89 protein-coding genes, 1 other RNA gene and 1 riboswitch are annotated in these 91,006 nt (G+C 45.4%); of the genes, 8 read left to right on the top strand and 82 right to left on the bottom strand.

All coding sequences use genetic code 11. The features are described 5' to 3' along the window. The 10 genes from V7M78_RS15780 to V7M78_RS15820 all read right to left on the bottom strand — a co-directional run. Nucleotides 1–2,406 (bottom strand): glycoside hydrolase family 38 C-terminal domain-containing protein (locus V7M78_RS15780; RefSeq protein ID WP_333651276.1); only part of this gene is annotated, 2,406 nt, incomplete at its 3' end. Nucleotides 2,407–2,419: 13 nt separating this feature from the next. Further along, on the bottom strand, nt 2,420–3,670 hold the full coding sequence (locus V7M78_RS15785; protein ID WP_333651278.1) for a PTS fructose transporter subunit IIC: 1,251 nt from the start codon (nt 3,668–3,670) through the stop codon (nt 2,420–2,422). Between the two features lie 44 nt (nt 3,671–3,714). After that, on the bottom strand, nt 3,715–4,026 hold the full coding sequence (locus tag V7M78_RS15790; RefSeq protein WP_333651280.1) for a PTS fructose transporter subunit IIB: 312 nt from the start codon (nt 4,024–4,026) through the stop codon (nt 3,715–3,717). 13 nt (nt 4,027–4,039) lie between these two features. Continuing rightward, nucleotides 4,040–4,489 (bottom strand): PTS sugar transporter subunit IIA, encoded by a 450-nt coding sequence (locus tag V7M78_RS15795; protein ID WP_333651282.1) that lies wholly within the window; start codon nt 4,487–4,489, stop codon nt 4,040–4,042. A gap of 16 nt (nt 4,490–4,505) precedes the next feature. Then, nucleotides 4,506–6,368 (bottom strand): BglG family transcription antiterminator, encoded by a 1,863-nt coding sequence (locus V7M78_RS15800; RefSeq protein ID WP_333651284.1) that lies wholly within the window; start codon nt 6,366–6,368, stop codon nt 4,506–4,508. 205 nt (nt 6,369–6,573) lie between these two features. Then, a complete protein-coding gene (locus V7M78_RS15805; protein WP_333651286.1) occupies nt 6,574–7,062 on the bottom strand; it encodes a hypothetical protein in 489 nt (162 codons plus the stop codon). Beyond that, nucleotides 7,052–7,468, bottom strand: a complete 417-nt coding sequence (locus V7M78_RS15810) for a DUF4430 domain-containing protein (protein ID WP_333651288.1) — start codon at nt 7,466–7,468, stop codon at nt 7,052–7,054. Before V7M78_RS15810 ends, V7M78_RS15805 begins: the two co-directional genes overlap by 11 nt. Before the next feature lie 98 nt (nt 7,469–7,566). Continuing rightward, a complete protein-coding gene (locus tag V7M78_RS15815) occupies nt 7,567–8,088 on the bottom strand; it encodes a hypothetical protein (RefSeq protein WP_442914665.1) in 522 nt (173 codons plus the stop codon). Further along, nucleotides 8,054–8,440 carry a helix-turn-helix domain-containing protein gene (locus V7M78_RS21655; RefSeq protein WP_442914666.1) on the bottom strand — a complete coding sequence of 129 codons (387 nt, stop codon included), beginning with the start codon at nt 8,438–8,440 and terminating at the stop codon, nt 8,054–8,056. Before V7M78_RS21655 ends, V7M78_RS15815 begins: the two co-directional genes overlap by 35 nt. A 666-nt stretch (nt 8,441–9,106) precedes the next feature. Next, nucleotides 9,107–9,238: a hypothetical protein gene (locus V7M78_RS15820; protein WP_333651290.1), complete on the bottom strand. Its 132-nt coding sequence runs from the start codon at nt 9,236–9,238 to the stop codon at nt 9,107–9,109. 255 nt (nt 9,239–9,493) lie between these two features. Between V7M78_RS15820 and V7M78_RS15825 the strand changes: the two genes are divergently transcribed. Beyond that, nucleotides 9,494–9,649: a DUF6019 family protein gene (locus tag V7M78_RS15825; protein ID WP_333648806.1), complete on the top strand. Its 156-nt coding sequence runs from the start codon at nt 9,494–9,496 to the stop codon at nt 9,647–9,649. A 51-nt stretch (nt 9,650–9,700) separates the two neighbouring features. Here the strand turns inward: V7M78_RS15825 and V7M78_RS15830 are convergent, their stop codons facing one another. After that, nucleotides 9,701–9,931 carry a hypothetical protein gene (locus tag V7M78_RS15830; protein ID WP_333651292.1) on the bottom strand — a complete coding sequence of 77 codons (231 nt, stop codon included), beginning with the start codon at nt 9,929–9,931 and terminating at the stop codon, nt 9,701–9,703. Between the two features lie 177 nt (nt 9,932–10,108). On the opposite strand from V7M78_RS15830, the gene V7M78_RS15835 reads away from it, so the two are divergent. Continuing rightward, nucleotides 10,109–10,567 (top strand): cupin domain-containing protein, encoded by a 459-nt coding sequence (locus tag V7M78_RS15835; protein WP_333651294.1) that lies wholly within the window; start codon nt 10,109–10,111, stop codon nt 10,565–10,567. Nucleotides 10,568–10,792: 225 nt separating this feature from the next. On the opposite strand, the gene ssrA is transcribed toward V7M78_RS15835, so the two are convergent. From ssrA to V7M78_RS15885, 10 genes are all read right to left on the bottom strand, one after another. Further along, nucleotides 10,793–11,134, bottom strand: a transfer-messenger RNA (tmRNA) gene (ssrA, locus tag V7M78_RS15840). Nucleotides 11,135–11,209: 75 nt separating this feature from the next. Then, a complete protein-coding gene (locus V7M78_RS15845) occupies nt 11,210–12,253 on the bottom strand; it encodes a ribonucleotide-diphosphate reductase subunit beta (protein WP_333651296.1) in 1,044 nt (347 codons plus the stop codon). Between the two features lie 50 nt (nt 12,254–12,303). Beyond that, entirely contained in the window at nt 12,304–14,568 is a 2,265-nt protein-coding gene (locus V7M78_RS15850; RefSeq protein ID WP_333651298.1) for a ribonucleoside-diphosphate reductase subunit alpha, read from the bottom strand. Nucleotides 14,569–14,765: 197 nt separating this feature from the next. Further along, a complete protein-coding gene (locus V7M78_RS15855; RefSeq protein WP_333651300.1) occupies nt 14,766–15,707 on the bottom strand; it encodes an ABC transporter permease in 942 nt (313 codons plus the stop codon). Between the two features lies 1 nt (nt 15,708). Then, nucleotides 15,709–16,740 carry an ABC transporter permease gene (locus V7M78_RS15860; protein WP_333651302.1) on the bottom strand — a complete coding sequence of 344 codons (1,032 nt, stop codon included), beginning with the start codon at nt 16,738–16,740 and terminating at the stop codon, nt 15,709–15,711. Further along, the gene (locus tag V7M78_RS15865; RefSeq protein WP_333651304.1) at nt 16,733–18,265 is read right to left on the bottom strand and encodes an ABC transporter ATP-binding protein; all 1,533 of its coding nucleotides are present in this window, start codon (nt 18,263–18,265) and stop codon (nt 16,733–16,735) included. The genes V7M78_RS15860 and V7M78_RS15865 overlap by 8 nt, the downstream gene beginning before the upstream one ends. Nucleotides 18,266–18,276: 11 nt before the next feature. Further along, nucleotides 18,277–19,359, bottom strand: a complete 1,083-nt coding sequence (locus V7M78_RS15870) for a BMP family protein (protein WP_333651306.1) — start codon at nt 19,357–19,359, stop codon at nt 18,277–18,279. 42 nt (nt 19,360–19,401) lie between these two features. Then, the gene (locus V7M78_RS15875; protein ID WP_333651308.1) at nt 19,402–20,160 is read right to left on the bottom strand and encodes a MerR family transcriptional regulator; all 759 of its coding nucleotides are present in this window, start codon (nt 20,158–20,160) and stop codon (nt 19,402–19,404) included. A 35-nt stretch (nt 20,161–20,195) separates the two neighbouring features. Next, a complete protein-coding gene (locus V7M78_RS15880; RefSeq protein ID WP_333651310.1) occupies nt 20,196–21,590 on the bottom strand; it encodes an amidohydrolase in 1,395 nt (464 codons plus the stop codon). 154 nt (nt 21,591–21,744) lie between these two features. After that, complete coding sequence (locus tag V7M78_RS15885) at nt 21,745–22,662, bottom strand: tRNA dihydrouridine synthase (protein WP_333651312.1); 918 nt, start codon at nt 22,660–22,662, stop codon at nt 21,745–21,747. Between the two features lie 141 nt (nt 22,663–22,803). Between V7M78_RS15885 and V7M78_RS15890 the strand changes: the two genes are divergently transcribed. Together V7M78_RS15890 and V7M78_RS15895 are read left to right on the top strand one after the other, a co-directional pair. Further along, nucleotides 22,804–23,658: an N-acetylmuramoyl-L-alanine amidase family protein gene (locus V7M78_RS15890; protein WP_333651314.1), complete on the top strand. Its 855-nt coding sequence runs from the start codon at nt 22,804–22,806 to the stop codon at nt 23,656–23,658. Nucleotides 23,659–23,758: 100 nt separating this feature from the next. After that, on the top strand, nt 23,759–25,432 hold the full coding sequence (locus tag V7M78_RS15895; protein ID WP_333651317.1) for a S8 family peptidase: 1,674 nt from the start codon (nt 23,759–23,761) through the stop codon (nt 25,430–25,432). An 84-nt stretch (nt 25,433–25,516) separates the two neighbouring features. On the opposite strand, the gene rd is transcribed toward V7M78_RS15895, so the two are convergent. The 31 genes from rd to pepF all read right to left on the bottom strand — a co-directional run bounded on the left by rd (nt 25,517) and on the right by pepF (nt 56,676). Next, the gene (gene rd / locus V7M78_RS15900) at nt 25,517–25,678 is read right to left on the bottom strand and encodes a rubredoxin (protein WP_333651319.1); all 162 of its coding nucleotides are present in this window, start codon (nt 25,676–25,678) and stop codon (nt 25,517–25,519) included. Between the two features lie 93 nt (nt 25,679–25,771). After that, the gene (locus V7M78_RS15905; RefSeq protein ID WP_333651321.1) at nt 25,772–26,350 is read right to left on the bottom strand and encodes a 4Fe-4S binding protein; all 579 of its coding nucleotides are present in this window, start codon (nt 26,348–26,350) and stop codon (nt 25,772–25,774) included. Next, nucleotides 26,340–26,570 (bottom strand): 4Fe-4S dicluster-binding protein, encoded by a 231-nt coding sequence (locus tag V7M78_RS15910; RefSeq protein ID WP_333651323.1) that lies wholly within the window; start codon nt 26,568–26,570, stop codon nt 26,340–26,342. The genes V7M78_RS15905 and V7M78_RS15910 overlap by 11 nt, the downstream gene beginning before the upstream one ends. Before the next feature lie 104 nt (nt 26,571–26,674). Beyond that, nucleotides 26,675–28,288, bottom strand: coding sequence for a mannitol dehydrogenase family protein (locus tag V7M78_RS15915; RefSeq protein WP_333651325.1), 1,614 nt, complete (start codon nt 28,286–28,288; stop codon nt 26,675–26,677). Nucleotides 28,289–28,428: 140 nt separating this feature from the next. Beyond that, nucleotides 28,429–29,103, bottom strand: coding sequence for a GntR family transcriptional regulator (locus tag V7M78_RS15920; RefSeq protein ID WP_333651327.1), 675 nt, complete (start codon nt 29,101–29,103; stop codon nt 28,429–28,431). Between the two features lie 145 nt (nt 29,104–29,248). After that, nucleotides 29,249–31,129, bottom strand: coding sequence for a DUF4914 family protein (locus tag V7M78_RS15925; protein WP_333651329.1), 1,881 nt, complete (start codon nt 31,127–31,129; stop codon nt 29,249–29,251). A gap of 393 nt (nt 31,130–31,522) precedes the next feature. After that, a complete protein-coding gene (locus tag V7M78_RS15930) occupies nt 31,523–32,350 on the bottom strand; it encodes a sugar phosphate isomerase/epimerase family protein (RefSeq protein WP_333651331.1) in 828 nt (275 codons plus the stop codon). Between the two features lie 71 nt (nt 32,351–32,421). Then, nucleotides 32,422–33,438, bottom strand: coding sequence for a zinc-binding alcohol dehydrogenase family protein (locus tag V7M78_RS15935; protein ID WP_333651403.1), 1,017 nt, complete (start codon nt 33,436–33,438; stop codon nt 32,422–32,424). 49 nt (nt 33,439–33,487) lie between these two features. Then, nucleotides 33,488–34,756: a lactate racemase domain-containing protein gene (locus V7M78_RS15940; RefSeq protein ID WP_333651333.1), complete on the bottom strand. Its 1,269-nt coding sequence runs from the start codon at nt 34,754–34,756 to the stop codon at nt 33,488–33,490. A 19-nt stretch (nt 34,757–34,775) separates the two neighbouring features. Then, nucleotides 34,776–35,504 carry an ABC transporter ATP-binding protein gene (locus tag V7M78_RS15945; protein WP_442914667.1) on the bottom strand — a complete coding sequence of 243 codons (729 nt, stop codon included), beginning with the start codon at nt 35,502–35,504 and terminating at the stop codon, nt 34,776–34,778. After that, nucleotides 35,494–36,255 carry an ABC transporter ATP-binding protein gene (locus V7M78_RS15950; RefSeq protein ID WP_333651335.1) on the bottom strand — a complete coding sequence of 254 codons (762 nt, stop codon included), beginning with the start codon at nt 36,253–36,255 and terminating at the stop codon, nt 35,494–35,496. Before V7M78_RS15950 ends, V7M78_RS15945 begins: the two co-directional genes overlap by 11 nt. After that, nucleotides 36,249–37,277: a branched-chain amino acid ABC transporter permease gene (locus tag V7M78_RS15955; RefSeq protein WP_333651337.1), complete on the bottom strand. Its 1,029-nt coding sequence runs from the start codon at nt 37,275–37,277 to the stop codon at nt 36,249–36,251. The genes V7M78_RS15950 and V7M78_RS15955 overlap by 7 nt, the downstream gene beginning before the upstream one ends. Before the next feature lie 12 nt (nt 37,278–37,289). Continuing rightward, nucleotides 37,290–38,165, bottom strand: coding sequence for a branched-chain amino acid ABC transporter permease (locus tag V7M78_RS15960; protein WP_333651339.1), 876 nt, complete (start codon nt 38,163–38,165; stop codon nt 37,290–37,292). A 35-nt stretch (nt 38,166–38,200) separates the two neighbouring features. Next, complete coding sequence (locus tag V7M78_RS15965; RefSeq protein ID WP_333651341.1) at nt 38,201–39,442, bottom strand: ABC transporter substrate-binding protein; 1,242 nt, start codon at nt 39,440–39,442, stop codon at nt 38,201–38,203. A 428-nt stretch (nt 39,443–39,870) separates the two neighbouring features. Further along, nucleotides 39,871–40,893 carry a LacI family DNA-binding transcriptional regulator gene (locus tag V7M78_RS15970; protein ID WP_333651343.1) on the bottom strand — a complete coding sequence of 341 codons (1,023 nt, stop codon included), beginning with the start codon at nt 40,891–40,893 and terminating at the stop codon, nt 39,871–39,873. Between the two features lie 135 nt (nt 40,894–41,028). Beyond that, nucleotides 41,029–42,303, bottom strand: coding sequence for a phosphoribosylamine--glycine ligase (gene purD / locus V7M78_RS15975; RefSeq protein ID WP_333651405.1), 1,275 nt, complete (start codon nt 42,301–42,303; stop codon nt 41,029–41,031). Next, the gene (gene purN, locus V7M78_RS15980) at nt 42,300–42,902 is read right to left on the bottom strand and encodes a phosphoribosylglycinamide formyltransferase (protein WP_333651345.1); all 603 of its coding nucleotides are present in this window, start codon (nt 42,900–42,902) and stop codon (nt 42,300–42,302) included. Before purN ends, purD begins: the two co-directional genes overlap by 4 nt. Further along, complete coding sequence (purM, locus tag V7M78_RS15985) at nt 42,896–43,921, bottom strand: phosphoribosylformylglycinamidine cyclo-ligase (RefSeq protein ID WP_333651347.1); 1,026 nt, start codon at nt 43,919–43,921, stop codon at nt 42,896–42,898. Before purM ends, purN begins: the two co-directional genes overlap by 7 nt. 25 nt (nt 43,922–43,946) lie before the next feature. Continuing rightward, complete coding sequence (gene purE / locus V7M78_RS15990; protein ID WP_333651349.1) at nt 43,947–44,465, bottom strand: 5-(carboxyamino)imidazole ribonucleotide mutase; 519 nt, start codon at nt 44,463–44,465, stop codon at nt 43,947–43,949. A gap of 334 nt (nt 44,466–44,799) precedes the next feature. Next, complete coding sequence (locus V7M78_RS15995) at nt 44,800–46,602, bottom strand: methyl-accepting chemotaxis protein (protein WP_333651351.1); 1,803 nt, start codon at nt 46,600–46,602, stop codon at nt 44,800–44,802. Between the two features lie 104 nt (nt 46,603–46,706). Then, the gene (locus V7M78_RS16000) at nt 46,707–48,791 is read right to left on the bottom strand and encodes an aminopeptidase (RefSeq protein ID WP_333651353.1); all 2,085 of its coding nucleotides are present in this window, start codon (nt 48,789–48,791) and stop codon (nt 46,707–46,709) included. Nucleotides 48,792–48,795: 4 nt separating this feature from the next. Continuing rightward, the gene (locus V7M78_RS16005) at nt 48,796–49,113 is read right to left on the bottom strand and encodes a calcium:proton exchanger (RefSeq protein ID WP_333651356.1); all 318 of its coding nucleotides are present in this window, start codon (nt 49,111–49,113) and stop codon (nt 48,796–48,798) included. After that, nucleotides 49,100–49,573, bottom strand: a complete 474-nt coding sequence (locus tag V7M78_RS16010) for a VanZ family protein (RefSeq protein WP_333651357.1) — start codon at nt 49,571–49,573, stop codon at nt 49,100–49,102. Before V7M78_RS16010 ends, V7M78_RS16005 begins: the two co-directional genes overlap by 14 nt. 93 nt (nt 49,574–49,666) lie before the next feature. Continuing rightward, entirely contained in the window at nt 49,667–49,816 is a 150-nt protein-coding gene (locus V7M78_RS16015; RefSeq protein ID WP_333651359.1) for a hypothetical protein, read from the bottom strand. Nucleotides 49,817–49,844: 28 nt separating this feature from the next. Next, entirely contained in the window at nt 49,845–50,522 is a 678-nt protein-coding gene (gene pyrE, locus V7M78_RS16020; RefSeq protein ID WP_333651361.1) for an orotate phosphoribosyltransferase, read from the bottom strand. 31 nt (nt 50,523–50,553) lie between these two features. Continuing rightward, on the bottom strand, nt 50,554–51,456 hold the full coding sequence (locus V7M78_RS16025; protein WP_333651363.1) for a dihydroorotate dehydrogenase: 903 nt from the start codon (nt 51,454–51,456) through the stop codon (nt 50,554–50,556). Continuing rightward, nucleotides 51,457–52,233 carry a dihydroorotate dehydrogenase electron transfer subunit gene (locus tag V7M78_RS16030; RefSeq protein ID WP_333651365.1) on the bottom strand — a complete coding sequence of 259 codons (777 nt, stop codon included), beginning with the start codon at nt 52,231–52,233 and terminating at the stop codon, nt 51,457–51,459. A gap of 11 nt (nt 52,234–52,244) precedes the next feature. Then, complete coding sequence (pyrF, locus tag V7M78_RS16035; RefSeq protein ID WP_333651366.1) at nt 52,245–53,162, bottom strand: orotidine-5'-phosphate decarboxylase; 918 nt, start codon at nt 53,160–53,162, stop codon at nt 52,245–52,247. Nucleotides 53,163–53,216: 54 nt separating this feature from the next. Further along, the gene (locus tag V7M78_RS16040; protein WP_333651367.1) at nt 53,217–53,873 is read right to left on the bottom strand and encodes a YkgJ family cysteine cluster protein; all 657 of its coding nucleotides are present in this window, start codon (nt 53,871–53,873) and stop codon (nt 53,217–53,219) included. A 162-nt stretch (nt 53,874–54,035) separates the two neighbouring features. Beyond that, nucleotides 54,036–54,812 carry a nitroreductase family protein gene (locus tag V7M78_RS16045; RefSeq protein ID WP_333651368.1) on the bottom strand — a complete coding sequence of 259 codons (777 nt, stop codon included), beginning with the start codon at nt 54,810–54,812 and terminating at the stop codon, nt 54,036–54,038. A gap of 79 nt (nt 54,813–54,891) precedes the next feature. Then, nucleotides 54,892–56,676 carry an oligoendopeptidase F gene (gene pepF, locus V7M78_RS16050; protein ID WP_333651369.1) on the bottom strand — a complete coding sequence of 595 codons (1,785 nt, stop codon included), beginning with the start codon at nt 56,674–56,676 and terminating at the stop codon, nt 54,892–54,894. 162 nt (nt 56,677–56,838) lie between these two features. Between pepF and V7M78_RS16055 the strand changes: the two genes are divergently transcribed. Beyond that, nucleotides 56,839–57,606, top strand: coding sequence for a GNAT family N-acetyltransferase (locus tag V7M78_RS16055; protein WP_333651370.1), 768 nt, complete (start codon nt 56,839–56,841; stop codon nt 57,604–57,606). A gap of 151 nt (nt 57,607–57,757) precedes the next feature. On the opposite strand, the gene V7M78_RS16060 is transcribed toward V7M78_RS16055, so the two are convergent. The 6 genes from V7M78_RS16060 to V7M78_RS16085 all read right to left on the bottom strand — a co-directional run bounded on the left by V7M78_RS16060 (nt 57,758) and on the right by V7M78_RS16085 (nt 64,167). Then, the gene (locus V7M78_RS16060) at nt 57,758–58,486 is read right to left on the bottom strand and encodes a YebC/PmpR family DNA-binding transcriptional regulator (RefSeq protein ID WP_333651371.1); all 729 of its coding nucleotides are present in this window, start codon (nt 58,484–58,486) and stop codon (nt 57,758–57,760) included. A 151-nt stretch (nt 58,487–58,637) separates the two neighbouring features. Next, complete coding sequence (locus tag V7M78_RS16065; protein WP_333651372.1) at nt 58,638–60,026, bottom strand: hemolysin family protein; 1,389 nt, start codon at nt 60,024–60,026, stop codon at nt 58,638–58,640. A gap of 114 nt (nt 60,027–60,140) precedes the next feature. Next, the gene (locus tag V7M78_RS16070; protein ID WP_158377333.1) at nt 60,141–60,488 is read right to left on the bottom strand and encodes a type II toxin-antitoxin system PemK/MazF family toxin; all 348 of its coding nucleotides are present in this window, start codon (nt 60,486–60,488) and stop codon (nt 60,141–60,143) included. Between the two features lie 197 nt (nt 60,489–60,685). Beyond that, the gene (alr, locus tag V7M78_RS16075; RefSeq protein ID WP_333651373.1) at nt 60,686–61,867 is read right to left on the bottom strand and encodes an alanine racemase; all 1,182 of its coding nucleotides are present in this window, start codon (nt 61,865–61,867) and stop codon (nt 60,686–60,688) included. Between the two features lie 22 nt (nt 61,868–61,889). Then, nucleotides 61,890–63,389, bottom strand: a complete 1,500-nt coding sequence (locus V7M78_RS16080; protein ID WP_333651374.1) for an NAD(P)H-hydrate dehydratase — start codon at nt 63,387–63,389, stop codon at nt 61,890–61,892. A gap of 118 nt (nt 63,390–63,507) precedes the next feature. After that, entirely contained in the window at nt 63,508–64,167 is a 660-nt protein-coding gene (locus V7M78_RS16085) for a redox-sensing transcriptional repressor Rex (RefSeq protein ID WP_333651375.1), read from the bottom strand. A gap of 190 nt (nt 64,168–64,357) precedes the next feature. Between V7M78_RS16085 and abc-f the strand changes: the two genes are divergently transcribed. Further along, the gene (abc-f, locus tag V7M78_RS16090) at nt 64,358–66,271 is read left to right on the top strand and encodes a ribosomal protection-like ABC-F family protein (protein WP_333651376.1); all 1,914 of its coding nucleotides are present in this window, start codon (nt 64,358–64,360) and stop codon (nt 66,269–66,271) included. Nucleotides 66,272–66,289: 18 nt separating this feature from the next. Here the strand turns inward: abc-f and V7M78_RS16095 are convergent, their stop codons facing one another. Next, nucleotides 66,290–67,333: a cell wall-binding protein gene (locus V7M78_RS16095; RefSeq protein WP_333651377.1), complete on the bottom strand. Its 1,044-nt coding sequence runs from the start codon at nt 67,331–67,333 to the stop codon at nt 66,290–66,292. Between the two features lie 166 nt (nt 67,334–67,499). Between V7M78_RS16095 and V7M78_RS16100 the strand changes: the two genes are divergently transcribed. Then, nucleotides 67,500–67,733 carry a hypothetical protein gene (locus V7M78_RS16100; protein ID WP_333651378.1) on the top strand — a complete coding sequence of 78 codons (234 nt, stop codon included), beginning with the start codon at nt 67,500–67,502 and terminating at the stop codon, nt 67,731–67,733. A gap of 581 nt (nt 67,734–68,314) precedes the next feature. Here V7M78_RS16100 and V7M78_RS16105 read toward each other — a convergent pair. From V7M78_RS16105 to V7M78_RS16180, 16 genes are all read right to left on the bottom strand, one after another. Further along, a complete protein-coding gene (locus tag V7M78_RS16105) occupies nt 68,315–69,592 on the bottom strand; it encodes an adenylosuccinate synthase (protein ID WP_333651379.1) in 1,278 nt (425 codons plus the stop codon). 79 nt (nt 69,593–69,671) lie between these two features. Then, entirely contained in the window at nt 69,672–70,586 is a 915-nt protein-coding gene (locus V7M78_RS16110; protein ID WP_333651380.1) for a LysR family transcriptional regulator, read from the bottom strand. Between the two features lie 69 nt (nt 70,587–70,655). Beyond that, entirely contained in the window at nt 70,656–72,086 is a 1,431-nt protein-coding gene (gene purB / locus V7M78_RS16115) for an adenylosuccinate lyase (protein ID WP_333651381.1), read from the bottom strand. Between the two features lie 110 nt (nt 72,087–72,196). After that, nucleotides 72,197–73,639 (bottom strand): amidophosphoribosyltransferase, encoded by a 1,443-nt coding sequence (purF, locus tag V7M78_RS16120; RefSeq protein ID WP_333651382.1) that lies wholly within the window; start codon nt 73,637–73,639, stop codon nt 72,197–72,199. A gap of 25 nt (nt 73,640–73,664) precedes the next feature. Beyond that, the gene (gene purC, locus V7M78_RS16125) at nt 73,665–74,372 is read right to left on the bottom strand and encodes a phosphoribosylaminoimidazolesuccinocarboxamide synthase (protein ID WP_333651383.1); all 708 of its coding nucleotides are present in this window, start codon (nt 74,370–74,372) and stop codon (nt 73,665–73,667) included. A gap of 146 nt (nt 74,373–74,518) precedes the next feature. Then, complete coding sequence (locus tag V7M78_RS16130) at nt 74,519–74,854, bottom strand: hypothetical protein (protein WP_333651384.1); 336 nt, start codon at nt 74,852–74,854, stop codon at nt 74,519–74,521. Between the two features lie 175 nt (nt 74,855–75,029). Then, nucleotides 75,030–75,722, bottom strand: coding sequence for a P-II family nitrogen regulator (locus V7M78_RS16135; protein WP_333651385.1), 693 nt, complete (start codon nt 75,720–75,722; stop codon nt 75,030–75,032). 14 nt (nt 75,723–75,736) lie between these two features. After that, complete coding sequence (locus tag V7M78_RS16140; RefSeq protein ID WP_333651386.1) at nt 75,737–77,275, bottom strand: DUF1538 domain-containing protein; 1,539 nt, start codon at nt 77,273–77,275, stop codon at nt 75,737–75,739. Nucleotides 77,276–77,278: 3 nt separating this feature from the next. Next, nucleotides 77,279–77,758: a MarR family winged helix-turn-helix transcriptional regulator gene (locus V7M78_RS16145; RefSeq protein WP_333651387.1), complete on the bottom strand. Its 480-nt coding sequence runs from the start codon at nt 77,756–77,758 to the stop codon at nt 77,279–77,281. Between the two features lie 200 nt (nt 77,759–77,958). After that, nucleotides 77,959–78,249 (bottom strand): hypothetical protein, encoded by a 291-nt coding sequence (locus V7M78_RS16150; protein WP_333651388.1) that lies wholly within the window; start codon nt 78,247–78,249, stop codon nt 77,959–77,961. A 74-nt stretch (nt 78,250–78,323) separates the two neighbouring features. Then, nucleotides 78,324–79,082, bottom strand: coding sequence for a 4-hydroxy-tetrahydrodipicolinate reductase (gene dapB, locus V7M78_RS16155; RefSeq protein ID WP_333651389.1), 759 nt, complete (start codon nt 79,080–79,082; stop codon nt 78,324–78,326). 29 nt (nt 79,083–79,111) lie between these two features. Then, nucleotides 79,112–79,996 carry a 4-hydroxy-tetrahydrodipicolinate synthase gene (dapA, locus tag V7M78_RS16160; RefSeq protein WP_333651390.1) on the bottom strand — a complete coding sequence of 295 codons (885 nt, stop codon included), beginning with the start codon at nt 79,994–79,996 and terminating at the stop codon, nt 79,112–79,114. Between the two features lie 129 nt (nt 79,997–80,125). After that, nucleotides 80,126–80,300: riboswitch (Lysine riboswitch) on the bottom strand. 29 nt (nt 80,301–80,329) lie between these two features. Then, nucleotides 80,330–80,833 (bottom strand): cob(I)yrinic acid a,c-diamide adenosyltransferase, encoded by a 504-nt coding sequence (locus tag V7M78_RS16165; RefSeq protein ID WP_333651391.1) that lies wholly within the window; start codon nt 80,831–80,833, stop codon nt 80,330–80,332. A 111-nt stretch (nt 80,834–80,944) separates the two neighbouring features. Continuing rightward, a complete protein-coding gene (locus V7M78_RS16170) occupies nt 80,945–81,574 on the bottom strand; it encodes a single-stranded DNA-binding protein (RefSeq protein WP_333651392.1) in 630 nt (209 codons plus the stop codon). A gap of 277 nt (nt 81,575–81,851) precedes the next feature. Then, nucleotides 81,852–83,693 (bottom strand): translational GTPase TypA, encoded by a 1,842-nt coding sequence (gene typA, locus V7M78_RS16175; RefSeq protein WP_333651393.1) that lies wholly within the window; start codon nt 83,691–83,693, stop codon nt 81,852–81,854. 173 nt (nt 83,694–83,866) lie between these two features. Then, nucleotides 83,867–84,523, bottom strand: coding sequence for a YigZ family protein (locus tag V7M78_RS16180; RefSeq protein ID WP_333651394.1), 657 nt, complete (start codon nt 84,521–84,523; stop codon nt 83,867–83,869). Between the two features lie 190 nt (nt 84,524–84,713). On the opposite strand from V7M78_RS16180, the gene V7M78_RS16185 reads away from it, so the two are divergent. Beyond that, nucleotides 84,714–87,377, top strand: a complete 2,664-nt coding sequence (locus tag V7M78_RS16185; RefSeq protein WP_333651395.1) for a transglycosylase domain-containing protein — start codon at nt 84,714–84,716, stop codon at nt 87,375–87,377. A 53-nt stretch (nt 87,378–87,430) separates the two neighbouring features. On the opposite strand, the gene spoVAE is transcribed toward V7M78_RS16185, so the two are convergent. From spoVAE to V7M78_RS16220, 7 genes are all read right to left on the bottom strand, one after another. After that, nucleotides 87,431–87,787: a stage V sporulation protein AE gene (gene spoVAE / locus V7M78_RS16190; protein WP_333651396.1), complete on the bottom strand. Its 357-nt coding sequence runs from the start codon at nt 87,785–87,787 to the stop codon at nt 87,431–87,433. A gap of 47 nt (nt 87,788–87,834) precedes the next feature. Beyond that, entirely contained in the window at nt 87,835–88,854 is a 1,020-nt protein-coding gene (gene spoVAD / locus V7M78_RS16195) for a stage V sporulation protein AD (RefSeq protein WP_333651397.1), read from the bottom strand. A gap of 26 nt (nt 88,855–88,880) precedes the next feature. Next, entirely contained in the window at nt 88,881–89,333 is a 453-nt protein-coding gene (locus tag V7M78_RS16200; RefSeq protein WP_333651398.1) for a SpoVA/SpoVAEb family sporulation membrane protein, read from the bottom strand. A 33-nt stretch (nt 89,334–89,366) separates the two neighbouring features. Next, nucleotides 89,367–89,795, bottom strand: a complete 429-nt coding sequence (locus tag V7M78_RS16205; RefSeq protein WP_333651399.1) for a stage V sporulation protein AB — start codon at nt 89,793–89,795, stop codon at nt 89,367–89,369. Next, the gene (locus V7M78_RS16210; RefSeq protein ID WP_333651400.1) at nt 89,782–90,408 is read right to left on the bottom strand and encodes a stage V sporulation protein AA; all 627 of its coding nucleotides are present in this window, start codon (nt 90,406–90,408) and stop codon (nt 89,782–89,784) included. Before V7M78_RS16210 ends, V7M78_RS16205 begins: the two co-directional genes overlap by 14 nt. Continuing rightward, nucleotides 90,405–90,566, bottom strand: coding sequence for a hypothetical protein (locus V7M78_RS16215; RefSeq protein WP_333651401.1), 162 nt, complete (start codon nt 90,564–90,566; stop codon nt 90,405–90,407). Before V7M78_RS16215 ends, V7M78_RS16210 begins: the two co-directional genes overlap by 4 nt. A 68-nt stretch (nt 90,567–90,634) precedes the next feature. Then, the coding region (locus V7M78_RS16220) for a sigma-70 family RNA polymerase sigma factor (protein WP_333651402.1) at nt 90,635–91,006 on the bottom strand (372 nt) is incomplete at its 5' end.

Below are 91,006 nucleotides of genomic sequence, written 5' to 3' on the forward strand. Positions count from 1 at the left end.
CAGATAACTGTCTTTTATCTCCAGCAGAGAAAATTGCGGTTCTGATCTTCTCACCAGTTCCCTTGGCTGGATTTTGTTGTCCAGACGGAAGATAAACTTATTCAGAGTCTGGCTCTGATAGCTGATATGCTCCAAGCTGTATTCTTCCCAGGTTTTTGCTGTCTGGTATTCATCAAAGCATCCGCTTCCTGCCTGAAGTGACCATTCAAATTCCAGTTCACCAATTAATTCCGCCATTGGCGTTTCAATCATTTCATGTCCCTGTCTTGTTGTATCACCGGAAGCTCTTCCCGGCCGGTAGATAAGATTTTCTTTGCCAAGCTGACCAGTACTTGAGAAAAGGGTCAGATAAAGACTATCATCGATCATTTGATATTCTTTCATTCCTTTGGCAAATGCGGTCAGATAATATCCGTTGCCTTCTACAGAGACAGAGCTTTCATATGGTTCAATATCAATTGGCATTTCCACATAATGCTTCTGCCAATCAGCCGGAAGTTCTTTCAGGACAGGCCTTTTTATATAACCAAAGGGCAGCGAAGCGATTGTTTCCTGAGCCAGGATATCTGTGTTGATTTTTGCCCGCAACCGATGACTGTATATCTGATTATCCACTTTGCAATGCACATCAAGGCGGTTAACATCCTGTAAAAGTGACAACTTCAATTCTATATCAAGTGCCGCTTTCTCACCATCCTGAATCAGCCGTTCCGACAGCCTGGCCGGAAGCTGGAAATGACCCTTTAAAATCATCTGCTGCATGACCGGTGTTTTCAGAACCTGATCCAGATCAAGGGATAACAAGACCGGCTGGTCTCCTTCCAGTGGTGAGAAGTCATAAGTGTCGCCATCATTTCCACAGTCTTCAAAGACAATAAAGTCTTTTATCTGTTTGCCAAAAGAAGTCACCAGATCAATCTGATGGTTGTTATATGTGACTGTATAAAATTCATTACCAATACTACTGCTGTTTTCCGGCTGAAGTTCATGTTCCTGATAGTCACTGTTTTCTTCAAACGTAACCACCTGATACCCCAGGGCCGGTAAACTCATTTTACATAATAAAGTAAGCTTGTAATACGCCGGTTCCGTAATATAGCGTTCTCCCTGAGCATCAACAATTCGAACATGATCCCGGGGCGGATAATATTTGGCTTCCAGAATCATGGCATCTTCATGCCCAATTAGTCTGATCTTTTTAGAAGAAGCTACAACCTGTATCTTTTTATACCCGGTATAAGCATATGGCAGTGTATTAAATACCAGAATTTCATTACTTTTTAAAGCAATCTGTTCGGATAAACGTTTTGTAATGACATTTTCTATTCCATCGGCAATTTCTTCGGCTTCTTTCATACGATGGAAAATATCGACTGCAACATTATCTGATACACATCCGCCCATGCCATCATGAGCGTGGGTTTCCAGCATCCTTTTCCAGGCTTTATTCAACAGCTTTTCACTGACAGTAATCTGGTTAGCTCTGGCAATTGCCATTAACGGCTCGACCCGGTTAAGAAGCTTCTGTTCCAGAATGAAATTAATCCTCTTTACATCATACCGGACAGAGCCAATGGTTTTATGTACTCTTGACAGACAAGGTTCTCTGAATTCGCCCTCATATACCTCATATTGGTCCTTCTTCCGGAGATAGGCCATAAACTGTTCATAGGAACTGATGGCATAGGAATCCGCTGTTTTTGTACTGATTGATTCCAGTTTTTCCGGCAAATCAGGGACAATGTCTAGCTGGTCTTCTCCAATTGGAACCAGAATTTCATTTTGTCCGCTTTTTGCCTTTATCAATTCTGTAATCGGCAGTAATTTATTATTAATATAGATTTCACTGTCTTCCAAAAATGCGGCTGCTCCATATCCTTTGACCAGATTGACGGCCATTACCTCCTTGCCGGACAAACCTTTCCAGATAAAATACGGGGAACGGACATGCTTTTCAAAATTAATACCCCGGAAGAAAATGGCACTGTCAATTCCGCAGTTCTTTAGTATGGTAGGCAACTGGGCATTAAAGCCAAAGGTATCGGGCAGATAGCCAATATTCATATATCCGCCATACTTTTTACAATCTCTGATCCCCAGAATCAGATTCCGGACCATGGATTCACCGCTGACAAAGAAAGCATCCGTCTGGGTATACCAGGGGCCGATTGACAACCGTCCTTGTTCCACAAATTTCCTGATCTGTTCCGCCCGCTCCGGACGTATCTCAAGATATTCTTCGATAATGGAAGACTGTCCGTCCAGACAAAACATTGCCCGGCCATTCTTTTCCAGCTCATCCAGCACCTCAGTAAAACAATTATCACTGAGCACCAGGGCATCGGCAGTCGTAAAATACCATTCTCTGTCCCAATGTGTATGATTTACAATATGAACCTTTGCCATCTGTATTCTCCTCTTAATTATTTGTATCAACCACTAAAGTACCTTTTTTAATTTCATTATTTCGCAGGAAAATCACCAAGAGTGCCGTAACAGCAGCTCCTAAAAGAATTCCGAAGGCATAGGCCGGGAATCTGGTAATTAAAGGCCATACCCATACTGCCGACTCCGGAAACCACTGGGTTGCACCCAACAGCACGGCTGTCGTAGATCCCACAACAGCACCAATCATATAAGAAGGAATGGCGATTTTAGGCCGTTCCAAAGCAAACGGGATTGCCCCTTCAGAGATTCCCATAAATGCCAGAAAAATAGCCGTTTTTCCCTGTGGATAAAACTGTTTATCAAAGACTCTCCTGCCAACCACATATTTATCAATAATGGTTGCCAGCCCAAGGCCAATAGAAGGAATTACAATTGCAATGCAGCGGGCAGTGATGGGAAGCAGATGATCTGTCGTAAGCGGCAAGGCAACAAATCCGGCTGCTTTATTAATGGGGCCTCCAAGGTCAATGGCCGTTGCCATAGACAGAACAACTGCATAAACGACCTCACCGGATTTACCAGCGGAAGTTAACACTTCACGCATCAGCTGATTAATAAAACCACCCAAAGGAGTAATGAAATATCTCATGCAAAGCATAACAAATAAAGCTCCGATTACCGGGATTAAGAAAGTTGTCTTAAACGCCAGCCAGTTCTGTGACATCTTAATATTCTGATTCAGCCACTTAATCAGATAACCGGCGGCAAATGCAATCAGTAAAGCTCCGATAAAACCAGATGCCACCGGCGCTTCAGCCGTCCATGTACCGTCAACCAGGCTAAGCAGTGCAGTTGGCTTGGTTGCAATCAGACCTCCGATAAAACCGGCGGGAAAAGCCAGTTTTCCGGCTATTGAGTTGGCTGTAAATGCGGCAAACATAGGAATTGCAAACCCAAACAAGGTGCCGCCAAAGCTTTCGGTCAGATAAGCGGCTTTTAACAGACTTAAATTAAAACCGGCAAACTGTCCGGAATTAATTGCATCCAGTACACCCATTGATGGATCCACATTCAGGAACACATACAGAACCAACTGGGAAAAGGCTAGAATCAAACCACCCATGATCAAAAACGGAATCATATTGGAGATACCTGTCATCATGTGCTTTTGCAGTTCTTTCCAGATGCTGCCCTGATTCCCCGTCGATGAGCTCTGCTGCTTAGGTGCCGGAGTTTTGCTCTCTGAATTTGTTGTAATTGCTTCTCTTTTCTTGATAGCCATCTTATTTCCTCCTGTCTTTTTACCTGTCTATAGTTACTCTTTACTTAAATCATACCTTCAATCTCTTTGATAATCCCTTTTGCATTTTTAATTACGTCCTGAAGCTCAACCTCAAATATCTCATAAGCATCAAAGCGCTCATTGTTAATGGGTGTAACGGCAATTGCATGAACGATGATATCAGCATCGGCAATATCCTGATCCGTCAGTTCATTCTGGAGTCCGTCTGCTCCCTGGGTTTCTATTTTTACCTCATATCCCAGTTCCTTAGCTGCATCCTCAAGAGCCTGAGCAGCCATAAAGGTGTGTGCCAGTCCCATTGGGCAGGCACATACTGCTACTAATTTTTTACTCATTGCTTTGTCCTCCTTATATATTTAATTCTTTAAATAATTCCATGATTTCATCTGCTGTCCCAGTCTGGAACAAATTCTTTTTAAATTCTTCATTGACCAGTTTTCTGGTTACTGTACTCAAAATCTGAAGATGGATATTATCTGGATTTTCTTTTGGCACCAGCAGGGCAATTGCCAAATAAACCGGACCGTCATCAAATGATTCCCAAGTGACCGGAATCTCACTTTTAAAAATCAGGACAGATACTTCACCAACGGAATCCGTTTTGGCATGGGGTACTGCGATTCCTCCACCTATTCCGGTCGGTCCCATGGCTTCCCGTTCCATAAAGCCGTCATACACTTCTTTTGCATTGCCGGATATTCCAAGGGCCACCGACTGCTCGGCTAAAAACCGGATGATATCCTTTTTTTCTTTCAATTCATTGTTAAAAAATATATGACTGCTTGACAATACTCCCATAGAATACTCCTCCTTTTCAAAAAAATTTTCGAAATGAATCAAAGCTTTTATCCGTGATCATATGATTCACATTGGAAACGTCCTTGATTACCCGATATAAATAACGGAAAATATTGTTTTTTTCCGCATCCTGTTTATTTATGCCTGCCATAAAGATAACCTGAACCTTCTCTTTATCCCAGAGCACCGGTTTTTCCAAAATTCCTATTCCAATTACCGACTGCATGCTGTTATCAATAATCGCATGGGGAATGGCAACCAGATTGCCGATATCTGTGGAAGAGATCGTTTCACGTTCATAGATCCGGCTGATGGTATCAGGCTGAAAGAATTTTAGTGCCACCATTTTCTCCGCCATTTCAGTAAGAGCCTCCTCTTTTGTTGACGCATTCAGGCAAAAATATGCCATGGGATTAAAATACCGGAGCAAAATGTTCTCTTCCGGCTCTTCAATTACTTTCTTAATCTCACTGAATGAATCGTTATCCAAAACCTGTTTGATGACAACCAATGGTTTTTTAAGCCGGCTCTGATCAATGGAGACTGTGGAAATAATTAAATCAATTTCCTGGTTCATCGCAACCTCCAGATAGTACAAAGGATAGACTCCAACCACTTCAAGCTGGGGAAAGCATTCCCGCACCTGTTCCTTGATCAGTTGGGAGGTAGCCACACCGTAATTGCACAGAATAATTACCCGCTTCACCTTTTGATTGGCATGGCTGCTTAGAGCAAAATACAAGGCCAGATACCCTAATTCATCTTCCGGAATTTTAATCTTGAAATAATCTTCAATCATACTGCCAAAGGTAATGGCATAATTCATTTCCAGAATATAATTTGCTTTAATATCCTGCATCAAACCATTCTTAATATAATGCTTATGATTAATCCGGTTCAGCATCAGGCTCAAATGCAGAACCAGTGATTCCCGGACTGTTTTTTCAATCACCAGATTGGTATATATCTGCTGCATTTGTTCCAGAAACTGATTGACCAGTTCCCTGATATCCTCCTGTGCCCAAAACTCTTCCTTATCAATCCGTTGATTGAGTATATCAAAATAGATAGACAGGTAAGATATCTCTGACAAAGGTATTGATACTCCGCATTTTACCGATACCTCTTCCATCAGCAGACGAAGCAGATTCCTTTCCTCCACTGCTTCTTCCTCATTAAGAAAGCGGTTCTGGCGGCATCTGGAGACAATCACTGTGGTCCGTATGATCAAATCGGAAACATCATCATCAGCAATAATAATTTTATGCCTTTGTAAAAAAGTGATAATTGTACTTTTAATTGATACAAAGTCACTAGTGCTGATATTTTTGAGGAAGCAGCTGATTTCCTGATAATAATTTTGGGTAAATCCGCAATCGATCATTAAATTACGAATATTCGTTTCCAGCCCGGTAATCGAAAGACCATAGTGCGGCTTTGCCCTCAGCTTTAAATGAAAAGACATCAAATAGGTTTTGACTTCTGATATTAATTTGTTCAGAGCTGAAACAGAATAAAATAATACCTGACTGATTTCTTCCACTGTAATGTATTCCATAGAAAGTAAATAGACCGTAATATCCTTAACTCTCCGGTCATAGTCAACAGCAGACAAACCGGTCAACAGCTCCTTAACCGCTTCAATGTCCCCTTGCATCACAAAACCATACCCTCGCATTGATACAATTTCAGCATTATATTGTTCCAGATAAGGATTAATCAGTTCAATGTAACGTCGTACTGTTCTGGCTGAGAGGCCAAGCCGGTCGGAGATCTGCTCGCTGCTCATAACCTCTTTACTTTGCACCAGAACATCAAGTAATTCACATTGTTTTTTCGTAAATATCTTACTCACCGTCCGTTTCTGTAATTGCTGCATTCCTACACTCTGCATCAGACTCAATTAAGTAACCAACCATTGTTTATTTTGCCTATATACAGTTCTTATAATAACCTGATTTCGGCACCTTTTCCTTTCATAAAATGTCTCTTGCAAAGGACTTTTACAGAATCACCCATTTTTTCTTATATTCAGATATGAAAAAAGAGGGAGCCGAATATTCTGAACAAACAAAATTCCACCATTAATCCAGATTGATTTGCTTTTGTAAAACTTGAAACATTGGTTTAAATAGAACGAGTACAATAATAAAATTACTGATTCCATGAACAATATCATGGGGAATGCCTGCAATCCACCATGTGATTCCAGTTTCCATTCCGCCAATCAGAAAATAGGGAATGGAACATAATGCACCAAATGACAATCCAAAAAATGAAGCCAACAAAGCCCAGACTATGATACTTTTATTATTCTTAAAGTACCGTACCGCAAAATATAAAAAAGTCCAGACATACAGATACATAAGCCACCAAATTCCAAAACCGTAAATGATACCCTCTAAAACCGCAAAAATATATATAATATAAAGTGTTTTCTTTCCTAAAAGTAGGGTATACAATATAATAAAGAGAGTCACCAGTTCAATGTTGGGAAGAAAATTTAAGGCAATTTGTAAAACCAGTAACAGAGCTGACAAAAGTGAAATTACGGCCATATCCTTAATCTTCATTCCAGTCTCCTGTTGTGTAAATAATCTCAAATGCATCCCCATTATAAACCGGCTGTTGTGATATCCCATAATTACAAAACTGGCCATTGACATAAAATGCCCAGTAATCACCCTTAAGTACGGTCTGACCATTTATGGTATCAACCATTAGCCCGTAACTTCCTGCTTCTCCTGAATATTCCAGGTCCTCTGCCTGCGCCATAACCTGTTCCAGATATTGAGCATCTGTGTCGATGGAATATTCTTTTTTTTCTTTATCCTTTGAAATGACGGTAAGCGTAACCTTTTTTTCATCCGGATTTACTTCAGGTTTAAATCTCTGATAGCACACTGCCATTGCTGTCATTAATAAAAATAAAATAATTACAGCAAAAATCACTTGATAATTGAATTTAATTTTTTTCATAATCCTTTTCCTTTTACTTTAGTCTGGCTTCCAGCATTTACTCATTATAGCATACCATTGAGTCATTATGAGGTGCTTGTCTCGCACTTCCACTTTACTTATCTCCTGTAATAAAGTTTTATGTGCCAAACAAATACTGGCAGAATAAAAAAAAACCGACTATTGGCGTTAATGTGACTCCTGTAAGATAGAGAAATATCCAGCTTCAGACGGGCATCATCAAAACCGTACCGGTGCAGGGAATCAATGGCCTTCTGCTTCCTGGCCTGAACACGGGTGAGCGCATCTTCCACTGCCTGGATCTGGCCCAAGACTCCTGTGTACTCTACCAAATCTGTCCACTTATCTTTTTCGGTTCCGGATTTGTATTTAACCACTGTCATGTCAGAAGCCTTTTCTTCCGTCTGATCGGCAACAGCACACTTAAGACCTTCAATTCGTTTTAGCATTCGCCGCTCCCGGACCGTGAGAAGCTGTTTCTCATCCTCTTCCAGGGCATCAAAAAAGAGAGCTTCAAACTCTCCCGTCTTAACTGCATTCTTATTCTTCTCTGGAGCAGCGCCACCCTTATTGCCTACGGCATTTTTAATTCCAGGCTGACCGCCTTTTTGTGTGCACACCTTTTTTCTTATCCTTCGACCATTGATATCTGGTCTTCCAGGACTTCACTGTATTAATGGTGGCACCGTATTTTACAGCAATGTCCTTATATTTCATGCCTGATTGATAATCAAGCAGGGCTACTTGATCCTTATATTTCTTTACAATAACAGCATCACATTTAGGACATTCAAGCATTGCATAATGAAAATCACCATTCCTAATTTCGCAGATCAAATTCATGAACACATTTGTACTACATACAGGACATAATTTTAACTTGGGTAAATTCACTTCTTCACAATATTCGTTATAATTAAAGTCCTGATAATCTGTGTATTCCTTATCAACAAATATACTAAGTTCATCCACTTTTACAATTCCTCCCCCTATTCTTTCTATCATACACCAAAATATGACAAAAAGAAAGCACCTATCAGCCAAAACCGACAGGCACTTCCCAAAAGGAGAAAGAGACACCGAGTGGGTGCCTCTTAAGAATTTTACTCCTTTTTGTCTTTTAGCTTTTTCACAACCACTGCTCCTATCGCAACAACGGCTAATGCGTAGAATACTATATCTACCATTACTCTTACCCCCTCCCTTATAAATTATTACAAATTTTACCATATATCTGGACTTTTTTCAATATTTGTATCTAAAAGAAAACACCCATCGACAAAAAATCGACAGGCACTTTTAAAAAGGAGGGCACATATAGCTGAAAACCAATCGGAACACCCGGAGTTGAACCGGGATCTCCCTCAGGGGGAAGGGAGATTCCAAGCTGTTACACCTGGCAGCCGTTAAAGTTAATCCGTTGCTGTAATGCCTTATTCGTATTTAATGCAGTAAAGTACAGCCGTATTTGTGGGTCTACTTGTAAAACTCTCATCATGAGGCCAGTTTGCGGCTATGTCACTTGAAATACTAGCCCTTGAGGTATAAGCGCATACAGCTTCTTAGCTCCCATTTTCCCGCTCCTTCCTCACCCTGGGATACGCCGCTGTACAAGCCGGAGAGGTCCGAAGGTTCGGATCAGGGCATAAACTTGTATTTGCATAAGGCGGCATTGTCGCTGAGAAGGTCTGAGGCCTTGGCCGCTTCCGCCATAGTGATTCTATGTACCTGCGCCTGCTCCTCCCGGCGCTCTTTTGATGATTTTCTCAATTTATCCCTCCTTTTAGAAAATTTAACTTGTCGTTTTATATTTTTCAGTCATAATAATTGTGGAGGTTAATCAATCATGATAAGACTAACTATATTTGAAGACTAAATTTACCTAGTTGAGAAAACATTTTGATTTTCTCAAGCAAATCTCAGTTTTATTAATCGTAATGATTTTGCCACTTGTTTCTTATCCAGCCTTCCTTTAAAATTATGTTATACTTAAATTGGATGTAAGTAAGAAGGAGGGCTATTTTTATGAATATTGGAATCTTTGGAATTTTAACCATTTTAAACGTATTTTTAGTTATAGCAATACCCGTTGGTATTTTTGTCCTTATATATTTCATAATTAAAAGGGCTGTTAAAAATGGTATTTTAGAAGCTTATAACGAAATTCACAAAAAACAGTAATCAAATGTTGGGCTGCTAATTTATTCCATGCAGCCCAAGTAAATCCTAATTTTACCTAGCAGGCATCAGTGTCGATGCCCCGGCTTCTTGGTCCGCCTCTGATTCTAACCTCATCTGCCCCACTAGTTCAAAATTCAGCCAAAGGGTTTCCAGGCGTCGGTGGTTATTCTGCTCCCTGGTTGGCATTTGCAATTTCCCCCAGCCCTTCAAATACCTTTCATATAGCTCACAAACATATCCGGAAAACACTACCTCTGCCCGGCTGCGGATTACCGTTTTCAACAGCTCCTCTTTATTCTATCAGACATTGCCGGACTGATTCCTGGTACGTGCAGGTAATAAAAGGTGGATCTATGTTACGCAGCATATTCTTCTTTTTCAGAAATTCCCGATTTTTTGATAGCAGTGATATTTATATCACATATATTAGTATAAAATGGATAATAGGTGACTTATTGCATGTTTAATTCAGAAAACTCAAATCAAGATGCTAATATACCAACCTTCCCCTATGATTACGGACCGGACTCTTTTGTTATTGATCTAAACAAGGCAGCACAGCAAAACGATAATTTCCGTTCGACTTTATGGACAGGAACCCATTTACAGGTTACTCTTATGAACATTCCTGTTCATGAGAGTATTGGTATGGAATCCCACCCTGATCACGACCAGATTTTACGAATAGAAGAAGGCTTAGGTTTAATTCAGCTAGGTGAAGATAAATTCTCAATGTACGGACAATATCTCGCATTTGCTAATTATGCCATATTTGTACCCGCCGGCATTTGGCATAACATCGTTAATATTGGCAACAGTCCACTGAAAATATCATCTTTCTATGCTCCTCCCAATTATGCATGGAATACGGTTCAGAGGACAAGAACCTCTGATTCTACCTTGCAGAACAGCTTTTAGGTAAATTTCTTTCATACGGCCGACAAGACTCCTCTCTCGTCGGTTCCCTCCATTTTACGGAGGTTATATCGTTTTGTTATCACCCAACATCTGCCTGATATACTTACCCACCGTTGACTGAGCAACCCCTAGCGTTTCTAATGAATTCTACAAGGCTCTTATGGAGTACATGCAACACGAAATGCAACACAAAACAAAAAAAGTACCGTAAATACGGTACTTTTCGAATGGAGCAGACGGGAGTTGAACCCGTGTCCAAAAACCAATTCCCTGTTCTTCTACTATCATAGTCAGTTCTTTGACATTCCCTCCACTGACCGGGAACTAACACCCTGACAGCTTCAGTAGCTTCATATTACGTCCATATGCTCAAAGCTTTGCATATGACGTTTCTCACATAGTCGATGCCGGGATCTTAAAGTGTGAGTGCTCTAAGGCCGACAAGCAGCTTACGCTGCTAATGCTAATTCGTTATTGTTAGCGTTTATATTTATTTTTGCCATTTGACGCATCGCATGCGGATAGCTTCACCAGCTGCATGACCCCTGTCGAAACCAGTACTGCCCCCGACTGGTGCTCTTTTTTTGAGCATCCTCATGTTAGCACGAATGAAGCCGATTGTCAAGACCGGCCTTTGACCGCTTACAGATCATCTATCAAAGCGCTGCTCTTTGCATAAGCTGTACTTCTGGCTTCAAAAAAATCAGTTTTTATCATATTGGCATTGCTGTACTGGCTGACCCAGGCCATGTTTTCCGGTTCTCTGTCATGGCCTTCGTAAATGCTCTCCCAGCCAAGGCTTGCACACCGCAAATTTCCCAGATATTTAATATAATCGGTAATCATTTCCTTGGTCAGTCCCGGCACCTCATCACCGATGGCATAGCAGCCCCAGGCAATTTCCTGCTCACAGCCTTCTTTCATCATATTGCGGTAAACTTCCACCCGTTCCTCAGTAAACAGCTCCGGTTCTTCTTTTTCCAGTTCCCTGACAATATTGCAAAACAGCCAAAGATGGGTATTTTCATCACGGTTGATGTAACGGATTTCCTGGGAAGAACCTGTCATCTTGTGATTTCTCCCCAAATTGTAAAAGAACATAAATCCGCTGTAAAAATAAATCCCTTCCAAAATCACATTGGCTACCACTGTTTTCATAAAAGCAAAGGGGCTTTTGTCCTTCTGGAATTCATTGTACAGATTTCCGATAAAGGTGTTGCGGGCTAACAGCTTGGAATCATTTTTCCACTGGTACAACACTTCGTTTCTGGTCTGAGGTTCGCAGATAGTATCCAGCATATAACTGTAGCTCTGGCTGTGAACCGCTTCCTGAAAGGTCTGTATGGAAAGACACAGGTTGATTTCATTGGCGGTCACATATTCCCCGATGGCAGGCAGGTTGGCAGTCTGAATGCTGTCCAAAAACACCAGAAAGGAAAGAATCTTATCATAAGCCCTCCGCTCAGAAGCGCTTAAAAGGGGATAGTCCTTTCTGTCCCTGCTTAAATTAATTTCCTCCGGAATCCAGAAGTTATTCATGGCCTGACGGTACCAATCACTGACCCATTTGTATTTCATATTATTAAAATCATTAAGATTTGTGGTGTTCCCGTTGATCATCCGCCTCTCTCTTACATCAATTTCTCCATCGGGATTAAAGAGGGGCCTCTTTTTTAGTGGTTCCATATTCGTGTTCCTCCGTTCTTCTGTTTTTTATTCCCACTGCCAGAAGTTTCTCAGGTGGAACAAACCTGGCATTCTTCCACTTCCAGGCTTCTGGAGCGGATATAATATACGGTTTTTACACCCTGTTCCCAGGCCAGGATATAAAGTCCCAGCACCTGACGCAAGGTATAATCATTAGTAATGTACAGATTCATACTCTGAGCCTGATCGATATGACGCTGACGGATTCCTGCCGCACGGATGGACCACTTCTGGTCAATGCGATGGGCATTTTTATAGGTCCAGAAGGTTTCCGGAGACAGATCGGGTGCTACCCTTGGCACCAGTCCATTCTTTTTTTCCTCCAGATAATAACGATCCATAATGGGATCTAACCCTGCCGTAGTGCCTGCTATCATGCTGGTGCTGCTGGTAGGGGCAATGGCTATAAGCCAGCCGTTTCTCATTCCGGAGGAAGCCACCTTTTTACTGAGCTGCTTCCATTCCTCAGAAGTATATCCCCTTTGCTCAAAATAGGCTCCTGTCTGCCAGTCGCTTCCTTCAAACTTTTCATAAGCACCCTTTTCTCCGGCAAAGTCACTGCTTGCTTCAATGGCCGCATAATTAATGGCCTCAAACACCTGATCCGCAAGCTCCAGATGCTCCTCAGATTCCCATGGGATCCCATTCCTTGCCAGCATGTGATGATATCCGCTGACTCCAAGGCCTATGGGCCGGTAGCGGAGATTGCTGACCTTTGCATAGGGAACAGGGAAAAAGTTTAAATCAATGACATTGTCCAGAGCCCTTACCGCACTCCTGGTCAGGGACTGGAGTTCTTTTTTATCCCTTACATCAATTTTACCCAAAGAAAGACTTGCTAAATTACAAACCACAAAATCTCCCGGCTTTGTGACAGTAACAACTACCGTTTCCCCGTCAACGGTTTCCATCCGCTGGTCCACCAGCTCCACAGCGCTCATATTCTGAGCGATTTCCGTACAGAGGTTGCTGCAATAAATGATGCCGCTGTGCTTATTGGGATTGGCCTCATTGACAATATCCCGGTTAAAAGCAAAGGGCGTTCCTGTTTCTACTGCGCTTTTTAAGATCAGCCGGACCAAATCCTTAATGGAAACCACCCGCTTCTGAATCCTGTCATCCTTCACACATTCCAGATAACGTTCCTCCCACTGTGCCCCATAAGAGTCCTCCAAAGCCCAGCCCTTTACCGTTAAAATTTCATGAGGACACATGAGATGCCAGTCCCCCTCCAGACTTTCTTTTGCCCGTCTCCAGAATAAGTCCGGGTAGCAGACTGCCGGAAAGACATCATGAGCCTTCATCCGGTCATCTCCGTTGTTGGTCTTTAAGTCCAGAAATTCCGGCAAATCCTTATGCCAGGCATCTAAATACACCGCAACTGCTCCCTGGCGCACCCCAAGCTGGTCCACAGCCACTGCCGTATCATTGGCCAGTTTGATCCAGCGGATCACGCCTCCTGCCGCACCTTGAAAGCCGCGGATAGCGCTTCCTGCCGCCCGCACCTTTCCAAAGTAAAGTCCCATTCCTCCTCCGAATTTACTGACTCTGGCAAAGCTGTCAATGCTCCGGTAAATTCCATCCAGGCTGTCAGGAACAGTGTCAATAAAACAGGAAGAAAGCTGGTGATAAGGCTTTCTGGCATTTGACAGGGTAGGCGTTGCCATGGTCACCTTTAAAGTGCTGAGCATGTCATAAAACTGTTTTACCCACATATCCCTGTCTGCCTTTTCCTTCATGGCAAGGTGCATGGCAATTCCCAGGTACATTTCCTGAGGTGTTTCCAAAGGCGAATTTTGGCGGCTGCGGATGACATACCGGTTAAGAAGCAGTTCCAGACCGGAATAATTGAAAAGATGATTTCTGGACCTGTCCATATACTCCTCATACCGGTCAATTTCTTCCTTTGTATAATGCTCCAGAATATACTCTCCATAAAGCCGTTCTTCTGTCAAATAACGTATTTTATCATAAAAGCTCTTAAGCTGGCGCTGATCCAGCTCTGCTTTTAAATCTGTTTCAAAGCGAAGCATCAAAAGCCTTGCCCCTATATACTCCCAATCCGGTGCCTCCTGGGTCGTCAGCTCTATGGAAGCCTGTAAAAGAGCGTTAAACCGCTGGGAAAGGCTCATTTCTTCCTTGCAGAAGGATTTGAATTTCAAAAAAAGCTGTCCCAGATCATAGGAGGGCGAAGTCCGCTCTTTCTGAATTTCCCCCAAGACATGCTCCAGCTCCGGCACTTCCTGAAAATACGCTGAAAATTCCCTAATCCCCCGGTTTCCTTTGATGTCCATATATATTCTCCTATTTCTATAATCAATATCAATAACTGTTATTAAATACTGCTTGTAAAAATATACCACAACATATAGTTTATTTCAACCATGCAATCACAAAATGTTCCATTTTTTTCTTTCTCCATAAAAAAAGAAGAAAAGAGACAAAGGCAGATACCTGTCTGTTTTCTTCTTTTGTTATGATAAGAAAGAATCTATCTGGCTCCCCTCACATAAGGCTTTCCAAGGCCTTCCGGAGCATGATTCTTCCCAATGGAACCCATCAAAGCAGCTAACGTGATCAAATAGGGAAGCATGGACAAAGCCTGGGATGGAAGGGGTACACCGATGGCCTGGAGACGGATCTGCAGGGCATTGGCAGAGCCGAATAAAAGGGCTGCCCCCAGCATTCCGGCTGGAACGTAACGTCCTAAAATCACCGCCGCCAATGCGATGTATCCCCGGCCTGAAGTCATGTTTTCGGAGAAATTTCCCACCTGGACCAAAACCAGGTAAGCTCCTCCCATTCCTCCCAGCACGCCGTTTAAAATCATGGATACGTACTGGTACTTATGAACCGGTATACCGGCTGAATCTGCGGAACGGGGATTTTCCCCGATGGCCGCAAAAGAAAGACCTTTATTGGTTCTTTTATAAAACCAGCTCACCGCCAGCACCAGGAAATACATGAGATAAGTAAGAATATCCTGATGAAACAAGGCGCTTCCGATCAAAGGAATATCAGCCAGAACAGGGATTCTGATTCTGGAAAGAGGTTCAATCTGCTGATAGGATTGTCCTCCTGACATCAGCTTATACAGAAAGCTGGTAACACCCATAATAAAGATATTAATGGCAATACCGCTGACCGACTGATCCTTTGACAGTTTAATGGACAATATTCCATGAATCATGCTGACAGCAGCTCCCCCGGCCATTCCGCTGAGAAGCCCAATGAGAATGCTTCCCGAAAAAAATGTGCCTGCAAAGGAGAAAAATGCTCCGGAAAGCATGACGCCTTCCATTCCGATATTCAATATGCCGCCTTTTTCCGAAATAGTCTCCCCCAGACCGGCATAGGCAAGAGGCACAGCCATACGCACAGCCGCTGAGAAAAATGCCGTAAGAAAGCCAACGGTAAATATCTGCTCCAACATACTATCCCACCTCCCCTTTTTTCTTCCTGGAAAGCAGCTCTCTTCCCAAAATGAGAAGCACAACAAAACCGATCAGAAAGTTGACGATTGCAGAGGGAATTCCCATCTGTCTCTGCATGGAATTGGCTCCTACCTCCAGGGCTGCAAAGAGAATGGCAGCCACCAGTACACCAACCGGGTGATTGGAAGCCAGAAGGGTGATCAAAATAGCCGTATATCCGCAGCCTCCTGATATTCCTTCCAGCAGCTTTTTCTGGACTCCTAAAACCTCCACACATCCGGCGATTCCAGCCAGTCCCCCGCTTAAAACAGCGGAAAGGATAATGCTTCTTCCTACAGAAATGCCGCTGCAGGCTGCTGCCCGTTTATTAAAGCCAACCACCTTGAATTCATAGCCTGCCGTTGTCTTTTCCATAAGAAACCATACGAGAAACACAGCCGCCAGGGCTATGAAGATTCCCATATGAACCCGGGTGGGTTTTAAAAACCGAAGCAGGGTGACGGAAGGGGGTATCTTTTCAGACTGGGGAATGCTTCCCGCCGGGTCCATAAGAAAAGTACGGACTGCAATGCCCAGAATATCCATGGAAATGTAGTTCAGCATAATGGTAACAATGATCTCCGATATCCCAAACTTTGCTTTTAAGGCTGCCGCAATCAGCGCCCAGACTCCTCCGAATAAAAAACCTGCAAGAATAGCCAGAATAATCCGAAAAATTCCCGGCAGCCCCTCCGTATACAAAGCCACACATGCCGATGCCAAAGCTCCCATATAAAACTGGCCTTCTGCACCGATATTAAAAAAGCCTGTCCGAAAGGCCACCGAACAGCCGAGACCGGTAAGAATCAAAGGAGTGGCTTTTACAAACACTTCTCCAAAACCATTGATGTTGCCGAAAATCCCGTTAAAGAACATCTTGCTGGCTGCAAGGGGATCGGCTCCCGACAAAATAACCAGAAGAGCTGCCATGGCAATTGAAATTGCTCCTGCTTTTGCCATTTCTGCTGCTTTCGCTTTTGTGCTGCTACTCATGGCTTATCTCCTTTCCAGTCACTCCGCCCATATAAAGCCCGATTTCATTGACACTGGCTTCCTTTCTGCCCAGAATCCCTATGATTCTGCCTTCAAACATCACGGCAATCCGGTCACTTAAAGACATGATCTCATCTAAGTCGGCGGAAATCAGCACTACACTCTTTCCCTGCTCCTTCTGGCGGATCAGGGTGTTATGTACAAATTCCGAGGCTCCCATATCCAGTCCTCTGGTAGGCTGGCTGGCCACAATCAGACTGGCCTCCTCCGATATCTCCCTGGACAGTATGACCTTTTGCTGGTTTCCTCCGCTCATGAGCCTGACAAGAGTCTTGATCCCGCTCTTTCCGGAAGTTTTGATTCCGTATTCTGCAAGGGCTTCCTCTGCCCGTTTTTCTGCCTTTTTATAATCCAGCAGCCGGTTCCTGGAAAAAGGGAGGCGGTTGTAGTTTCGCAGAATCAGATTTTCCATAACTGTCATATCCATTACCAGACTGTCTCTGTGGCGGTCATCGGACACATAGGATATTCCCCGGTTAAACCGTTCCCGCACACATAGCCTGTCAAGAGACTCTCCGTCAAAGGATAAGCTTCCCTCTGTGTGCCTGCGGATTCCCGTAATCACCTCGGCAAGCTCCTTCTGGCCGTTTCCTTCCACTCCGGCAATGCCCAGTATTTCTCCTTTTTTAACCGTAAAGCTGATGCTGTCCAAAACCTTTTTTCCACCGTGCTTTTTGGAAATAGAAACACCCTTAAGCTCCAGCGCAGTCTGGGGAAGAGGCTCTTTTCTTTCCTCCTTTTTAGGGGAAAGAGGTCTGCCGATCATAAATGCAGAAAGCTCCTCCGGCGTAGTGTCCGCTGTAACCAGATTCTTTACCGCCCTGCCATCCCGAAGGATGGTGACCCGGTCGCTGATTGCCATGATTTCACTTAAGCGGTGGGTGATGATGATGATACCGTAGCCTTCTTCCTTCAGGCGCTTTAATACACCGAAGAATCGTTCCGTCTCCTGAGGGGTTAAAACTCCTGTAGGCTCATCGAGAATCAGAAGATTTACATTGCGGTATAATGCCTTTAAGATTTCCACTCTCTGCTGCTCTCCCACAGACAGACCGTTGATCCTGTCTTCAGGGTTTACTAAAAGTCCGTATTTTTCCCCAAGTCTTTTGACCTCTTCCCCTGCTGTTTTCCGGTCCAGAACTGCATTGCTGCTGCTCAGTCCCAGGATGATGTTGTCAAGAACCGTCATTTTATTCACAAGGGAAAAATGCTGATGAACCATGCCGATGCCATTTTCAATGGCATCGGCTGGGGAATGAAACCGGACTGATTTTCCTTTGTAGAGGATTTCTCCTCCATCGGCCTGATAAATGCCGAACAATATGTTCATCAGCGTAGTCTTTCCGGCTCCATTTTCTCCAAGGAGAGCATGAATCTCCCCTTGTTCTACGGATAAGCACACATCTTCATTGGCATACACACCGGAAAATGCTTTTGTGATATGTTTCATCTCCAATAATGGCATAATACTGCTCCCTATCTCACCTTTGTATCACAGGGTACACTAAACTGTCCTTCTGCAATGGCTGATATTGTTCTCTCGATCTCGTCTTTTAACTCCTGAGGAATTTCAGAATCCAAATCGTGGTAAGGCGCAATGCTGACTGCTTCTTCCTGCATGCCCAGGTTGTAGATTCCGCCCTCGAAGTTTCCGTATGCAACGGTCTGGTAAGCAGTTTCAATTACATTTGGAATGTGGTATACAGAAGAAGAAACCACAGTCTGAGGAGCCAGTGCGTTCTGATCATAGGAATCTCCGGTAGCGAAAACTCCGGCTTCCTTTGCCGCATTGATAGCGCCTGTACCGGACTCATTGGCACAGTGTCCGATTACATCCACGCCGTTGTCAATCATGGCCTGAGCCGCTTCTTTTCCAAGGGCTGTATCCGTAAAGGAACCTGTCCATGCAGTCTGAACCTCGATATTTGGATTAACAGACTTGGCTCCGTCTTCAAAGCCGTTCATGATCTTTACTAAAGATGCTCCCTGGATGGGGCCTACAAAACCTACCTTATTGCTCTTGGATAATCCGGCTGCCAGCATTCCCATGATGTAACCGCCTTCTTCGCACTTGGTCACATAGGAAGCCACATTTTCAGCCGAAACCTCACCTTCCGTTATAATAAACTTAGTATCCGGATACTGCTCTGCCACCTCTACGGCCGGATCACCGAACTCATAGCCATGGCCGATCACCACATCGTATCCGTTTGCAGCATAATCCGCAAATGCAGCTTCAATGTCATCAGGCGTTAAATTTTCCGTATAGGAAATCTCGCAGCCATAATCAGATTCCAGAACCTTTAATCCGTCATAAGCGGTCTGGCACCAGCCCATATCATTGGCCGCGCCGGAAAGCAGAAGGGCCACCTTTAATCCTTTGGTCTCAGCAGCCTCTTTTGTTGTCTCAGCCTTTGCAGCCTCAGTCGTTGTCTCCGGTGCACTTGTGGTACTGGTTGTTGCGCTTGTGTCTGCAGCTTTACCCCCGCAGCCTGCCAAAGCTGCTGCTGCCATTGAAGCCGTAAGAATCAGTGCTGCTAACTTTTTCATTTTTCTCATCCTCGTTTTCCTCTCTTGTTGTTCCTTTTGTTTATAGTTTATTTATTCCAATATCTGGATCTGAGACAGAGTAATGTAGTTGGAACTGTCATTCTCCACAAACTGATCCAAAATATTAAAATTAACGGTAAGGTCTTCCAATTTCAAATCAGGCCTGGAATTTCGCAGTCGTTCCAGAGTCTGGGGAACCTTATCATAGGAACCCAGATGGTAGGCGCACAGATAATCTCCTGCCGGGATCTTGCGAATTTGATCCTGCCTCAGAAATTCCGGCAAAGGCCCTTTGGAAGGGTATAAATAAGCTCCGAAATATTTTAAACTGCCTTCATAAAAGGCAATAGTGGGATAAAAGTAAAAGGAATTCTGCCGGTAAATCAGTTCTTCTTCTCCAATGGCGATATAAGTCCGTTCCGGGCAGTAGCGGATGGTGATCTGGTCGGTCCGGATATCCTTCATCTCTTCCTCAATGAAGGCAAGCTTTCTTTGAATGGCTTCATCAATGGAAAACAGCTCCTTCCACTGCCTGTGAAGCTCTTCTGAACGCTTCCTTAAGGATTCCAGGGACGAATGGACATGCTGGATTTTCCGCTTGGCCGTGATCTCCTCCAGGGAGTACCCTAGCTTTCGCATATAGCAAATGGTAGCCAGCTCGTAAACCTGATCAAACTCGTATTTTCTCCTGCCGTTTTTGGGGTCCCTCTGCCTGGGGCAGAATATTCCGATGCTGTCATAATAATATAAAGTCTGAATATTCAGCCCAAACAGGGAACTCATTTCTCCTATGGATAAAAAATCCTTCAAACCGTTTTCCTCACCTTCATAAATAATAGAAATTTTTATAAGAACATCCGAAAAGCCTCATTTGGTTCCCGGATCACCTTATTACAGACTGCTTCTCCCTCAAGGGCAAGTTTCTTTTCATCCACACCGGTCAGAATGCCGTCTTTATAAACCACATTTCCATTAATCATAGTAAGCCATACATTTCCTGTCAGGCCAACCCGTCCAAGGAGGTTTTTCGGGTCATGAATTGCTCCTGTCAGTTCCAGAGTCTCTGAATCAATCATAAATAAATCCGCAGCCTTTTCCGGCTCTAAGGAACCCAGATCAGGCCTTCCCAGGGTCTTTGCCCCGTTTATGGTGGCAATCTTTAACATATCATAAGCAGATACACAGCCGCCCCGTTCCTTTGTGTGATAGGACTGCATGAGGTAAGCTGCCCGGAGTGCATCAAGAAGATTGGAACCGTCATTGGTGGCAGAGCCATCGCAGCCAAGGCTTAAAAGGACTCCTGCTTCCTGCATGGCCTTCATATCCAGAATAGGAAAGCCGCCCAGAATTGCCGGTGTGGGACAATGGGAAATTCCTGTCTTTGTCTCAGCCAGTATGGAATATTCCTCAGGAAGCACCTCCCAGTTGTGGGCATACCAGACATCCTCTCCAATAAAGCCGATATCCCGGCACCACTCTAAGGTCCGTTTGCCGTAACGGGCTATAATTCCTTCATTTTCCCCTTCTCCCAGATGGGTGTGCATCCGCACTCCCATTTCCCGGGCTGCCGGAACCGTATCAATAAAGGTATCGGCAAGACAGTTAATGGGCTGGCAGGGAGCCATGACAATCTGGCTCATGGAATAAGGACCCGGATCGTGGTAAAGGCGTACCAGCCTTTCGCAGTCCTTTAAAAATTCACTGGTGGTTTCAAGCATGTTATCCGGGATGGAACTGCCCTGGGTCTGGGGAAGAGTATTACTGCCCCGTCCTGCATGATAGCGGATTCCCAGCAGCTTTGCCGCCTCCATCTGCCTGTCCACCGGTTCCTTTCCGGTTTTCTTTGTATAGCAATACTGATGGTCAAAAGCAGTGGTACATCCATGCTTAATGAGATCAGTAAAAGCTGTGAGTGTGGAATAGTAAATCACATCGTTGTCAATGCACTGAAAAATCTGATAGATCTTATGTATCCAGTCCATAACCGTCAGATTTGGATAGTCAATGGTAATCAGGTTTCTTACAAAGGTCTGGAAGAAATGATGATGGGTATTGATCAGTCCCGGATACACAAACTTTCCTGTTCCGTCAATGACCTGGGCCCCTTCACTGGAAAGCCCTTTTCCAATGGCAACAATCTTTGGACCTTCAATCAAAATATCTGTATCCTTATATACATGATCCGATTGATCACAGGTCACAATCGCCCTGGCATTTTTTATGAGAAATTTAGAAGCCATATTGTTCCTCCGTTCATAATGCGGCAAACTGCCGTTTTCTCTAACCAGGATCATTATATATCCTATGGTAACTATAGGTTCAAGTTAAAAATATTATTTTTTTGCATCTTCTTGTATTTTTTTGTAATCAATTTTCCTTCTTTTCATAAGAATTCTAAAATAAACGGGACACTGCTTCCCGGTAATCGGATAAATGCTGGGATTTTTTGATTTTTTTAATCTGTTTCTCATTTCCCTCAAACAGCCGGCCCATATAAGCCCACAACTCTTTCATCTTAAACAGCACGTTCCTTTCTCCCGATATGGTCTGTTCATATCCTGCCAATACCTGGTCATGGAAGGCCCTCAGCCGCTCCATTTCCATTTTTCTTCCGTCCTTGATCTCCCCTGCCAGTCCCGGATTTGCCACCAGGCCTCTTCCCAGCATGACCTTGTCCACCTGGGGAAAAGCCTTTACAAACCGGTCATAGGCCTCAGACGTAAATAAATCCCCGTTATAGCACAGGGAATGGGTGCTGCCTGAAACTGCTTTTTCAAATGCCTCCCAGTTCGGATGATTTTTATAAAAATCCGTCTGCACCCTGGGATGAATGATCAGCTCTTTCAGGGGATATTTTTCATAGATTTCCAGAAGCAGCTGAAATTCCTCGGGGCTTTCCTTTCCGATTCTGGTCTTTATGGATATCTTCATATCCAGTGCGGTGAAAATCTGGTCCAGAAAGTGATCCAGCTCATCGGGATAAGCCAGAAAGCCGGACCCTCTGTTCTTGGAAACCACGGTTCCGGAGGGGCATCCTAAATTCAAATTCACCTCGTCATAGCCATACGTTTTAAGCTCTTCTGCCGCCCATATAAAATCCTCTCCCTTGTTGGTAAGAATCTGGGGAATTACAGAAAGCCCTTCATTGTGCTCAGGCAGAATGTCATTTTTCTCCCTGGAGGTCAGCTTTCTGTTCTGGGTCGGGACAATAAAAGGAGTCATGTACACATCGATCTGGTCAAAAAACTTGCGGTGGGCATTCCGGTATACGTATCCTGTAATTCCCTCCATGGGGGCGAAATAATATTTCATAAATCCTGTCTCCTTTTTTCCATTTCCTTCAGTCCGTTTATTTTATCACAAAGAAAAACAAATTGAAAGAAGACCATTTACAGAAGACGGCAAAAAATGGTATAATATATGGAAAAATGTCAGAATTCAGGAGGACTCATCATGATACAGCTTAAAAACCTTTTGCGGGCCTCCGGCAGAACTCTTCTGCTGGCCGCTCTCATTTCCGGTGCTTTCGTTTCCGCCGCACAGGCCGAAGAGGAAGTGGGACCTGCCTTTGCACCTCCCATCACCAAAACCGTTGTCCCGGAAATCGGGCCAGGTATTGGACTTGGCGGGCGAATGGTGGTGGTTCTGGACCCGGGACACGGAAAAACAGAAGGCAATTACTCCGGATGCAGGTTTGAATACGAAGGCGTCACCTATTACGAAGATCTGATCGTCATGAAGATCGCAGGCTATACCAAAGAGTATTTGGAACAGCATACCAACTACAAGGTCTATCTGACCAAGGACAGCGCAGAAGTAACCGTCCCCCTGGATCAAAGAGCCGCTTTTGCAGCTTCTGTACAGGCAGATTTATTCGTAAGCCAGCATGTGGATTCCATAGCGGGCAATGGAACAGAGCGGAATGCATACGGAGTCAGCTCCATGTCTCCGGCCATCGGGCGCTACAACCATGAGATTGCCCGTCAGTCCCAGGAAGCCGCCAACACCATTTTAAAACATTTAAATGCCCTGGGGCTTCACAACCGGGGGCTGCTTCTGAAAGATTCCCAGAACGGAACCTTATATCCTGACGGAAGCACAGCCGACTATTACGCCATTCCCCGCTATTCCCAGATGTATGGAATCCGCGGCTTTATTATTGAACACGGCTATTTAAACCACACCAGCGACTTAAGCTTATTCCTGTCCACGGAAGAACAGTACAAGGCTCTGGGCGAGGCTGATGCCAAAGGAATCATAGAATATCTGGAAAAAGCCGGAAAGGCTCCCAAGCTCATATCACAATAACCCGGACCAAAACCGGGCATGTCTTAACAATCATAATATCCTCCCTGCCGCATAAAATGTATTAATATGCTTTGTACTGATTCGACAGGGAGGACTGATTTTGGTAAAAGCACTGGATAATAATTACTACGATCTGATTATCAGCAATGTCTTAGTTCCCAGCTACGATACCAGCGACAACATCACCTACTTAAACGACAGAAATTCCCTGCTCCACCTTCCTGCCGGCAGCGTGAATCCCTGTGATTTAGGACGTCATACTTACCACAGCTTCCCCACCCTCTATACTCTCAGTTCCACTGTCAGCCTGGAAAAGTCCGGGGTTACGGCAGTACAGTCTAACCCTGATCTGGCATTGTTCGGCCAGGGGGTCTTAGTTGCCGTCATAGACACAGGAGTCGACTATCAGCATCAGGCATTCCGGAATCAGGACGGAACCACCCGCATCTTCTCCATGTGGGATCAGACCGACCAGACCGGCACAATTCCCGACACCTTCACCTTTGGATCGCAATACACCATGGAACAGATCAACGATGCCTTGAGTTCCGAAAATCCTTACTCCTTAGTTCCCATGACCGATACCAACGGCCACGGGACCGCCATAGCCAGTATTATGGCAGGCACCCCCAGTGAAGACGGCGCCTTCAGCGGCGTTGCTCCCCAAGCGGAGTACATCATCATTAAACTGAAGGAGGCAAAGGAAAATACAAAGAGGATTCATTTTGTTCCGCCCAATGTGCTCTGCTATCAGGAATCCGATATCATCCTTGGGATCCGGTACGCTGTAACCGTTTCAGAGCAGGCCGGCCGGCCTCTGGCCATATGCATAGCCTTGTCCAGCAGCCAGGGAGGACATGACGGAAGAGGAACCACCAGCACCTATATTGATTTCCTTGCCCTGCTTCCGGGAATCGGGATTTCCGTTGCAGCGGGAAATGAGGGAAATGACCAGAGGCATTATTTCAATTCCACCACCGCACCGCCTTACTACAATGATATTGAGGTACGGGTTGGAAATGATGACAAGATGTTTTCCATGGAAATATGGTCCTTTGCCCCGGCAAGGCTTTCCATTGACGTGTCCTCACCCAACAGGGAGTCCACCCAGCCGGTTTTCCCCGCCTTAAGCCAGTGCAGAAGATTCAGCTTCATCTTTAACCAGACCATTGTCTATGTCAACAACATTATCTTTGAAGAGGAAACAGGGGATCAGCTCATCCTGCTGCGGTTTCAAAACCCCCTTCCCGGAATCTGGTATCTGCGGGTCCAAAACCCGGAAAGCGAGCCTTTTTCTTTTCATTGCTGGCTTCCGTCGGGAGATATCATTTCAAATGAAACCTTTTTCCTCAATTCAAACCCTAATACCACGGTAACCTCTCCCGGAAATGCTACCCACCAGCTGACCGTGTCCGCTTATAACCAGCTAAGCAACAGCATCTTAAACGAATCCGGCAGAGGATATACCAGAATCGGCATCATTAAACCGGATCTGGCGGCCCCAGGCTACGAGCTTCCCTGTGCTGTTCCGGGAAACCGGTACGGGACAGCGACAGGCACCGGAGCTGCTGCTGCACACGCTGCAGGCATCATTGCCATGGTTTTGGAATGGGCCATTATCAGGGAAAATTATCCCCGAATGACGGGAAACAACATCAACCGCCTGTTAATCGGCGGTGCAAACCGGTCCCAGGCCAATACATATCCCAACAATATCTGGGGATATGGTCAGATTGATGTAAACAGACTGTTTGAACGCTTTAATGGCCAGTAAATTCTCCACATCAAAAAACCTTCAGCCAGAGTAATTGCTTACTCCTGTCTGAAGGTTTTTTGATCAAATGAAACATCCGGAATCTTATTCCACAGGGGAAAATCCGTCCTTACCAACTCCACAAAGTGGACAAACCCAATCCTCAGGTAAATCATCAAATGATGTACCTGCTGCGATATCAGCATCAGAATCACCTACCTCTGGATCATAGATATATCCGCAGGCGTCACATACATACTTTGTCATCTCTCTTCACCTCCTTTAAATTCCTGTGCTTTCTTTATAGCATATTATGCCATTTTTATCAATAGCTTATGATAAATCCTCTAACTATTCTCTCTATTTATTCTTTAATTGACAAATTCCCTGAGTCATGGTTCCCATAGGGCAATATACACACCAGGATCTGGGTTTGTAAAGAATCATGGTAATCATGCCAAGAACCGTTGAGGTCAGCATCACGCTGTAAAAACCAAAGGCAAACTGGGCGATCCAGGGCTCCGGTGCCGTCCCGTTATAAGCGAAATGCCAGGGCAGGTTAAAGGTCCATAGCAGTTTCACTGTTTCTTTTAACCCACTTGCTCCGGAAAAGACCATGTATGTGGAAAACAGCATATTTCCAAACATCACCATGAAAAATACCAAAAAGCCATATCGGAACCACCGGCTTTTTATAAATCCCGGTATATCCTTTTTTCTGGACAATCTCAGCCTGTTCCCCAGCAGCTCAAAGAGCTGCCCTCTTCCGCAGTATTTGTTGCAGTAAGCCTTGTTCCCTTTGACCATGGAAATGAGGAGGGGTGTAAAAAAACAAATAAGCCCCAGCCAGGCAAACAGAATGTTAAACAAGCCTAAAATCAAATACATGGAGGATAAAATCCAAAGATAATCGTACCAGTATTTTTTCTTATTTTTCATCTGTCCCCACCTCCCTTTCCACAGCCTTGACTGTGATTACGGATGCAGGGCATGCCTTTGCACAAAGACCGCAGCCAATGCATGCTGCCAGATCCACTACGGCGTGAATTCCCTTGGGAACGCTTATGGCTCCCTTGGGACACACCTTGATGCAGCAGCCGCAAGCCACACAAAGGGACTCATGGACTGATGCATATTTCTTACTTTTCTGAACTGCCATCACTGTTTCTACTCCTTTTTCAGGTGATTTTCTCAGTATTTATCATAGCAGTTTCAGTTTTTCTTTTCCGTGACCGGGTCACATTAACCTCCCAGGGGGGGCTACTATTTCATATATTTCTTTAAGGTCTTTCTGACTGCTCCGGGGCCTTCCAGCATCTCGCAGAACATGCCTTCGATTTTTTCAGACAAACCTGCCTTTACCAGATCAGTGCCAAAGAGAACGGAATTTGACAGGATTTCATTCAGAAAACCTTTTTCCTGGGGAACTTCTCCCAGGCTGATTCCCTTTAACTGTTCCTTTAAAGCTTCCAGCATAGGATCGCTGCTGATTTCCATTTCAGTTCCTTCATCATTGACACCCAGAAGGTAACGGAGCCAGCCCGCAATAGCCAGAGGAATGGCTGTCAGACTGTTCACATCCAGAGCTTCATCAGCCAGATATGCCTTGATGGTCTCTCCAAAGCGGATGGCCACTTTCTGGCTGGTATCTGTTGCAATTCTCTGAGGTGTGTCAGGAATAAAAGGATTGGGCAGACGGTACTCAATAACCTCTTTTACAAATGCTTCCGGGCTTAAGATGCCGGGATCAGTTACCACCGGCATTCCCTCCTGGTAGCCGATTCGCTCTACAAGAGCCTTTAAATCCTCATCCTTCATTTCCGCAGCAATGCTGTTGTATCCAAGGACGCAGCCGTATACAGCCAAAGCTGTGTGCAGCGGATTTAAGCAGGTGGTTACCTTCATGCGCTCTGTCTGGTTTACCGTATCACGGTCAGTTAAATATACTCCGGCTTTTTCAAGGGCAGGACGGCCATTGGGGAACCGGTCCTCCACCACCAGATACTGAGGGATTTCAGCATTGACAAAGGGGGCAATATAAGTATTTCTGCTGGTGATGATGGGAGCCATTTCTTCGATTCCATCCTCTTCCAAAGCCTTCTGCACTTCCTCTGCAGGACGGGGAGTGATCTTGTCAATCATGCTCCATGGGAAGGAAACCTGATCCTCATCCTCTACCCAGCCTAAAAAGCCGGCCGGCGCAAAGCCTTTTTCCACCCAGGCCTTTGCAATAGCAACCACACTGCTCTTTAACTTCTCTCCGTTATGGCTGCAGTTGTCCATGCTGACAAGGGCCAGAGGGAAACGGCCTGCTTCATATCTCTTAAGCAGAAGGGCTGCTACAATGCTCATAGCATGGCTGGCCTTTCCCGGGCCTTCCTGCATATCTTTTTCAACTACCGGGAACAGTTCTCCCTTAAAGTTTGTGAGGGCATATCCCTTTTCCGTAATGGTAAAGCTGGCCATCTGAAGGGAAGGATTCTCAAATGCACGAACCAGAGAACCGAATTCCTTCTCATCGTTCACATCAGCCCTTACGCCCTTTGCCACACTGGCAATAATCTCCCTGTCCATGGTTCCGTCAGGCTTTAAGCCCACCATCATGGTCATGCTGTCGTGGGGAGTGTATATTTTATCAATAATATCAAAGTCAAAGGTATCTGCTGCTATGATACCGCTTTTTTCAAGGCCTTCCTCTAAAAGGCGCTGCTGCAGCACTGCGATGAATCCTCTGAAAATATTTCCCGCACCGAAATGCACCCATACCGGGGACTGTTCTGTAACCTCTGTCATCTTTTCCCAGTCAAATTCCGGCAGCCTTACGGAAGCCTTGTCCCAGGCCTGTCTGTCTGTTAAGCAAGACCGATTTAATTTCATAAATAGATTCCTCCTATTCTCTGTGTAAGGGGATATTGGCGATACCCTTTGTCCTTCTAGTATATATCTAGTATACTAGTAGTTCAATTAATATTTTTGATAAATATTATTTGTTTTTTTAGATATATTGCACAAAAGCATCATTTAAAATACCCTGGATACTTGTCCCTCAAGGCTTTTTCATCAATCTTGTATCTGGATAAATGCTTTTCCATAAGAGTTTTGGCCTTATCACTGTCCTGTGCAACGATTGCCTCCACAATGGCATGATGGTCGGAAACCAGCTTAAGCTCCTTAACTGCCTCCAAAGACATGCTGCGTATGCGGTCAAAATGTATGGTGATGCTGTCCATAAGCTGATACACCTGATCCTTTCCGGTCATGTGAAACAGCATCTGGTGAAGCTCATTGTCCAGCTCCAAAAGCCTTTCAGAAGAACGGTTTTCCATATAAAATTCCTGGAGTCTTACATTTTCCTGAAGCTTCAGCAAATCTTCCTTTGACGGGGATTTGCAGGCCAGTTCAACTACCGCACATTCCAGAACATTTCTCATGAAACGGGCCTCTTCTATGATATCATAGTCAATGAGGGACACAGCGCTTCCCTTCTGAGGATAGATTTCCACAATCTTCACCTTTGACAGCTCAATCAAGGCTTCCCTTACGGGAGTCCGGGAAAGATTCATCTCCGCTGAAAGCTCATTTTCGCTCAGCATGCTTCCTGGAATCAGATCAAGGTGAATGATATTCTCCTTTAACATTCGAAGGGCATATTCCCGCCCTGTTTCTTTCAAAAGCCGCTCTGTCAGCCGCATATTTTACCCCTCTTTCAGATTCTCTTTTTAACTTTAGAATAAGTGATTTGACTACCTCTGTCAAGCACTAGTATGCAAGATGACAAAGGCGTGATGACAAAAAGGTCCGGCGGCAGACTGCCGCCAGACCTCTTTAAATCTGGTATTAATATCTCATGGGTATGATTTCCAGATAATCCTGTACGGATGCACCATCCAGGAACATCTGAATGATCTTTCTTCCCATCGGATCTAATTCCTCTGTGTTGTACTTCATAAGCTCCTGCCTGAAGAAATCTGTCAGTATCTTCGCTCCGGCATCGTAGCCTTCCTTGCCCACTTCCTGCTGGGTCTCAGGTCTTAAAAAGATTCTTCCGATATACTGGCCGTCAATCTTTAAGGAATCCAGACCAAAGCCTAAGAGGGGGCAGCGTGCTTCAACCAGATGCTCTGGCTTGAATTTAGCGCTTCCTCTTCTGGCGATGTACTCCCTTGCAATCCACTGAGGCATAAAGCTGACGTAATATGCGCCGATGTGCTGGTTGGGAATCAGGACATAACGGGTGCTGGTGGATTTGACAATCTGATCCAGAAGCAGGTTTGCCTGTGTGACCATCTTACCGGTTGCAAAGGGCCAGTAGGAGCCAACACCTTCGCTGGTCATTTCCAGTGAATCGATGATGCTGGGATTATTAAATCCTCTCGGTGCCACCAGACGCCATAACCAGGCCAGTGCAGGAGGCAGAATATGAAGGATACCCATGATTCCATAGGAAGGATTCTCCTTTGTACAGGAAGGTGTTCTCACACCGAAGCTTCTTACATCCACTTCCACTGGTTCGTCAATGGCCTTTTCAATCAGCCTTCTGGGTAAGATGGCACGCGGATTGGGGCAGCGCTTTCCATTGCTGTCTAAGGTATGTTCCCAGGGCAGACAGGTTGCACCGGGCATTGCCTGCAGGTTTAAGAATACCAGAGGCTCTTTGGGATGGATCATCAGTTTTTCATACTGGGGAGAAGAACCGTAGATCTTCATGTTATCCACTCTTAAAAACCATGCGGATTCCGCATCCTTAACAACCAGCTTATTGCTGTCATTTTGCATCTTAGGATGGCATAAGGCCATATCATCGGTGACAGGAATCAGATCGCAGGTTTCATGAAGCACCAGATAATTTTTCTCACCTGTAACTGTATTTTTGCCTATGAGGGAACGTCCGTCCATCTCTTTGTGAATGTCTTCCAGCATCTCACTCTTTCCGCCTCCGGAAGCGCCTTCATGCATGATGACGATTTCGTTGTCATAGGGAGTGATTACTTTTACCGTAGCCGCATGGGCAGTTACCCAGCCTTCTTCCTCTCCAATGTTGAGAAGAACTCCGTAAATGCCTTTTTTGGCACTGGGGCCTGGATAAAGATTATATGCATAAAATTCATGAACTCCTTCCAGACGGTTGTGAATAACAATCTGCTTTCCGTCAAAATGAGTATGGCGGAAGGGCGGAGCCAGAAATACAATTGCTCTCGGAGTAAAGTCAGAACAAATTTCGTCAATATTTAAAAAGCCTTGCAGATCACCAAGACCTGCGGCAAAAAAGCCTGCATTTGCGGGAGCCAGGAGAATGGAATCATATCCGTATTCAAGTCCACCTGATTTAAAGGGGAAGAAAATAAGTTCCTGTTCCTTCAGCCACTCAAAGGTCTCGCCTCTTAAGGTTTCAAAATCTGCGCCATAAACATCCTGGTATCTGGGCTTGTCGGTGGGCTTGTGATCAGAAATCAGCAAACTGTCAGGATCACGTCTTCTCATGTAATCTTCCATATAGTTGACCACAACACCGTTTTTACACTTGGTTGCAATGGCCTCCAGTACGTTGCCTTTTCCCTCGACCTCATACTCAATACGGAATTCCATGTTCTCCGGATCATTGCCCATAGCCAGCAGTAACAGTTCTTCTCTTGTTTTTGGAACGATGACTCCCTTTGCATGATCCAGGATATCCCGTACATACTCCGGCAAGTTCATCTTACGCAAACATTCTAGCATATTTTCCTCCGTTCTCGCGCACATGTGATACGCATTTCTCTCATGTTCCCATTTTCATTGTATTGCATCACTTCGCTGCATATTCTGAGCCACGACATATAAAAAGCTGACATCCACGCAAATGGATATCAGCTTTTTTACAATGTATAATAAGTCCTGTATTCGATGTCTTCCGGCACTATTTAACTCTGTAAAGCTCTACTGAGGGTTGCGGGTGGCTTGCCACTGGCAACTTACCGATATCCTGTTGATGCCTTCCTGAACCTTTCCATGCCCTGCGGCCACTTAAAGATTTTTCTTCATATTTATATGGCCCATTGTAGAATACAGTAGCATGAAAACGCTTTTATGTCAATGACTTTTTACGCCATTTTTCGACTCCGCTCTGTTATCTCAGCATACCTGTTTTGCATAATTTACTGCGCCGTTTAATACCTTTAAGCCTTCTGTTATGGACGTTTTTTCATCAGGAGTCGCCATGCATTCCATGGAAAATGCACCGTCATAGCCCACTGCCTGCAAAGCAACCGCAATTTCCTTAAAGTCAATGGTTCCTGAGCCAGGATAGCTTCGGGTATTATCAGCCGCGTGAACATGGCCGATTAAGCCTTTGTAGGGAAGGATGGAGGCGGACATACTGGTTTCCTCGATATTCATATGAAAAGTGTCCAGATGCATTTTCACATTGGGCCGGTCAAGCTCTTTTAAGAAACCGGCAACCTGCTTTGCATTATTTAAGAATAAAAGCTCATACCGGTTGATAATTTCCATTACCAGAATCACTTGTTTTTCCGCCGCATAGTCAGCGGCAATCCGCAGGTTTTTTGCAAGCTTTTCAGCATAAGCCCCATATCCGCCCGGATCAGACGCACGCCCTCTTATGCTCCCCATAATGACAACGCTGTTCAGCTTTGCAGCCATATCAATGTATTCATATAAGGTGCTGATTGCCCTTTGGCAAACCTCTTCATCATCTGATGTCAGGGAAATTCCCCGCAGCACGGTGGCAAGCCCGGTTCCAATTGCCGAAACCGTAACCCCTGTTTCTTCGCATGTTTTTAATAACCCTTCCACATCCACAGAAGCCGGGTCCGGCAGATGCAGTTCAATGCTCTGGGCTCCGTATGCGGCTGCCTTTTTTATATTTTCAATGGGATCTCCCTTAATCAGCGCCGGATACGCTGCCGGCGCCTCGGTTGCAATTGTAAATCCTGTTTTCATCTCATTTTCTCCCTTTTCTTATTTTTGTCACTGCTGTATCCCTTCTTGTAATCACCCTGCTGTTCTCTTTTTTATTGAAACTCAATTAAAGCCTTCATAATGGCATCAGGATTTTCCTTTACCTCTGTAAAGGCCTGTTCGGCAGATGACAGCCCATACACTCTGCTGATCAGCCTGCTTAAGTCAAATTTTCCGGCAATGGCATAATCAATCAGCTCTGTAAAGTCATCCTTTCCTGCATTCCGGGAACCGAAGATATCCAGTTCCTTTGTCTGAATCCGGGAATAGGCAAAATCCAGGTTTTTCTTGCCAATGCCAACCACCACCACACGCCCGCGGAAAGCTGCTGCATCAATGCAGTTCTGGAAGGTAGACGGCTGGCCCACACATTCGATGCACACATCAAAGCCGTCGCCCTTTGTCAGTTCCTGGACCCGCTGGTCAAAATCTTCCCGGCCTGTTACGATCACATCATCGGCTCCCAGCTCCTTTGCCATCTGCAGACGGCCTTCGCTTAAATCACTTACCACTACCTCAGCTCCCAGCAGCTTGGCTCCCATCACAGCCAAAACCCCAATAGGACCGGCCCCTACTACCAAAACCCTGTCGCCCTTTTTTACGCTTCCCCTCTTTACTGCATGGTAGCTGATGCAAAATGGTTCAATCAGAGCCAGCTCCTTAGCATCAAGGCCTTTGCCATCGTAAATGCGTTCCACAGGCATGGAAAAATACTGGCGGAATATTCCGTCCCGCTGTGCCCCCAATGTCTGATTGCCTGTACAGCAATTTACGAAACCTCGCCTGCAGGAATAACAATGGCCGCAGTTATAATAAGGATTTCCGGTTACAATCATGCCGGGCTTAAGGCCGTACTCATTGTCGTCCACTTCCACCACACGGGCTGAAAACTCATGTCCCGGAATGCGGGGATAACTGGAATATAAAAAGGTTCCCCGGTATGTACCCATATCTGATCCGCATATGCCGCCGTATAAGATTTCCAGCAGCGCCTCTCCCGGCTTTCTTTCCGGTTTTTCCATCTCTTCCACCTGAACCTTGCCCGGCTCAGGTATCCTGACATATTTCATTTTTTCCATCTTAAATATCCTCTTCTCTCTTGGTTTAACGTTAACCTTTTCAGAATAAATTATACCCCTGATCAAATTTCCATTCATAGGGGTCTGACAATATTTCTATTTCAGGAATCAGCCTTGCTTTTTCAACCAATGATTCCGATATTTCTATTTCTTCCATTAATAAGGTGTTTTTTACCCGGATCATGGTCACCTTTTCCTTTTGGATTCCGGTACACGTCTTTACTGCCGCCTGCAAGGCCTCTTTGTCGTTCATAAATACAGGAGGAATCCTGCAATTGCACAGTGCGGTGCTGGTCAGCACATTGGGATAGGACTTTTCCCGGTCAAACTTCCGGAATGCCCTCATGGTGGAGATATCGGCCAGTCCCAAACCATTGCCGTTTCCATGGCTTTGCTCTGATATGTCCAGTACCACAACCCGCTGGGTCTTTAATCCGGTCCTGATGTTATCCACGGTAAAACGTCCGGTAATATTGGGGTCCATTCCGTCTCCGCTGATATTTTTTCCGATTTCATCCACCACCAGTATATCTGCCTCGGGAAAGTAAAACCTTGCCATTTTCTCCTTGGCAATTTCAAGAAGCCTGGGCTCCTCCTCAGGAATTTCTTCATATGTAAGGGCCCGTATCAGGGCAGTTTCCTCGTAGGCATTTTCCACAATGGCAACACCGAACAATATCTTTGCATGCTTATGGATTGCAAGGCCGTATTGTTCCACGTTTTCCGCCATATGGTACAATCCGTGATGGTGGCAGGCCTCCGCTCCTCTTTGCTTGCCAAGGCCTATTGCCATCATTTTGATCAATCCGCTTTCATATCTGCCCCGGAAAGAGGTGTGGGCCTTTATACGGTTGACAACAATAATGCCGTCCGCTTCATTTGCATGTTTGTCAATCATCACCGGAGAACCCTTCGGCAGCTCACACAGCTTTACAACCTCCATATCACACAGAACAGGACAGCCCATGCGCTCCTCAGTAATTCCATATCCGGCCAGGACCTCCTGCTGTCCTTTGGGGCTGGCACCGCCATGGCTTCCCATGGCGGCGACAATAAAAGGCAGTGCCCCTTTTTCCTTGCAAAAATCCACAATTTCCTTTGTTATTTTATCAATGCCTGTAATTCCCCTGCTTCCTGCGGTAATAGCGATTCTCATGCCCGGGGTGATTGTCTCTCCAATCCCCCGGCCCATAAGTTCCTTTCTCAGTACTGCTGCCGCATCATCAAGGTGTTCCTTACAGAACTTCTGCCTTACCCGTACCATCTTAGGCAGCCTGATATGTTTTAATAATTCATTTATTTCCCCCAAGTCCTTACATCTCCTGTATTTAAGTAATGCCGAGGTAAGTTTTCTTTACTTCCTCATTGCCCAGCAGCTCCTTTGCCGTTCCTTCCAACACCACTTCACCCATTGCCAGCACATAACCGCGGTCAGCAATGCGCAGGGCTGCATTGGAATTCTGTTCCACCACCATGATGGTGGTGCTGTCTTTATTGATTTTTTGAATGATGCTGAAAATATCCTGGATGATCAAAGGGGCCAGCCCCATGGAAGGCTCATCCATGATCAGAAGCTTTGGCTTTGACATCAGGGCCCTGGCTACTGCCAGCATCTGCTGCTCGCCTCCGGACAAGGTTCCTGCCAGCTGCCGCTCCCGTTCCTTCAGCCTTGGAAACAGGGAAAAACAGTATTCCAGACTGTCTGATACCTCTTTTTTATCCTTCCGCAAATAGGCACCCATCTGAAGATTTTCCATTACCGTAAGCTGAGGAAAGACCATGCGGCCTTCCAGCACCTGCACAAGACCTTCTCCGGTTATTTTATAAGGTGCCATCCGGTCAATCTTTTTTCCGCAGAACGTGATGGTACCTCCCGTAAGCCTTCCAAGCAATCCGGAAACAGCCCTCAATGTGGTGGTCTTTCCGGCACCGTTGCTTCCGATAACTGCCACGATCTCCCCTTCATTTACCTGGAGGGATACATCTCTGACCGCTGCTATGGCACCATAGTGATACGTCAAGTGATCAATCTCTAACATTGGAGTATTAGCCAACATTTTCACCTCCTAAGTAAGCTTCCACAACAGCAGGATTACTCTGGACCTCTAAGGGAGTTCCCAGTGCAAGCTCCTGTCCGTAATTAAGCACACATATCCTGTCTGTTAAGTTCATGACAAACTTCATATCATGTTCCACCACCAGGGCTGTAATGCCTTTCTTGCGGATGCGCAGAACAAGTTCTTTCAGCTCCATCTTTTCACTAGGGTTCATGCCGGCCGCAGGCTCGTCAAGAAGGAGTAAAACCGGGTCGCTTGCCAGGGCGCGGGCAATTTCAAGAAGGCGCTGTTCGCCGTAGGACAGGTTGCAGGCCTCATCGCTTAAACGGTGATTCAGCCCTACAAATTCAAGCATTTCCCTGGCTTTTTGCTCCACTTCCTTTTCTTCCTTCCTCTGGGAAGCGGTTCTTATAATAGAAGAAATAAGGCCTGCCTTCATGTGGCTTTGCCTGCCCACCATAACATTTTCCAGAACAGTCATTTCCCTAAACAGGTTGATGTTTTGGTATGTACGGGCAATTCCCTGGCTGTTGATCTCAAACATAGGACGGCCCTGGATTTCCTTCCCGTTTAATATGACCTTGCCGGAAGTTGGAACAAGGGCTCCGCTGATCATGTTAAAGCAGGTGGTTTTTCCGGCTCCGTTGGGCCCGATCAATCCGAATATCTCGCCCTCTTCTATGGTGAAGTTTAAATCGTTTACCGCAACCAATCCGCCAAACCGGATTGTCAGATGTTCAACTGTTAACAATGTCCCTTCCTCCCATCTTTTAACAAGTGTACGGCATACTGGAACAAGCCGTATAAGCCTTTCGGCAGAAAGAGGATGGAAACCAGCATCAGGCCTCCGTAAATAAGCATTTGATAATCCCGGAATGCCTGCAGCATTTCCTGGCTGCAGGTAATGATCACCGCACCCAGCAAAGGACCGATCAGATTGCCGTTTCCTCCGAATACCAGCATGGTCAGAAAGATCACCGACTGGGCATACATAAAGCTTTCCGGGCTGATAAATGTAACAAGATGGGCATACAACGCTCCTGATACTCCCGTAAAGAATGCGGAGATGGCAAAAGCCATAATCTTGTATTTTCTGATATCCACGCCGCAGCCGTTTGCCGCAAGCTGGTTTTCACGAACAGCGATGAAGCAGCGTCCCACCCGAGAGTTTACAATGTTGGTCTTTATGACCAGGATCAGGGCGATGAGAGCCAGCAAAAACAGATAAAACTTATAATTGTTATCCAGCTCAATGCCAAAAATGTTGATGTATGGAATTCCTGCAATTCCCAAAAAGCCGTTGGTCAGGCCCGGAAATGAGGAAGCAGCCAGGTATACAAGCTGTGCAAAAGCAATGGTCAGCAGGGAAAGAAAGTGCTGAACCAGCCTGGTTGCCGGTAAGGAAAGTAAAATACCAAATCCCATGGCAAGAAGGGCTGCCAGAAAAATGCTCACCATTGGAGTGACCGTAAATCCCAGCCATTTTCCAAGCCCGTAGGAGGGGTGGCTCAGCAGGGCCGAGGCATATGCACCAATGCAGTAAAATCCCGCATGTCCCAGGGAAATCTGTCCCGTATAGCCAAAGAGAAGATCAAGGCCCGAGGTTGCAATGGAATATATCATGATAATACACATGAGAAAAATAAGATAACTGTTTGCCGAAAAACCGATGCCGAAATTCAGCATGGTGGGCACCACCAAAAGCAGGATGACGGCGATGACTACGGCTGACTTTTTCAGGGCAGAGTTTTTTCCCTCTAATAATTTTTTCATTTGCTCTCCCCCTTACGTATCGTATACTTTTGCGTTGAAAATGCCCGTGGGTTTAAAAATCATGGCCAGAATCAGCAGCGCAAACACAATGAAATCCTTGTAAAGAGAACCAATGTATGCGGCGGAAAATGTTTCGATCAGGCCGATTAAAAGGGCTCCTACAATAGCGCCGTACATATTTCCATAGCCTCCGATTACGGCAGAGGCAAAGCTTTTCATACCAAGCTGGGTTCCCAGGTTCATGGACACTCCTAAGTTGGGAGCCACAATGATTCCTCCCAGACAGGCCAGAGCCGCAGCAATGCCGTAGGTAATGCTGATGGTTCTCCATACGTGAATTCCCATCACATTTGCTGCCATTTTATTCTGTGCCGAAGCCCGCATAGCTGTTCCGAACTTTGTTTTATTTAAAAACAGGTGAAGCGTCACCATGGCCGTAATAGCTGCCACAATAGCCAGAATCCCTTCCAGGCGCACACTGGCATCTCCCAATTTAATAGGGGAAAGCTTGGTGAAAATAGAAGGAAACGAATGCTGTCTGCTGTCCCATAAAAGCATTGCCGCATTCTGTAAGATGGTGGAAAGGGCAATGGTAGCCAGCACAATGTAAATATTTTTGGCTTTCTTCTTTACTAAAGTGCGGATAAAAGTCCGTTCCATTGCCATGCCCAGCAAAAACATGAGAATCATGGAAAGGGCCAGGGAGACCGCAAAAGGCCATCCCCAGTTTCCAAAAAACGTAAGTCCCATAAAAGCTCCAACCATCAGCAAGTCCGGCTGGGTAAAATTCATATATCCGGATGCCTGGTAAATCAGGCTGTAACCCAAAGCCAGCATCCCGTATGTACAGCCCAGTACCAGTCCTCCAATCAATACATTTACAAACATATTATTTCATCCTTTCCGATGCCGTTTGCGGTTTGTCAATTAACGGACGGAGCACCAAATTCAGTCACATATTTGTCCAGCAGATAGTTGCGTCCATTTTCTGTAATAAATATCTGTGTTCCTACCATGCCCTCGCCGTTGTCAAACTGAGTATAATCAATGGTGCCTGCCAGCACTTCCAGGCCATTGATCTGCTTGATGGCATCACGGATAGCTGTCGGCTCTACGGACCCTGCGTCTTCAATTCCCTTGGAAATAATGGTCACTGCATCGTATGCACGGTATGCCACATCGCCGATAGGAAGTGCGCCGTATTCATCCACAAAAGCCTGAAGGAATTCTTTTTCCTTTTCAGAGTTTGCCTCTTCCACGCTGTCCGGGATTACATGCACAGCGTAATAGATGCTGTTATTTGCCGCATCTCCTGCCACCAGACGCACATCCGGCATGCCAAGGCATTCGTTTCCAAAGATAAATCCGGTATATCTCAATCCGCGAAGCTGCTTAATCATAGGGCCTGCCTGCTCCACCTGTACAGAAAGGAAAATGCCGTCAGGCTTTGCAGAAATCATCTTGGAAAGCTGTCCGGTCCAGTCCGTATCCGTATTCTGACTGACCTCAGAGGTTACAATTTCAATCTTGCCCCTTTTAGCCGCCTCGTCAGTCACCAGTTTTGCACTGGAAATACTTCCTTCATCCTGGGCGATCATAACTGCCAGTTTCTTTACGCCAACCTGTTCCATGGCATCATTTAAAGGAGCCGCACCGGATTCGGAGTTTCCCTGAGAACGGAAAAAGTATTTCCATCCGTTTTTCAGCCAGACCGGCCCAAGTCCGGTGCCCACACATGGAATTCCGGCCTTCTCGATCTTATCTCCCGCTGCCTGTACGTTGCTGCTCAGCTGGGAACCTACAATCGCACTTACCTTGTCATCTTCCACAAGCCGGGTTGCCGCCTTTACCGCACCTTCCGGAGTTCCCTTATCATCATAAACAACCAGATCGATCTGCTTTCCCAGCAGACCTCCTGCTGCATTCAGCTGCTTTACCTTTAACTGAGCTCCTTTTCTGGCTTCCTGGCCGGTCATGGAGTTAGGGCCTGTCTCAGGTCCGAAATATCCAAGCTTTACCGCATCCCCGGCAGGCGCTGCGCTTCCTGTTGTAGTTTCTCCTGCTCCCCCGCTTACAGTACCCGTTGAACTGCTCTGGCTTCCTGAGCATGCTGACAGGGATAATACCATAGAACCAACCAATAATAATGCTAATCTTTTTTTCATGTTATTCTCCTTCTCAAATACACATCGTTTTTTTCAGGTGTTTTGGCAAGTCACCTGCACTTGAACATACAACATTCTTTTGCGCAAAAGAAGCTCATGGAATCTCCTAAAAGATTAATTGACCTCGTTTATATTTAACGTTAACCTTAAGGATTCTCCTTTGATATTTATAATATAATCATATAATGTCTAACTTGTCAACATTATTATTGATATTTTTATATATTTTTACCTAATATTTGTTATTAAATTAACAATTATGCTTTGCCATAAAGACTTTTCCATATCCTTCCAATTAATTTAATTTTAACGTTAACCTATCATTCCACATTTATCTTTCCCCTTCCATGCAATACAAAAAAAATTGCTGTTCTGAGTAAGCACTTACTCAAAACAGCAATTTCATCATTTACCTATCCTGTATTTATCTATTCTGTTTTACCGATAAAGGTCGACTGCCTCTCTATTAACTTGCTTTGAATGATAATGCGCTGAACCGGGTCAGAAGGTACTTCTATCTGCGACAAGAGAAGCTCCAGCCCCTTCCTGCCTATCTCCTCAAAAGGCTGCCGTATGGTAGTCAGGGAAGGAGTGATGTATTTGGCAATATCAATATCGTCATATCCTGATACACAGACATCTCCCGGAACCTCCAGCCCTAATTCGTGGCAGGCCCGGATTACACCCACTGCCAGCAGATCAGATGCGCAGATCACTGCATCAAAGGATATGCCCTCATGGATCAACTGATGAATCTTTTCATAGCCGTCTTCAATACTGGCCTGAAGGTGGTATACCCTGTCTTCAGAAATAAAACTCCCTTCCAGGCTTAAGGCCTTCTGCGCTCCCGCCAGCCGGTCATGACCGATCTGATAGTCCATTGGCAGGCCGAAAAACAAAATCTGTTTCCTGCCCAGGCGCCCCATCAGCCTTCCTACCTCAAAACCGCCTGTATAGTTATCATTAATGACAGATGTAACCTGCTTTGTCTCGCTTTCACGGAGCAGAAGAACCACCGGCATATACAGCCGTTCCAGCCATTCCGCATACGCTGCACCTGTCAAGTTGCTTCCAACCAAAATTAAACCAGCAATACGCTGGTTCAGCATGGTCTTAATTACGTTTTGTTCTTTCTTTTTGTCGTTGACACTGTTGCCAATGATAATTCCATATTGCTTTATTTCTGCCGCATGGACAATGCTGTTTAAAACACGGAGATGGGATACCAGACTGCCGTCTGCCATGACAACTCCGATGGTTCTTGACTGATCCAGGCGCAGACCCTTGGCAAGCAAATTCGGCGTATAGTTTAGTTCTCTTGCAGCTTTTAACACCCTGTCACTGGTTTCTTTTGAAATACCGTCCTTACCATTCAGGACCTTTGAAGCTGTCATAATTGAAACCTTAGACCTCGCTGCAACATCTTTTAATGTTGCTCTTTTTTCGGTCAAAACTACTACTTCCTTACTCAATTTTTCCTGTTTCCTGATTATTTTACTTATTATAGCAAAACAAGATTACAGTGTCAATAGAGGCCGGTCCGCCGCATCGGTCCGGCCAATGAACTTTAGGAAGCTGCACAAAAATTATATATCTTCAATTCCCCTGCCAATATCCAGTCTCATATATTTATTCTCAAAGGAAACCCACTGAACTGCTTCATAAGCCTTGTCCCTGGCCTCCTTTAAGTCCGCTCCCACTGCGGTCACTCCCAGCACTCTTCCCCCTGCAGTCACCGCATTTCCACGGTCATCCAAACTGGTTCCCGCATGAAAGGCAAAATATCCGTCCCGGTTCTTAAATGCTTCCAGTCCGCCAATGGAATATCCTTTTTCATAATGCTCCGGATATCCTTCCGATGCCAGAACCACGCAAACGGCGGCATTATCCTCAAACTGCAGATCAATCTGGTCTAAGCTGCCGTCAATGCAGGCCTCAAAAACCTCCACAATGTCATTTTTCATCCGCGGAAGTACAACCTGAGTCTCCGGGTCTCCGAATCTGGCGTTATACTCCAACACCTTTGGCCCCGCTTCCGTCAGCATTAAACCGAAAAATATAATCCCTTTAAATTCCCTTCCCTCTGCCTTCATGGCATCCACAGTGGCCTGATAAATATACTTTCTGCAAAATTCATCCACTTCCTCTGTGTAAAAAGGACTTGGTGAAAAGGTTCCCATACCCCCTGTATTAAGGCCCTGATCCCCATCCTTAGCCCGTTTATGATCCTGGGCGGAAGTCATGATTTTAATGGTCTTTCCATCCACAAAGGAAAGCACCGATACCTCACGGCCTGTCATAAATTCCTCCGCCACAATCCGGTTTCCTGCAGAGCCGAACTGCTTATTAACCATCAGAGTTTTTACCCCGTTTACCGCTTCTTCCCTTGTGCCGCAGATCAAAACGCCCTTTCCCAAAGCCAGTCCATCCGCCTTTAACACAATGGGCATTTTAGCTGTTTCCAGATATGCAAGAGCTGCCTCCGATGAGTCAAACACCTCATAAGAAGCCGTAGGAATTCCATACTTTTTCATCAGATTCTTGGAAAATGACTTGGATCCTTCCAGCAAAGCAGCCGCCTTACTTGGGCCGAACACCTTAAAACCAGCCTTCTCCAGCACATCCACCGCTCCGGCCACCAACGGGTCATCAGGCCCTACAACGATGAGATCAACTCCCTTTTCTCTGGCAAAAACCGCCTGTTGGTCAAAATCCATCACACCGATATTCACACATTCTGCAATTTCAGCTATGCCTGCATTTCCGGGAGCACAGTATATCTGATGATCTTTCGGGCTCTGAGCAATCTTCCAGGCAATTGCATGCTCCCGCCCTCCGCCTCCTATGATGAGAACCTTCATTCTGTCTCCTCCTGTCTGTCTGCGATCATTGCAATCGCTTGGGGAAGTATCTTCCATTCCGCTTCCTCCATGACCCTCTTCTGCAAAGACTCAGGTGTATCCCCCTCATGAACCTCCACTGCCTTCTGCAAAAGGATAGGGCCTGTATCCGTTCCCTCATCCACGTAGTGAACCGTAGCGCCTGTAATCTTCACTCCCCGCTCCAGAACTGCCTCATGAACCTTAAGTCCGTAATATCCCTTTCCGCAGAAAGACGGAATCAGGGAAGGATGAATATTGATGATCCTGTTTCTGTACTTTTGTACCATGGCCGGCGGAATTGTCACCAAAAATCCAGCCAGGACGATAAGATCCAGCCCGTATTCATCCACTTTTTCGAGAAGAGCGTTATTAAATGCCTGCCTTTCCTGAAAGTCACCGGGAGAAATGCAGAAAGCGTCAATTCCATGGTTTTTGGCCCGTTTCAGAGCATAGGCATTCTGATTGTTGCTGATAACCACCTTTACCTCAGCACCCGTTATCTGCCCGCTCTCAATTGCATCCAGAACCGCCTGCAGATTGGTTCCCCCTCCGGAAACCAATACACCGATCTTTAACATAAGGTTACACCTTTCTCCCCGGACTCTGTATGTCCGATCACATAAGGAATCTCACCTGCCTGACGGATGGCTTCCATAGATTTCTCCTCATCCAACGGATCAACAGCCAGCACCATTCCGATTCCCATGTTATAAGTGTTATACATCACCTTTTCTTCAACCCCGCCTTTTTCCGCCAAAAGCTTAAAAATTGCCGGAATTTCATAGCTGTCCTTTTTAATCACAGCACCGATTCCCTCCGGAAGCATCCTGGGAATGTTTTCATAAAAACCGCCGCCCGTAATATGGCTGCAGGCCTTGATCACAATGCCACTGTCCTTTATGCTTTTTAAAGCCTTTACATAAATCTTGGTAGGGGTCATCAGCTCTTCTCCAAGAGTTTTCCCCAATTCATCGTAGTAAGTATTAAGCCCTTCCTTTGTCATATCAAATACCTTGCGCACCAGGGAATATCCATTGCTGTGAACACCGGAGGAAGCCATGCCGATCAGCACATCCCCGGCCTTTAACCCGGCTCCGGTAATCAGGTTCTTTTCATCTGCCACACCTACTGCAAAACCTGCCAGATCGTATTCCTCCTCTGGATAAAATCCCGGCATTTCGGCTGTCTCTCCGCCGATTAAGGCGGCTCCGGCCTGCTTGCAGCCCTCTGCCACTCCCTTGACGATTTCAGCAATCCGCTCCGGATCATTTTTGCCGCAGGCAATGTAATCCAGGAAGAATAAAGGCTCTCCGCCTGCACAGGCGATGTCATTGACACACATTGCCACACAGTCTATTCCCACAGTATGGTGCTTGTTCATGATAAATCCAAGCTTCAGCTTTGTTCCCACTCCGTCGGTTCCAGATAACAAGACAGGCTTTTCCATTTCCTTAAAGGCTGACATGGAAAATGCTCCTGAAAATCCTCCCAGTCCTCCAAGAACTTCCGGTCTCATAGTCTCCTGCACATGCTTTTTCATCAATTCCACCGATTTATAACCAGCCTCAATGTCCACTCCGGCGTTTCTATAATCCATGTTTCTTCCTCCGCTTCCCCTGTTCTTACTTTTTCATCTGGGATAAATACTCCCTGTATCCTATTTCATTGAGCTTTTCCGCTTTTTTCACCACATCGTCCTTTAAATTTTCCCCGTACTTCTTTACCTTTTCCAAAAGTTCAGAATCACTGGCAGACAGTATCTTAGCCGCCAGAATTCCCGCATTGGTTCCCCCGTTAATGGCAACGGTGGCAACAGGAATGCCGGAGGGCATCTGCACGATGGAATAAAGAGAATCCACACCGCCTAAATCTGAGGTTTTCATAGGTACCCCGATCACAGGCATAGGAAATAACGCCGCACACATACCGGGAAGGTGGGCTGCCTTGCCAGCTCCTGCAATGATGACCTTTACTCCCCTTGCCTCAGCCGTCCTGGCATACTCAAAGAATACATCAGGCTCCCTGTGGGCGGAAATCACAGTGATTTCAAAATCCACTCCCAGCGCCTCCAAAACTTCAGCAGCCTGAGCCATAACAGGCATATCAGAATCACTTCCCATTACAATTGATACGTTTGCCATAGTAAATTCTCCTTTTCCTTTCATATGTTTATACAATTCATTATTGTTAATAATACTTTAAATAAGTATGTCTAATATATATTACTCATTAATTAATCTCACCTTATTAATTATAATACTAGTTTTTTTCTGACCCGTCAATCATTTTTTCTCAAATTTAATTTCCTCAAAATTCATTGTAAGAAAGAATCATATTCCATGAAGCTGCCTCTGTAAAAAAGCAAAAAAAATACGCTTTGACAAAAAAACATATCAAAGCGCATTTCATGTATTAAAAACTGTTATGTATTTTTCTGCTGCAAACTTAGATCACGGAAACCTGAGGCTGAATCAATCAATATTTCCCGCCGCCAAAGGTAGATGGTTCATCGAAATAAGATGGATCAATGTCTAAAACCGGTGTCTCAGTCTCTGCTGCGTAATAAGGGGAGGCAGACTTGCAAGTCTTTACTCCTCCGTCAGTGCCGGAAAGGCTGAAACGGCTTAAAAGTCCCTTCATGATCTGTGCCTGTCCTGACAGTTCTTCGCTGGCTGCAGCGCTCTGCTCTGCAGTTGCGGAGTTAGTCTGAACAACGCTGGATATCTGGTCAATTCCAAGGCTCACCTCATTGACCGCAGTCGCCTGTAAATTGGAAGCTGACGCAATGGATTCAATGATGGTATTGATACGCTTGCTGCCTACCACAACTGCCTGCATTGCTTCTGCTGTCTCTGCTGTAATTCTGGCACCATTTTCCACGGCTCTTATGCTTTCCTCAATGAGTATGGTGGTGTTCTTGGCCGCTTCTCCTGATTTGCTGGCAAGATTGCGTACTTCATCAGCTACCACTGCAAAGCCTTTTCCTGCTTCCCCTGCACGGGCAGCTTCCACTGCTGCATTCAGTGCCAGGATATTGGTCTGAAAAGCGATGTCCTCAATGGTCTTTATGATCTTTCCGATCTCATTGGACTTAGTACTGATTTCCAGCATAGCCGCGTACATTTCATCCATCTTCTCATTGCTCTTTGTCACATTAGTGGCAGTCTCCTCAGAGCTTAAACGGGCTTCCTTAGCGCTCTGGGCATTGTTATTGATCTGATTGGAAATATCATTAATGGTTGCTGCCAGCTCCTGAATGGAGGAAGCCTGCTCTGTAGCGCCCTGGGATAAGGTCTGGGCACCGGAGGATACCTGGTCGGAGCCGTTTGCCACCAAATCTGCGGACTCGCTGATGCGGTAGAGAGAATCACTTAAATTGTCCCGAAGCTTGCGCAGAGAACCGAGGATGGTTGCATAATCAAGGACATATTTTTCCGGGCAGCGGGAGTTAAACTGAAATCTTCCATCCGCCATCTCTCCCGTCAGGTAAGAGATATCTTCAATAATGGTTCTGATATTGGAAATCGTATTCCGCATGCTGTCAGAGAGAGCACCAAGCTCATCTCCTGACTGGTAATTTAAGGAAACCTGAAGACTTCCTTCTGACATCTCCTTAGCAGCCTTTTCAATCTCCTTTATGGGAGTTACAATACGCTTTGTTAAGAAGTATGAAAAGCCCAACGCTGTCAGAACTGCGATGATCTGAACAACAACAACCAGCACTTGAAGAAATGCGGCTTCTCTCTGGCTGTTCTTAAAATCACCGTCAGTAGACTGATCAACCTCATTGCCGATTTCTGTCAGACTGTCACGAATCTTGGCAAGAGCCGGATTGACAGAACTGAAGAACACTTCCGTAGCCTGACGGCTCTTGTTCTGCCGTGCCAGTTCAAATACCTCATTCTTATAAATCTCCAGTTCTTTTACATCACCTTCCAGCCGGTCCAAAATAGCTTTATCTCCCTTATGCTTCTCCCTTAAAAACTGGATACCATTCATAAAGTTTTCCACATTGGAATCTGCCGATTTAATATACTGCTCTGTGTCGTTTAAATCAGTGCTCAAAGTAGCATATGCCATGTTCTTGGCTGCTGCCTGAATCTCAAGCCTCATCTCCATCGCACTCACCGCCACCTTGTGACCATTGTTGAAAAATTCCACCAGTCTTCCATTGTTCTGTCTCAGCCCTAAAATAGAGATGCCAGAAACAATTAAAAACAATACAAGAACAATTCCAAATGCTGCCGCAATTCTTTTGCCAATCTTTAAACTTTTCACACTAGTTCCTCCATATCCGTTCCTCTTTTGCAAGATTAATTATTATATATTTTATCGGCAAAAGCACCAATTTCATAAGCAGGCCGATAAATATTTTAAGATTTTTACGCCCCCTGTACTCCTGCCAAAGGGAGATTCAGTTCTTCTGTTCCTTTTAGAACAAATCTTCCGTCCTCTATGATGGAAATCCTGCTTCCGTCAGGCCTGATGGTCTCAATGGAATCCAGCTCTGCATAAGGTATGGTGATATCCGTGTGGCAGCTGAAATAAGCCTTTGAAACATCTTCTTTTCTGAGAATGGAAACCTCATTATCCCTTGCAATGATCTCTTTTCCGTCAGAATTGTAAATAGGACTGTCCTCTGCCCAGCTGTAACAGGTGTCGCCCACTGCAAAATGAGGGCCCATTTTCTCCACAATGAGAATAGGAAGCTTATCTAAAATCCCAAACTTTTGAGCCATGGCATAGGCCGTAGTATTGGTGCCTATGGCAAATTCGCCCATGGGAAGGGTGTCGTGATTTTTCAGAATCATCTGCTTAACCAAGGCCTTTCCTTCCTCCGGAGTTTCAAAATTATCGCAGCCGTAGTCCTTGATCATACCGTTTTCAAAGGTTATTATAAGATTTTTAAACTGGAATTCCCCGATGTAAACCGTACTGACGGCCAGGGTCCCATTTGTGCCTGTCAGCCTTGGAGAAGTGAACACCTCTCCAAGGGGAATATTCACATCAGCCACACAGTTTTCAAAATTGGTTTCCTTATCCTTATTCCCGATGGGATGAAGAGCCACAGTCAGCCTGGTCCGGTTCTCCCCTTTTCCCCTGATTTCCACGTATGAGGCTTCGTCCAGGGCATCGATGATGGACTGCTGGATTCCCTTGTATTTTTCGTAATCCAGGGTGTTGATGGCAATTGTTTCCTCAAATATTTTTTCAAAGTCCTCTCCGATTTCCGGAACCGGAAATGCGATGATGGTAAAGCTGGTCTCATTTCCCGGAATAAATTGCTTTAAGATTCTGGCGGTTTCGTTGGACACTTCCACCGCCAGCTTTTCCTGCTTTAAATCCAGGCGGTTGGCCTCCGGCTTGTTCACCGGTTTAAAGCCCTCTTTTCCAAAGGTTTCCATGACAGCAGGGCCTGCATAGGCTGCCGCCAGTTCCTTGTACGTTTCATAAGCCACTTTTAAAACAGCAGCCTTCCGGTCCTTAAACGCTTTATTCAAATAAATGGCTTCATCATAACGGTGGTCATATTCGTACTGCCGGTTGGGGGAGGTGCTGTAGTAGCCTGCCTTTCGGCCGGCATTTGTATTCACCGTCCACACGGATGCACGGCAGAGAATAATCTTAAGTCCAAGGGCTTCAAAATTCTCTATGGCATACTTCACCATGCGCTCAAAGCCCAGCTCATAGCGGATCTGCACGGCTCCCTTTTTCTTTAAGTCCCTTCCCATCACCTCAAAACCTCTGCAATAGCCTTCCGTATAGGTATTGGCCATCAGGCGCACCCTTTCCTCAGGAAGGGAATTCAAAAACTTTGCTGTCCTAAGCTCTGAATCGGAAATATACTCCCCAAAATAATACAGATACCTAAGATCATTTAAATCATGATTCCTTATGATATCCGTTGCAAAAGAAAGAGAGGGGTCAAGCCCTTCCCGGACCCGGTAGGAAACTGTGTGGTCCGTATAGTCGCTGACAAACCAGTAAAGCACCTCTTTCACTGTTGAAACCTCAGGGATTTCTTCTTCAAACATGTTATAGATTTCAATGAAGGTTTCATTTAAAATGGTGATATCCTTAATCCTGTTTTCATGGACAAAGACGATATCTCCCCGTATTTCCTTATATAAATAAGAGAAAAGCCGTCCGTATCCCTCTCCCAGCCTTGCTGCCGCATAAGCCGGATCTGCATAGCTTTTTTCGTAATTTCCGGGCAGAATGTCCTCATAAAGCTTTTGGTTCCATTCCTTTAAAACTTCAATAGAAGCCTGCTTCTGGTCACCGGACTCTATAAACCGGAGATACTCTCCCATCATCCCAATAAAAGAAGCTGTTCTGACAAAATAATCCCGGTAAGGCTGGGGCACAGTCTCTTCTGATATGATCTGCCCGATCCGCTCCATGGACAATTCAAAACGCTCCTTCATGACTTCGTTTTCTTCTTGAAACATCATTCCATAATCCATTCTATTACCTCATTCCTATAATAATCAGCACAATCCAAAAGAGAACCAAAAAACCGCTGATTCCTATTCCTATTTTAGACAGGATATATTTTTTATCCTTTTCCAGAAAAGAAAAAAAACCATAAGCCAGAGAAAACAAGGAAACCACCAGACTGCAAAAAACCGCTGCAGCCGTGTTGAGCTGGCCTTCACCTGCTGCCAGCACTGATCCGGCAATTCCAAAAATCCCCAGAACCAACGCTCCTATGGCAAGGCCCAAAGAGAAGAAGCTTCTTCTGGCAAAGGACTTTCTGATGTAAGACACCTTTTTACGCTTTGGCACGTCGTTTCCTCCTTATCCTTATGGTCTGTACTATTTTATACAGGATGTAGCCCAGCAATCCCCCCAGGGTGTTCAATATAATATCATCCACGTCAAAGCTCCCCACTTTAAAAATAAGCTGTACAGTTTCCACACAAAAACTGAACAGGAAGCTTAACAAAACCGTATTAAACCAGATGCGGCTTCTGCGGCTGATGATAGGGAGAAAGAATCCGCAGGGCATAAATCCCACAATATTGCCTGCAATATTCAAAAGAAAAGACCTGGTTCCGACCACATGGCGGTAAACAATGAAACGCCTTATCTCTGTAAATGGAACCAGGTTATAAGCGTATTCTTCCTGAATATGTTTCCCTCTTCCAAAATAATCGGAGAAAAACAGAAAATACGCCAAAAAGATCAGGTAAAACACAAAAATTACCCAACCCATCTTCTGCCGTTTTGTTGTATTTTTAATCATAGCAGCTCCGTCTGTATATATTAAAAGGCAGGAAGTCCGGCTGATGTCTAAATTCAGGCCGTGCTTCCCTTACCTTCATTAAGTAAATTATGCTCAAAAAATGATTTCAGACTTTCTCTTTAGCAAAACCGCACCTGTAATAATTGTCATGACTCCGGCAGCAATACCCAGCACGACCATGGTAATACCAGCGGCAATGTTTAAAGCACCTGCATTTCTCATTGTTTTATATACTCTTTCCATATAAAACCCTCCTTTTTCTTAGCCGGACTTATTTTACGCCGTAGATTTGGTAATAGGCATCAATAGCTTCTTTGATTGTATCATCAATGATAATCTTCCCCTCATATTCCCTGTTATGCAGATGTTCAATAACTTCTGCCATGGAAACGATGGCTGCAGCATTAAATCCATACTTTTCCTGGATTTCATCCAAGGCTCCCTTGTCTCCTTTTCCCTTTTCCATACGGTTTAAGGAAACCATAAGGCCCAAAATCTCCACATTTCCCTGAGCCTTAATAATGGGGAAGGTCTCTTCAATGGATTTTCCGGAGGTGGTCACATCTTCGATAATAACAACGCGGTCTCCATCCTTGATAGGGCTTCCGAGAAGAATTCCCGCATCACCGCCGTGATCCTTCTCCTCTTTCCTGTTTGAACAGTACTTAATTTCCTTTCCGTACAGCTCATGGAAAGCGATGGCAGTGGTAACGCTTAAGGGAATCCCCTTATAAGCCGGCCCGAATAACACATCAAAATCATCCCCGAAATTGTCGTGAATGGCCTTTGCATAGTATTCTCCCAGCTTTTTAAGCTGTCCTCCTGTTACATAAGAACCTGCATTCATAAAAAACGGGGACTTTCTTCCGCTTTTCAATGTAAAGTCGCCAAACTTCAGAACATTGCTTTCTACCATAAATTCTATAAATTCCTGCTTGTACTGTTCCATATTCTTATCCTCTCTATGCAATTATTGCTTTCTATCTCACCGCACCAATTAAATCCCTGATATCTTCCACCTGATATTTCTTCATATACTCCTCAATGCCGCTTACCACTTCCTCTGCCGCATAAGGATTCCAGAAATTCACCGTTCCAACAGAAACAGCCGTAGCTCCTGCCAGAATGAACTCAATGGCATCTTCTGCATTGCGGATTCCGCCCATTCCAATAATGGGGATCTTCACTGCCTGGGCTGCCTGGTAAACCATGCGGACTGCAATGGGCTTAATAGCAGGGCCGGACAAGCCGCCTGTTTTGTTGGCAAGTGCAAAGGTTCTGCGGTTTACGTCAATTTTCATGCCTGTTATGGTGTTGATGAGAGAAATGGCATCAGCCCCGCCTGCTTCTGCCGCCCTTGCCATTTCCCCGATATCCGTCACATTGGGACTCAGCTTCATGATAATGGGCTGCTTTGCATGTTTTTTCACTTCTCTGGTTATTTCCTCTACAGACTGGCACTGCTGTCCGAAAGCAATTCCGCCTTCCTTTACATTGGGACAGGAAATGTTGATTTCCAGCATGTCCACCGGTTCCTGGCCCAGACGTTCCACCACATCAATGTAATCCTCTGTGGTCCTTCCGCAGACGTTTACAATGATTTTCGTATCATACTGCTTTAAAAAAGGAATATCCCTCTTTGCAAACACTTCCATTCCCGGATTTTGAAGTCCGATGGCATTGAGCATTCCGCCATAGGTCTCTGCAATTCGGGGAGTTGGGTTTCCCGGCCATGGCACGTTAGCCACACCTTTGGTAACCACTGCACCCAGACGGCTTAAATCAATCATCTCACTGTATTCTTCTCCGGAGCCAAAGGTACCGGAGGCGGTCATTACCGGGTTTTTAAGCTCTACTCCGGCCAGATTCACTTTCGTATTCATCTAAAACTCCACCTCCTCAGCCTTAAATACAGGGCCATCCTTACAGATGCGCTTGTTATGGACCATGGAATGCTCGTCCACCTCTGTGGTCTTGCATACGCAGGCAAGACAGGCACCGATTCCGCATGCCATCTTCTCCTCTAAGGAAAGATAACATTCAATTCCATGCTCCAGGGCATAAGCCTTTAAGGCTTTCAGCATGGGAGTGGGGCCGCAGGCAAAAATCACATCACCCTTTAAGCCGTTTTCCCGGATGGCATCTAATACATTGCCCTTTGTTCCGGCACTTCCGTCCTCTGTGGCAACGTAAGTAGCCCCATAGGGGTGAAATTCTTCATTTAAAAACAGGACATCCCTGTAGCCAAGCACCACCTGTTTTTCACAGGGCAGATGCTTTGCAAGCTCCAGCATGGGAGGAATTCCGATTCCGCCGCCGATTAAAAATGCTTTTCTTCCTTCCCTGCCTGCTTCTAAAGGAAATCCGTTTCCAAGAGATCCCATGATCTCAACCGTATCACCGGCTTTATAGTGGGAGAACTCCTCTGTTCCTTCTCCAACTACCCGGTATACCAGCCTTAACAGGCCCTTTTCCTTATCTGTTTCACAAATGCTGATAGGTCGGGGCAAAAGCTTTGCTCCGTCTTTTGGGAATACGTCAACAAACTGTCCCGGCTCTGCCTGGGCAGTGATTGTTTCTGTTTTAATCCACATGCTGTATACATCGTCTGCAAGCCGTATCTGGCTTTCAACCAATGCTGTTTCCTTTATTTTTACCATTGCGCTTTCTCCTATAATACTCTGTTAATATCAGCCACCATGTCGATGACAGCCTGTCTGGAGGCTTCGCCGAAATGCTCCCCGCCAAACCGGGCATAGGCTTCTGTCTTATAGGCTGCAATGATTCCTCTGGAGGAGTTTACAATGGCTCCCAGACCGTCTTCGTTAAAGCATGGCTTCAAATCCTCTGCCGTTCCCCCCTGTGCTCCGTATCCGGGAACCAGGAAATAGGTGTTTGGCATAAGCTTTCTGAGAATCCGGCTCATTTCCGGATAAGTAGCTCCCACAACTGCGCCCACATTGCTGTAGGTGCCATCCATGGACTCTGCGCCCCATTCCACTACCTTTTGGGCAACCAGCTCATACAGAGGTTTTCCGTCAATCAGCTTGTCCTGGAATTCGCCGCTGGAGGGGTTGGAGGTCTTTACAAGAACGAAAAGTCCCTTATCTTCTTCCCTGCACACATCCACAAAGGGTTTCACTCCGTCGGTTCCCAGATATGGATTCACCGTGAGAAATTCCGTACCAAAACCGGAGAAGGTATTGCTTCCCACCTTCACCTTTCCTAAATGTCCTATGGCATAAGCGGCTGAAGTAGAGCCGATATCTCCTCTTTTTGCATCTCCAATGACCAAAAGTCCCTTTTCCTGACAGTAATTGACAGTTTTTACGTAAGCCTTCAGGCCCTCAATGCCGAACTGTTCGTACATGGCGATCTGAGGCTTTACAGACGGAATCAGATCATATACATGATCCACGATTTCTTTATTGAACTGCCAGATAGCTTCTGCAGCTCCTTCTAATGTCTCACCAAATTCATCAAATGCTTTCTTCGTCACATGCTCCGGTATATAATTTAACATTGGGTCCAAACCTACACAGATCGGTGCCTTTGTTGCCTGAATTTTTTCAATTAACTGCCTGATCATTGTCTCCTCCTTGGTTCTCCTGGTTCTTATTATTTTCTATTCTTACCAATTCTATCATAATAGGGAAGCGGCTTCAAGCCTTTTGCCAAACTGATCGTAAAAATCCTGGCTCCCGTCATAGGGTGTCAGATAAAACTGTTTCAGCACATAAAGACTCACCTGATTGGCAAAGACCTGGTCCCCTTTTTCCTCTATTTTTCTTTCCAGCCCCTTTAAGAAAAAATGCCAGTCCCGCACGAAAGTTTCATAGTGCTTGGGATCAGGGGTATCAATCCATTTGCGCACCTTTACCTTGGTTCTGTTCTCCATTTTACATTCGTGGATCTGGAGAAAATACCGGAAATCCTCGTCCTCATAGACCCTTCCCAATGGGAACAAACGACAGATGCCCGGACGGAAGCTATGTATTCTGCAGCGCCCCTCCTGGTTTAAAAAACCGCACTTCTCCCCCTCCCCCTTCATCCTGAGATTTGGAAGAACAATTCCATCCACCACATTTAATTCCAGCTCTGATCCAAGCAGGGCCTCCAAGGTACAGGAGAGGTTCTGGGTTATGCGAAAGCAGTCCAGAGGGTCTAAGACAACAGATTGTCCCATGCCCTGACAGCAGGCAAAGCACCCCTTGCAGTCGCCGCAGTCAGCCTTTACCATGTCATTGATTCCGTATAATTTTCCGTCTGAAATCTCCTTTAAATCGACTTCCCGTTTCATGAATTCTTTTCTCCGCTTTTTCAAATAAAATTTTTACATAAAGAGTTTCATATAAAAAGCTTTATATAAAGTTAATAAAGAGAAGCCGGCAGGAAAAAAGAGAAGACTATATATATCCGCAAGCCTTCTCTTTCTGTCCCCGCCGTTTTAAACGGCTTTTCTTCATTTGTACTCTTTTATATACGCCGTAGTCACATATGTTCCGCTTTTATAAGACTTTTTCTCCATGCTTTCTTCTTTTTCCAGTCTTATGTTCATCCACATTTCCTCTGCCGCAATAGTCAAATGGGAAAGCATGATACCGATGCTCATTTCCCTCATGGACACAAAGGGGGAGGAGGGCAGGAATTCTCTGCAGCAAAACACATAAATTTTGTCATGATATACGATAAAACGCCAGGGCTGGGTGTTCATGGCTGAGGGAGCCAGGCGGACAGCCTTTAAAATGTTTTTCATAGACTCTGACACTTCTTCTTTAAACACGCACAGTTCCTTCAAAGGAAGTCTTTTTGCTGTAGCCGGGTCCCGGTAAAGCAGGCCCTTGGGGTATCCGAAAGCCACTGCAATGACCTGTTTAAGCCCTGAATTCTGAGAACTCGTATGAGGAAGCCTTGTATTTCCCAGATAACAGGTTCCAAGCCCCTTTCCCGTCATATACAAAAAGACAAATTCCAGTATATACCCGGCGTTGGTTAAGTACCCTTCCTTCTCCTCGGAATAAAATACCAGATAATAAGGTGCCTCCACCTTCCACAATCCTTTGACTGCAACATGCCCATCCAGATTTTCAACAATTTCCATCTTAACCGGAATATCTGCCTGAAGTCCGGAAACGCGGCTGCCGTAATAAAGGATATCCTTTAAAAGCTGTTCCGGAACTGGTTCTTTTTTAAATTTTCTGACCGATCTTCTTTTAAATATCATCTGATATAAATTCATCCTGAACTCCCCCCTTCTCTACTCCGCCCCCCCAGGGGGCCTCTCTTTGCCCTGAGGGCAAAGTCACCTTACAGGCTGATTAAATCAGCCTGTTCATCTCCTCTAAAAGCTCTGAAAATACGGCCAGCGCATCCGTCACCGGCTTTGACGTTGACATGTCAACGCCGCACAGCTTTAGTAGGTCTATGGGAGTCATGGAATTTCCACCGCTTAAGAACTGGTAATACCCCTCCAGCACCTTCTCATCTCCCTCTAAAATCTTACTGCTGATTGCAATGGCCGCCGAAAAGCCGGTGGCATACTGATACACATAAAACGGCGTATAAAAATGAGGGATTCTGGACCATTCATAGTCAATTTCCCGGTCAACAATCATATCCGGGCCAAAGTATTCCTCATTGAGTTTGCGGTATATGCTGCAGAGAAGGTCTGCCGTAAGCACCTCTCCTTTTCCCAGACGGCGGTGGGTTTCCTCTTCAAATTCCGCAAACATGGCCTGGCGGTACAGAGTTCCCCGGAAGCTATCCATAAAGTGATTCACAAGATAAGCTCTTTCAGCCTTATCCTGGGTGATCTCCAAAAGATGCCGGATGAGCAGGGCCTCATTGCAGGTGGAAGCCACCTCAGCCACAAAAATCTTGTAAGCTGCATCCACATAGGTCTGGTGTTTATCGGAAAACCAACTGTGAAGGGCGTGCCCCATCTCATGAGCCAGGGTAAATACACTGTCCAGGGTTCCGTTAAAATTCAAAAGCACATAAGGATGGATTCCGTAAACACCCCAGGAATAAGCCCCGCTGCGCTTTCCTTCATTTTCATATACATCGATCCAGCGGTTTTCAAAGCCCTCTCTTAGCAGGGATAAGTATTCCTCTCCCAAAGGTTTCAGCCCTTCCAAAACCATGGCCTTGGCGCCTTCGAAGGTGAACTTCTGCTCTTCTCTGGAAACCATGGGCACATAGAGGTCATACATGTGCAGTTCTTCCACGCCAAGGGCCTTTTTCCGGATGGATACATACTGGTGAAGCAGAGGCAGGCCTTCGTGAACCGCCTGTATCAGGTTGTCGTAAACCTCTTCCGGAATCTCATTTTCCCCAAGGGAATGGGCTCTGGCGGAAGGGTAATTCCTTGCCTGGGCATAAAAAGCTGCCCGTTTTAAATTAGATGCAAAGGTAGCTGCCAATGTATTTCCAAACTGCTTATAAACGCTGTATAAGCCTTCAAAGGCGGATTTGCGGACCTCTCTGTTTTGCTTTTCCATCAATGCAATGTAGTTTCCGTGAGTGATACGGACAGGCTCCTTGTTCTCATCGAGAATCTCAGGAAATTTCACGTCAGCATTGTTGAACATATTGAAAACGTCAGACGATCCGGAGGTGGCGTCCATGGATTTTGCCAGCAAGGCCTCCATGGAAGCAGATAAGGTATGGGCCTTCTTTTTTAAGATAATTTCAAAGGTTCTGTCATAGCGTTTCAGCTTTTCCGTATCTTTGCGCAAACGGGATAAAGTCTCTTCCGGAATTTCTAAAATTTCAGGAACGATAAAGGACGACATCCCCGCCGCTTCATATGAAAGGGCTCTGGCCCTGGAGGAAAACTCCTGGTATCTGGCATTGCCCGTATTTTCATCGGATTTCTGCCTTCCATATACAAACAGGGTTTCTATTTTCAGGGACGTTTCCTCGTCAAATTCCAGACAAGAAAAAAGCATCTCGCCTGAATCCGCCAGATGTCCCTCGTACTCTTTATAACCAGACAGCGCCTGCTCTGTTTCACGGAACAAATTCTCCCATGCTTCCTCAGACGGCAGAATGTCCGCCATATTCCAGGTATGGCAAACCGGTATTTCTTCTCTTTTTTTCAAATAAATCCCTCCACTCCTACACTTGTATTTATTCTATCACCCATACTTCAAAGAGACAATCAGCAATATGGAAAATATTTGGTTGAAATTTGATATTTTCTTGTATTATACTATTAGTCAGGGAAATACCCTTTCTAAAAATTACATCAGTCAGGAGCTGCCATGAATATAATCCGAACAGAGGCCCTTTGTGAATCACAAAAAAATGACTTGCTCACTCTGCAGAACATCTGCCAGGGCCACGACTCCATCTCTCTTACATTTTCTATGGAAGAAGGCTGGGTATACTACTTATTATACGACGAAGATTGTCTCTTATCCGCCTTATCTGCTTTTTTTAATGAAAACAGCGAATGGGAATGCTGCGCCTTCACCCTTCCCCCAAATCGGCGCCAAGGCTGCTTCACACTGCTTTTTGAAGAGTTGCTGAAGGAAACCGGAGACAGCGACCTGATTTTTTCTGTTCAGGAGAACTGCCAGGATACGATTTCTGCTCTGGAGGCCATAGGAGCTGCCTTCTGGTACCGGGAACATATGATGAGCCTTTCCTTTTCTGATTTTTCCGGATCAGAACTGGCAAAGGGCTGCCATATTCCTGAATCCATTTCCATATCAGAAAGACAGAGTTTTCAGGAAGAGCCGGTTCATTACGTGTTTTTGGCAGGAGATAAGGCTGTCGGCTCCTGTTACCTGGATTCCTGGGAAAACAGTTCTTATTTTTACGGCTTTGAAATCCCAGAGAACTTGCGGAACCAAGGGTATGGCAGGGCCTGTCTTTCCTTACTTTTGAACGATTTTTTTACACAGTCCGGAACTGGAAAGGAAGAAACTCTTTTCCTGCAGGTATCCGGTCAGAATGTGCCTGCCATGGCCTTATATAAGAAGTCAGGGTTTCAGATTACAGAAAGCTTATCCTATTATATTTACTAAAATCGTTACATGACAACATGTTTTTCTTGTTTTAATAGGTTTTTTGTAATATTTATCCTAATTATATAATAAAATACAGAATCTGTCAAAACCTTCCGAAAATTGACAAAAAGTGAGGAAAGACCGCCGTAACATGGTCTTTCCTCACTTTTTATTCTTCCCAGTTGTGATAAGTAGCCTGGACATCGTCCTCAACATCCAGCAGATCCAGGATTTTATTCATTTTCTTAACAGAATCTTCATCGGTCAGCTCCACCCAGGTCTGAGGAATCATGGTGACGTCTGCTTCTGCCATAGGCACGCCTGCTGCTTCCAGGGCTTCCCTCACCGTACTGAACTCTTCCGGCCCTGTAATTACTTCAAAGCTGTCTTCTTCCTCAGAAAAATCCTCTGCTCCGGCTTCTAAGGAAATCATCATCAGCTCATCAGGGTCCATTTCACATTCCTCTTTGTCAATGATGATCTGGCCCTTTCTATCAAACATAAAAGAAACGCAGCCGGGAGTTCCCACATTGCCGCCTCCCTTGGTAAAGGCATTTTTTACGTTAGCTGCTGTCCGGTTCTTGTTGTCTGTCAGCGTATCCACGATGATGGCAACTCCGTTAGGGCCGTAGCCTTCATATGTGATGGTTTCATAATTGACGCTTCCTGCATCACCGGCAGCCTTTTTTATGCCTCTGTCAATTGTATCATTGGGCATGTTGTTAGCCTTGGCCTTTGCAATTATATCACGGAGCTTGCTGTTGTTTGCAGGGTCTGGTCCGCCTTCTTTTACCGCTACCGCCAACTCTCTTCCGATGACAGTGAAAATCTTGCCTTTTGCAGCATCATTTCTCTCTTTTTTGTGTTTAATATTTGCGAACTTTGAATGTCCTGACATTGTTTCCAACACTCCTTTTCTTTCTATATTTCATCCTTTTTTACTTCCGAAAAATCAATATCTTTCTTATTCTAGCACTATTCTTTTCATCTGGCAAGAAAAAAAATGCACAGCAGCCTGAACTCAAAGGAGCACTGGCGCTGTGCAGATCTTACATCTCTTCTTCAGGGGTCTTCTCCTGGTTTTCCTCTGTTCTTTCCGTTTCCTCCGGTTCTTCTTTCCAGGCCCTTATGGTCTGAATGATTTTATTTTCCACCTGAAGAATCTTAAAGCAGTATCCGAGAATAGAAACCTCTGTTTCTTCGCCTTCCTGAGGTATCCGGTCCAGGCGGGAAATCAAAAGGCCGTTTATGGTATCATAGGAGTCGTAGTCCTCATCCTCGAATTCAATATCCAGGGCTTTTTCCACGTCCTCCAAAAGAGTCATGCCATTGATATAAAAGGAACCGTCATCAGAAGGAACGATATATTCCTCGTCCACATCATACTCATCTAAAATGTTACCTACAATCTCTTCCAGAATATCTTCCATGGTCACCACGCCTGCGGTCTGGCCGTATTCATCTACAACCACTACCATGTGAATCTTTTCAGACTGCATTTCCTTAAATAAGTCATTTAAGTTTCTGGTTTCGGGAATGAAATGGGCCTCTCTGAGAAGTCCCGGAATCTCACACAATGCTCGGTTTTTGTCTTCCTCATTCTTTGCAGCAACCAGGGCATCCCTCATGTGCAGGATTCCGATGATATCATCCACATCCTTTTTATAGACAGGATAACGGGAATTAAGGCCCTCATTCAATATGAAGTCCGCTGCCTCCAAAAGAGGCATTTCACAGTCTAAGGCTGCCAGATTCTTTCTGTGGGTCATGATATCTCCGGCCTCTGTGTCATTTAACTCAAAGATGTTGGTGATCATCTCCGCTTCCCTGGCCTCTAAGACACCCTGCTCATGGCCTTCGTTAACCATGGACATAATATCCTCTTCTGTAACATTTTCACTGTCTGATACCATCTTAACGCCCATGAGTTTTAAAGACAGGTAAGCCACCGCATTGGCCAGCCAGGTCACGGGAAGAAGAGGGATCATGATGAGGGAAACCACCGGCTGAAGCCGGTATCCCCACTTTTCAGGATTTTCTGCGGCACAGCGCTTGGGAATGATGATTCCAAAGCTGATGAGCACCACGATCATCCCAATCCAGATCAGCACCATAAGAAGGAAAGAAAACAACTGGCTGGGAAATACGCCTCCCCTTGCCAGGATCTCTTCCAGCTTTGCCGCCGGCTGTTCCAAAATAAATGCCCCGGTTATCATGCCTATTAAATTCGTGGTAATCTGGATGGTGTTGACAAACCTGGTGGGTCTGTTCACAATGCGCAGCAGTTTCCGGGCTTTTTCGCTCCCCTCCTCCATCTGACGTTCTAAATCACCGGTGTTTACGTTTTGGATTGCTGCTCCAAACCCATAAAACACTGCGTCCAGCAGGATAAAAGCGACAAAAATAATCACGCGTAAAAGCGGATTGCCATCGTCCATTCTAAAAATCGACTCCTTTTATTCATTATCTTTCGTATTTTTTCATGCAACTATCTAAAAATATAACATTTTATCAGGGTTTCGTCAAGAAAGGAAGTTTGATCCGCCTGGCGGCTATGTATCCAGTTCCAGGCTCACCCGCAATGCACAATTCACTTCCTGCTGGAGTTCCTCATCAATATGGCAGATCTTTTCTTTCAGTCTCTGCTTGTCGATCGTTCGTAACTGTTCCAATAAAATAACCGAATCCTTGATCATATCACATTTTTTTGTATCCAGCTCCACATGGGTAGGCAGCTTCGCTTTATTCATTCTGGATGTAATGGCCGCACAGATTACAGTGGGGCTGTGCTTGTTGCCTATGTCATTTTGTATAATAAGGACCGGGCGGATGCCCCCTTGCTCCGAGCCAACAACTGGCCTTAAATCGGCATAATAAATATCTCCACGTCTGATTATCACATTCTCACACTCCGTCAATTCATCATTGAACGGCAAACTTATTCATTTCCTCTAATAAGTTATGCCTAAGTCTAGTATTGACCTTCTTTGACTCGTGTATTCACTTAAGTTTTTCCGCCGCATAGTTTATTGTATGCGGCAAAGGCCCAATTCGCCATAGGCTCATGGCCTGAACGTGGATTTTGTTATCAGCTCTTTTAAAAACCTTGATAGCAGTCATCAAAATAATCCTTGGTTCCTATGACCTGACCGCTTTGTAAGTAAACCCTGGGGACCCGTTTGCCGATCCCGCAGATGATCTCATAGTGGAAGCCGCCTCCGGTTTGGGCCAAGTCCTCCACAGTGATTTCTTCCTCTCCCTGGCGTCCGATTAAAATCACCTCATCCTCTTCTTCTGCCTCAGGGATATCCGTCACATCCACCATAAACTGGTCCATGCAGATCCGTCCCAGAATTCTGGCCCGTTTTCCCCTTATGAGCACCTCGCCTTTTCCGGAAAGATTTCTCGGATATCCGTCTCCGTAGCCTGCAGGAATGGTGGCTATCATCATTTCCCTGTCCGCCTGAAAAGTCCCGCCATAGCTGACACAGTCTCCGGGGCTGATTCTTTTTATGTAGGAAACAGAGCTTTTCAGCTCCATGGCAGGCTCCAGCCTTACCTTTTCCCTGCATACCTCATCAGAAGGGTAAAGGCCGTACATGGCAATTCCGGCCCGGACCATGTGAAAGCCTGCATTATCCAGATCCAGGATTCCTGCGCTGTTGGAGCAGTGAAGCAGGGGAATGGTGATTCCTCTTTGGGAAAGCATATTTACAAATTTTAAATATTTTTCAACCTGCATCAAGGCGTGTCTTTTGTCCGTTTCATCTGCCTTTGCAAAATGGGTAAAGAGTCCCTCTGCCCTGATTCCGGGCAGAGCACATATTCTCGCAGCCTCTTCTGCCGCCTCCTCTGTTACAGGATATCCGATTCGGCTCATTCCCGTATCCACCACGAGATGTATGGAAGCAGTTTTTCCGGCCCTCACCGCTGCTGCTGAAAGGCTCTCCGCCTTTTTGATCTGGAAGATCGAGGGCATGATGTCATATTCCAGCAGCATATCATATTCTGCCGGGGGAACGGTTCCTAAAATCAGAATGGGCTTTTTAATCCTGTGATTTCTTAAAATTACCCCTTCCTCTGCCGTGGCTACTCCATACCCCCATACATAAGGCTCAATGGCTTTTGCCACCGGAACTGCCCCATGGCCGTATCCATCGCTTTTCACAACGCCCATGACCTCTGTCCCAGGGCCTAAATCCGCCTTCATAGCCTGTATGTTATGCTGTATGGCATCAAGGTTTATTGTCTCATAAATTCTGCCGTATGAATTTGTCATATCCTTACCTCATCTGCTTATCTTAGAAAATCATATTTGTCAGCTCTCTGGCAAGAAGACTGTGATCTCCCTGCTTCTCCCTCACCGCATCACCGGCCCGTCCATGAAGCCATATGCCAAGGGCTGCAGCCTCTGATTCCTCAAGGCCCTGAGCCAGAAGACCGGCCACAATTCCGGTCAGCACATCTCCTGACCCGGCCTTTGCCATAGAGCTGTTTCCGCTTCCGTTTACATAGGTTCTCTGATCCTTTAAGGCTCCGATGGTCACTGCATCCTTTAATATGCAGGTGATTCCAAACCGGTCAGCATATTCTCTGGCGGCAGGAATCAGCCGCTGCTGCAAATCCTCCACTGAACAGCCTAACAGCCTTGCCATCTCTCCCATATGAGGAGTTATGATGATATTTTCTGTAAAATAACCAGCCAAGGACGGATTTTTCGCAATTACACCAAGGCCATCCGCATCCAGTACAATGGGCGCATAAGCATTGACCAAAACTTCTTCCACCAGATTCCTGACATAGGCTTCCTGACCCAGGCCCGGTCCTAAGACAATGACGCTGGCCCACTCGCACTGCTTTTTCAGCAGCTCTTTAAAATCCTCGGTCTTATATTCCGCTTCCCGGGTGTCGTAAGAAGTGATGATAGCTTCCGGAAGTCCGGTCTGGAGAATCACACGGTTTTCCTCAGGGGTAAAAATTCTCACCACACCGGCTCCTGTCCGGTATGCTGCCAGAGCGCTTAAATAAGCAGCCCCGCTCATGTTCCGGGAGCCTGCCACGATCAGGACTTTTCCGAAATCCCCTTTGTTGGAATAAGCCGGACGCCCGGGAACCAGACTTTCATCTCCCGGCTCATAGGTGAAATATTCCGGCTTAAGGCGCAGAAGGGAATCTTGGGGGAAGCCAATGTCGGCCACACAGACCCTGCCGCTGTATTCCCTGCCCGGATACACCATAGTTCCCAGCTTTTCCCAGCCAAAGGTCACGGTCACATCTGCTTTCAATGCCATTCCCATGACCTTTCCGGTATTGGGGTGAATGCCTGAGGGAATGTCCGCCGCCACCGTAAAGCCCGGTTTACAACCGGCCACCGCAGTCATGATTTCCCGGTAAACGTCTGATATATCCCGGTCAAGACCAACTCCAAAAAGGGCATCCACCAGAATATCACAGCTTCCGGGAATGAAATCAGCAAATTCCGTCATAGGAACCCCTGTATACTCTGCTATGGAAACCTGGGTCAGAAACTCCGGGCTTCCTTTATCCTTTCTGCCTGCCAGTATAACCAAAACCTCATATCCCTTTAAATGGAGCATCCGGCCTGCTGCCACTCCATCAGCTCCATTATTGCCGCTTCCGCACAAGACCCATATCCGACCGGTCTTTTCAGCCTGGTTTAAAACCTCCTGCACAATTGCCAGGGCAGCCCGTTCCATAAGCACCAGAGAGGGAATCCCCACTTCTTCTATGGTATATCGGTCCACTTCCTTCATCTGTTCCCCAGTTACCAGATACCTCATATTTCTCCCGCCTTTCAGCCGTCCGGTAAGCGTAAGCCAGCCGGATCTCATGATTGAAATACCGGCAGCGAAGAGTCATTCCTCTTCATCTGCCGGCAGGTTTTTTCAGCCTTTTTTCTTACTCTTCTTCATTCTCCCTTTTTTCATTGTCCTGCATACTGCATACCCTGTAGGACAAACGCATCAGGCTTTCCGACAAGTGGACGTTTTCCACCACTACATCCTCAGGCACATTTAAATCTGTGTGCGCAAAATTCCAGATGGCCTTGATCCCTGCAGATACAAGACGGTCAGCAATCTCCGGTGCCTTTGTCTTGGGTATGGTAAGGGCTGCGATCTGGACTTCATTTTCCTTTACAAAGGTCTCAAGATCATCCACGCTGCGAATTTCAACTCCCCGAACCACAAGGCCGATCAGGCGGGGGTTCACATCAAACATACCCTTGATCAGAAAGCCCCTCTTTTCAAAATTCGTATAATTGGCAATAGCCTGTCCCAAATTACCTGCACCTATGATGATAACGTTGTGCTGTCTGTTGATTCCCAGAATATTTGCAATTTCCGTGTATAGGTATTTCACATTATAACCGTAGCCTTGCTGGCCGAATCCACCGAAATTATTCAAATCCTGACGAATCTGGGAAGCCGTAACCTTCATCCGGACACTCAGCTCATTGGAGGAAATCCTCTCTACTCCGTCTTCCATCAATTCTCCCAAGTACCGGTAATACCTTGGAAGCCTAACGATCACTGCTTTCGAAATCTCTTTTTCTGCCACATCTTCACCTACTTTAAAATTTAGAGTCTACTTTATATTATAGCCTGATGATAAAATATTGTCAAACGAGTTTTGCGACTGTGTCCTTGAAAAAACAAGGGACCTATATTATACTAGTCCTGTTGCCCTGCATCAATTCAGGGATTTCAGTTTCCCACTTAAGAAAATTATGCCCAGGAGGAAATAAAACATGATACTCTCATGCAGCAATATAAGCAAAGCATTTGGAAGCAATCAGGTCATTAAGCATGCTTCCTTTCATATAGAAGATCACGAAAAGGCTGCCATCGTAGGAATCAACGGTGCAGGCAAATCCACTCTCTTAAAAATCATCATCGGGGAACTGCCCCAGGATGAAGGGGAGGTAGTGATTTCCAAGGGAAAAACCATTGGCTATCTATCCCAGCACCAGGATTTATCCGGAGAACGGACAGTGTATGAAGAGGTGTTGGAGGTCAAGCGCCCTGTTATGGAAATGGAAGCAAGACTTCGGCAGCTGGAGCTGGATATGAAACACGTGTCCGGGGAAGAGCTGGACTCCATGCTCTCCACTTACAGCCGCTTAAACCATGAATTTGAGCTGATCAACGGCTATGCCTATCAAAGTGAAGTGACCGGAGTTTTAAAGGGTCTGGGCTTTACGGAAGAGGAATTTAAAAAGCCTGTATCCGCCTTATCGGGAGGACAGAAAACCAGAGTTTCTTTAGGAAAGCTTCTCCTTACAAAGCCTGATATCATTCTCCTTGACGAGCCTACAAACCATCTGGACATGGAGTCCATCGCCTGGCTGGAGGGATATCTGATCAATTACGACGGAAGCGTCATCATCGTGGCTCATGACCGCTATTTTCTGGACCGGGTAGTCACCAAGATTGTGGAACTGGACAATGGGCTGATGGCTGTATACCAGGGAAATTACACCGCTTACAGTGAAAAACGGGCCATGATCCGGGAAGCCAAAATGAAAGCTTATTTAAACCAGCAGCAGGAAATCAAGCACCAGGAAGAGGTCATTGCCAAATTAAAATCCTTTAACCGGGAAAAATCCATCAAGCGGGCCGAAAGCCGGGAAAAGATGCTGGATAAGATCGAGGTTTTGGAAAAACCTGCTGAAGTAAACGATGAAATGCGGATTCGCCTTGAGCCGAATATCATCAGCGGAAATGATGTCCTGACTGTAAAAGGGCTGAAAAAAGCCTTCGGCCAGAATCTGCTTTTTAATAACGTGAACTTTGAAATCAAGCGGGGGGAACGAATCGCCATCATCGGCGGAAACGGTACAGGAAAAACCACCATATTGAAGATTTTAAACAACCTGCACACGGCAGATCAGGGTGAGGTTACTCTAGGTTCCAAGGTACATATCGGTTACTATGACCAGGAACACCAGGTGCTTCATATGGAAAAGACCTTATTTGACGAGCTTCAGGACACCTATCCTGCCATGAACAACACCCAGATACGCAACATTCTGGCCGCATTTCTCTTTACCGGAGACGACGTGTTCAAACGGGTTAAGGACTTAAGCGGCGGGGAGCGGGGACGTGTTTCCTTGGCAAAGCTGATGCTTTCTGAAGCAAATTTTCTCATCCTGGACGAGCCTACCAACCATCTGGATATTACCTCAAAAGAGATTCTGGAGGACGCCCTAATCAATTATACGGGAACTGTGCTTTATGTGTCCCATGACCGTTACTTCATCAACAAGACAGCCACCAGGATTCTGGATCTGACCAATCAGACCTTGGTCAATTATATCGGCAACTATGACTATTATCTGGAAAAAAGGGAATTGATGACAGGCTTATATGCAGCTCCCCCTTCTTCAGAGGAAACGCCTGACCAGGATGTTTCGGAAACCAAGCTGGACTGGAAAACCCAGAAGGAGGAACAGGCCCGCTTAAGAAAGCGTCAGAATGAGCTGAAAAAGACAGAGGATGAAATCCACATCCTGGAGTCCAGAAGCGTGGAAATTGATGAAATTTTAGGAAAAGAAGAGGTTTTCACCGACGTTTCTAAATTAATGGAACTGAGCAAGGAAAAAGGGGATATTGAACAGAAACTGGAGAAACTTTATGAATTATGGGAAGAACTGGCGGAGTAAAGCCGGTTCTTCCCATTTTTATTTAATGTAAATGATTCTTTTTAAAATTGCGGCCATTTCCGGAGCTTCTTCCTCGATCTCAGCTCTGACAGAAGCGCTTTCCACATAGGCGGCTGCCAGCTTTCCGAAATAAAACTTTAAATCATCAGAATAATAATCCGGTATGTAAACAAACTGATCTAAGTATGCCTTTCCCATAAGCAGATCTATTCCATCCTGGTTTCCGGCCTTGTAGCAGCCGGAGGCGTAGCCAATGTATTCTCCCAGAGCTTCGGTCAGGGCTTCCGGCCTGCATATCTTTATTTTTTTATAATTGGTATCCAGCACATGAGTCACAAAGTACGTTCCGTTTCCTGTCATAGGGGCAGAAAAATATGTTTTATCCGGATAGTAAATGATCTCCCAGCCCTGGGCGATAAACCGTTTCATCCACTCTCCCGGTATATTCTTAACAGCTTCCGTAATCCCTTCCTTTACCTCAGCAGGCAGGGTATCCGTACCCTTCTTCCCGGAAATCCGGATGTCATGGTCCCTGTTTCTCACGCCGTTTTCATCCATATAGAAAAGACCCACATACCGGTTTGCCGCCAGCCTGCCGTCGTTATAGAAAAAGTAACGCTTTCCCGATATATTTTTATAGCCGGAGGAAGCCATTTCTCCTTTATGGGAAAACCAGTACCAGTTTCCGTCCTCAGCCTGGTGCCAGCCCTTTCCCACTGTGCCATCCTCATTGAAATAATACCACTTTTCTTCTTCCTCGTCGTAAATCCAGCCAAGCTCCAGCTCACCGGTTTCCCGGAAGCAGTAGTTGATGCCCCTGATTTCGGTCCATTCCGTAGTGATGTATCCGTCCGAGTCAAAGTAATACCAATATCCATTAATCTTTTCCCAGCGTTTTCTCTTAAATTCCCCTTCTCTGTTGACATATTTCCAGCTATAGGAATCCTCCTGCCACTGCCAGTCTTGTATTTCAGCCTGGGAAGGCGTTGCTTCTGCCCAGGAGGTCATAGCCCCTCCCATACTGAGAATTACCCCTGCTGCTGCAATCCATTTTCTATTCAAGGCTTTTCACCCCTTTCCGCCTGCTGATTCCTGTTATTTAAAAATTTTACTACACTTTGGACGAAATGTACAGTTTTTCAAATTCCTTCTTCCCATCCATCTTTTGGTGGGTTATACTATTGACAAGCTGCATGATTGTTAAGCAGAAAGCGAGGTATCCCTTTTTATGAAATGGAAACGCCCCCTGGCAATTCTGGGACTGGCGGTCATTCTGGCAATATATGTCATAGCCATCGTCTCAGCCTTTCTCCAAAGCCCCCAGTCTTCCACCTGGCTCATGGCAGCCCTCTTCTCTTCCGTTGTCATTCCGATCTTTCTCTATGCAGGCGGAATGGTTTACCGGCTTTTGAAGGGGGAGGAGGAGGAGAAAGGCTCTGACTCTGACCGGAAACAGGATTAAAACCAGGAAACAGCCGCTACCAGGCCCGCCAGTCAGTATGTTTCAATCTGACGGACCTGATAACGACTGTTTCAGACAATCCTAAAAAGGTTTTGCATTATATGGGTATTAGCTAGGGTTGCTAAGTATTTTATAGAATTGACTTGAATTTGGAAAGAGAATTGACTATAATAGAATTATAAAAAGGAACAATCGCCCACAAAGTGGTTGACCTTATAAGATTGAATTCATGAAATCCACCCTTTACCGGCCAAGTATCAGGGTGGTTTTCTACGTTTAATGGCTAACCAAATAAATGAAAGTCAGCAATGCCAAAATAAACATTCCAAAAGACATCAAGTCTTTAAAATCAAAATGTTTCATAGACATCACCTCCCATCTTATGTAAAATGGAAGGTCAATACACCCTGTAATACGATTGTTCCCTATGAATATTTTATCACAAGAACTGATGTTCTGTAAATATAACAATAAGCAGAACAGTAAATTTTAATCTTACTGTTCTGCTTAGAATAATTCTCTTTTTGGCTTATTTTCAAATGAATAATTAATGCAAAGCCAACAAGATGCCTACAAACACCTTATTTCCGATATATAATCTCATCTCTCCCCGGACCATTAGATACCATAGTAATAGGAGTTTCCAGCTCTTTTTCAATGAATTCAATATAATTTCTGCAATTCTCCGGCAAATCCTCATATTTCTTGATTCCCCTGATCTCACACTTCCAGCCCGGAAGAACGGTATACACCGGCTTTGCCTTATTAAGCTCTGTAGTTGTGGGGAAATCCTTTGTGACCTTTCCGTTGATCTCATAGCCCACGCATACAGGAAGCTCATCCAAATATCCCAGAACATCGAGAACTGTAAGAGCAGCCTCTGTAGCTCCCTGAATCCGGCAGCCGTATCTGGAAGCAACTGCATCGAACCATCCCATACGTCTCGGGCGTCCGGTTGTTGCACCGTATTCTCCGCCGTCACCGCCCCGGCGTCTCAGCTCGTCGGCTTCTTCTCCGAATATCTCGCTGACAAATGCTCCTGCACCTACAGCACTGGAATAAGCCTTCACAACTGTCGTAATATTTTTAATCTCATAAGGAGGAATGCCCGCTCCAATGGCACCGTATGCGGCCAGTGTGGAGGAAGAGGTCACCATGGGATAAATTCCATGATCTGTGTCCTTTAAGGAGCCAAGCTGACCCTCTAAAAGAATTGTTTTCCCTTCCTTTATAGCCTGGTGAAGATATGCAGACACATCACACACATAAGGAGCCACCATTTCCCTATATTCCCGAAGAGTATGAAGCAGCTCTTCCTGGTCAATGGCAGGTTTGTGGTAAAGGTGCTCCATCAGGACATTTTTCGTCTCACATACCCTGGCAACCTTTTCTCTTAACAGTTCATCGTCAAATAACTCGCTGACCTGAAAGCCGATCTTAGCGTATTTATCAGAATAAAATGGTGCAATCCCTGATTTTGTGGAGCCAAAGGATTTCTTTCCAAGGCGCTCCTCCTCATATTCGTCAAATAAAATATGATAGGGCATCAGAATCTGGGCCCTGTCTGAAACCAGAACATGGGGCTTTGGAACTCCTTTGCTTACCAGATCGTCAATTTCCTTAACGAGAAAGGGAATATTCAGTGCCACACCGTTTCCGATAATGCTGGTGGTGTGATTGTAGAATACACCTGACGGCAGAAGGTGAAGGGCAAATTTGCCGTAATTGTTGATGATGGTATGCCCTGCATTGCTGCCTCCCTGATAGCGGATGATGATATCCGATTCCATTGCCAGCATGTCTGTGATCTTGCCTTTTCCTTCGTCTCCCCAGTTAGCTCCTACGATTGCTCTTACCATTTAATTGTTCCTCCTTCGAGTGAAAAGTAACTTTTACTGACTTATGATAACGCAAAGATCAACATAAGTAAAATCAATATTATTTATATTCTTCATAATTTTCACTTATATCATTCATCATCAGCCTTAAAAGCCTGTTTCCAGCAGTGGACATAGGAAGTTTTTTATCTGTAACCAGAGAAAAATGGCGCTTTGGCATTTCCTCCCGGAACTTCAGCTCAATCAGGTTTCCCTTTTCCAGCTCCGCCTGGGCAAATTCCGACATGACACATCCTACACCCAGATTTCGCATGGCAAACTGGACGATCATGTCGCTGGTTGACAGCTCAAATTCCGGTTCCACAACCACGTTATGAGAAGCCAGATAATCATCCATAAATATCCTGGTGCTGGTAGGCTTTTCCAGGAAAATACAGGGAAGCTCCTTAAGAATCTCATAATCCAGCACCTTCCCCTCCAGATGACGGAATTTTTCTCCCGCCACGAACACGTTCCTGATTTCCTTTACATCGGTGCTGACCACCTGGTTCCTGGCCTCAAAGGGAGTGCTGACCACTCCGAAATCAATTTTCCCCTGGTATAAAAAACCAAGGGTTTCCGGGGTCGGACCGTTGGAAACCGTTACCTTGATACCGGGATAGAGCTCATGAAACTGTTCCAGATAAGGCAAAAGATAAAACTGCAGGGTCATATCACTGGCCCCGATCCGCACCTCTCCCGTATCTAAGTCCCTCATCCGCTTTAGTACAGTTTCCCCATTCCAGATATTCTCTAAACCAGCTTTTACGTAATCGTAAAAAACTTCTCCTTCCCTGGTTAAGCGGACTCCCTTGGGGGTTCTCAGAAAAAGCCTGCTGTCCAAAGACTGCTCCAACTGCCTGATGGTCTGGCTTACAGCAGGCTGGGAGATGCAAAGCTTATCTGCTGCCAAGGTAATGCTCCCAAGGCTGGCTACATGGTAAAATACCTTATAATACTCCAGATTACCGTTCATGGTTCCTCCTGACATCAAAAATAAAAGGCAGGCAGACCTTTCAAAAACACAAAGTCTGCCCGCACAGCTTTACACGTTAATCTCTGCTTTCATCCCCAGAAACTCCCTGTTTTTCTCCAGAAGGGGCTTTACCTCTTCATCGAGATAAGCAGTGACCTGAGCCGGGGCGCAGCCCACATACTTTTTGGGATCCATGCTTTCCTTTAATTCCTCCAGGGAAAGGTTAAAGGAGGAATCTGCCGCAATCAGCTCCAGCAAATTATTATCCAGGCCTTTTTCCTTTACATTCCGTCCGGCTTCCATGGACAGTTCCCGGATTCTTTCGTGAAGCTCCTGTCTGTCCCCTCCTGCCTTTACAGCGTCCATCATGATATTTTCCGTTGCCATAAAGGGAAGCTCTGCCATTAAATGCTTTTCGATAACCTTAGGATAGACCACAAGGCCATCCACCACATTCAAATAAAGATCCAGAATTCCGTCCACAGCTAAAAAGCCTTCCGGTACGCTGAGACGCTTGTTGGCGGAGTCGTCAAGGGTCCGTTCAAACCACTGGGTAGAGGATACCAGCATGGGATTCATCACGTCTGCCATCACATAATTGGACAAGGAGGCCATCCGCTCACTTCTCATTGGGTTGCGTTTATAAGCCATGGCAGAAGAACCGATCTGGTGCTTTTCAAAAGGTTCCTCCACCTCTTTTAAATGCTGCAAAAGGCGGATGTCATTGGAAAATTTATGGGCGCTCTGGGCAATGCCTGCCAGTACATTGACCACCCGGCTGTCCACCTTTCTGGAATAAGTCTGTCCGGAAACCGGATAGCAGCCTGGATAACCCATTTTTTCCGCAATCATATCATCAGCTTTTCTCACCTTGTCCATATCGCCGTCAAACAGCTCCAGGAAACTGGCCTGGGTGCCTGTTGTTCCCTTGGAACCTAAAAGGCGGATAGAACTCAATAAATAATCCAGATCTTCCAGATCCATCATCAGATCGTGGAGCCAAAGAGTGGCTCTCTTTCCCACAGTGGTGGGCTGGGCAGGCTGGAAATGGGTAAAGGCCAGAGCAGGCATATCCTTATATGTGTCACAGAATCCGGCCAGCAGACTGATGACGTTTAACAGCTTTCTGCGGACCAAGTTTAAGGCCTCTGTCATAATAATAATATCTGTATTATCTCCCACATAGCAGGAGGTGGCTCCTAAATGGATGATGCCCTTGGCTCCCGGACACTGGACGCCGTATGCATAGACATGGGACATTACATCGTGGCGGACCTCTTTTTCTCTCTGTCTTGCCACATCGTAATTGATCTCATCCTGATGGGCTTTTAATTCCCCGATTTGTTCTTCTGTAATAGGAAGGCCCAGTTCTCTTTCCGTTTCCGCCAGTGCGATCCACAGCTTTCTCCAGGTTTTAAACTTTTTATCCTGGGAAAAAATATACTGCATTTCCCGGCTGGCATAACGCTCTGAGAGCGGACTCTGATATCTGTCTGTCATCCTTTCCCTATTCCTCCTTGGTTTTGATTTCCTGCTTATCATAGCATATTTTTTGATTCATGGGAAGAAAAAAGCGGGACTGCTTCCATAGCAATCCCCTTTCAACCTTCTCATCTCGTGTATTCTCCCCGGATGTCCTCCTTGGGAGGATCGACCGGATAATTTCCGCTGAAACATGCTGTGCATATGGGAAGTCCCTCTGCCAGCTCGCTCAGACGCTCCAGTTTTAAGTAAGACAGGGAATCGGCTCCCAGAAATTCTCGGATTTCCTCTACCGTTCGGTTATGTGCAAGAAGCTGGTCCTTATCAGGAATGTCTGTGCCAAAATAGCAGGGATGGAGAAATGGAGGTGCACTGATCCGGACATGGACCTCCTTTGCTCCTGCTTCTCGGAGCATATTGACGATGATTGCACTGGTGGTTCCCCGTACAATGGAATCGTCAATCATGATGACCCGTTTCCCGGCCACTGCCTCTTTTAAAACATTTAATTTAATCCTGACAGAGGATTCCCGGCTGCTCTGCTTTGGCCGTATAAATGTCCTGCCCACATAGGAATTCTTCACAAAAGCTGTTCCGTAAGGGATTCCTGACTGAAGGGAAAATCCCAGGGCCGCGCCATGACCCGACTCCGGCACACCCACTACAAGGTCGGCCTCAACCGGAGAATCCATTGCAAGAGCCCTTCCCGCACAAAGCCTGGAATGATAGACGCTGACCCCGTCAAATACGCTGTCTGGCCTTGCAAAATAGATATATTCAAAGACACACCTGGCCTCCTTTGATTTTTCCTCAGGACAAAGGGTGGTATCGGAAGAAATGCCTTCTTTCGTAATGGTGACAATCTCTCCTGGTTTCACATCCCGTATGAACTCAGCTCCAATGGTATCCAATGCACAGCTTTCAGATGCCAAAATGTAGGCATTATCCCGTCTTCCAATACAGAGAGGCTTAAACCCAAAGGGATCTCTGGCTCCGATCAGCTTTCTTGGGCTCATGATCACCAGGGAATAAGCTCCCACAATCTTTTTCATGGCATTGACTGCAGCAGCCTCCACTGAGTTGGTCTTCACCCGTTCCCTGGCAATGTGGTAAGCGATCACCTCGGAGTCAATGGTAGTCTGGAAAATGGCTCCGTCATACTCCAGCTCCCTGCGCAGCTCCGGCGCATTGACCAGATTTCCGTTATGGGCCATAGCCAGAGCGCCTTTCACATAGTTGAGAACGAGAGGCTGGGCATTTTCCCGGGTACTGCTTCCGGCAGTAGAATAACGGACATGGCCCACTCCGATGTTGCCCCGAAGACTTTCTATGATCTCCGGCGTAAAGACCTCGTTGCACAATCCCATTCCCTTGTATGCGTTTACCCTTCCCTTGGGGCCTTCCGTATCAGTAACTGCGATTCCGCAGCTTTCCTGCCCCCTGTGCTGAAGTGCGAATAATCCGTAATAAATGGTGGAAGCCACCTCACCGCCGTCGCAGTCAAAAATACCGAATACTCCACACTCCTCACGAAGCTTTCCTTCTATATCGAAATCCAATCCATGATTCATTTGATGTCTTCCTTCCCTGTGATGTTTACTGGATTCCCAGGCGGCTAAATACCTCCTCATACGCATCCTCTGTACCGCCTAAATCCCTGCGGAACCGGTCCTTGTCCAGCTTTTCTCTGGTGTCCTTATCCCAAAGCCTGCAGGTGTCAGGAGAAATCTCATCTGCCAGTATGACCTGGCCGTGATATCTGCCGAATTCTATTTTAAAATCAATTAAGTCAATATTCAACCCGTCAAAATATTCCTGCAGCACCTCATTGACCAAAAAGGCGTACTTTGTCACAGTGTCAATTTCTTCCTGGGTGGCGAGATCCAGGGCCAGGGCATAATAGCTGTTGATAAAAGGATCACCCAAATCATCGTTTTTATAGCTGAATTCAAGGGTGGGGCGTGAGAATTTGATGCCCTCTTCCATTCCCATTTTCTTTGCAAAGCTTCCGGCGGAATAATTTCTCACAATGACTTCAAGAGGAAGGATTTCCACTTTCTTCACCACTGTTTCCCTGTCATTTAATTCCTGAATCAGATGGGTAGGAATGCCTTTTTCCTCCAGCTTCCGGAAAATAAAATTGGACATCCGGTTGTTAATTGCCCCTTTTCCCACAATGGTTCCCTTTTTTAAGCCGTTAAATGCCGTGGCATCGTCTTTGTAAGAAACGATCAATACATCCGGATCTTCGGTTGTGTAAACCTTCTTTGCTTTTCCCTCGTACAGCAGCTCTTTTTTCTCCATGGATTCCACCTGTCCTTTTCTCAACGGATTTATAAGTTTTTCAAATAAAACAATGGTATTTCAGTAGAAATTATAATACGTTAAAAATAAGATTGCAACTGGTTTTGTTATTATAAATACTTATGACCAAAGTAGGATTCTGGTTCTCAATCCGGCTCCTGCAAGACCACCTGCTCCACTTTCTGCCACAGCTTTACGGTCCCTTCCTTCCAGTTTAAGGAAAATCCGTTTTCCCTGGTCTCTCCCGCTTTCCGGTTTTCCCGGCCTTCTTCCGAGGAAAACCACCCTTCTTTTTCCACTGAAAAATGCCTTTCAGACCAAAGAGCCAGCTCTTTCCCATAAAAGGGCAGAATCAGGGCAGCCTCCAAAAGAACCATAAAAAGAAGACCTTTTCTGAGCCTGTCCAGGCTATGTTTTCTGTATCCACGGACCCAGCGCAGCTTTCTCCATGGTTTTTTCTTTCTGTTGTAATTTTCTGTCACAGTATGGAACCTCCCTGCCATTACAGGCCGGATTATGATGGAATTTAAGGGGTGCGGGCCGTAACGCCGGCCTTTGAGCGATGCAGACATGCCTTTTTATCATTATATCTCATATCAAAAAAAGCTTCAAGCACCATTCTATGCCTAAAGCTTTTTTCTCATTTTGTTTTCCGGATTATTCTTCGGACTTATCCTCTTCCTGCAAACGAAGTCCTGCAGTGCTGGTAACCGGAAGTGAAAATACGATGGATTTCGCTTTGCTTTCCATCCCCGCCTTCTCCATAATCACCTTCATGATTTCATTTTTATATTCCACTTTTGTAACGATAAAGATAATTTCTTTCTCCGCTGCAATAGAAACTCCAAGAAACTTCTCCGCACGTTCCATACCCTCGCCCTTTGCATGGATCACTGTCCCTCCGCTGGCTCCTTTTTCTCTTGCGGCATCCATTACATTATCGCTATATCCCTGATTGGCTATGACCACCAGCAATTCATGTTCTGTTTCTTTCAATATAGTTTCCTCCTCTTTTTCAAACTGCTGCTTTTCCGTTAAGAATTCCAATGCTTTCTTTCCGCCAATACTGGAAAGAGGAATAATAAAAGCTACGCCGGTACCGGGAACGTCGATATTCATTTCCTTCTGCAGCGCTTTTTTCAGACACTTCCATCTCTCATTTGTTACGAAGGAAAACATAACTGCCTTTTCCGTTGCTTCCAGACCAAAGTAGTCCAGCACCTCACTGTTAGCAGTTCCTGCTCCTAAGGTGCTTATGATAACCGTCTGCTCATGCTCTTTATAAAAGGAGAGCATTTTATGGCCGACACTTCGGTTAGTAATTGTCACCATCATATATACTTTACTCATTGGATGCTCCTTTTCTATAATTCGATAATATCATCATCCGCCAATAATGCAAATGCTTCTTTTGGTTCCATATGAGACACGCCCTTCCCGGAATGTCCTGACCGCAGCTTATATACCAAACCTAATACCTGTATTGTAATCAATGGTGTCATAGCAACCATTGCTACCACTCCAAATGCATCCCTTACAATATTTCCTCCTACGCTGACACTCGCCCCGATGGCAAAGGGCAGAAGAAAGGTTGCCGTCATAGGACCGGAAGCCACACCTCCTGAGTCAAAGGCAATGGCCGTAAATATCTTAGGAACAAAAAGGGAAAGAAATAATGCAATGGCATATCCGGGAATAATAAACCAAAATATAGAAATTCCTGTAAGCACCCTGATCATAGCAAGCCCCAGGGAAACTGACACACCGATAGAAAGGCTTAATCCCATTGCTTTAGCAGAAATTGCGCCTGAGGTAATCTCTTCCACCTGTTTCGTAAGTACGAACACTGCCGGCTCCGCCAATACAATAAAATAACCAATGAGCATACCGATTGGGACAATGATCCATCGATAGGGAAGTGATGCAAGCATTTGGCCCAAATAATTACCAGCCGGCATAAATCCTATATTTACACCCGTCAAAAACAGAAATAATCCAACATAAGTATATATAAGGCCAACCACAATTCGAATCAAAGCCCTTTTGTGTATTTCCCGGGAAATAAGTTGAAAGATACCGAAAAATAATACAATGGGAAATAAAGAAACTGCCATCTCCATCATATAATGGGGAATTCCATGGGAAAACATTCTCCACAGCTCAATGGAATTATCTATTGTCGGCAAAACCTCCGGTATATATTCCGAACTTTCCGGGTGGTAAATCAATCCCAGAACCAGCACCGCTAATATGGGGCCGATTGAGCACAGTGCAACTAATCCAAAGCTGTCATCTGACGCATGCTTATCACTTCGAATGGCCGAAATACCGATACCGAATGCCATGATAAAGGGAACGGTCATAGGCCCCGTCGTTACTCCTCCCGAATCAAAAGCCACCGAAAGAAAGTCCTTGGGAACAAAAAAAGCCAATCCAAAAACAATTGCATAAAATACAAAAAGCATTTTCGGAAGAGATATGCTAAATAACATACGAAGCAAAGCAGTTACCAGAAACAGTCCAACTCCGCAGGCGACTGCCAGTATAAGTACGAGATTGGGAATTGACGGCACCTGCTCCGCCAATACCTGCAAATCGGGTTCTGAAATAGTAATAATGAATCCAAGTATAAAACTCAGTAAAATCATAAGCCAAAGCTTCCTGGTCTGGGTCAGGCTTCCACCCACCTTTTCCCCCATGGGTGTCATGGAAAGCTCCGCCCCCAATGAAAAGAACATCATTCCAATAATCAAGAGTACTGCACCGATTAAAAATGCCATCAATATACTGGGTGATATGGGTACAATTGTAAATGATAAAAATAGTACAATTCCAATAATCGGAAGCACTGCTTTTAAGGCTTCATTAAGTTTTTCCTGTAATCTTGTTCCATATAAATTCAACTTCTACCTGCCTTCCTGTCTTCTCTCTTCAACGTCTGCGTGACCTTTAAAATGTTCTAATTCCTTATTTATATTGCCCGCAATCTTTTTGGCTACCTTTAACACAATCTCCTTCTCTTCTTCTGTGATATCCTGATACATAATATCCCCCAACCGCTGCCGCAGCTTAAGCAATTCTTCGCAAACAGGCTGGGCCTCTTCTGTCAGATGCAAATGAATGCATCTCCGGTCCTGCTCATCCGCCTGCCCTCTGATATAACCCCACTCTGTTAAATTCTCAATTGCCTGGGAAATATGGGCCTTGGAAAAAAATTTATTCTCTGCAATATCCCTTGCCGTATCGTATTTCCCGCCTCTTAAAAAAAGCAAAATCTCAATTTCGATTTTATGCAATCCATACCTTTCTGTAATAAGATTGCTCATTTTCTCATAAAGCCTTTTAAACTGTTGTCCGTTTAATAAGATTTCAAAATCATTATCCACAGTTATTTCCTTTCATTAAGACTAGAATCAAAGAGCTAATGGTTCACATTAGAACAGTTCACTTTTAAACAATTTTCTCATATATCCTTTTTTCTGTCAATATTTTTTTATTCCGTGTCAAATATTGTGCTGAAAAGATTCAAAAAAAACTTCAGGCACAATTATCTGCCTGAAGCTCTTTTTTTTATTTCATATCCTCATTACCGGGCCGTTGTGGCGCTTTCTGTAGTGGGCTGTCCGTTGCTTTCCCCTGTTACGTTGTCAACGCCTTTTTTTACGTCCTCAACCACATCATCTACAACTCCGGTGCTGGCGGATTCATCAACTTTTGTATCAGCCTTTGTGGTAGCAGCAGCTGTGGTCTGGGTGGTTGCAGCAGTAGTTCCCGCTGCATTTGTCCCGTTGTTATTTTTGGCAGTATTGCATGCAGTCAACAATACCACTGACATAATGACAAAAAGGGCAATAACATAAGACTTTATTCTTTTCATAATACATTCTCCTTTCATTTTCTATGGTTAGTATGTGTAAAGGAGTGATGAATTATGGTGGCAAATTATGGAAATTATGATTGAACTACGTCTTTCATGGTATAAAGTCCCGGTGTTTTTTCTGCCAGAAATTTTGCTGCGGATACGGCTCCTTTTGCAAAAATAGCCTTGGAATAAGCGGTATGGTTAAAGGTGATCACCTCGTCGGCTCCTGCAAAAATCACATCATGCTCTCCCACAATGGTTCCTCCACGAACAGACTGAATACCGATTTCCTTTTTATCTCTGGCTTCCATCTTTGTACTTCTGTCAGAGACGTAATGATACTCCTGGTTCATGGCCTCATTGATGGAATCAGCCAGGGCAAGGGCTGTCCCGCTGGGGGAATCCACTTTTTTATTGTGGTGTTTTTCCACGATCTCAATGTCAAAGCCTGCGCCTGCAAGAACCTGGGCAGCCTCTTTCACCATCTTAATCAGCAGGTTGACTCCCAGAGACATATTGGCGGAACGCAGGATGGCAACTTGTCCGGCTGCCTTCTGTACTCTTTCATTCTGTTCTTCAGAAAGCCCTGTGGTGCATAACACCACAGGAACCTTCTCTCTTATGCTGTAATCCAAAAGACCATCCACTGCCTTTGCAGAAGTAAAGTCCACAATCACATCGGCCTTTACATCGCAGGCTTCCAAAGACGGAAACACGGGATATGGATTCTGTCTTGTATGATTGGGGTCAATTCCCGCAACAATTGCAATGTTTTCATCTTCCGCCGCTATCTGGGTAATGGTCTGACCCATTGCTCCGTTACAGCCGTGCATTATCATTTTAATCATGTGTTCCTCCATGTGTATCGTCTTGAAAATTATAAAATTCCGTATTCCTTCATAGTCTTCTTTAAACGTTCCTGATTCTGAGGCTCCATCTCAGTGAGAGGAAGGCGCATTGGGCCTGCGTTCATACCCATAAGGTTTAAAGCTGCCTTTACAGGAATTGGGTTCACCTCACAGAACAGGGCATTGATTAAAGGAATGGCTGCAATCTGAAGGCTGGCGCTTCTCTTTACATCTCCCTTAAAATAAGCCTCACAGATCTCGTGGGTCTGTGCAGGAGCGATGTTGGAGAGAACGGAAATTACGCCTTTTCCTCCCAATGAGAGAAGAGGCACAATCTGGTCGTCATTGCCGGAATAAACGTCAGCACATCCATCGGAGTAATTCATCAGATCCGCTATGGCGGTAAAGTTTCCGCTGGCTTCCTTGACTCCCACAATGTTGGAAACGTTGCGGCATAAGTCTGCTATGGTTTCCGGTGCAATATTGATTCCGGTTCTTCCCGGTATATTATATAGAAGAATGGGAATTTTCACCTGGTCTGCAACTGCCTTAAAATGGGCCTTCAGTCCGTTCTGAGTGGCCTTATTATAGTAAGGGGACACCAAAAGAAGTCCGTCTGCACCGTGCTTTTCAGCTTCTTTTGAAAGGTAAACGGCAGTGTCCGTACAATTAGACCCGGTTCCTGCAATGACCGGAACACGCTTTTTGGTCACTTCGCATACAAACCGCACTACTTCCAAATGCTCTTCATGAGTCATGGTAGACGCTTCTCCGGTGGTGCCGCAGGCAATGATGGAATCTGTTCCTCCTGCAATCTGGAACTCTACCAGCTCTTCCAGCTTTCCATAGTTCACTTCCCCATTTTCTTTAAATGGTGTAACAAGGGCCACACCTGCTCCTTCAAAAATTGCCATTATCTTTTCCTCCTGATTCATTTTTTATACATAAGGTGAATTCGCCTAGCTTTCTGTTTAAAAATCTGCCAAAAAACAGAGCTGGCGACTGGGCCAGCTCTTAAAGTTCAGAATTAATGATATCATCTTTCTTTAAGTAGCTCAACATCCAGACGGATGACAGTCACATGGCTCTTAACCATATGCCCAGAATGAATATGCTCAGGCCATACCACTCTTCGGCGTCTCTTCCTTTCGTCTGTCCTCGACTGCACCTGATGCATCGGACAGCTTACTGATAAGCAACGCAACCTCTACTCTTATATTATGTATTATATCACCATACTAACATTATTATTTTGTGTTGTCAACTTTAAGATGGTCGATTTCCAGGATATTATCCACGTAAGGCTCGATCTCCTTGGAAAATACCTTCCCGGTCAGAATGACATCCATTTCCTCCACCTTAAACTGAAGCAGCCGGATCAGCTCCTCTGCTTCTACAATCTTCTGGTCCAGAAGTCCCAGGATTTCATCCAGAATGAGAATGTCGCATTCCCCGGTGGACAAAACCTTTTTTGCAAAGTTCAGTCCATTGCGGATATTCATTCGCTCCTCTTCCTGCTGTTCCTTAGAAAGATCTTCAAAAAGACCATCGGATTTCTCAAACCGGAATATCTTCATCTCCGGCTCCAGGCGTTTTAAAATATCCAGGGAACCCTTTCCTGGACAGCCCTTTAAAAACTGGATCATAATGACAGTTCTGTTCTTGGACAGAGCCTCGATTCCCATACCCAGGGCCGCCGTGGTCTTTCCTTTCCCTTTGCCGCATATAACCTGTATCGTACCTTTATTCATCCTATTGCACCTCATAACAGCTTTAAAAGCGATCGTTTCCGTATTACTTCAGAGCCTGCTTATCGTACCATAAAATTAATATTTTTGCAACATTTTCTTAAGGAAGACAGGTTATACCTCATCACACTCCAGTTTGCTGACGGAAACCTCGTAGGCGATTCTCTTCTCGCACTCGGTCTCACTCAGCTTTTTGGTGTATTCCCTGCTTTGGACCCTTCCCCATACCTTAACTCTGGTCCCTACTGAAAATCCGGAAGCATATCTGGCATTTCTTCCCCACGCAATGCAGGGTATGTAATCTGATTTACCGTATGGGCGGTTTACCGCAAGAAGGAGGTCTGCAATTTCCCTTCCCAGGGGAGTTTTCCTGTAAATGGGAGCTTTGCATATATATCCATCCAGAAAAATTTGATTGGTTTTTGTATAATCGGTAAATTCTTCTATGAAATGAATTTCCCTTACAAAGATCGAAAGCACCAGGCGGTTTTTCGTTCCCTCATGACGGTTATAGGACCGGAACTGGCCTACGGCCTCTATAGTCAGACCGTTATAGTCCCCATCCACGTCAATGAGACGTTCTGAAATCATTAATGGTATGACATCTGCCTGTTCACTTAAGCGATTAACTGCAATATCCACCATATAGAATCCTTCTCCAAATACCTCATGGCTAAAGGTGAAGCCGGAAATAATCTCTCCTATCACGCTTACTTTGTTGTTTTCAATCATTTTTTCTGACATTGTATTTCTCCTCTTCCTTCACTTATTTGCCGCTGCAATATACCTCACAGCTAATATTAAATTTATGTCCCAAAATCTCTTTCCATGATAAAAAACCATCCAAAAATATCGACAGGACAAGGCAGGTGAAAGGGCAAAAAGAAAAGAGGAAGCGGCTTTTTCAGCAGCATCCTCTTAAATATTACATATTATGACAACAAGTTATCATAATCGGATGGACGGTGCTAAGTATAGCACCTTTTATGAGAAGCTAAAAACAGCTTCTCATAAGCCATATTTATGACAGGGATTTTTTGTTGAGAGAAGACCTTTTTCTCATAGTCGGGTCTAAAATCTTCTTTCTGACCCTGAGGTTGATTGGAGTGATCTCCAAAAGCTCGTCAGTGTCGATAAAGTCTAAAGCCTGCTCTAAGCTCATATCCTTTGGAGGTGTCAGCTTTAACGCCTCATCAGCGCCTGAGGAACGGGTGTTGGTCAGCTTTTTCATCTTGCAGACATTGATTTCAATGTCTTCTGCCTTTGGATTCTGGCCGATGACCATACCGGCATATACCTTTACTCCAGCTCCGATAAAGAGGATTCCTCTTTCCTGTGCATTGAATAAGCCGTAGGTGATGGATTCTCCTGACTCATAGGCAATGAGGGAGCCCGTCTTTCGGTAAAACAGTTCGCCCTTAAAAGGTGCATAGCCGTCAAAGGCGGTGTTCATGATACCATTTCCCTTTGTATCGGTCATGAATTCTCCTCTGTAGCCGATTAAGCCTCTGGAGGGAATGGAAAATTCCAGTCTGGTGTAGCCGCCGTTTGCAGGACTCATGCCCTGAAGCTCTCCCTTACGGCTGGTAAGCTTCTGGATAACAGCTCCTGTAAACTCCTCCGGCACATCGATATAAGCGATTTCCATAGGCTCCAGCTTGCGGTTTCTCTCATCAAATTTATAGAGAACCTCTGCCTTGCTGACTGCAAATTCAAAGCCCTCTCTTCTCATGTTTTCAATGAGAACGGATAAGTGGAGCTCACCTCGTCCGGAAACCTTAAAGCACTCTGCGGCTTCGGTTTCCTCTACACGAAGGCTTACATCGGTGTTAAGCTCTCTGAACAGACGCTCTCTTAAGTGGCGGGAGGTGACAAACTTTCCTTCCTGTCCTGCCAGAGGGCTGTCATTTACCATGAAATTCATGGCAATGGTAGGCTCTGATATTTTCTGGAATGGAATTGCTTCCGGATTATCTACGGAACACAAGGTATCTCCGATGTGGATATCGGCAATACCGGAAATGGCTACAATGGAACCGATGGAAGCTTCCTGAATCTCCCTCTTGTTAAGGCCCTCATATTCGTACAGCTTTCCTACTTTTACCTTACGTGATTTACCGGGTTCATGATGGTTTACGATAACACATTCCTGGTTTACCCTGATATTTCCATTATCCACCTTGCCTACGCCGATTCGTCCTACGTATTCATTGTAGTCAATGGTGCTGATTAAAAGCTGAGTGGAGGCTTCGGGATCGCCTTCCGGTGCCGGGATGTGGTCAATGATAGTCTGGAATAATGGAGCCATGTCCTTTTCCTCGTCATCAAGTCCCATCATTGCAAAGCCGCTTCTGGCAGAAGCATAAACAAAGGGGCAGTCAAGCTGCTCTTCGCTGGCATCCATATCCATAAGGAGCTCTAAAACCTCTTCTTCCACCTCTTCCGGTCTTGCTTCGGGGCGGTCTATTTTGTTAATACAGGTTACGACAGACAAGCCCATATCCAGAGCCTTTCTGAGAACGAATTTCGTCTGGGGCATAACTCCTTCATAGGCATCTACTACCAGGATAACGCCGTTTACCATCTTTAAGACACGTTCCACCTCTCCGCCGAAATCTGCGTGGCCTGGGGTGTCGATGATGTTGATTTTGGTATCGCCAAAATAAACCGCTGTATTCTTGGATAAGATGGTAATTCCTCTCTCACGCTCAATATCATTGGAGTCCATCACACGCTCCATCACTTCCTGGTTCTCCCGGAAAATGCCGCTCTGCCTTAACAGGGCATCCACCAGAGTGGTTTTACCGTGATCAACGTGGGCGATGATTGCCACATTTCTTATATCTTCTCTTTTCATCTTCATAGATTGTGCTCTTCTTTCTCTTAAACAATTATGGCCCGGCCAAACCGGCTCCCATATCATAAAAAACTAAGGACATATCTGCCCTTAGTTTCATCAGCATTATAACAATTAGTTAGTATATCATCCTATATTTAATATTGCAAGATTTTTTTCTTGTTTTTTCGACATGTTTATTAATCCGGAAACAAAAGCACTTCTTTCTCAAACAGCCCATAATACACATCTTCCAGCTTTACGATTTCTGCCTGTCCTCCTGTTATGTCCGCAACATCAGTCTGTATTTTCTCAGCCTTCTCCTGAGGCACCAGAATGGTCAGTTCTACCTTGTCCGTATACTCACTGTTTAAGGTGGTAATGCCCTCCTGGGCCAGCATATACTGGATTTTTCCGATTCCGTTATAATCCACCGTAAGAGAACATGTCTCTCCCGGCTGGACAGTCAGGATTGCAGAGGCTTTAAGCCCCTCCTGGGCAGCCCCTGAATAGGCTCTTACCAATCCTCCCGTCCCAAGAAGGGTTCCTCCAAAATATCTGGTCACCACCACACAGACGCCTGTAACACCCTCTCCCTCCAGCACATCAAGGATGGGCCTTCCTGCAGTCTGGGCCGGTTCTCCGTCATCGCTGCAGCGTTTCTGCTCCCCTTTTTTCCCTATGACCCAGGCATAACAGTGGTGCCTGGCATCCCAGTAGGTTTTCCTTATTTCTTCAATAAAAGCCAGGGCCTCCTCTTCTGTTTTTACAGGCCTGGTACAGGCAATGAAACGGGATTTCTTTTCTGTTACCTCTCCTGTTCCTCCCTGGTATAAAATTTTATAGGAACTTCTCATAAATTTCCTCATTTCTTCCTCATCAATATTGTTTTCATTATATCGGAAAACCCAGACTCAGGCAAGTCCATGTATATTTCCTACATTTTTCTCCAAAATTTAAGAAGGGGAGCCTTTCAAAAGGCAAAAATGGTAGGTGTTGAATTGAAAGGCAATGTTTGGTATAATAATCCGGTAAAGGAGGTTTCTTATGAACTATGGCAAACAATCGGTAGAAAAAAAGCTCCGGACCGCCAATTCAAAAACGAGGAAATATTCTGCCAAGGTTTTTCTTGCTTTTTTAAAAAGCTTATTCGTGCTGTTTCTGTTCTGCGGCATCCTGGCCGCCAGCATCGGATTCGGCATGGTTAAAGGAATCATAGACAACGCTCCTGAGGTGGACATTGCCACCATCGTACCCAATGAATATGCCACAACCGTTTATGACAGCGCGGGCAATGTGACGGAAACTCTGGTTACTGCAGGGTCCAACAGGGAGGAAGCCACCTATGAAGAGCTTCCAAAAAACCTGGTCAATGCTTTTGTCGCCTATGAAGATTCCAGGTTCTGGCAGCACAATGGAATTGATCCCCGCTCCATCATGCGGGCTGTAAGAGGCGTGCTGACAGGAGATTCCTCCGCAGGAGGAGGCAGTACCATAACCCAGCAGCTCATTAAAAACAGCGTTTTCGGGGGCGGTATGGAAAAAAGCTTTGGGGAACGGCTGGAGAGAAAGATGCAGGAATGGTTCCTGGCTGTCAAGCTGGATGGAATCATGTCCAAGGAACAGATTATCACCAATTACTTAAATACCATTAACTTAGGCAATAACTCCCTGGGAGTCAAGGTGGCTGCCAGAAGGTACTTTAACAAGGAGATATCCGATCTGACCTTATCCGAATGTGCGGTTCTTGCAGGCATTACACAAAATCCCTCCAAGTTTAACCCTATTACCGGTCAGAAGGCCAACTCAGACAAGCAGAAGGTAATCCTTCAATACTTGCATGACCAGGGATATATTTCCAGCGAAGAAGAGGATGAAGCTCTGGCTGATGATGTCTATTCCAGAATTCAGAACGTGGACATCGTTACCAAGGAAACCTCCACCCCTTACAGTTATTTTACAGATGAACTGGTGGAACAGGTCAAGGAGGCCATGAAGGAACAGCTTGGCTATACGGATACTCAGGCCCATAACATGCTTTACAGCGGCGGCTTATCCATCTACACCACCCAGGACCCCCACATTCAGTCCATTGTGGATGAAGAAGTGGGCAACCCCTCAAACTACACAGCAGCCAAGTATTCCATTGAATACAGGCTTTCCGTGACTCACAGGGACGGAAACACAGTCCATTATTCTGAGGAAAGCTTAAAGCGATATCACAAAGACATCGGTGATTCAGGATACGACGGCTTATACAATTCAGAAGAAGAGATTCAGAATGATATCAACGGATATAAAGCCTCTATCATACAGGAAGGGGATACCATTCTGGGAGAACGGCTTCAAAAGACCTTACAGCCTCAGGCTTCTTTCGTGATCATGGACCAGAAGACCGGTCAGGTAAAAGCCATAAGCGGAGGACGGGGCGAAAAAACTGCCAGTCTCACCTTAAACCGGGCCACCAACACCCTGAGGCAGCCAGGCTCCACCTTTAAGATCATAACGGCATTTGCGCCTGCTATTGACACCGGCAGCGCCACCCTGGGAACGGTTTATTACGATTCTGTTTACACCATCGGAAATAAAACCTTTTCCAACTGGTATAAATCCGGATATCAGGGCTACTCCTCCATAAGAGACGGAATCATCTATTCCATGAACATTGTGGCCGTCCGCTGCCTGATGGAAACCGTAACGCCCCAGCTTGGGGTGGAATATGCCAGAAACTTCGGAATTACTTCCTTAAGGGATACGGACTACAATCCGGCCCTTGCACTTGGAGGAATTACAGACGGCGTTTCCAACTTAGAGCTGACCAGCGCCTATGCTACCATTGCAAACGGAGGGCTATATACAAAGCCCACATTTTTCACCAGAATTCTGGATCATGACGGAAAAATTTTAATCGACAATACGCCGGAAACCCACAGGGTTTTAAAGGATTCCACCGCATTTTTGCTGACTGATGCCATGGCAGGCTCCATGGAAAGCAGCAGAAAGTTTTCCCAGGGAAATTCGGGCCCCAGCTCCACCAGTACGGCCGCCAATATTCCCGGCATGTCCAACGCAGGAAAAAGCGGTACTACCACCGGCAATAATGACATCTGGTTTGTAGGCTATACGCCTTATTACACTGCAGGAATCTGGGCGGGCTATGACAGCAACCAAAAGCTGACAAGCCAAAATGGCGGAACCTCATTCCACAAAGTATTGTGGAGAAAAATCATGTCCAGAGTCCACGAAGGCATGTCAGATCCGGGCTTTCCCGTTCCTGACAGCATAGAAACTGCCAATATATGCAGAAAATCAGGCAAACTGGCTGTCTCGGGAATCTGTAACAACGATCCCAGAGGCAATGCCATATACACCGAATATTTTGCAAGAGGCACGGTTCCCACAGACGTCTGCAACATTCACGTCCGTGCCACTGTCTGCTCTGTATCTCACCGGCTTCCGACACCTTACTGTCCGGAGCGGACTACAGCTATCTTCCTGGTGCTTCCGCCTGGGGAAGAGGGAACAACCGATGATTCCGCATTTGCAATGCCTGGTTACTGTACCATCCATTCTGCCAACTCCGTCATCATTCCTCCGGGAGGTGACACGGATTCGCCGGACAGCGATTACGGTCCGGGGTATGGGCCTGGATATGGACCTCCGGGTTCAGGTTCAGCAGGCCAAGGGCAATGGCCTGGGTCAGGATATTAAAAAAGACCGAAAGAAAGGGTCTGCTGTTATTTGACGACAGCAGACCCTCTTTTTTAACTTTTCATTTTAGGTTTAAAGAGGATAGAACCCAGATAACCGAAAATCAGGGCTCCTGATACTCCAACGGCACTTGCGGTGAATCCTCCTTTGAAAACTCCTAAAAGCCCGTCTTCTCCCATGCTCTTCCACACGCCTTTCCAAAGGGTATTGCCAAAGCCCAGAAGGGGAACAGTTGCTCCTGCTCCCGCCCAGTCTGCAAAGGGATCGTAAAGTCCTAAAGCGCCCAGAATGCTTCCGGTTACCACCAGAAGAACCATGATGCGTCCGGGCATCAGCTTGGTGTTATCCATCAAGATCTGGACCAGCACGCAGATTCCCCCTCCGACTAAAAATGCTCTCACGTATTCCATAAAAGTCTCCTTTCTTTTCATTTGCCCTATAGAACTATTTCTGCATACTACAGGTTTCCCAGGTTTTCAATAACCACTCCATGAGCTATGCCCGGTATGGTTTCTCCTTCGTTGAAGCTGACTGTGGAAAGCAGTGCGCCTGTAGGCACGAACAAAACCCGTTTCCACGTCCCGTCCTGTACCCTGGGAAGAATGTAGGAGCAAAGGGTAGAGGCCGCACAACCGCAGCCGCTTCCTCCTGCATGGGTATCCTGGGACTCTGAATCAAAGATCTCAATTCCGCAGTCCATATACTGTTTTTCTATATCATGTCCTTTATTTTTCATAAAATCCAGCAAAATGGTACGACCTACCTGACCCAAATCTCCAGTGATAATCTTGTCATAATAGGATTCATCCACCTGGAAATCCTCAAAATTCCTCTGTATGGTGTGGAAGGCTGACGGGGCCATGGCTGCTCCCATATTCATGGAATCCCTGGCGCCCATGTCCACCATCTGCCCTGTGGTGATGCCTGTAATGGCTGCAATTCCATCTTTTCTATGCTTCGAGAGAATAACCGCACCGCAGCCTGTCACCGTCCAGGAAGCCGAAAAGGGCCTTTGGTTTCCATATCCCAGGGGAAAACGGAACTGTTTTTCCGCTGTTGCAAAATGGCTGGAGGCCATAGCCATAATCTTGTCTGCATACCCTCCCGCAACAGTCATGGCTCCCAGATTCAAGGCCTCTCCCATAGTGGAGCAGGCTCCGAATAAGCCAAATAAGGGAATCTCCAGATCCACGGTTCCAAAAGAGGTAGCAATGAGCTGGCCCAGCAAATCTCCGGCAAATAAATAGCGGATATCCTTTTTCCGGATGTTTCCTTTTTCAATCGCCAGATCTGCAGTCTGCTTTTGCAGGGCGCTTTCCGCCTTTTCCCAGGTATCCGCCCCAAACATATCATCCTGCTCCACCACGTCAAACATTTTTCCAAGAGGACCTTCGCCTTCTTTTTTTCCTACAATCGAAGCCATGCTTTCAATGACCGGAGGCTCTTTAAATTTAACACTCGCTTTTCCTATCTGCATTTTTCTCTCTCTCCATTTCCATGAGTCTACAGTATCCCAAACGCCTGTAACACATAAGCGATGATTCCAAGTAACCAGGAGCTTAAAATTCCATACAGGATAACCGGCCCTGCAATGGTGAATATTTTACAGCCAATACCAAACACCTGGCCCTCTGCTCTGAATTCTACTGCCGGAGCCACCACGGAATTGGCAAATCCGGTAATGGGAACCAATGCTCCTGCTCCTCCGAATTTAACAATTTTCCCATAGAGATTTAATCCTGTCAGCAGGACGCTGGCTGCAATCAGAACCAGAGTGGTCCAGGCTGAAGCCGTTTCTTTTTCCAGCCCTGTGTTCATAAGCAGAACCGTGACAATCTGACCTATGGTACAGATGATTCCGCCTACAAAAAATGCCTTGATCATTCCCGGCCACCGCTTGTGAACCGGAGTCACCTGCTTTACATAGGCTTCATACGCTTTTTTGTCTATTTCCATTATGTTCCTCCATTCTGTAAATTCTGTTCTGCTTTACTGTCCAAATTTTTCCGTAAAAAATATGAGGGACCCAATCAGTTTTCCCAGTCCCAGGGAAAGGATGATATACTGCAGTCCTACTCCCAGATTGAGCCTGCGGCTGATGACCGGCAGAGCCTTTAAGGTTTCTGCAAGGGACATGACCAGGCAGCCCACAAAGATTCCCACGGCTGTCCCGTAAACGCCCAAAAACAGATTTCCCCCAAATCCCAGAGGGATTTCATAAATGTCCCATATATTTCCCAGTACACCTCCCACGATGATCATGGTTTCATACAGCAGGATGTGCCTGTTTGTCCTTGTCTTTCCTATAAGCCTGGGAAATACGCCTATGATGGCTAAGAAAGCAAAAACGCCGGCTGCTATAATGCCGCCAGCGCTGAGCCCGATTAAAACAAGAAGCACTTGTTTAGGAAACATCAATATCCGACTCCTTTCTTCCTTCATTCTGAATCAGGGTCTTGCTGACATTATCCTCGTAAAGCCGCATTTCTACCTCTAAAGGTGTTGGATCGGTATTGATCTTGATCTTTGCGAAATGATTAAAAAATCCCACAATTCCAAGAGCCAGTCCAATGGAATAGCTAACCTCTAAAATGGTAAATCCGCTGGATTCCTGCTTCATGATGATCCGGTAAATTTCCTTAAAAACATCGGTAACGTTTACGTCATTATTAAAGGTCATGATGGCAAAAGCCGCTCCGCAGAAACAGATGATACATACAAAAATGGTCTTGATCCACTGCCAGACCCAGTTAGGCTTTTTGGCCTTGTGGTAATCGATGATATAATCCACTTCCCCCACATTATTGATCTCAAGGGTGGAGTCCATTTCTATCAGTTTCTTTATCACATCCAAAGCATTCTCTATATACCGTTTGTTTTTATCTGAGTGAATGGTTTTAATGCGCAGGGCATTGCACTTGTTCATAACGGAAGAATCGTCGCAGTAAACGTCTGCCACATCCTTTAGCTGGATCTCCTTGTGATGAACCTCTGTAATCTGGCTGATATTTAAATAAACGGTCTTGCTCATGAAACCATCCTCTCAATTCCGGGCAGGCTTCTTACAAGAGTTCCTTCTTTTCCTCCCCCGTCAGGCATGACGGCAATCAGATACCAGATGGCGGCAGCAGCCGCAATCAGGCCTAAAACAAGAAGCGTCATCACAAGCTTATGTTTCATGGATTCCATAGGTGCTCACATCCTTTACTCTGGTTTTCATAAGTAGTATGAGCCATATGGTTTTTTTTATTCTTTTTCTATAATTTTTCACGCATTTGCTTTAAAATCTTTTTTTCCAATCTGGATACCTGAACCTGGGAAATTCCCAGCTTTGCGGCGATCTGGCTCTGGGTTTCATTGTAATAATAACGCCTGATGATGATTTCCCTGTCCTTATCCTCCAGCCCGGTCAAAAGCTCCCGCAGCACCATCTGGTTTAAAAGGTCTTCCTGGGCAGAATTTTCTTCTTCGATTTTATCAATGAGCAAAAGACTGTTTTCATCGTTGTTATTGACAGAACGGTACAAGGATTCCACCTCTGCTCCCGCTTCAATGGAAGCGGCCACTTCTTCCTTGCTGGCCCCGATTTCCCCGGCGATCTCCTCTACCGTAGGCTCCCTGCCCAGACG

The organism is Lacrimispora sp., assembly GCF_036758025.1.
GTDB lineage: Bacteria > Bacillota > Clostridia > Lachnospirales > Lachnospiraceae > Lacrimispora.

Coding starts and splice junctions, on each gene's coding strand:
- V7M78_RS15915 (WP_333651325.1), bottom strand. CDS start 28,288: ATGAAATTAAATCGGTCTTGCTTAACAGACAGACAGGCCTGGGACAAG.
- V7M78_RS16030 (WP_333651365.1), bottom strand. CDS start 52,233: ATGGTAAAAATAAAGGAAACAGCATTGGTTGAAAGCCAGATACGGCTT.
- V7M78_RS15945 (WP_442914667.1), bottom strand. CDS start 35,504: ATGTTGGCTAATACTCCAATGTTAGAGATTGATCACTTGACGTATCAC.
- V7M78_RS16105 (WP_333651379.1), bottom strand. CDS start 69,592: ATGGTAAGAGCAATCGTAGGAGCTAACTGGGGAGACGAAGGAAAAGGC.
- V7M78_RS15955 (WP_333651337.1), bottom strand. CDS start 37,277: ATGAAAAAATTATTAGAGGGAAAAAACTCTGCCCTGAAAAAGTCAGCC.
- V7M78_RS15845 (WP_333651296.1), bottom strand. CDS start 12,253: ATGGAACCACTAAAAAAGAGGCCCCTCTTTAATCCCGATGGAGAAATT.
- pyrF (WP_333651366.1), bottom strand. CDS start 53,162: ATGATCAGGCAGTTAATTGAAAAAATTCAGGCAACAAAGGCACCGATC.
- V7M78_RS16055 (WP_333651370.1), top strand. CDS start 56,839: ATGAATATAATCCGAACAGAGGCCCTTTGTGAATCACAAAAAAATGAC.
- V7M78_RS15790 (WP_333651280.1), bottom strand. CDS start 4,026: ATGAGTAAAAAATTAGTAGCAGTATGTGCCTGCCCAATGGGACTGGCA.
- purB (WP_333651381.1), bottom strand. CDS start 72,086: ATGACAGACAGATATCAGAGTCCGCTCTCAGAGCGTTATGCCAGCCGG.
- alr (WP_333651373.1), bottom strand. CDS start 61,867: ATGACAAATTCATACGGCAGAATTTATGAGACAATAAACCTTGATGCC.
- spoVAD (WP_333651397.1), bottom strand. CDS start 88,854: ATGCAGATAGGAAAAGCGAGTGTTAAATTTAAAGAGCCTCCGGTCATT.
- purN (WP_333651345.1), bottom strand. CDS start 42,902: ATGTTAAAGATCGGTGTATTGGTTTCCGGAGGGGGAACCAATCTGCAG.
- V7M78_RS15870 (WP_333651306.1), bottom strand. CDS start 19,359: ATGAGAAAAATGAAAAAGTTAGCAGCACTGATTCTTACGGCTTCAATG.
- V7M78_RS15960 (WP_333651339.1), bottom strand. CDS start 38,165: ATGTTTGTAAATGTATTGATTGGAGGACTGGTACTGGGCTGTACATAC.
- V7M78_RS15935 (WP_333651403.1), bottom strand. CDS start 33,438: ATGAAATATGTCAGGATACCTGAGCCGGGCAAGGTTCAGGTGGAAGAG.
- V7M78_RS15880 (WP_333651310.1), bottom strand. CDS start 21,590: ATGGCTTCTAAATTTCTCATAAAAAATGCCAGGGCGATTGTGACCTGT.
- V7M78_RS15785 (WP_333651278.1), bottom strand. CDS start 3,670: ATGGCTATCAAGAAAAGAGAAGCAATTACAACAAATTCAGAGAGCAAA.
- V7M78_RS16210 (WP_333651400.1), bottom strand. CDS start 90,408: ATGAGCAAGACCGTTTATTTAAATATCAGCCAGATTACAGAGGTTCAT.
- typA (WP_333651393.1), bottom strand. CDS start 83,693: ATGAAGATGAAAAGAGAAGATATAAGAAATGTGGCAATCATCGCCCAC.
- V7M78_RS16015 (WP_333651359.1), bottom strand. CDS start 49,816: ATGGAAAGAGTATATAAAACAATGAGAAATGCAGGTGCTTTAAACATT.
- V7M78_RS16045 (WP_333651368.1), bottom strand. CDS start 54,812: ATGAATTTATATCAGATGATATTTAAAAGAAGATCGGTCAGAAAATTT.
- V7M78_RS15795 (WP_333651282.1), bottom strand. CDS start 4,489: ATGGGAGTATTGTCAAGCAGTCATATATTTTTTAACAATGAATTGAAA.
- V7M78_RS16135 (WP_333651385.1), bottom strand. CDS start 75,722: ATGAGTAAAGTATATATGATGGTGACAATTACTAACCGAAGTGTCGGC.
- V7M78_RS15920 (WP_333651327.1), bottom strand. CDS start 29,103: ATGCGGCTGACAGAGCGGCTTTTGAAAGAAACAGGGCGGGAATATGCC.
- V7M78_RS15930 (WP_333651331.1), bottom strand. CDS start 32,350: ATGAAAACAGGATTTACAATTGCAACCGAGGCGCCGGCAGCGTATCCG.
- V7M78_RS16040 (WP_333651367.1), bottom strand. CDS start 53,873: ATGAAACGGGAAGTCGATTTAAAGGAGATTTCAGACGGAAAATTATAC.
- purD (WP_333651405.1), bottom strand. CDS start 42,303: ATGAAGGTTCTCATCATAGGAGGCGGAGGGCGGGAGCATGCAATTGCC.
- V7M78_RS16215 (WP_333651401.1), bottom strand. CDS start 90,566: ATGGAATCCATGAAACATAAGCTTGTGATGACGCTTCTTGTTTTAGGC.
- V7M78_RS16080 (WP_333651374.1), bottom strand. CDS start 63,389: ATGAGGTATCTGGTAACTGGGGAACAGATGAAGGAAGTGGACCGATAT.
- pyrE (WP_333651361.1), bottom strand. CDS start 50,522: ATGGAACAGTACAAGCAGGAATTTATAGAATTTATGGTAGAAAGCAAT.
- V7M78_RS15925 (WP_333651329.1), bottom strand. CDS start 31,129: ATGCTAGAATGTTTGCGTAAGATGAACTTGCCGGAGTATGTACGGGAT.
- dapB (WP_333651389.1), bottom strand. CDS start 79,082: ATGATTAAAATGATAATGCACGGCTGTAACGGAGCAATGGGTCAGACC.
- purE (WP_333651349.1), bottom strand. CDS start 44,465: ATGGCAAACGTATCAATTGTAATGGGAAGTGATTCTGATATGCCTGTT.
- V7M78_RS16200 (WP_333651398.1), bottom strand. CDS start 89,333: ATGGAAATAGACAAAAAAGCGTATGAAGCCTATGTAAAGCAGGTGACT.
- V7M78_RS15810 (WP_333651288.1), bottom strand. CDS start 7,468: ATGAAAAAAATTAAATTCAATTATCAAGTGATTTTTGCTGTAATTATT.
- V7M78_RS16170 (WP_333651392.1), bottom strand. CDS start 81,574: ATGTCAGAAAAAATGATTGAAAACAACAAAGTAAGCGTGATAGGAGAG.
- purM (WP_333651347.1), bottom strand. CDS start 43,921: ATGGATTATAGAAACGCCGGAGTGGACATTGAGGCTGGTTATAAATCG.
- V7M78_RS16180 (WP_333651394.1), bottom strand. CDS start 84,523: ATGAGAAGTTCCTATAAAATTTTATACCAGGGAGGAACAGGAGAGGTA.
- V7M78_RS16185 (WP_333651395.1), top strand. CDS start 84,714: ATGAACTATGGCAAACAATCGGTAGAAAAAAAGCTCCGGACCGCCAAT.
- V7M78_RS15860 (WP_333651302.1), bottom strand. CDS start 16,740: ATGAGTAGCAGCACAAAAGCGAAAGCAGCAGAAATGGCAAAAGCAGGA.
- dapA (WP_333651390.1), bottom strand. CDS start 79,996: ATGGCAATTTTTGAAGGAGCAGGTGTGGCCCTTGTTACACCATTTAAA.
- V7M78_RS16165 (WP_333651391.1), bottom strand. CDS start 80,833: ATGAATAAAGGTACGATACAGGTTATATGCGGCAAAGGGAAAGGAAAG.
- rd (WP_333651319.1), bottom strand. CDS start 25,678: ATGACAAAGTATGTATGTGACGCCTGCGGATATATCTATGATCCAGAG.
- V7M78_RS15905 (WP_333651321.1), bottom strand. CDS start 26,350: ATGAAAAATAAGAAAAAATACTGGTACGATTATCTTTGGATTTTATCC.
- V7M78_RS16060 (WP_333651371.1), bottom strand. CDS start 58,486: ATGTCAGGACATTCAAAGTTCGCAAATATTAAACACAAAAAAGAGAGA.
- V7M78_RS16025 (WP_333651363.1), bottom strand. CDS start 51,456: ATGAATACGAAAGTGAATCTGGCCGGAGTAGAGCTTAAAAACCCGGTA.
- V7M78_RS16150 (WP_333651388.1), bottom strand. CDS start 78,249: ATGAAAAGAATAAAGTCTTATGTTATTGCCCTTTTTGTCATTATGTCA.
- V7M78_RS15885 (WP_333651312.1), bottom strand. CDS start 22,662: ATGAAATATTATTTCGCCCCCATGGAGGGAATTACAGGATACGTATAC.
- V7M78_RS16010 (WP_333651357.1), bottom strand. CDS start 49,573: ATGATTAAAAATACAACAAAACGGCAGAAGATGGGTTGGGTAATTTTT.
- V7M78_RS15910 (WP_333651323.1), bottom strand. CDS start 26,570: ATGGCAGTTCAGAAAAGTAAGAAATATGCATCAGTCCATGAGTCCCTT.
- spoVAE (WP_333651396.1), bottom strand. CDS start 87,787: ATGGAATACGTGAGAGCATTTTTAGTCGGAGGGGGAATCTGCGTGCTG.
- V7M78_RS15865 (WP_333651304.1), bottom strand. CDS start 18,265: ATGCCATTATTGGAGATGAAACATATCACAAAAGCATTTTCCGGTGTG.
- V7M78_RS16110 (WP_333651380.1), bottom strand. CDS start 70,586: ATGAACGGTAATCTGGAGTATTATAAGGTATTTTACCATGTAGCCAGC.
- V7M78_RS15850 (WP_333651298.1), bottom strand. CDS start 14,568: ATGGACATCAAAGGAAACCGGGGGATTAGGGAATTTTCAGCGTATTTT.
- V7M78_RS15890 (WP_333651314.1), top strand. CDS start 22,804: ATGATACAGCTTAAAAACCTTTTGCGGGCCTCCGGCAGAACTCTTCTG.
- V7M78_RS15965 (WP_333651341.1), bottom strand. CDS start 39,442: ATGAAAAAAAGATTAGCATTATTATTGGTTGGTTCTATGGTATTATCC.
- purC (WP_333651383.1), bottom strand. CDS start 74,372: ATGGAGAAAAAAGAGCTGCTGTACGAGGGAAAAGCAAAGAAGGTTTAC.
- abc-f (WP_333651376.1), top strand. CDS start 64,358: ATGATACTCTCATGCAGCAATATAAGCAAAGCATTTGGAAGCAATCAG.
- V7M78_RS16000 (WP_333651353.1), bottom strand. CDS start 48,791: ATGGATTATGGAATGATGTTTCAAGAAGAAAACGAAGTCATGAAGGAG.
- V7M78_RS15825 (WP_333648806.1), top strand. CDS start 9,494: ATGAATATTGGAATCTTTGGAATTTTAACCATTTTAAACGTATTTTTA.
- V7M78_RS16100 (WP_333651378.1), top strand. CDS start 67,500: ATGAAATGGAAACGCCCCCTGGCAATTCTGGGACTGGCGGTCATTCTG.
- V7M78_RS15805 (WP_333651286.1), bottom strand. CDS start 7,062: ATGAAGATTAAGGATATGGCCGTAATTTCACTTTTGTCAGCTCTGTTA.
- purF (WP_333651382.1), bottom strand. CDS start 73,639: ATGAATCATGGATTGGATTTCGATATAGAAGGAAAGCTTCGTGAGGAG.
- V7M78_RS16065 (WP_333651372.1), bottom strand. CDS start 60,026: ATGGACGATGGCAATCCGCTTTTACGCGTGATTATTTTTGTCGCTTTT.
- V7M78_RS15800 (WP_333651284.1), bottom strand. CDS start 6,368: ATGCAGCAATTACAGAAACGGACGGTGAGTAAGATATTTACGAAAAAA.
- V7M78_RS15855 (WP_333651300.1), bottom strand. CDS start 15,707: ATGTTGGAGCAGATATTTACCGTTGGCTTTCTTACGGCATTTTTCTCA.
- V7M78_RS15835 (WP_333651294.1), top strand. CDS start 10,109: ATGTTTAATTCAGAAAACTCAAATCAAGATGCTAATATACCAACCTTC.